Source organism: Streptomyces sp. NPDC029164, from assembly GCF_055563995.1.
This window is the reverse complement of record NZ_JBVHWW010000013.1, coordinates 52,882-165,482: the sequence shown is the minus strand read 5'-3', so window position 1 is coordinate 165,482 and position 112,601 is coordinate 52,882. Positions and strand designations below refer to the sequence as shown.

The following is a 112,601-nucleotide window of genomic DNA, read 5'->3' as shown; positions in this document are numbered from 1 at the left end:
TCGGCGAGATCGCCTTGGTCGACGCGGTGTACGGCAGTGCGTTCCATGAGCTGACGCAGCAGTTCCACGATGGTGAGCACGAGCTTGATCAGGTCGCGTTCCACTGTGTCGGGGTCGACGGAAAGCCGCTGTGCCAAGGCGCGCCCCCCGGCGGCGGCTTGCAGGTCTTCCACCTCGGTCACCTCCCGGGCGCTGTGGTGCGGTCGACGAACGGGGTGCCGGGGCCCGAGGCCCGCGGCCAGGGACCGGGCTCGTCGCCGGTGATCGACCGGATGACCGCACGCAGGTTGATGTGGACCAGGTCCACGTCGGCGATTGACAGGACAAGGTCCCCGGTCAGGACGGCGCCACCGGTCAGCAGGCGGTCCAGCAGGTCGATGAGTGCCACAGGCGGGCCGGACAGCCGTTCTGGCGACTCGGGGGAGCCGCCGTCCGGGAAGGGCGTGCTCATCGCGATGCACCGACCGCGCCTGTGTCCGCCGCGGTAGCCGCGAAGGAGTACGGGGCCCACGGGCCGGTCACCTCCACCTGTACCCCGGCTGCCGGCCGCGTTGCCGCCTGCACTGCCTGGCGGAAGCGCTCCTCGGCGTCGGCGGGCACCAGATAGGCGTGGTTGGCGATGTTGGTCCCTCCTCGGCCGGACAGCTCGCCCTGCTGGGGACGGTGCACGACCGCTGCCGTCGCGAGCGTCCGCGCCGCGTGCGTGACCTCGTCCGCGACCGTCCCGGCGGCCCGGTAGAGGTCCTGGATGCCGTGCCGCTTCTGCCTGCGCTGCTGCAGGTACGCGCGGCCCGGGCTCGGCGCAGGCGGCTCGGCGGATTCCCTCGCGGTGGCCTGCGCCGCGGCCGCGGCGTCCGGGTCGGCGTGGACCTTCACTCCGAGTTCGACGTGGCCGTCGAGCCACGACAGCAGTTCGGCGAACCGGTCGCGGTGATCGAGGAGCATGTCGGCCACACGGGGCTCGTCGCGGTAGACCGTGGCCAGCCGGAGCGGGAGGAACACCGCCTCGCCGAACGCGGCGTCCACCACGGCGTGATGGGCCCGGGCCAGCTCTTCCAGTCTGCCGAGATCCCCCAGGCGGCGCGTCAAGGCGGTTTCGTCGAAGGTGTCGGCCGGCACGGCCGACACCAGGGCGACGAGGCCGCCCGCGGCGACGAGTCCGACGTCGTGGCGGTCGACGCCGGTCGCCGTACGGGCGAGAGCGCGAAACTTTTCTTCGTCCCGGCCGACGCCGTACACGTAGGCCATCGGGGGGCGGGCGGTCGCCCACTCCCCCACGGGTCCGGTCTCGGTCTCGCCGGAAGGGGTGCTGGCGGCCTTTCGGGTCTGATCCGGTGTGCTCACCGTTCCTCCTCCGTCCGTGCGCGGGTGTCCGCCTGCGGCTGCTGGTCGTGGACGTCCCCGGAGCGCAAACGCACGAGTTCGGCGCGCAGGCGCTCGTTCTCGTCGGCCAGGAGCTCCTCGCGGCTGCCGCCACCGTCGTCGACGTGCCGGGACGGGCGGGCGCGGGAGGAGAGGGAGGGGTCGTGCTCCCACCAGTCGATGCCCATCTCCTTCGCCTTGTCGACCGAGGCGACCAGCAGGCGGAGCTTGATGGTCAGCAGCTCGATGTCGAGCAGGTTGATCTGGATGTCTCCGGCGATGACGATGCCCTTGTCGAGCACGCGTTCCAGGATGTCCGCGAGGTTCGCGGAAGAGCCCTGGTGGTGGCTCGGCATTGCGGCGTGCGGTGCGGCCGGGAGGCGTCCTGCGAAGGACTCGGACACGTTGGCGCCCCTGTTCTCTGGTGTCTGTGGTTACCGGTCAGCTGCCGACGGGAGTGCGACGGCGGGTGCTGCGTCCGGATCCGCGCCGCTGGTGGTCTTCCGAGGCGGCCGGCTCGTCCTCGGCCACGTCGTACCCGGGGTCCTGTTCGTCCGAAGCGGCCTCGTCGGAGGTCTCGGCCTCGTATTCCGGGTCCTCCTCGGCCTCCTCGGCCTCCTCGGCCTCCTCGGCCTCCTCGTCGAACTCGCCGTCGGCGAGCTCGTCGTATTCGTCGTCTTCGTCGTCTTCGAACTCACCCTCGGGATCTGCGTCCTGGAAGTCCTCCGTCTCGCCGTCGGCATGGTCCTCCTCCCTGACCGCTTCGTCGTGACCGATGACGACCTCGCCGTCCCGGATCTCGCCCCGCCAACCGTCGGTGGCCTCTCCCCGCAGCATCAGGAACTTGCGATAGAGCTTGAGATCCAGCCGGGCACGCCTGCCCTGCGCGCGCCACAGGTTCCCCGTCTTCTCGAACAGGCCCTTCGGGAAGTACTCCAGGACGAGGAGGATGCGGGTGAGATCGTCGGTGATGCGGTGAAAGGTCACCACCCCGCGGACCGTCCCCTTGGCGCCCTGGGTGGTCCAGGCGATGCGCTCGTCCGGGATCTGCTCGGTCACGTTCGCCTGCCAGCTGCGGGTCGACTTGGCGACCTTCACCTTCCAGTTGGTGGTCGCGTCGTCCGCAGTCTCGACGCTGACGACACCCTTGGCGAACGTGCTGAACTCCTGGAACTGCGTCCACTGGTCGTACGCCTCGCGCACGGGAACACCGACGTCGATGTCCTCGACGATGGTCACGCTCTTCGCGCTGCCTCCACCGGATGTGCGGCCCCCACCGACGAGGCTCTCGGCCTTCTTCTTCAGGGTGTCCTTGACGGCGGTCGTCCCCGCCGCGAGCGCGGCCCGGGCGGGGGACTTTCCCTCGCCGAGGGCCTTGCCTCCCTTGGTGAGACCCTTCGCCAGGCTCCCTTTCGCGGCACCGGGCTCGGCCAGCCGGGCGACACGGTCGCCGAGGCGCTCCCCGAGCCGGGCGATGGCGTCTTCGGCACGGGCGGTGAGGTAGCGGCGGAGTTCGTCCTTCAGCCGGTCGGTGGCCGGGTTTCCCACGACGTCGTTCTTGATCCTGCTGAGCGCCGAGTCACTCATCGCTGTCCCCCCTGCTCTTGCGCGTACGGGAGGCCGTGGACTTCCTGGGGGCGCTCGTACGCTTGCGGGCTGCCGTCGACTTGCCGGAGCCGCGGCTGGAGGAGCCGCTCTGTGAGGGGGCGCGGCTGGTGCTCTTCTTGCCTGCGGTCTTGGCGGCGGCCGTGGGCCGTGTCCGCTTTCGCCGGCTGTCGTCGGCGTCGCCATCCGGCTCCGCGCCGTTGTCCGCGCTGTTGTCCGCGCTGTTGTCCGCGCTGTCGTCCGCGCTGTTGTCCGCGGCTTCGTCCGCGCCGCCGTCCGCCGCTTGGCCGTCCCGCTTCCGCGGTTCGGGACCGTCATCGGCCTCGGCGTCGGGGGCGTCTCCGCTGAGCGCCCGCGTGCGCTGCTGCAGTGAGTCGGCGAGGCCTGCGGCGCGCTGGGTGAGGGCCTGTGCCGCGGCGGACTTCGTGGCCTCGAACAGCTCTCTGCGGATCTGCTCGCTCAGGGCACCCGTCACGGGCGAGGCGGCCAGCAGCTTTCCCAGTCGCCGGGGGTCGAGGTCCAGCCTGCGGCCGGCCAGGAACATGCCCATGCCGATGGCCATCTTGGCCTTCTTCGTCCGCCCCAGGAGGTAGCCCCCCACGAGTGCGACTGCCGTCGTGGTGTTCTTCGGTATCACCGGTGCACCTCGTTCCGCCTCGCTTGATCACTCGGTTTCGTCATGAGCCGCTTCCCGTCTGGCTTCGATGGGCCTCGATCTCGTCGAGGCGGTCCAGGAGCGCGTCCTCGCGCCGGTCGAACTCGGCAGCGTCCACACGGCCGTGGGCCAGGTCGTCCACGAGCGCGGCCAGCTGTGCCCGCACGGGCTCGGGGTCGTAGTACTCGCGCTCTGCGGCGAGCAGCACCTGGTCGACCACCCATGCCGTGCCGCGCAGCGGTGCGATCGGCAGGGTCAGGATTGTGGTGAGGAGCCCCACGTGGCGGCCTCCTTCCTGCGTTCGCCGTGAGTGCCGGCACCGGTCACACGAAGCTGTACGGCGGCAGCGGCCCGGTCAGGGTGAAGGTGCAGGTCTCGCCCCGGCGGTCCGCCTCTTCACGTACCGCCCGGACGAACTCGTCCGCGGACTCCGCCGCAACGAGGAAGGAGGCGTTGAGGAAGTGGCTGGCGCCCGGCTCGGCGCGCGAGACGCGGGCCGCTGCCGGCAGCAGCCTCGCCAGGGTCTTCTGGGCCTGTTCGTTGTTGCGTTCGGCCACTTGGCCCGCGACGAGCTCGCCGAGGGCGATGCGGTCGTCCTGCCTGGCGGATCCGGACCTGGTGCGTTCGTTGAGTTCCCTGATCTGCTCGGACTCCGACACGATTTCGAGCAGGAGGTCCTGTTCGTCGCGGGCCGCCTTGAGGTTGAACTCGACGTGCCCGGCGAGCTCGGCCAGGCGGCTGCGGTACGCGGCGCCGTCCTGCTCCAGTGCTCGTGTCACCTGATCGTCGTCCGGGCCGAGCAGACCGAAGCGCATGGGCAGGGTCGCTCCGTCCGCCATCAGGGCCTCCAGGACCGCCTCGTGTGCCAGCACGTCCCGGCGCTTGGCACGCAGGCCTTCGGGGGCGTCACTGACCACCGCGGCGATGTCGCCGGCGCGGACCGTCCGCAGGGGTGGTGCCTGCTCGCCCACACCCTGGAGGTCGTCCAGGCGCAGGGGGTGGTCCGTGGCGGTGATGGCGTAGATGTAGGTGGGCACCTGTTACTCCTCCCGTCGGGTGGCGGACGTGCGGCTGGACGTCGACTTGCGCGCCGGCCGCTTACGGGGCTCTTCCTCGGGCTCCGCGCGCTCCTCGCGCTTGCTCTGCAGGGAGTCCGTTATCGCCTCGACGGCGCCGGTCAGGGCGCCCTTCGACTTTCCCTTCGCGCCGTTCTCGGTCATCTCGCCCACGATGTCGGTGAGCTGCGTGGGTGCCTTCCGCCCGGATTCCAGGTCGAGCCGGTTGCACGCCTCGGCGAAGCGGAGGTAGGTGTCCACGCTGGCGACGACGACACGGATATCGATCTTGAGGATCTCGATCCCGACCAGGGAGACGCGGACGAACGCGTCGATCACGAGGCCCCTGTCGAGGATGAGTTCCAGTACGTCGTAGAGATTTCCCGAGCCGCTTCCGCCGCTCGTTGCACTGCTCTGTTGGACGAGTGTCACGGTGTACTCCTTCCAGTTTTGCGTCTGACGAAGCGTTGTGGCGCCTGGCTGCCTCCTGGGGAGGGCCGGCGCCGGCGCCTCAGCGGCGGTCGATCTGGCCGCGGGCGTAGCGCCGTGTGCGCTCGTACTCCACGAGCCGGCCCTCGGTGTCGAGGTCGACGCGGTACGAGGCCATCACGCTCATCGTGTCCGGAACCTTCTCCAGCTCGACGATCTCCACCTCCGTCGTCCACCCGTCCTCGGTGGCCTTCACCTTTGAAACGGAACCGGGTTCGCACCGCAGGAGCTCCGAGAGCTGCTCGGTGGCGAGGCGTATCGCCGTGGCGATGTCAAGTCTTTTGGACGTCTTCTGGGTTTCGTCGTCTGTCGCGCTCATGTTCCCGCCTGTGAGGCATGGAAGACGGCTCAGGAGTCGTGCTCCAGCGCCATCTGGACTCACCTTCGCCTGCCCGCCTCTGAAGCACACATGCATGACGGTCCGGCAGGTCGGATCAGGGCGCCGCAGCGGCGCTTGAGCCTCGCGCTCGCTCGATGCGTGGCGAGCCGTGGCCGCGGCCGCCCGGAAGCCCGGAGGGAACGGCACACCGGTGACAGTCTTGTGGCACGCATCTGCCGCCCCGGGATGGCAGGAAGAGAGGGCGGCAGGTGATCGACCGGATCGACATCGGGCGCCGCGTCCAGGACGCGCTCGGCGCTCGGCAGGACCGGGATCCATGCGGGACATCGCCCCCGTACGGGAAGACCCTCCGACCCACCCGGCCACCGCGGAATCGGAAAGTCCTGGAACCTGTTGCAGGGCAGGCTGGCCGTGATCCGGGCGCCCTGGTCCTCGCTGATCCCCTTCACCGACGACATCGAGAGCCGCACACCCCACACCCCGCCCTGCGTCTGCTCGATGCGGTGGTCGACGGCGGAATGGTGGATGTCGATGTGCAGGACGGGCACGTGATGGCGGCGGGCGTCGGAGACGATGACCCGCGGCGGCCGCATGCCGGGGTCGTGCTCCAGCAGACCCGCGTAACAGGGTGGCCGGGTGGTGGGGCTTGAGCCAGGCGAACTGCAGGGCGGGAACCGCGAAGGCGACGGCGTGCGCGCGGCAGAAGCCGTAGGAGCCGTAGGAGCCGTAGGAGCCGTAGGAGCCGAACCCCTTGCCGCGCCGGCCAGTCTCGCCCTTGAACCACTTTCTGCGCTGAGGCCGTCGGCACGATCGTCTTCAAGTCCGTCCTGCTCGCCCCGACCACCCCGGGCGCCTGGGAGCCGCGCTCGGCCTGATCCTGCCGGCTGCCACCGCCCAGCCCGACCGGGTCGGTGAACTTGATGGCTTCCAGCCCATCCCGGATTCCGACCCGCGGTGCTGTGACCCGTAGGCAGGCGGGGCGCCCTGCGGTCCTCCGCAGCGTCAGCCAAACAGAGCAATGACATGACGAACTGTCAGAACGTTTACACATAGTCCAGGGTTGCGTTCAGTTTTCGAGTCTGGAACTGTCACTCGAGTAACTCACCCCCCTCACAGCGGACTTCGGAGCGCAACGCCCCCGGGCTTCACTGCCCGGCGCCTTGCCCCGGCGCGGCGATACGGACGAAATGCCTCCTTTGCGTGCCCTCTGTTCGCGGCTACGGCCCACGGAGGGCACCAGCCGCTTCGCCAGGAACAAACTGGGAGACCAGGCAACAGTGAAACGCACGAGCACCCTCGCCCTGACCGCAGCACTGCTCACTTCATCCGCCCCGCTCGGCCTCGCCACCATAGGAGCCGGTACGGCACACGCGGCAGCCCGCACGTACTTCGTCAGCCCCAGCGGCAACGACAGCAACTCGGGCACGTCCACCCGAGCTCCCTTCCGGACCCTCCAAAAGGCGGCGGACAGCGTCGAGCCGGGCGACACCGTCTCGATCATGAACGGCACGTACTCCGAGCGTTCGGAGGGGTCGAACGTGCTGACCATCAAGCGCTCCGGGCTCCCCGGAGCCCCCATTACCTTCACCGCTCATCCCGGCCACCATCCGGTGATCCATGCGGTGAAGGCGTGGAACGGCATCAGCGTCCACGGCGCTTCCTACATCTCCATCAAAAACCTCGAGGTCAAGGGCAACAACGCCGCCCTCACACTGGCCGGAGCGGAGCGGGAATCGAAGAAGGGCGACCCCACCTACAACACGAACTGCATCTCCGTGGAACAGGACCGGTCCACGGGTGCGCTGTCGCACCACGTCGAGGTGACCGGCAACGAGGTGCACGGTTGCGCCGGCGGCGGCATATCGGCCATCGACTCCGACCACGTGACCATCTCCGGCAACCACGTGTTTGGGACCTCCTGGTACGCGGTGTACGCAACCAGCGGCATCTCCGTCCTGACGCCGCGTGACGTGGGTGGCGGCGACGCCGGGACGTACAAGATCCGCGTCACCGGCAATCGCGTCCATGACAACGAGACCAAGATCAAGTGGGAGAAGTGCGGCTGCTACTCCGACGGCAACGGCATCATCATCGACACCCTCAAGGGCGACGCCGATCACCCCGCCTACAGCGGACGCGTTCTGGTCGCCAACAACCTCTCGTACGACAACGGCGGCTCCGGCATCCACTCGTACAAGAGCCAGCACGTCGATATCGTCCACAACACGGCCTACGCGAACGGGCGCAGCACCCGCATGGACAGCTACGCCAACATTTTCGCTCATGACAGTACCGACGTGCGGCTGCTCAACAACATCGCGTACGGCCGGCCGGGGCAAGCGACGAACAGCAAGTCCCGCAATGTGGACGTCACCTACGACTACAACCTCTACTTCGGCGGCAAGGCTCCCGAGGTCCAGGGCCCGAACGATGTCATCGCCGATCCGAAGCTCACCAAGGCGGGCACCGGGGCGGACGCGGACTTCCGGCTGAGCGAGGGCTCCCCCGCCGCCGGCTCGGGTACACCGTTCGCCGCCGTCACCACCGACTTCACCGGAACCCGCCGGGCCGGCGGCGCCCCCGACCGGGGCGCCTACGGCTTCGGCGCCAAGAGCAGCGGCGTCCCGGGAAATGCCTCCGACGCTTCCCCTCCCGGCCGGCAAGGGGACGCCCCCGCCGGGAGCGGCCAGTCCGCCGGAAGTGACCCCGTCGCCTCACCGGGCGTGCAAACCGGCGAAGGCACCGATGGCGGCTCGGGGTTGAAGCCTCACAGCGGAAGCGGTCCGCTCGCAGAAACAGGCGGCTCCGACCCGGTACTCCCGCTCGGCATCGCGGCTGTGGTCCTCGCCCTCGGCGGCGGTCTCCTCTTCGCGGCGCGGCGCAAGCGCTCCTGATCTCTGCGGATCACTTGGGGCGCCACGACGTGGTGCCGGCCCGGCCCCCTCTCCAAGGGTCGGCACCACCGCGCGCCCGCCGGGCACGCACTCACGAGCCCAGTTCGCCGAACGGGCTTCGGCCCCTGGCAGACTGGCCACTATGGCGGCGGCAAGGCACCGGATCGAAGCGGCGACACTCACAGGGGGGCCAGTACCCGACCCCCCGCGCGTTGCCTGGCGCAAACAGATGAGGCAGCGTGTATTGGACGCCGCTCGCGACCTCACGTGCGAAGCCGGCTGGGACCAGGTCAGCCTCCTGGCCGTCGCTGCCCGCGCCGAAGTGTCGCGCCCGTCGGTGTACAAGGAGTTCGGCAACCGCGCCGGCCTGGGCCGTGCGCTGGTAGTCCGTGAAACCCAGCAGTTTCTGGCGGGTGTGGCCGATGCCCTCTATCCCGGCGTGCCCGATTCTCACGCCTGCCTCCGGGTGGCCATCCTGTATGTACTTCAGGAGGCCGACAATCAGCCCCTCATAAGGGCCGTCGTCACAGCCGCCCGAAAGGGCTCCGACAGCCTCCTGCCCTACCTCACCGCCCGAGCGGACCCGATCTTCGATGCCGGTCAAGCCCTCGTCCAGGGCTGGCTGGCCACGCGATACCCAGAACAGCACACAGATTCTCTGCAGATGGCCGCGGACGTTATCGTCCGCATGACCATCAGCCATCTCATCCTGCCGGCCGGCGAACAACACCTCACCGCGGAAAGACTGGCGACTGCAGCCCTGAAACTACTGCAGTAAGTCGACCTGCAACGGGAGCGGCGGGGTGTTGCCCCGAAGGCGGTTCGGCACCGGGCAGTCCGCCAGACCGATCACCGGAGGCACTCGCGGAAAGGTGACAACAGCAGCCTCCGCACGGCGAACCCGGCTGCGCCGCCGCCCACACCCCACCGACGCCGCCCCGGACCGCACGGCCGCCGCGACCCCTTCGGCGAGGCCGAGGGTGCGGGCGGCCAGCCGCAGCGAGCCCGGCCCTATGCCGGGCACACCCCAGCACACCGTCTCCAGCCCAGATTTGCGCCGGCCATGTCACGCCACGGCGTGAGCAGGCGCTCGGCCAGGTCGGGCCGCCCCGCCGACAGGGCACGCACCGGCTCCGAGACCAGCCCCAGCAGAACCAACATGTCCTCGTCCGCGTACCGGCCGAGCGTCTCCCAGGGCACCACCGGCGGGCCTCCCGCCGCACCGGCGTGCGCCGCGGACACCAGACGGCACAGCCGCGCCCACTCCGCAGCGCTCCGCGCGAGCAGCGTGACCCGCAGCCGATGCTCCACCACGTGCGCGCCACCGCGTACCGGCGTGCGGGGCCGGATCGTGGAACCGGGGCGGGCCGGGGCGTGAGGGGCGACTGCGACGTCGACGCCGAAGACGGGGCGGATGCCAGCGGCGGTAGCCGCCTTCGCGAAGTGCACCGCGCCGGTCACATTGTCGCGGTCGGTCGGCGCGAGCGTACCGATCCCGCGCTCGGCAGCTTTGCGGACCAGGTCACGGGGATGGGAGGCGCCGTAGCGGGCCGAGTATCCGCTCGCCACATGAAACCGACGGGTTCGCCGATTCTTGGAGGAGTCTGGCCGGGAACTTGGGGGTGACTCTGCCTCATCACCTTGAGCCCCGCTCGGGTTCGCTGCTGATTCCCTGCGGGGGCCGGATGCTTAGGCAGGGCGAAAGAGCTGGGCACGGTCGGGTAGCCGGGTCACAACGATCGCTCCCGGAATCTCACACGGCCTCGGACCAGGTGCCGGCCGATCACCGGGCACTATCAGGCGCACCTTCCTGAAGCGGTCTGCCCCGCTGGGCGCCGCCTGGGCTGCGCTCCCGCGGCGGTCGACAGGACCCGCGCGAACGCCGAGATGTGGTGCGCCGACCAAAGGGTGACGCCCTACCGAAGTTCCGCGTCTGGCGGAACGTCCTGTGTCATCCTCACCATGACCCGCTGCTGTTCCAGGAGAATGCCGGCCATCCGTTGGATTGCTTCGGGGGGAGGAGGATCCATCGACGTCATCGACGTGGAGTACGCCTCATAGTTCTCCAGGTCCCTCATGGGGTCGCCAGTTTCTCTGAGGAGAAACAGATGATCTAGCCCCACCATAAATCTGATCGCTATAGCCGGGACTGGACTCTGTAGCCCGAAGAATTCTTCATTGTGACTTCCGCGCTTCTGATTCCCTTTATGGAACTCTCCCAGCATTAGTCCGTCCGACCTGTAGCTGCCAGCCACTCTTGCATGGACGCCGTCAATAAACTCTGGAGCTGCGGTCGAGGATACCATTGGGAAGACGATAATTATCGTCTTGTATTTCGCTTCATATCCGGAGGTTGGTTCAAGCGCCTTGAAAGGGGCTCTGTAGCTCTCGACGACCCTAATCACATCATCTGGACTGAGTACAGGCCCCTTTGGCAATCCCAACCAAGTAAGCCCCTTGTTGAGAGAGTTTGGCATGAAGGGGCAAACCGCAGAGTGGTCATTTGGTTTCGAGGGATCACGTCGGACATCGGGCTTCGCGACGAAATCGGTGACCCACTCCAGCATTACCTTCAAGGCATCCGATTCAGAACTCGGCGGCAGTTGCTCTACCTCTGCGGGGGTCAGGAGACCAAAATCTTGAGGCACCGGAGATTCGCACATCTCGTCATCCCTACCCGTGAGGTTCTGATGACGGAACTATTCTTGCATCCGCTGCCGCTCCCCGTATTTCGGTGGGGGCGAAGAATTCTCTAAGAGGTCAGCCTTCACTAAGGGGCGGCACCGCGCATTACTTCGGTGAACCAGCTATCGCGACCACCGTTTAGGAATCAGCCCGGAGAGCCTCGACGACTTCGGGAAGTTTCAGATCCCTGGCTTGCTTCTCCGCCTGGACGAAGAGGTCGTTCATCTCCTCCGCAAACTGCGGATTGCCCGAACGAGCGTCCACCAGTTGCTTCGCCGTTCTGCGCATCGCTGCCGCGAGCATGGCCACATCGGACTCCGTTGGGGAGGTCATCTCCTCTGCCGGATCGCTATGCGCTGGCTTCGACTGATCCTGTACGTGGTGATGCGTCATGGCCGTCCCAACTTTGCGCCGACAGGCGCATCCACTTGAGTTACCGTCGCCGGCGCCCACCTCGGGTGGGGCGCCCGAGGTTTCCAGTATCCCTCTGGCGGGTGCCCACGCGACCTACGTCGATGCGCCGGTGGACGAGCGCGGGCGTCATCGTGGGTGCGATCGGGGTCGTGATCACGGCGTTGGGGGTGGTCAACGGCTGGTGACGATGGGCCCTGGTCTCGGCCAGCAGTCGGTCGGGGCCAGGTGCCCCTCTCATGGGGCTATGGGGTCAGGCCGGACGCTGGCGGGGTGGGCGGCCGCCACGTACTTCATCGCGGTGATGGCCGAGAGGCCGAAGACCCGCATCAGGCGGACCGGGTCGGCTCCGTCGTGCGCTTCGTCGAGGATCCGGTCCTGGCGGAGTTTCCCCGCCTGCAGGCCGGTTCCCCTCAACGAGGTTCGGAAGATCATCCTGCTGACCGGGGCGTCTCCGTTGACGGCGGTCTCCCGGTTGATGAACAGGTGGGGGTTGGGTGTGCGGGGCCAGCGCCGGAACCGTTCCGCGGTCCAGCTTCTGGCCAGCTCGAGGGTCATCTCGTCCAGGTAGACGAGGTGGTCCGGGCGGCTCTTGCGGCGGATTCGCAGGCGGCCTTGGGTCCGGTCGAGGTCGTCCAGGTGCAGGCCGGTGATCTCACTCGGCATGAGGGCGTGGATGGCGACGAGCGCGATGACCAGCCGGCTGCGGACGTCGGGGGCATTCTCGAGGATGCCCTTGAGCCGGTCGGTGGGCAGGGGAACCGGCGCATGGCGGGCGATCGAGAGGCGGATGGTCCGCGCGGGATCCCGGAAGATGAGCCCCTCGCGTCGCAGTGCCCGGAACAGTGATCGCAGGCCGGTGTGCACTGAGCGGGCATGTGGCCTGGTCAGGGGCTTGAGTACCTCTTCGATGATCTCTTTGGTGACCTGTCTCGGGTCGTTGATGCCCTGAGTGGAGAGGTCCCGCAGGATCGGGGCGGCGATGGAGACGTAGTTGTAGATGGTTGTCGGGGCGATGGGCCTGCTGGGCTTACTTCCCTGCCCCGTCAGCACGTCGATCCAGGTTTTGACGGACGCGGCGTACGGATCCGGCAGGCCGGCCGCGATGTCCCGGGCCCGCAGGAGGTCTGCGCTGATCTTCTCCTCGGCGATGAGGAGTTCGCGGCGCCGGAGGAAGTCGGTGACGCGGGCGTCGGTGTGGTTGCTGCTGAGGAGAGCGACCGCCTGGATGTCGATTTCCCGGATCGGAGCCTGGACCCCGAGCCAGGACACAAGGATCCGCAGGGTGCGGGTGCTGCTGTGCTGGTGATCGGGGTTCCAGCCGCAGGAGCGGATGTAGCGGGCGAACTCGGCCATGACGGCCTCGGTCTCGGGTGCCGGAGCGGGCAGATCACTCTCGTCCATCCTGGTCCAGTCCCGGGCCGGGGCCTCGAACAGTGCGGTCTGGGCCTGATCGACAAGGTGGTCGGAGATGGGGCGAGCTGCCCTTGCGGCGGCCTTGACCAGCCTCCTTTTTGCGACGAAGCGGCCCTTGCGCCGGGTCCTGGGCGGGTAGCGGGTGTCCGTCGTCCGCAGCTTGGGGGCGAATCCGGCGCCGAACCACAGCTGGTCACCCCCCTCGAGAGCGATGCCGTCGATGTCGGTGGCCGTCTGTGCCTGCAGCACGGTGCAGAACCTGCAGAGGCCCTCGGCCAGCGGCTGGACGCTCCGGCAGCGTTCGCACTCACCGGATCCGGGGTGGAACCGGGCGAACTGCTTGCAGGCCAAGCAGACCTTCCGCCTGTCGTTCGCCCAGGCCAGACAACGTGTGCAGCTGCCGTGGACGACTCCGCTGCCCGGCACCACCCTGGAGCGGTCATCGGCCAGCAGTCCCGCCCGCCGCAGAGCCTCCGCGATCGTGGGAGACATCGAGGGCAGGTCATCCAACGCCTGGGGAAGCACCTGTCGCTGCCCCGGCTCACGAGCCGCCAACGCCAGACGCGCGAGCGACCGGGTCAGGTTCACCCATGCTCCGCTGACTTTCCGCTCGCGCGCGATGCCCGCCAACTGGCTTTCCACCAGATCAAGTTGTGGGATCGGCCGGTCGCGGATGCGGCCCGCGTCGGCGATGGCCAGCGTCCGCCGCGGCGGCGGGAACAGGCCGAGCTGTCCGTCCACCTGCCTCGGGAACAGAAGAGGATCATCGTGGAACTGCGGCGGGGACAGCTTCCGCACCCACTCGGGAACGGGCTCCCGAGTCGTCGGCCGGTCGTGGGCCCTGAGCGGGTTGGCAGATGGCAACTTCACGTCCGGCACCACCACCGCTAGCTGCCGCGGCCGCCCGGGCGGCAGATACTCCCGGCGGATCTCCGCCCACATCCACTGCTCGTCCTCACCCAGCCTCACGGCCAGGAGGCACCCCCGGCAGGTCCCGTCCACCGCGACCGGCTGCGGCCAGCCGCACCGGCGGCAGACACCCTCCCGCCGCCCGTAGGAGGCCATCCGGGCCCAGGATCGCGACCGGGTGCAGAACACGCACAACCTGTGGACGGAGAGGGCTCCCCAGTTCGCGCAATAGCCGCATTCCCCCACCACCACCGGCTTCGGCCGCCCTGCCATATTCAATTCCCTTCTAATTTGGGGGCAGGGTACGCCGCTGGCAGCCACTGGCCGGCCGTGGAACCGGCCGAGCAGGGCCCACGTCGCCGCTGGCGGTCTGGATCTCGCCGGGCTCCCGGCCGGCCGCCGAGGCCACCGGCTCGGCCTCCATCAGGTCCGCGACCGTGCAGCCCAGTGCGGTGCAGATCTTGTCCAGATCGTCCAGGCGGACGGTGATCGGCTTGTTCGACCACAAAGCCGCAACTTTGCTCAAGGACGGGTGGAACCCGACCTCGGCGAACACGGCCTGCAATTGCGTCGGCCGCCAGATGTCACGCCGGGCAGCGACCCAGCGCAGGTTCCACTTCATCGCTTCACGACTCCAAGCTCAGCCGGCGAACCGCTCGCCGGGAGGACTCCAGACTCTGCCGCTCCGGATCGCCCTTCGCGGTCGCCAGATAGCCGACCGTGGTGGTTGCCCAGATGTGGCCCAGCAGGACCTGCACGTCCCACAACGGCATGCCCGCTTCATAGTTGTGGGTCGCGCAGGCGTGCCGCAGCAGATGCGGGAAGAGCTCGGTGATCGAACCCTTCAGATACTCCTTCGAAGCCGCCTTCAGGGCACGCCGGAAGGTGTCCGGGCCCACCGCCGGCGCGATCGGCAGATTCAGCGAGGCGATCGACTTCGGCAACCGCTCGGAAGGGAACAGCGGCGCGTGCGGATCACTCGCATCATCGCGAAACTCCCCCCGGATCTCCTCCACGTACCACCACAGTAGAGCCCGGCCCTCCTCGAAGAGGTATGCCTCGCGCTCGCGCGGGCCCGACCCATTGGCGCCCTTCCCGAACACCAGGAACCGGCCCCACTGGCCGTTCTCCCAGTTCACGTCCCCCAGCCGGACCGCACAGAGCTCGGCCGCCCGCACCCCCGAGATGTAGGTGATCTTCGACATCACGTAGTTCCGGACGGCCACCGGATACTTCCTCGAGGCCGGCAAGGCATCCCGCCAGGCGGCGAAGAACTCCTTCGCCGCCCGTGCCGACGGAGGGATCCGCAGCCCGAAGTCACCGCGGTGTTCGGGCCGGTTGAAGGAATCGACCGGGGACTGAACTCCGGCTCCGAACCGCCGCAGGATCTCGCCGGCGTACCGCTGCTCGAGGAAGGCGAAGTAGCCGTCGATCCGGTTCATCTTCGACCGCACCGTGGTGTGACGTCCCGGCTTCCCCACCCCGGAGAAGTACTGGTCAACCTGCCTCGACGTGAGCCGCCAGGGCACCACGCCGTAGAACGAGCAGAGCTCCACCACCGGCTGGACCAAGCTGTCCAGCGTCTTCGCCGACAGCCCCGCGACATCCCTCGCCCAGCAGTACTCGGCCAGTGTGTCCTGGTAGAGGGCCCGTTCGTCCGCCTCTGTCGACGACTCGAAGGCCCGGCGCTGCAGCGTCAGGACGTCGGCCAGCCCCGGCTCCGCCCCACTCGGACGCTCCATCGCGCCCACTCCGCCCTCGCCTGTGATCAACGAGAAGCGGCGACTCCCTGAATCTGCCACGAGGCAGCAAATTACGCTCAGGACTCCTGGAATCCGCGAGAAATCAGCAGAACCTCACACGATCGAGTGGATCTCGCCCGCAGCCCTCCGACCAGCATGAACAGCAACAACAGACTGCCGTACAAGCTCTGGGAACCCGTCGGATCTCCAGTTGGAGGTGAACGCCGTGCTCATGCTCACCTCCCATCACCAAACAGTTATATGGCTGGAACTCCTCCCTCCCAGATATCGAACTCAAATCGAACGATGCGAGCCGGTTACACCGAAGTGGGAATGTGACCAGCCAGCTGTGACTGGGCACTAGATCTGTCCAATGAGCACTGGACTTGTCGTGCTGTGCATCTGAGTTGGCGGGCAGGGTAGCTCTCGTTGAGGGTGACCTGGGCGGTTTCGCCGCTTCTTCGTTCCCTGTCTCACCAACGTGGTGCGCTGGTGACGTGGAGAGCTGGCTGTGAATCGAACCTGCTGTGCCTGGAGCCGTGTGGTCGCACCTGGCCGGGCCGCATGACCTCGTCACCCCGTGTGTGAGTACTCCGGGGATCGAGGAGGAGGTCGCTGCCTCGTCGCTACGGAGCTGGACGATGGGATGGTCGGCGGCTGGCACCGTGGTGGTGTTTCCCGTGACGGCGCACACTCTGGGCCCGCCGCCGGTGGCGACGGTGCCGGTCCGGCGGTTCTCGTGGCGTCCTGGCCAGCGACATCGGCTCGGGTTGGGCTACAGCACCTCGACCGGACGGCTCCACGGGTTCGAGAGCCGGAGCGGCGGCTTCTCCTGGCTCTCGACTTTGTGCCGGGGACCCGGGAGGTGCTCTCCCAGCCGTTCACGATGCGGTTCACGGTGACTGGCCGCCGGATGGAGCATGTGCCGGACTTCGCGGTGTTCCACGACGACGGCGTGCTGGTGGCGGACGTACGGCCTGGCGGTCGGGGTGAGCGAGCGGACGCGGTGAAGTTCGCGGCGACCGCCCGGGCGGCCTCGGCGGCCGGTTGGTCGTACCTGCTGGTGGCGGGTTGGCACCCACGGGCCATGCCGGGGCTTGAGGCGCTGGCCCGCTGGCACCGTCCGATGCAGGACCCGCTCGGCTTACAGGACCAGTTGCTGGCTGCTGTGAAGGCGGGGCCGATGCGGCTGCGGTCACTCGCGGCGAGCACGGGAATCCTTGCGGTGACCCGTACGCATCTGCTCCACCTGATCTGGCACCGGCGCCTGGCCGTGGATCTCGATCACCCGCTGAACGATGCCTCCTGGGTCCATCCCGTCGGGGCCGGACGGTGACCGGGCAGCGCTTCGGACTGGATGACCTGTCCGAGGGCGAGCGGGAGAGGCTTCGGCTGCGGCTGGAGCACTCGCTGGAGGTGGAGACCGGATTTCGCAGCGGCAGCCCGGTACTGGGCCCGGCCGGATGAGCCGCGTGCTGCCTACGACCCGACGACGACCTTGACCGAACGGCGCCGGGTGAAGGCCGTCGAGCTCGGCGCCCTGAGCACGGAGGAGGTCAGGCAGCTGGGCTGGCCGGGAGTGGGCGAGCGAACCCTGGGTCGGATGGCGGCGGCCTACCGCGAGCTGGGACCAGCCGGGTTGATCGACGGCCGCCGGGGCGAAGCGCCGCGGGGCCGACGATCGGTGGGCCCAGAGGTGGAGGAGGCGATCCGTGTGGTGCACGAGCAGTGCCTGCGCCGCTCGCGGATCAGCATGGCCTCTCGGGAGCGGCTGATCCACCAGTACGTGCGGGAGGTGTTCCCGGACCGGGAGGTGCGGGTGCCTCACCGGACGACGCTGGCGCGGGTGTGGCGGGAGTGGTTCGGGCTCGGTGGCGCCCGGCAGCGGTACGTACGGTCAGCGGCTGCGGTCCCAGCGCCGACCGGGGCGCCGGTGGTCGCGTCGCGGCCGGGACAGGTAGTGGTGCTGGATTCGACGCCGTTGCCGGTGAAAGTCCTCGACGACGTCTTCGGTACCCCGATCACCGTGCACCTGACGATCGCGCTGGACGCCTACACGCACTCGATCGTCGCGTTCCGGCTGACGCCGGTGGCCGAGTCGTCGATCGAGGTGGCGATGCTGCTGCGGGACGTGCTCTCGCCCCTGCCGATGCGCCTGGGCTGGGGCGAGGCCATGGCCTGGCCCTACCCCGGGGTGCCCGCGACGCTGGTGGCGGACCTGGCGGGAGGCCCAGTGGCAGGGCTGCCGTTCTTCACCCCCGAAGCCATCACCGTCGACCACGGCGCCGCCTTCAAAAGCCATCACCTGGTTGAGGTCGCCCGCAGGCTGGGGGTGGACGTGCTGCCGGCTCGGGCGATGCGGCCGACGGACAAGGCCGCGTGCGAGCGGGCGTTCGCCGCGATCCAGTCGCTGTTGCTGGAACTCGTGCCGGGCTGGCGCGGCATCGACGTCGCCGACCGCGGCGCCAACCCGGAAGCGGATGCGTCCTGGACGGTGGCGGAGATGGAGCACCTGCTCGCCTCGTGGATCGTCGCGGTGTGGCAGAACCGCCGCCTGGACCAGCACGCGCCCGCCTGGGACCCCTCGGGCCGGCATAGCCCGAACACCCTCTTCGCCGCTGCCGCGGCCCGTGACGGCATCGCACTCGAGATCCCGCCACCGGAGCTGTACTACGAACTGCTGCCGGTGCACTTCGTGAAGGCCGATGCCCGGCGCGGCGTGAAGGTCGGCGGCCTCTGGTACGGCGCCCACAGCCCCGCCCTCGACCCGTGCCGCGGTGTTCCGGCACCGCGCGGCGGCCGGCACGCCGGGAAGTGGGCGGTGCGCCGCGACCCGCGGGACTGCCGCCAGGTGTTCATCGAACCCGACGGCACCTGGCACCCCCTACCGTGGAACGGCCTGCCGCCCGAGGGTACGGTGCCCGCCTTCGGAGAAGCCCGGATCGGCGAGGTCCTCAAGGAGGCCGCCCGATCCGGGCTTCGCCCTCGCACGGACGCCGAGCTGCTGCCCGTCTTGCTGGACCTGCTGGCCGAGGTCACCCCGGTAGCAGGCTGGCCCGGCCGCCCAGAGGCGCGGAAGCGGGCCGCGGCCCGGGCCCGCGAGCTCGCCCGGGCCCGCGCGGCCGCCGCCGACCGGCCAGCGGCGGCACCTGCCGCACGGCCCGCGCCGAGGCGTGAGGCCGCAGACGCGATCATCGCCGACCGGCTGCGCCGCCGACGGGCCGCAAAGGCCGAGTCCCGGCCGGTCCCCGCAGCCCGGCTTGGTGACGGCCTTACCGCCCGCACGCTCTACCCGACAGCCAGACCCGGGCACGCGGACCAGGACGAAGGCGAGCAGGCAGGCAGCGACGGCGACGAACCGATCGAACACGAGGGCGGTACGGGATGACGGGCGATGTGCGGCGGGACACGCTGACCGGATGGGAGGCATGGCGGCTGAGCAGGCACTCCTCCGAGCCCGCGCCTCGCATCTCTGCGACGCGCTGGAGGACGATGCCAGCGGCCGACAAGGCCGCTTGGGACCTGGCACGGGCGGCCACCCACGCCAACCTGCCCCTGCTGGGGACACCGATGAGCCAGGCTGTGGACTGCCTCATGGCGGCGCGGATTAGGCAGAACGCGTTCAAGGCCCGCCCGGCCACACGGGCGGGGGTGATGGTGTCCGGCGGCGGCTACCAGGGCAAGACCGAGACCGTGTGCGAAACCGCTGCCGCCTTCGCGGATGCCTGGCGCAGTCTGCATCGCACCAATCCCGAGACGGTTCCAGGTAGCCGCGACCTGAGGGCGCCGGTCGCCTACGTCCAGACGCCCGTGACGGCGAAACCGAAAAGCAACTGCAAGGCGATCCTCGACTTCTACGGCGCCCCCACCAAGCGGATGGACCTGCCCGAGCTGGTCCACCAGGTTGCCGCCTCCCTGGCGGACCACGGCACCAAGGTGTTGATCCTCGACGACATCACCCGCCTGCGCATGCACCGCGCTGACGACCAGGACACCCTCGACCTGATCCGCGCCTTCATGAGCATGCACGTCACCCTCGTCCTGGTCGGCGTCGACATCCCCGCCTCCGGCCTCCTGCGCGAAGGCCGCGGTCCGGCCGCCGCGAAGAGCGTGAACGGGTGGGACCCCACCCAGACCGAGCGCCGCTTCGACCTCGTCGAACTCGACCGCTTCCGTTACGACACGCCCGCCCAGATCACTGCCTGGATCTCTCACCTCGCCGGCATCGAGCACCACCTGCGCCTGCTGAAAGCCCGGACCGGGATGCTCACCGACCGCACCATGCCCGAGTACCTGTACGAGCGGACAGGCGGCGTCGTCGGCCTGTTGGAACGCCTCATCGAGGACGGCTGCTCGCAGGCTATCGCCAGCGGCGCCGAGCGCCTGACCGAATCCCTCCTCGACGCCCTCCCCCTGACCCTGGCCAGAGCCGGCCGCGATGCCGAGGCAGGCGAGATCCCTCCCGTCCCCGCACGGTCCGGCCGCCGACCGACCGCCCGGCGGCGCCGCAACACCGTCTTCGACGACCACGGACCTGCCACCGCGGACACAGCATGAACGCACCGCTTCCCAGAAGTCTTGACCCAGCACCCGGCGAACTTCTTCCGGGCTACCTCCTGCGCCTGTCCCACCGGATCGGCATCCCGCCTGGCGACCTCGCGCACCGGTGCGGACTCCTCCAAGGCAACAGGCTGCCCACGCAGCCCCTGGTTCGTCTCGACGCCGACCAGGCCCGGCAGGTCGCCACCGTCTGCCGACTCGAAACGGCGGAGGTCCACGGCCTCACCCTGGCCGGGCAGGCCCCCGGCTACTCCCCGCTCGGCGCCGTCTACCTCGGGCAGCGTCAAAGCCCCTTGGACATGGCCAACAGCGGGTGGGTATTCACCATCTTCAGCCGTTACTGCCCCGAGTGCCTCTCCGACACCGCCGAGCTTCCCGGCGGCTCCATCTGGCAGGGCTCTTGGCGGCTCCCGCACACGTTCATCTGCCCACGTCACAACCGTCACCTGGCCTGGCGATGCCCAGCCTGTAGCGCCCCCGCCTTCTCCAACGGCTACCGCACTGACGGCAGGTGGCGCCCCTCCCAGCTGATCCCCGGGCCCCGCCCCGCATCCGGCTGCATCCGGGGCGGTGCCGCCACCGTCTTGCAGGCGGATGGGGCACCCCCTGCGCCGCCGACCTCGACCGAGCACCTGCCACAGCCGAGGCGTATCAGGAAGCGCTCCGCCAGGTCGCCGAAATCGCTGTCTCAGAAGGCCGCCGTGGATCTTAAGACGTCATCTCATTTGGTGCTGGGTAGGTTCCTTGACACGAGCACAGCGAGCTGGTGCAACCGCTGGCAGTACTGGCCTCCTACAGGGTCATTGATCTCGGGGATGACCCGGTCCAGGTCCTCGATGCGGCTCTGCAGAAGGATGCTGTTCTTCGAGTCGAGAGTGCCGTTGTTGTCGAGCCAGCGAAGAACGCAGCCAGCGATGTCCAACTCGATGAGCCACACATCTGTGCCCTCGAACGTGGCACGTCGCAGGCTGTCGGGGAAAGGATCTTGGCGGAATTCCTGCCAGAGACGATCTGTGGTCTGCACCTGCTCAGTCGATTCGCTCACTTGAGCCATCTTGCAGTAGCCGTGGAGCCGGTTTGGCGTTCATCTTCAAGCGGCGGTAGCAGATGAGGGCTGCAGCGATGCCTGCGAACGCCAGGAAGTGGTCGGCCTTACGTTCATAGCGCCGGTGTAAGCGACGGCAGCCTGAGAGCCAGGACACCGTCCGCTCTACGACCCATCGGTGCCGGCCGAGCCGGTTCGACGGCTCGATTCCCTTGCGGGCGATGCGGTGACGGATCCCGCGGTTGCGCAGCCATCTCCGCAGGTGGGCGAGTCCGTAGCCCTTGTCGCCGTGGAGCTTGCCAGGGCGGCGGCGACGGGGTCCGCGGTGAGATCTGATCGGCGGGATGCCGCGGACCAGAGGCTGGAGGGCCTGGCTGTCGTGGAGGTTCGCCCCGGAGATTCCGACGGAGAGGGGCAGACCAGTCCGCTCCGTGATCAAGTGGATCTTCGACCCGAATTTGCCCCTGTCGACAGGATTCGGGCCCGTCAGATCCTCCTTTTCTGGGCCCGCATGTTCACCGAGTCGATCGCACAGCGGGACCAGTCCAACTCGCCTCGGGCGCCGAGTTCGTCGAGGACCAAGCGGTGGAGCTTGGCCCACACCCGGGCCTTCGTCCATTCGGAGAACCGGCGGTGGGCTGTCGCCCCCGACGGCCCGAACGACGCCGTGGGCAGCTGCTGCCAAGTACAGCCCGACGTAGCCACGAACAGGATCGCCGCCAGCACCTCCCGGTCGCCATGCCGACGCCGGCCACCGCCTTGCGGCCGCGATGGCGCTTCAGGCACTACCCGCTGGAACAGCTCCCACAACTCATCCGGCACCAGCCACTCAACAATCCCCACCACGACCGGCAGCCTACCCAAGCCGCCAAATGAGATGGCTTCTTAAGGCCGGCCGAGGGCCTCACCGCACAGCGGCTGCGGGGGCGGACCCTTTAGCACCGGCACCCTCAGCATCTACACGAACGGATTCTGAACACCAAAGTTGGCCGTCGAAGCCATCTATGGCGCACCGTCACAGGTCCTGTGACGGTGCGCGATAGTTGACGCTTGAGCACGCTAGTTGGCGACTGCGCGCGATATACGGCCCGCGTGTGACTGGTCGAGATAGCTGTCACTTGGCCGCGATAGCTGTCACTCGCGTCAGCTCGGCGGGCTGCCATCATGCTCAGATGGCCCACGACATAGCGTTCTTCCTCGCCCCCGACGACGAGACGGCTGCTGCGACGCGCCTGTGGGGACCTGGTGAGGCCTTTGAGTCTGTGACCTGCCGGTTTATTGAGCCGGACAGTGCCATCGCCGAGTGGGACATGTACTTCGAGGAGCCTTCGGCCGAGGCCCCGCCGCTTGAGCAGCTCCTCGGGTGGGCGTGGCCGGAGTGGGTCACGGCCCCCTTGAACGACGGCGTTGAGGTGTTCGCTCTGCCGAAGCGGCTGACCCAAGCGCTGGCCAACGCAAGCTCTGCCGAACTCGAAGAGCTTGCAGGCCGCTGGACCACACGGCTCCGGTCCGAGGACGGGGACGACGTGACCGACGATGATCTGCTGGCGGTCCTGCAGGGAGTTGCCCGGCTCGCGGCGTATGCGGTGAGCACGGGCGGTGGCCTCTACAGCTGGAGTTTCTGACCGCCTGGTGAAACCTCTTCGGGCAGTGGAATCGCCCGTTGGGTGACAACCAGGATGAAAAGTCGGAGCAGGTGACAACAAGCCCGACCATCCGGTGACAAGAAGCGCGACCACTGCACCACTGAAGCCCAGGTCAGCCGCCGAATCGGTGACGTCTAGCTCGACCAGTCACAGCGCGTAAGCCGCACAGACACGCTGAGCTGGGGATTTCTCAGTTCACGATGGTCTGCGGCGTGCAGCGCCCTGACTGCCAGGTGGCTTCACGTCGTCCGAATCGCGCATGATCGAACCTCTGTGGATTGACGGTGGGATGGTGTTGGTGTGGGGGACTGGCGGACCGATCCGACGTTCGCGATGTGTCGGGCCCTGGTGGACGGGGCGGATCTGGCCTCGTTCGCGGGAGGCTCTTTCGACATCCGGGCTGTCGTGGCGACCCTCCGGCCAGGGACCTTCGACGGGGCCGTCCTCGACGACCTTCCCTGGGGAAACTTCCCTCACGGGGGGGGGAAGGCCCGGGAGGCCGTTCGCCTGTTGTGCACCGGAGACGGGTGCGCGCGTAACGCAATGAATGTGCTGATCGGGATGTGCGCCGACGACAGTCGGGCCGCCGTCGCTCTCGCCGTCCCGTTCCTGATCCGGATCGCTACCGACCCCCACCATCGACACCGCGCCGCCGCCCTCGGCGGTATCGCCGCGCCGGCCCGCGCCCGTTACTTCGGTGTCGCCTCCCGCGACGAACTCTTCCTTCACCGCTGCGGCCCTCAGCGCGACGGCTACGACGACTACGGCGTCGAGGTGACCGGCTACCCGGCGGGCTGGTCGGTGGCCGCCGCCCGAGCCGCGATCACCGCCGGAGTTCCCCTGCTCCTGCCTCTCCTCTACGACTCCGACCCCGCCATGCGCATTGACGCCTCCTACGCTCTCGCCACCGCAGCCGACCCCGGCCATACGGTCCGAAGCGCCTTCGCCACCCGGTTCGCGAAGGAGCAGGACCTCATAGTCCGGGCCGCCTTGGTTCTTGCCACCGCAGAGACCACACGTGCCCACCCGCACCGGCCGGACACCGCGTGGATCCGTGAGCTGTGGCAGGAACGGGCACAGGCTCCCGAAGTCCGCCTTGCCGCCGCGATCGGTTGGCTCTGCCTCACCGACGAACCCGCCCCCGACGCCTTGCACGCCACCGTCGACGCCCTGGCCACCGAAGAACGCGCCCGCGCCATGGACGTCCTGCCCTGGATGGCCGCCGCCGGTTGCGGTGAGCCGGGGCTCCGCTGCGTCCGCCGCATGCTCCACCCGGAAGAGCCCGAACCGTCCGACGACCCCTGGGCCTGACTGCTCCGAGCGACGAGCGGCCGACCCTCAACCACGTCGCCCCCGCACCTGCTGCGGTCTGTGCATCGCAGTTGTCCGTCGGGGCCAACTAACGTGCACGGTCACACCAGCTGTGGCTGAGCACTGCAGTTGGCCCGTCCGGCCAAGTCCGTGCTCAGCGGGAATGCGGGCTGTCGGCGCGCAGCCCAGAACACCCGAGTGGCCCCGGCCCCTCGGCGGTGTGGCGCAGTGCGACAGCTCGCCAATAGTTTGTTGTAGTCAGGGGCGTCGGAGCGGGGGAGCAACGTATGGCTGCGGGTGCGGACGAGGGCGCCGAGGCGGGTGACGGCGGGAACGCGGTCGCGGACGGGGCGCATCCCGCGCCGGGAGCTGTGCCGGAGCCTGGAGCCGGCGGCGGCCCGGAGCAGGGGCCCGTTCCCCCGGTCGGTGACACCGGCGACGTCGAGTTGCCGCAGCCCGTGGCTGAGTCCGGAGCTGCGGGGGGCCCCTCACTGGAGGCTGTGCCAAGGGCCAGCACCCCGGACGGCGCCGCCACCGCGCCCACCGAGTCGCCCGAGACGGCCGGGGATCCTCCTGCGCCCCAGCCCCCGGGCCGGCTGCGCCGGCTCAGAGAGCGCTTCAACGCGGCCAGCGCGACCAACAAGATCGCCGTCGCCGGGCTGCTCCTGGCACTCGTCCCCCTGCTGATGCCCGTCGCCAAAGCCGGGTACAGAGCGGTCTTCGAGGACAAAGATCCCGTGACGCTGCTCACCGCCGCCTACAACGACCCCTGCCTCTCCGAATGGATCATCACCCCAGGTCACGAGGAGCTCGGCAAGGCGGTCGGCTCCTCGGTCACGAACGACCTTGCCGAGTCGCTCGACAGGTGGGAACGCGAGGGTTCGATCACACACCACTCGACCGTGAAGGCCATGGTGTCCGCACGCGGCAACACGGGCCGAAGCGTCCAACTGCGGGACATGTCCCTCACGGTCACCCGCCGCACCGCGCCCGTGGCCGGCACGCTCGCGCCGCGCATCCCCTGCGGGGACAGCTTCAACTTCGGGCTGTACGTGGACCTGGACACCTTGCCTGTCGGCCTTCCGGTCTCCTACCGCCACCTGCAGTCCAGCCCGCAGCAGGTGGCCGCCCGAGCCGAGGCCGCGAAGGGCGACTGCATCCGCGACCCCGGCAGCGACGCCGTGACGGAGCGCCTCCCGCCCTGGGCGGACGAAGAGGTACAGCGATGAGTGACCAACAGCAGCTCTGGAACGACTACGCCGCATGCTGGTCGGCCGACCCCTCGATACGGCTCGGCGCGGTCGTGGTCGACGAGGTCACCTACCGGGACCCGGGAACCGAGGTCGGTGTCTGGCCGAACTGGATGCGTACATGAACGGCTTCGCCGGGGTGCCCGGACACCGCTTCCGCATCGACGAGGTCCTTCACCACCACGACAGGTCACTGGCCCGCTGGACCCAGATCGGTCTGGACAGCGAGACCTTCATGACGGGCGGGGCGTGAGCAGCGTCGTGCACCGGAACGGCCTCCTCGCCGACGTGACCGGGTTCTTCCTCCCGGCCTGACGACTCGGGTCGGTCGGCCGCCGCACAACCACCTACGGACACCGCTCGGCCACTTCGGCGGCCGGGCACTGCACGAATGCGTGAACCGTGTCTGAGCGCGCTTGTCGGCCACGCGGGCCAACTGGCGTGCTCCGTCACACCAGCACAGGTTGCGAATGGCCACGGCATCTTGCGACCGAGGGGTCGATGAGGACCTTCTGCTCCCCAGAGTGACGGGTATGCGGCCGGCTGGAACTCGACCGATGGTCGGTGGGGCTGATGAGAAGGCCTGGCGAGCCGCACTTCGTGCCGCGAGGGCTTGATCACCACCCGATCCGGTCGGCAGCCCCGTGCCGGACGGCGCCCAGGCCGCAACGCCGTCTTCGACGACCGCGGCCCCAGCCCGCATACCGCCACCCGATGACCTGGCCACCAGACAAGGGCCCGCTGCCCCGAAGCCTCGTCCCCTTGGAGAGCGAAAGCCTGTTTGGACTCCTGCTCCGGCTCGCTTACCGCCTCGACGAAAGCCCACTGCGCGTGGCCCGACGCACCGGAGTCACCCGCCCGCCCGGCAGTCGTGGCACCTGCGCCGCCGCAACCAAACTCCTGCTGCGGCTGGATCCCCCACAGCTACAGACCTTCGCACGGGCAACCCGGATCACGACGGAGCAGGCCGAGAACCATACCTTGCGACCCCTCTCCCTCGCCTATCCCCCGCTCGCCGACGCTCTCACCCGGACGGCCCGGCCGCCATGGCTCCGCTTCGGCTCCACCCGGTATTGCCCCGCATGCCTGGCCGGCAACGGGTCGCCCATCCGCTTGACCGCGGGCAGCGGCGCGATCATCCCCGACCAAGGAACCGCCGGCCTCCATCCGGCCCAGTGCCGGGCCGCTACCCCGCTCGCGGAAAGGAGAGTCTGCGGGGCCCGCCTCGATAGGCCGCACGACTACCCCGCCCAACCCTTCCACGCACATCACGACAAGGACCTCAGGGTCACTGAGGGCAGGGAACTCCAGATCAAGGGCCCACCCGGGATGGACACCTCATGGAGAAATCTGCCACGGTCCGCACCGGCCGCCGCCGCCCTGCCGGCCGTGGCCACCTACTGCCAGCGTCTGCCTGCCCAAAACCTCACCGGCCACCTCATCGAACTGCTCGCGCACGCCCTGGACCCGGCCCACGCGCGCTGGGGCCGCCTCTGGAACTCGGCCACCCCCGTACAGGATGATCCGCTCGAACTCCGAAGGCTCGCGGTCCCAGAGCGATGGGGCCGGACAGCGCGCTGCCGGCCCCATCGTGTTTGGTCCTTGTCAGTTCGACGGGTCGCCCATGAGCCAGGCTCCGGGGGTGTTGTTGTCGGGGCTGGTGAAGAATTCGGTGAAGCCCTGGCGGAGTTCGTCGTTGGTGAGGCGGCCGTCGCCGTCGCGGTCCAGACGGCGGAAGACCTCGGCGACTTCGGTGTCGGTGAGGCCGTGGACAGTCGCCTTGTGGAGGGCGGCGAACTCGTGGGCGTCGACGTGGCCGTCGCCGTTGACGTCCGCGGCCTCGACGTAACTGACCGCGCAGCGGCCGATGGTCGCCTCGTACAGGGCGGGCTGGCCGGCGAGGGCGGCGACGGCCTGGACGTACTCGGGCTTGGTGACGCGGCCGTCGCCGTCGGCGTCGGCGGGCTGCATCATCGTGTCCCACACGTTGCCGATGCTGGTGTGGACCTGCTTGCTCTGCGGGGAGTCGGCCGCAAGCTTGAGGGAGTCGGTGACGCGGGTGCCCAGCGCGTCGAAGTCGGCACGTTCGATGTAGCCCTTGGCTCCGGAGAGGTGCTCCAGGCCGTCGTAGAACTTCTCGAGGCGGCTGGCGACTGCGGTGGTGGACATGGTGGGTCTCCTGTTCTGTGGCACCGGCCGGGGGCCGGTGCCACGGGGGTGGGAAAGGGTGCCGGCGCCGGCACGGGGGTCGGGCGGCGGTACGGACTCGGGGAGCCCGTGGTCTGAGGGGGGGGTCAGCGGAGTGTGGGGAGCATGGTCAGTCCGCGGGCCTGGACGGTGACGCCGACCGCTTCGCGTACCCGGGTCCCGGGCATGGGGGTCAGCTGCCAGCGGCGCAGGACGGCAATCGTGGTGATCATGAGTTCGGTGAGGGCGAAGTCGTCGCCGACGCACCTGTGGCGCCCCGAGGCGAACGGCATGTAGGCGGTGCGGGGCAGGCCGTCCGCGCTGCCGCCTGGCAGCCATCGGCCGGGGTCGAAACGCGACGGGTCCGTGTAATACCCGGCGTGGCGGTGCAGGGCGGTAAAGGAGTACAGCAGTTCAGTGCCCGCCGACAGCAGGTGGGGGCCCAGGCGGGTGTCGGTGGTCACGGCGCGCATGATGAACGCGTTGGGGGTGTGCAGGCGCAGGACTTCGCGGATCAGGCGCGCGGTGGCGGGCAGCCGTTCCAGATGGCCGGCGGTGATGTCGGTGTCGGCGCCGAGGACGGTGTCGATCTCGTCGGTCACCTCGCGCCGCAGCTGCGGATGCTGGTCCAGTTCGTGGAAGATCCAGTTCAGGGTGGATGCGGAGGTTTCCGTCCCGGCGAACAGCATGGAGATCACACCCGCGCGCACCGCTCTTTCGGGAAAGTCGGCGCGCAGGAGGGCGATCATGCCGTCCGGGTCGGGGGCGGCGGTGCGGATGATCTGTTCGGCGGTGCCGCGCAGTGCGCGTACGGAGGCGTTGAAGCGGCGGTTGACGGGGAGCGGGAGGTGGCCGAGGGCGGGGTGGGGGTAGAGGGCGTGGACGATCAGGCCGGTGAGCATGTCGGGCAAGGTGGACAGGAACGCCCGCTTGCCGGCGGGGTCCAGGCGGGTGCCGAAGAGGGCATCGGTGACGACGTCCAGGGCCAGCGTGTGCATCTCGTGTTCCATCGACACGGGCCGGCCGGGCCGCCAGCGGGCGATCCGCTCGTTGACGACCCTGCACATGACGGGGATGTAGGAGGCGACCGCCTGGGCGGTGAAGCAGGACTGCAGGGCCCTGCGCTGGGCGCGGTGCTCGTCGCCGTCGATCATCAGGATGCCGGGGCCGAACCGCTGGCGGGCGATGTCCTGGCCGCCGCTGCGCGGGCAGGCACCGGCCCGGGCCGTCAGCAGTTCGTGGACCACATCCGGGGCGGTGACGACGTGGACCTCGCGGTACGCGACGCGCACCCGAACCAGCGGGGCCACCTCGGCGAGGGAAGCGAGGAAGCCGAGCGGGTCGCGGAGCAGCGGCAACAAGTGGCCCAGACCGGGCACCGCGCCCGGCGCCAGCGGCACCCCGGACCCGCTCGCGGATACCGGCGCCGGGGCGGTGCTCTGGAGGGTGGGGGCCATCAAAATTCTGCCTCGCTTCATGACATGGACGGTCAGCGGCCGCTCGCGCACCCCGGGAGGCGCGCTCCGGCCGGGCGTTTCGGGGTGTGCCTCAGGCCGCGTGTCGTGGGGGGTCGTAGTGCCACCACCAGGCGATGGACCGCAAGGGCAGCGGCCCGTCCTCGCGGGGCGTGTCCCGCCAGCCGCCGGGCTCGAACATCCGGGCCCCGCCCTGCCCGTCGCTGTACAGGTACCGGTTGGTCCACAGGGCCATGTCCAGGACTCCGCGGACGAACTGCCCGATCGCCTGCAGGTAGCCGGCCAGCGCCGGGTCCTGGGCGATCAGGTGGGCGCGCAGACGCAGGAAGAGCGCCATGATGCGGTCCCACATCCCCACCGCCCGCTCCAGCGCCTCCTGTTCACCGCAGTCGTACTCGGCGCGCAGGACGTTGATGACGTTGAAGCCGGCGCCGGGGCGCTCGCGTTCCTTCCAGCAGGACCCGACGTCGGAGGCCAGCGCCGCCAGGGCCGCGGCCATCTCGGTGGCGGCCCGGACACGGCGGTCCTCCAGCCGGTCCGGGGACAGTGCGCACCCGGCGATCACCGTCACCAGCTCGGGCACGTGGAACACGCCGCCGGAGGAGAGCCGGTACATCACATACTCATCCAGGCCAGGCAGCTCCCCGGCCGCGGCGAAGCCCGCGCCCTGCGCCTCGGCGAGAAAGGAGCGGCTCATCGCGTTCACCAGCCGGCCCGCCTGGTGCCCGTCGCTCAGCCGGGCCAGGCGCAGCCGTACGTCACGCAGGGCCATGCCGTACCGGTCGGCCGGGTCGAGTTCCGTCTCGGGGATCTCCGCGCACCGGTGGACGCGTACCAGCGCGCGGGACAGCTCCCCCGGTTTGTCGGCCAGCGGGCCCTCGTCGCAGAAGTCGTCGAAGGCGAGAGTCCACAGCGCGTAGTCGGCCAGGACCTGCAGCAGTTCCTCGCTCGCCGACGGGCACATCCGCGCCGCCCAGTAGCCGGACTGCCCACGGGTCATCCGCTCCCGGGCCGCGTCGTTACCGGCCAGCGCGAAACGCCGCATCCACACCGTCGAAGCCTTGTCGGCCGCCGCCGCTCGTGGATGGATCGCCGCGGGGATCGGGCAGTAGAAGTCCGGCAGCCGGCGCACCACCAGTGTGTCGGGTGCGACCAGCACGCCCGCGCCGCCGCTCACACCGACATCCCACCCGCGGACACCACATGGGTGAGGGAGCCGGGCAGGTCATAGGTGGGAACAAGCATCCTTTGGGCTCCTTCGCGAGCTATCGCCCAACGTTGTACCGGTCCCGCGAAGCCCGAAGCAAAGCGAAAGCCCCCACAGACACAAACGAGGGACAACCCACCAAAGAACGACCCGACCGTTGACGCAGCCCACACACACGCTGCGCCGGTTCTCAGCTGATCCGGCAGGTCGCCGCCTCACTGAGGGACCACGGCGTCCGCGCGCTGAGCGGCGCCACTCCGCCAGCAGCTACAACATGCCGTGACCTGGCGACAGGAGCTCCTCGGGTCGCCGCTCGGGCACAGACGGTGACCGAGCTCTCTCAGGACTCGCAAGAACTCATTGCTCCCCTCGCAAGACGTCCCGTCTGATCGATCCCCGACCTGGCACATCGCGCAGGACGCTCGCAAACAAAACTGGACAGTCACAGTAGGGATGCGATCACCGGTGTGACTGAGCGTTCTAGTCGGCCACTGAGCGTCTTAGTTCGCCCGTGTGAGCACGGCGGGCGGGCTCGGCCGTGGGCCGCCGTGGGGAGTCGGACCGGTACAACATCCACCCGGGGCGCCGGCCCGTGTGTCGTACCCCGCTCTTATGCTCGCCCGATGACGTCTCACGAAGGCACCCACTCCACCGTTCTCGTCCGGGTCGGCGACCGGCACGCACAGATCGACGAGCAGCTCGCACCCACGATCCAGGCGATCTGGGAGTGCGGGTTCGACACCTTCACCTGCTGCCAGGACGTCGGTGAGAGCAACGCGGACTGGCCGCAGAAGCTGCCGCACATGGAGGAGTGGGTGGAGTCCAGGCGCGGCTGGACGCTGATCGACTTCCCGGTCGACAGCGGTCTGGCCTTCCTCTCGGCCCTTGCGAACGCCGGCCTGCGGGACGCGTTCTACGTCCGGATGACGCACTGGGCAGCCCCGGACGCATGGGACGTGACGGTCAAGCCGATGGACGCGGCGATGTTCCAGGAGGAGCTGGCATCTCAGTTTCGCCTACAGCTGCTTCAAGTGAGTTTCCCTGCGTACGACTTGCCGGAACTGACCCGGCGCCTCCGCGAGCACGCCGCGGGTCGCTCGCTGGCTCCCGCCCCCACCGACTGGAGCACCGTCGGCCGCTAAGCCGTCTCCTCCCGGCCGACCTGGGCGCCTTGCGTGCCAGCCGCACTCGCTGTCGTCCGCGCTATGACCTCAAGTGATTTCGGAGCCAGATGAAACCGGTCCTGCCCCGGGCAGGACCGGCAACGGTGACTTCAGTACCTGTCCGGCCCGCGGTCTGGGCCGGGTCACCAGCACGACCGCGGGTCTTGTACGTGCTCTGGCGAGTGCCGGTCCTCTCCCCTGCCCAGGCCGGTCCGGACCAGGAAGCCGGGGTCCGCGTCCCACGGCGAGGCAGCGATGTGCACCCGCTGGGTGCCGGGGATGCCCACCTCGACGAGGACCCCGCCGCGGAACATCCACAGACCGAACAGGTCGTCGTCCTCGTCGTGCAGCATGACCTGCACGCAGGCGGGCTCGTTCCACGGCAGGGACTCCAGATCCTTGAGCACGCCGCGGCGCCGGCTCCACCGCTCAAACTCGATGTGCCAGCCCCCAACGAACCAGGGGATCTGCACGAAGCAGCCGTGCCAGGTGCGTGCCTCGTCCGGCCGCGTCAGCGGCTCCATCACCTCGTCCTCGTATCGCGCCAACACGATGACCTGCGCCATTCTGCTCATGCCCACATGTCACACCGTGCCGGGTGCCGAGCGCAATCGGTTTGGGGCCCGGAGCCGTCGGGGCTCCTTCCGTGCGCCGTGTCCGCCGCTAGGGCTTGTCTGTCGGTCACGTTCGGAGCCAGATGGTGAGGGCTGCGGCGGTCGCGGTGCCGAGGTAGACGTAACGGCGTTTGTCGTAGCGGGTGGCGACGGCTCGGTGCTGGTCGGGTAGCCGGGTCACGTCGCCGTGACCCGGCCCCCTCAGAACCGGACGTGCCTGTTTCCAAGCATCACGGCTCAAGCAAGCCCGGAGGCTTCACAGGTTCTGCTCTTCTCCGGTCGCCGTCGCCGGAGTGGTGCTGGCGATGGCGTTCCGAGTGGACGAGCCGAAGATTCTTGCTCTCATCGGAGCCGCCGGGCCGCCGGTAGAGTCGGGGGCACCGCGGCGGGCGCCTTCGGCGAGTACGCGGCGGGTTCAACTGCAGCCGCTCCTACCCCTCGCTGGCAGCTGCAGCCAAGGCAGAGAACGTGCCCAAGGACCGGGCGAAGGTCGCGGATTGGTGGCGCAGCATGGACCCGGTGACGCGCGGCATCCTGCTGGAAGAACAGGGCGACGTGCTCAAGAAGGCCGGGATCCTGGATCCCGCCTACCAGTGGCGCCAGGCCGACCCCGGTGCGGGCGGCTTCGGTAGTTCTTGCTCTCGCAGGCGGAGGCGATGATGGCCGGTGGAGATTTCATCGGGAACACAGAGGCCTCCCGCAATCTCGCCCAGCAGGAGGCGCTGGACGCCTTCAAGAAGTCAGGCGGTGCGCCGGTGTCGATCCCGGTGGAGACGAACGCGGTCGGCGGCACATTCGAGGACCGCAACCGGTACCTCGGGGTCGGCTCCCACATGCGCAACGTCTCAGGGAACGTCTCGGTCGTGCCGGATGCACAGGGACAGCCGAAGATCACGATGGACTACCAGGTCAACGTGTGGGACCGCTACAACTGGGATGCCGGCAAGGAGACCCCCCTCGGCCCTTTCACGATCAAGGACGCCGACATGGCCCGCCTCCACACCGTAGGCCTTGCCCAGGAATTCGACATGCATGGGACCAGCTCGTCCCGACAGACGATCTCGGTAGCGCAGGCGCGCCGGACGTGTCCGCGGCCGACCCCGGCCGGGACGGCACACGCAAGGACCCCGCCCGGGGTGAGGAGGAAAACCGGTGAAGCGTACGAGCTCCCTCGCCATCCGCATCGCCTCTACGGCAGTGACGGCCCTGCTGGTGCTGTCCGCCACGGCATGTAGCGGCAGTGGCATCGGTGCACCAAAGGCCCGCAGCGGGGGGCCCATCTGGGCAGAGGGCCAAGGCGCCACCGAAGCCGCCGGCTTCATGCGCGTTCAGACACCAACCAGCGCCACTGAGGTGAAGGGGGCGGTGCAACACGGCTTCCAGGACAGCACCTACCTGCTCTCCTTTGTTGTACCCACCAGCGACGCTGAAGCGTTCCTCGCCGACCTGCGCCCGCAGGAAGCCCTGCGGGCCAACACCCCGCGCGACTCCCAGACGTACACAACCGTCACCCCGTGGTCCCACCTTGGACTGCCAGAGCCGGAAACCCAACAGAAGGTCCGGACTGCTTCAGTCTGCCCGCCTTGCATCAAGGACGAGCGCAGGTCCACCGTCCAGTCCATCACCATCTTCATCCAAGATGTCGGCGACGGCGGTGCACGGGTCTTCCTGAAGGCGTTCTGACGTCACTTTCAGATCGCCGATGGCGATTCTTGGAAGCGGCTTCCTACGGCCCTTGTCGTTCATGGGTGTGGAAGCTGGATCAGGCGGACTCGAAGCCAGGTGTCGAGGGTCCGATGTTGCCCGCTTCATCCATGAACTGAAGATCCGTGACGAATCGGAGGACGAAGGCCGCGAAGGGTCCGTCGAAGGTCACGCAGCTTGATCCATGGACGGCTGTGACGACCTTCCACCGGTTCGGATCCGGGCTGCACGGCATGAAGAAGTGCTCATCCCCTCCGAAGTCGTATCCCCAATGGATGAGACCGTCTTCCTCAGGGTGGAACGGGTGAGGAAAGTCGTGTGGAAGACCATCAGCTCGTCCGAGACGATGCCGCTGCCGTAGGCGTCCATGAAGGTCTTGTAGTCGCTCGGCAGCGACGAGCCGAGGTAGCCTTCAACCTCAGCCCAGTCGCTCGACGAGTGCGGCCTTGGTGCAGGCTCTCCCAGCAGTCGCTTCAGCTCTTCAAGCGCTGACACGTACCCCACCTCGCACGAACGTCGCATTGACCAGTGACGACGAAGATAGCCGGGCCAGTCCGGCCACGGGGCGAACGGGGTAGTCGTCACGTCGAGCAGCGCCACGCAACGCGATCCTCCAAGACGGCTCCTACTCACCAGCCAAGCGAGACCCGGCGAACCTTCAGGTCGTCTTGGCAGAGCTTCTGGAGCGGGCGCATCCGCTTCCCTTCGTGCCCCCACACGCCCGCGCACTCCCCCGGTAGCGGGAGTTCGTGCTGACGGATCAGGGCTTCGTAGCAACCGGCCGGTGCTCGCGGCGGCGACCTTCCTGCCTCCCCTCCGGTGTCCTCGTCACCGAGAAAGGCGTCTGGTTCAGATGTGGAGTGCGGGCTGTGTGGGGCGGCGGCGGGCCATTGCGAGCAGGGCGAGAGGTAGAGGAGGAGAACGGAGAGGGTGAGGCCGATGACGCCGAGGCGGATGGTGGCGTGCAGTCCGATGACGGTGGCCGTTACGCCGGCGAGCAGCGCGCCGAGTGGTGCAACGCTCCACTGGATCCAGCGAATGGAGGCAGTGAACCGGCCGAGCATGTGCTCGGGGCTTTCAGCCGGCGATAGGTCCGTTGCGCGGTGTTGTGGGCCATGACGCCGAACAGCAGGATCACGTAGCAGGTGCAGCCGATGGCCTGTCCGCCGAGGCCGGGGTTGACGAGGAGCACGGGGAGCCGGCCTGGTCCTCGAGGAGGGCGGTGATGAGCAGTACGCGGGGCATGCCGTAGCGGCGCACGATGCGGGGGGGGCGGCGAGTCCGCCGATGATGGAGGCGCATCGTTCCAGACGCCCGAACCAGCACCCACCCACCGTGACCAAAGAGATAGGCCCCCCGCGGCCAGGTAGTAGCGGAACGAGTGGACGCTCTCCATGGAGCGCGACCGTGACCGCCCGCTTGCCGTCCTCGCGCGCCTTGAGAGTGTGGACGCCGGGCTGCCAGTCGTTGAAGTCACCCACCACGCTGACCGGACCCGGCGGAACGTCCGCGGGGAGGACGAAGCTGACCTCGGTACGGTCCTTCTTCAGCGTGCACTCCAGCGTGAGGCGGACTCCTGACGCGTCAGCGCATGGGACGCCGCCCATCCTCGGGGGCAGCGCCGTACGGGCGTCCGCGCGGGGCCTTCTTCGGAGCCGACCTATCCGGGGAGTGCGTGCGTCATGTGCGGAGCGCCTTTGCTCGATCATGGCCGCTGTGTGGCAGGGATGTTACGCGTCGGCCTGCCTCTTGTGCCGGTGCCGGAGGTGGGCCAACCTTTCGTTAGCGACCGTTCGTTCGGGCCAATGAGTGCTTGTCATGAGCATGGCTATGACCGCGCCTTGACGCTCTTTCAGAACGGCCCGCCGTACACCGCAACACACCGCCTACGAGGAGGACCCCCCACATGTCCGCGAAGCCTCACACCCGCCGGAGAATTGCCGGTATCAGCGCCATGGCCGTCGCGGCCCTCGCGCTCGGCGCGGCCGCCGCGTTACCCGCCGCGGCAGCCACCCCGGCCGCCCCGCAGGGCGTCATCGAGAACGCCGGCGCCGCCGGCACCGTCTCCGGCAGCTACATCGTGACCCTGAACGACTCTGCCGCCCGCTCCACCGCCGACAGCGGCAAGGCAGTCGCCAAGCGGTACGGCGCGCGGATCGACCGGACCTACAGCGCCGCCCTCAACGGCTACTCCGTCGAGGTCTCCGAGGCGCAGGCCAGGAAGCTCGCCGCCGACCCCGCCGTGAAGTCGGTCGTACAGAACCGCGTCTTCACCGTCGACACGACCCAGCCCAACCCGCCCTCCTGGGGCCTGGACCGGATCGATCAGCAGGCGCTCCCGCTGAACCAGAGCTACACCTACCCGGACAAGGCCGGCGAGGGCGTCACGGCTTACATAATCGACACTGGCGTCCGCAAGACGCACCAGGACTTCGGCGGCCGAGCCTCCGACGGCTTCGACGCCATCGACAACGACAACACGGCCCAGGACGGCCACGGCCACGGCACCCACGTCGCGGGCACCGTCGCGGGCACCGCCTACGGCGTGGCCAAGAAGGCCCGGATCGTCGGCGTCCGCGTGCTCGACAACAACGGCTCCGGCACCACCGCGCAGGTCGTCGCCGGCATCGACTGGGTGACCCGCAATGCCGTCAAGCCGGCCGTGGCGAACATGTCGCTGGGCGGCGGCGCGGACTCCGCGCTCGACACCGCCGTGCGCAACTCCATAGCCAGCGGCATCACGTACGGCGTCGCCGCGGGCAACGAGTCCACCAACGCGAGCACCAAGTCCCCGGCCCGCGTGACCGAGGCCATCACCGTCGGCGCCACCACCAGCACTGACGCCAAGGCGAGCTACTCCAACTACGGTACGGTCCTGGACCTGTTCGCCCCCGGCTCCAGCATCACCTCCTCCTGGGGCACCGGCGACACCGCCACGAACACCATCTCGGGCACCTCGATGGCGACCCCGCACGTCGTCGGCGCCGCCGCGCTGCACCTCGCGGCCAACCCGACGGCCACTCCGGCCCAGGTCGCCACGGCCTTGGTCAACGCGGCCACACCGAACGTCGTGACCAGCCCTGGCACCGGATCCCCGAACCGCCTGCTCAACGTCGGGAACTCCACCACTCCGCCGAACCCGGGCACCCGCTTCGAGAACACCGCCGACTATGCGATCAACGACAACGCCACCGTCGAGTCGCCGATCACCGTCAGCGGGATCTCCGGCAACGCCCCGGCCACGCTGAGCGTCCCGGTCGACATCAAGCACACGTACGTCGGTGACCTCAGGGTCGACCTGATCGCTCCCGACGGCACCGTCTACAACCTGCGCAACCGCACCGGCGGCAGCGCGGACAACATCATCCAGACCTTCACGGTGAACGCCTCTGCCGAGGTCGCCAACGGTGTCTGGAAGCTCCGGGTCGCGGACCTCGCGAACATCGACACCGGAAAGATCGACTCCTGGGCGCTCCAGTTCTGAGGGGCCGGGACTGAAAGCAGCGGCTGAGCCGCGATGATCAGGCGGGGGCGACCGTTTCGGCGGTCGCCCCCGCTGCGCACTCTTCGCGCATTCGTGCACGCCGGCCGCCCCTCGCGGCCCTGCAGCGGCCTGTCGCGCGGGAGGGCGGCCTGCCGGGGCGCGCTGTCGTCGAGCGGCTGCCCGACGGCACCGAACGCCGCACCGGGATCTGGATCGGGGCTGACCACGCCCGACCACGGGCCGCGCCGGAGGCGGGGACACGCTTGCGGGTCGTGCCCTCGGCCCGGCGCGCGGCGGTTCACGACAGGCCGTAGCGGCGGGCCGACTCCTCCTCCTGGGCGAGGCGGTGCAGGGCCCTGAGCACCGGCTGGAAGAGGATGGTGGCCGCGACGGCGGTCTCCGCCTTCTCCGTCTCGGAGGGGTGGGTCTCCACGAAGTCCAGGTCCCGTACGGCCGCTTGGTGCATCAGCCGGCCGTACGGGGCCATCAGCTCGGCGTCCCACGGGTAGCCGAGCCGGTTGAGCGTGGCCACCGCCACCACCAGCGAGCGGTGGACGGGCGAGAGCGCCCCCAGCTCCCGGGCGGTCGTCCAGCCCAGCATGTCGAGCAGCAGGTCCACCTCGGCGCGGGCGGCGACCACGGCCTCGTCCACGTCTTCCTCCGTGCCCTCGTCCGGTCCGTCCTCCTGGGGCAGTGCCCAGAGGGCCGCGCCCAGCCGGATCGTCCGGCCCAGCGAATCGTCGTCGACGTGCCGGAGCACCGTCCTGACCGTCGCCACCGGGACCTTGCCGACCTGGATCATCGCGCGGACCAGCCGCAGCCGCCGCAGGTGGTCCTCGTCGTAGTCGGCCGTCGTCGCGCTGACGCGACGGCCCGGCGGCAACAGCCCTTCGCGCAGGTAGTACTTGATCGTCGCGATGGCCACACCGCTCCGCTCACTCAACTCCGCGAGCCGCACTCTTGAACCTTCCCTTGGGCAGTGTCACTATCCAACCATCTGACGGTTGGACAGCAACGCTATCCAACAAGGTGATCGGGAGGCCGGCGTGTTCGGGAAACCCTTACCGGGCCGTACCACCGCAGCCGCTGAGGGGGACGTCGTCGTCCTGCTCATCGGGATGCGCATCAACCACTTCAGGGCCGTGCACCAATGGCTGCCCGTGGTGCTGGCGATGCCCCGCATGCTCCGCGAACTGGCCGGGACAAGAGCCGGGGCCTGCTCGGGCACGTCCTGCTCACCGCCTCGCCGCGCACGTACTATGTGGTCCAGTACTGGGAGTCCAAGGAGAAGCGCTACGCGTACGCCGCGGCTCCGGACATGCTCCACCCCAAGGCGTGGTCGCTCATCAAAATGTGAGCCACAGCCAGGTTTCAAAGAGCGCCATCACCACCGGCTCCACCCCGAGCCCGGCAGCGATCTCCTTGCAGGACAGCGCCCTCTCCGCGGCCGATCAGGACCGCCAAGATCCGCTGATACTCCGGCGACACCACCGCCACCACGAGCCCTTCACACCATGCAGGCACCACCGACCCCGGCACCGCACCCAACGGCGACGGCGACGGCGGTTCAGGATCCCGGACGCTGGCGTGTCAGCCTCCTCCGCGCCATCCGGGCCGGAGAGAACCTCGGCCACGGTCTCCCGCGAGACGACGAAGCGCTCCCAGTCGAGTTCCGCTTCCCGCAACGCGGCCAGCACCCGGTCCGCATCGGCCCGCAACCCGCCTACGCGGCCGCGGTCGTCGCGGAAACGATCACTCTGGCCACGGCCGAACAGATCGCCGTGCGGCATGAGCTCCGGCTGCGCCGTCAGTCCCGGGCCCACCACCCGGCCCGGCGCTTGCGCTTGTGGGTGGTACTGGATTCGCTGAACTACAGGTAGCGGCGGGGCCTCCGGCGTACCCCGAGGTTGCAGGCGGACACCCCGTCGCCTGCGACTTCTCCCCCAGACGGTCGATCCTTGTTCAGCACTCGCCTGAGATAGGTGACCGATCCGGCGTGTCGGATAATCTCCCTTCCTCTTATCGTGATCCCCTCCTCCCGCTGCCTGCCCTCTGGGCCAGGTGCGAACGGAGGACCGGATGACGGAATCCTTTGCGGGTACGTACTACCCGCATCTGCGCGAGGTGCTCGATCCCCGGTACGCGGGGCTCTCCGACGGAGAACTCGAGGAGGCGTTCTCGGAGGCATTCGGCGAGAGCGTCACCCTCGCGGAGTACGAGGAATTCTTCAAAGGCTTCGGCAGAACGCTGGCGAAGGCGGCCAAGAGCGTCGGCAAGATCGCCTCGGCCGTGGGCCCCGGGCTCCTCCAAGGAGCCGCCGCCGGCAGCGCCCTGGGCCCGTTCGGTGCACTGGGCGGGGCCCTGCTCGGCGCCACCGGGTCGGCGCTCAAGCGGTACAGCGGCCGGGGCGGCCGCGACATCGGCGGTCTCCTCGGCGGCGCGCTCAACACGGCCGGCGCACTGACCGGGCGGGGCGCGCTGACCTCGGGCCTGCTGAGCCTGGTCGGCGGCCGGGGCGGCCCCGCCTCGAGCACCCTGACGGCACTGCTGGGCCGACCGGAGATGGTCCAGGCCCTGGCCGCCCTGCGCGGCGGTCGGAATCCCTCGATCCCAGTGGGCCGTGGGCAGGTTCCGGTATCCGCCCACACCTTCGCAGGGCTGCTCGGCACCCTCGCGAAGGGGGCCGAGGCGGAGTGGGCGGCCGACACGGAGTCCGACGAATCGACGGACGACGAACAGGCAGGTCGACTGCTGGGCCTTCTGGTCGGCGCGGAACAGGAAGAAGCCGAGAGCCACGGATCCGAGAAGCCCGTCGCCTGCGGATGCGGCCACGGAACAGCCGGGGAGTACGAAGAGGCGGGCGGATTCGGCGAGTTCGGCGAGTTCGCCGAGTTCGAAGAAAGCGACGAGTCCTACGGGTTCGGTGAGTTCGCCGAACCGGACTTCGACGACCTGGCCGACCACGAGGAATTCGCCGCCCGCTTCCACGATCTGATGCATGCCCGGTGACCAGTCTGCAGGTGCTCGAACTGCTCCGGCAGCAGCTCGCCGGTGATGCCACGGCGGCGGACGAGCCGCCCGGCGGCCTGGCCGGCCTCACCGGCTCCGCCCCCCAGATCGCGCAGCTGCTCAGCCAGCGCGAGGCGCAGCTGCAGCGAGACCTGGCGGCGGCCGAGGAAGCCGAGCGGCTGGAGGCCCAGGAGCAGCTCCGGCTCGCCGAACGTCATGAGCACGAGGAGAGCCTGCGCCGCCGCGTGGACGAACTGACCGACCAGCTGGACGCCGCGTACGGCCTGCTCGACGACTTGGCCGCCGCGCTCGGCGCGTGCCCCGCGTGCTTCGGCGGCGACGAGGCCTGCCGGTGGTGCCGGGGCCGCGGCGCGCCGGGCTTCACCGCGCCCGAGCCCGGTCTCTTCAACCGGCTGGTCCGCCCGGCCGTTGTCCTGTTCGCCCGCCTGCACCGGCGGGTTGCCCCCACCGTCACCACCGGACCACCGTCCCAGCGCGAAAGGACACAGCAATGAGCGGGTACGACGAGCTCGACGGGCTGCTCGACAGCTTCGAGTACGAGGAATTCGAAGAGGCCACACCGCCACGCCAACTGGTGCGCACGCCCACTCGACGCAGCAGCTTCATCCCGAGGAACACCCCAACACCGGCCTCCCAGGTCCAGTTGCAGACCTCGGTCCGCAACCTGGACGGCAAGATCGAGACCCTGGGCACCGCGGTCAAGTCCCTGGAGTCGCGGACGACCTCGCTCACCACGGGGCAGAACAGGCTGGCCGCGTCCGTCCGCAGGGAGGCCGAGGAGCGCAGGAAGAGTTCCGAAGCGATCCGTGCCGATCTCCAGCAGACCAAGATGCTCGGCCTGCTGATGCCGATGCTCAGCCAGGAGACGGTGGAAGCCCAGGTCGACGGCAGGCCGATCAAGGTGCTCGCCGCGTCGCAGAGCCCGATGGCCGGAATCCTGCCGTTCATGCTGCTCATGCCGGGCATGAGCGGCGGCGAAGCGGGCAAGGGCGGACTGGGCGGCGGCGACATGATCATGAACCTTGTCCTGCTGTCGATGCTGACCAAGAAGTGAGGCCCAGATGGGTACGCTGACATTTGGCTCCAGTGCAGTCTCCGCCGCCATCCCCGGCACCGCCACCCCCAACGGCTGCGCCCCGGCCGATACGCGGGTGGGCATCCCCACCGATCTGGTGGGCCGGCCCCGGACGAAGGCCGAGAAGAGGCTCAGATCCCTCGGGCTGGTCCCGCAGGTGTGCGAGGTCATCACCGACGGAACGCCCGACACCGTCTTCAGCCTCGCACCCCCCGCCGGAACCATCCAGCCGGCGGGATCGGTCGTGACCCTGTACGTGGTGACCACTCTGCCCAGTCCGGTCTACCTCGACAGGAAACTGGACCACCTGATCAAAATGGTGGCTCTCCTGGAGACCGAGCGCAGTGCGAAGGCACGTCACGACGCCCTCCTTCACAAGCTCGACGCGATCGGCCACGCAGTGGGACATCACGGCGACACAGGCGCGCCATACGGCACGACGGAGTGATCGGAGCAGTCCAGGATGGATCCGGCGCTGTACGAGTTGGCCCGCCACGGTGACCCCGGCGACGAGGTCAGCGTCATCCTGCGGCTGCGGGACCCGCACCGGCCCCCGGCTTCGGTGCGGGTCGTCAACGCCTTCGGCGACATCGCCACCGTGCGGGTCCGGCGCCGAGACATCGCCGGCCTGTGGGCCGACCCCGCCACGCTGAGCGTCAAGGCCCCCCGGCTCTACACACCGGATGTCGAGCCACCCCCGACGCCCGGCGGGGCCGAGCCCCCGGCACCGAACGACCGCGTCCGCCCGGAGCTCCGGGAGACCGGCCGGGGCGTCGTGATCGGGATCGTCGACTGGGGTTTCGACTTCGCGCACCCGGACTTCCGGCACCCGGACGGGCGGACCCGGCTGCTGGCCCTGTGGGACCAGCGTCCGGCAGGGCCGTCCGGGCCGGGGCGGCTGTTCACCGCCACCCACATCGACGCCGCCCTCGCGCAGCCCGACCCCTACGGTGCCCTCGGATACCACCCGGCCGACTTCGACGCGGGGCTGGGCGCGCACGGCACCCACACCCTGAGCATCGCCGCCGGGAACGGCCTGGGCGGCGGTCCGCCCGGCATGGCGCCCGCGGCCGACATCATCGCGGTCAGCCTGCCCCAACAGCCCGGTGGCGCGATGGTGCCGCTGGGCAGCTCGGGGGAGCTGCTGGACGCCTGCGCGATGATCTTCAAGGCTGCCGGGGACCGACCCTGTGTGATCAACCTCAGCCTGGGCCGGCACGCGGGCGAACACACCGGCCGGCAGCTCCTCGAACAAGCCCTCGACCACCTGGTCGGCGCGGCACCCGGCCGCGCCGTCGTCCAGAGCTGCGGCAACTACTTCCAGCGGCGGACCCATGCCTCTTGGCGGCTGCGCCCGGGAGAGGCCCGTACCTTCCGCGTCGCGGTGGACCCGGACGACGTCACCCTCAACGAGGTCGACCTCTGGTACCCCGGCCGCGACCGGCTGACGGTCACGGTGGCCACCGCCGACGGCGCTCACCGGACCGTCGTACCGCTCGGCGAACAGGGCACCATCACGATCGACGGCCGGGACGTAGGCCGTGTTTACCACCGGGCCTGCGACCCCAACAACGGCGACAACCAGCTCTCCCTCTTCCTCGAAGCGGACCGCGCGGTGGAAGGCTGGGACGTCACGCTGGACGCGGACGACGTGGTGGACGGACGGGTACACGCCTGGATCGAGCGGGATTCCCGGTGCCGGCGCTGCCAGGCGCGCTTCGACGAGTCGGACGTCGACACCGCCACCACACTCGGCACGATCGCCAACGGCTTCCGCACCCTCGCGGTCGGAGCGTACGACGCGCACGACCCGGACCGGCCGCCGGGCCGGTTCTCCTCCTGCGGCCCGACCCGCGACGGCCGGCAGAAGCCCGACCTCATGGCTCCCGGCGTGATGGTACTCGGAGCACGCTCCCACCCCGGCGGGGACGAGGACGGCCCCGGGTACGTGCGGATGTCCGGTACGAGCATGGCAGCCCCGGCGGTGACCGGGACGGTGGCGCTGATGTTCGAGGCCGCCGGCAGGCCCCTCGCGATCGAGGAGACGCACAGAGCACTGCTGGCCAGCTGCGATCCGCCGATGTCGGGTACGGATCCGCGCCGGCTCGGCAGTGGCTATCTGAACGCGGAGCGCGCTGTCGCCACGGTCCGGTCCGGGGAACCGACGCCCAGTCACATTCCCGAGCAGTGGTCCGAGCCGGTGGCCGAGGACGTGCCCGCGGCGGCCGGCTGCGGCACCCCGGTTCGGGCGGCCGACCGGCCGGCGGTTCTCAAGGCCGGCTCGCGCCACCTGGCCGTGGGCGACGCGCAGCGCCGCCTCAACCTCGTACACGCCGAAGCCCTCGTCGGGGGCCGCCCCGGGCTGCCGAACGCACCGCTCTCCGTGGACTGCGTCTTCGGCACCAGGACCCGCGCCGCCGTCGTCGCGTTCCAGCAGCGCGCTTTCCCCGGCAAGCCGGACGAGCACGACGGCCGGATCGGCCCCAGGACGTGGGCTGCGCTCGAGGCCCGGGTCAGCCCTCCCCCTCCCCCACCACCGCCGCCCCCGCCGCCCCGGCCGGACGAAGACCCATGCCTGCCGACGAATCTGCGGGTGGCGGTGATCGGCGGCGGCTTCGCCGGACTGATGGCCGCCTGGCGGCTCAGCAGCGACGGAGCCCAGGTGACGCTGTTCGAGGCGGCCGACCAGCTCGGTGGCCGGGTGCGCACGGACCGGTCCCTCGTCCCGGGGAAAGTGCTGGAAGCGGGGGCCGAGCTGATCGGGGAGAACCACCCGACGTGGATCGCTCTGGCCCGTAGGTTCAAGCTGAAGCTGACAGAGCTCACCCCGAAGGAGAAGTACCGCGCCAAGGGCCTCAAGGTCCGGCTGAGGTTCGGTAACACCGACGTGTCCGAACCCGAGCGGGTTCGCCTCGAGGCGAAGGTCGGGCAGGTGCAACGCAAGATCGGCGCGGAGGCGCGTGCGATCGATGCGCTACGGCCGTGGACCAGCAAGGACGCCGCCAAGCTGGACAGCATCTCACTCGCCACCCGGCTCGACGACCGGGACATGTTCGGCCCGGCTTCGTCCCCCGCACGGTACCTGTTCGAGTTCATCACTGAGAACGACCAGTGCATCGGTCTGGACAAACAGAGCTACCTCGGCTTCCTGACCGCGGTGAAGGCGCACTCGGTGGGCGGCAACATGCTGGCCTACTGGGACCTCACCGAGACCCACCGCTGCGAAGGCGGCAACGACCAACTCACCACGGCACTCGCGGCCTCCTTGAAGGACGTCCGGCTCGGCGCCGAGGTGACGGGCATCGACGTACGGGACGACGGCCTAAGGGTGACGGTCCGTTCGTCCGGGGGAAGCCGGACGGCGGACTTCGACTTCGCCGTCCTGGCCACTCCGCCGACCGTATGGCCGTCGATCACCGGCAGCACACCCTTCCAGCCGGCCGACTACGCCATCCAGCACGGTCCGGCGGTCAAGTTCCTCAGCGCCTTCGACCGGGACTCCTGGAGCGCGGACAAGCTGGCGCCGAGCGCGCTCTGGGACCGGATCGGCAGCGTGTGGGAGGGCACCGACCGGCAGCCGAAGCCACCGGGATTCGCCCTGACCGTCTATTCGGGCGGGCAGTTCGTCCGGGACGCGAAGACTTACGCGGCGCGCCTGCACGAGATCTACCCGAGTTACACGGCCAACGTGAAGAAGTCGGCCCTGGTCGACTGGCCGCACGAGCCCTTCATCCGCACGGGCTACGCGGTGCCGGGCGTGGGGCAGGTCACCAGCGTCACCAAGAACCTGAGCGCCCCGTACCAAAAGCGGTTGTTCTTCGCCGGCGAGCAGGCCTCGCCGGGATTCTTCGGCTACATGGAAGGGGCGCTGCAGTCCGGCGCATTGGCCTCCCACCGTGTGACCGCCGCCTGGCGCATGATGTGCGGCCGGCCGCACACCACGCACTTGGCGGTGGCCGAACTCGCCCCGTGGATCGGTACGGAAGCGGCGGAGAGCGAGGCGGGCACGATGCGACTCGGAGGCTTGCGGGATCGGTGGGACGAGGACGCCCTCGATGTGTACGACGAGGACTCCGGCCCCGGGTACGGCGAAGCGATCGGACCCTGCCCCGATGTCCCGGTACCGCCGTCCGCCCGCCCTGCCCTGCTCGCCCTCCACTCCCGTCACACTGCGGTGCGTTCGGCGCAGCGCCGGCTGAACGTCATCCACGCCGACGAACTGGCGGCCGGACGTCCGGGCATCGCCGGAGCGCCGCTGGTCGACGACTGCGTCTTCGGCGCGAAGACCTTCGCCGTCGTGATGGCCTTCCAGAAGCTGGCCTTCCCGGGCCGGCCGGTGGAACACGACGGCAAGATCGGCCCGAAGACGTGGGCCGCACTCGACGCGGGCCTCGCGCCACCGCCTCCTCCTCCTCCACCACCACCACCGCCTCCGCCGTTCGTACCCCCCACCCCGCCGAGCCCCAAGCTGGGTGCGGCGAAGCCGGTGCGCCGACCGTGCTGCGCCCTCACGCCCCTCTTCCTCATCGGCTCCGGCGGCATCGGGAAGCACAGTGACGCCGCGCCGAACATCGTCTACACGGGCAGGGCCGGGTTCGTGGATTTCGGCCACCTCTGGGACACCTGCGATGTGACCGCGTTCGCCTACCAGGAGATCCACCGAGCGGGCGGCGCCAAGGGTACGAAGATCAATACCGGGGAGGGCGAGGCCACGCTGACGAGCACGGTCCCGCCCACGGAATGGATGGAGGTGGCTCGATCGATCGCCTACGACGACGCGCTGGCACACGAGATCGCGACGTACCCCGACGGCGCCGGCGCCTGCAACTTCCAGCTCTTCAACCAGCACATCTCGTCGTTCTCTCCCGAGGACCTGTGCTCCAACTACCTCGGCACGGTCGTCGCCGAACGGGCGATCCTCGCCGGCGGGCCGTTCGTCCCCGAGGTCGAGCGTCAGGCGGCCGCGCTTCTGGCCTCACTTGACGCGCAATCGGCGGCGGAGACCAAAGCAGCCTTCGCGCTGATTCAGAAGAGATGGGTGGACGTATCACTGAGCATCAACAACACCTGCTTCCTCAAGCGTCGCAACTTCCTCTCCGTGCCCTGGCAGACCGGCCACAAGAGCGACAAACCCACGCCCTCGTTCGTGGTCCAGCCATTCAGGTTCGGCGCCACCTACGACTACAAGCACGTTCTCGGCCCCACCCGGGCGGCGTTCAGCGCGGACATCGCGACGATCAAGGCAGCAGCGCGGAAACAGTACGGCCCCGACTTCGCGACCCCCTAGCGGTGGTTTGTCGACGGCGGGTCAAAGCGACGTAGGCCGGTAGCAGAGGAACGTCGCCTCGCTGCCTGGAGCTGCGGTGACCCGTCGTCTGCCCGAGTCCTCCCGCTCCGGGCCCGCTGGAAGCCTACGCCGCACGCTTCTCATGGAGTCCGGGAACTCACTCCGTTCTGGCTCCCCCAGCCGCTGAGTGAGAGGCGCGGCCAAGGCGCCAGTGATCACCGTCAGGTCCAGCCGCGTGGCCGGGCTCAAGCCGCTGCTGTTCGGCAGCTCGATTTTCGTCGGCGGCTCGCTCACCCCGATTACCGAAGCCGAGAACAACGCGTCCTCGGCTTCCGGGACGGGGGTCAGGCGTCTGGATCGTGGGCTTGGCCGACGAGTTCTTCGAGGAGGTCTTCCATGGTGACGAATCCGATGACGGTCTCGTAGGCGTGGGTGACGGCGGCAAGGTGGGTTCCGGCGGCGCGCATGGCGGTCATGGTGTCGTCCAGCGGGGTGTCGTGGGTGACCTTGATGACGGGCCGCATCGCGGCGCGGGGGAACGGGCTGGTGCGGTCGGGGGCGCCGAGGGTGTCCTTGATGTGGAGGTAGCCCAGGATCTGCTGCTGCGGCCCCAGAACGGGCAGGCGGGAGTAGCCATGGTCAGCGGCGGTCCGCTCAAGGCCGCGGGGGGTGATGTCGTGGCCGACGCTGACCATCTGGTCGAGGGGGACCATCACCTCGGCGACGGGCCGGATACCGAGTTCGAGGGCGTCCCTGAGGCGTTCTCCTCCCTCGGGTGGGAGGAAGCCGGCTGCGCTGGAGTCCTTCACGAGGCGGGCGAGTTCGTCGTCGGTGAAGACGGATCCGACTTCGTCCTTCGGTTCGACCTTCAGCATCCGTAGCAGTGTGTTGGCGAAGGCGTTGATGCCGAAGACGAACGGCCGCAAGCCCCGGGTCAGGGCGACCAGTGGCGGCGCGAGCATCAGCGCGGTAGGCGCGGGGGCGGCCAGTGCGATGTTCTTGGGCACCATCTCGCCGACCAGCATGTGCAGGTACGTCGCCAGCGTCAGGGCGATGACGAACGCGATGGGGTCGATCAGCGCCTCGGGCACGCCTACCGCGTGGAACGAAGGTTCCAGCAGGTGTGCGATGGCGGGTTCGGCGACCGCGCCCAGCACGAGCGAGGAGACGGTGATGCCGAGCTGCGCGGTGGCCATCATCGCGGAGAGGTGCTCCAGCGCCCACAGCGTGGTCTTTGCCCGCCGGTCGCCCCGCTGGGCGGCTGGTTCGATCTGGCTGCGCCGTACGGAGATCAGGGCGAACTCGGCGGCGACGAAAAAGGCGTTGGTGATCAGGGTGAAGGCGCCGATCAGCAGCTGGATGGCGGTCATCGGGCCTCCTCCCCGGAGACGGTGTCGTCGGTGGCCGGTACGGTGATGGACACACGGTCGGCGCGATGGTGCTCTATGTCGAGCACGGTCAGCTCCCAACCGTCCACGACCACGGTGTCCCCTTCGACGGGGATGCGCTCCAGGCGGGTGGCGATCAGGCCGGCGAGCGTCTCGTACGGGCCCTCGGGCGCATAGAAGCCGATCTCCTCCAGCTGGTCGACGCGGACGCTTCCGTCCGCTTCCCAGGCGTTGCGGCCGTCAAGCTCGGGTCCTTCGATGAGGTCGGGGACCTCTATCGGGTCGTGCTCGTCGCGGACCTCGCCGACGACTTCCTCGACGATGTCCTCGACGGTGACCACGCCTGCGGTGCCGCCGTACTCGTCGATGACCACGGCCATGGTGCGGGCCCTGCGCAGCCGGCCCAGCAGGGTGTCCACCGGCAGGGAGTGCGGCACCAGCAGCGCGGAGGTCATCAGGTCGGCCACCGAGACCAGCATGCGCTTGTCCTCGTCCAGGTCGAGAACGTCGCGGATGTGGATGGTCCCGACCACCTCGTCCAGGGTGTCGCGGTAGACGGGGAAGCGGGACAGGCCGGTCGCCAGGGTCAAGTTCGCGGCGTCGGCCGCGGTGGCGTGGAGCTCCAGGGCCTGGACGTCGATCCGCGGGGTCATGACGTTCTCTGCGGTCAGCTCCGCCAGGTGCAGGGTCCGTACGAACAGCTCCGCGGAGTCGGCGTCGATCGCGCCCTCGCGGGCGGAGTGGCGGGCCAGAGCGACCAGCTCCTCGGGGGTGCGGGCCGAGGCCAGCTCCTCGGCGGGTTCCAAACCGAAGCGGCGCACCAGCCGGTTCGCCGTGCTGTTCAGGTGCCGGATCAGCGGCCCGAACGCGGCGGTGAAGGCGCGCTGGGGGCCGGCGACGACCTTGGCGACGGCCAGCGGGCGGGAGATCGCCCAGTTCTTCGGCACGAGCTCACCGACCACCATCAACACGACCGTGGAGATGGCGACGCCGAGCAGGGTCGCCGTCGTGGACACCGCACCGTCGGGCAGGCCGGCGGCTTCCAGCGGGCCGCGCAGGAGCGCGGAGACGGACGGCTCGGCGAGCATGCCGATCACCAGCGAGGTCACCGTGATGCCGAGCTGGGCACCGGACAGCTGGAAGGTGAGGCGTTTGGCGGCCTTCAGGGCGCCTTCGGCGCCGCGCTCACCGGCAGCAGCAGCGCGTTCGAGCTCACTGCGCTCGACGGTAGTGAGGGAGAACTCGGCGGCGACGAACACCGCACACGCCAGGGTCAGCGCCAGAGCGAGAAGCAGCAGCAGGACTTCGGTCACCGTGCCACCCCCACTCCCGGATGATTCTGCGGGCAAGGCGTGGCACGGCCAGTACTGGGAGGTTCACCCATTGCGGGTCTGCTGCTCCTTCTTCGCTCGGTGGATCGGGCGGATCCACAGGGATACGGCGGGGTGGAAGTGTCCCCGACATCATCGTAAAGGGCCAGTAAAGGAACCACTCCACGCGGGGCGGTCTTGAAGGTCCAGCGAGTCGCGCACAGGCTCACACCCTCACAGCACTGCCGCCTACCTGCGGAAACGGGGTGTGAGGCTTACAACCACCCAGTCCTCGGCCGGATCCGGTACCTCCTTCCGCGGATGGGGGACAGCGGCCGCGGAGCGCCCCGGTACCGGGTTCTGCCGCTTGCGGGTGGTGGAGGCGTGGCCGGTGCACCAGCGGGAGCAGTACAAGCGGGGGCGACGGGCGGAGGCGGGCAGCGGGTGGGCGCGGACCGGGCAGTGGCCGGATTCGATGACGGGGGCCAGGCACTCAAGGAGCTCGTTGGCCTGGTCCTCTTCCTCCTGGTCGTACGGGATGGCGTCGGCCTGGCAGTCGGCGAGGAGTTCGGCGACGACGGTTCGCAGCACGGCCAGGTCGCGGCGGCAGGTGCCCAGGAGGCTGAGGTACTCCTCTACGGGCCAGCTGGCGAGGACGCCGGAGCGGGTGAGGTAGAGGCCCAGGGTGTCGATCCGGTAGCGGTCGGCGGTGTCGAGGAGCAGGTAGCCTGGTTCGCGGTCTGCTGGGACAGTCCCCGGGCGTAGGGGTGCTTGGTGCTCTTGAAGTCGAGCAGCAGGCCGTCGACCACGAGGTCGGCGTCGGCGGTGATGTTGACGCCCGGGAAGGTGGGCCCGCCGGTGCAGTCCTGGGCCCGGGTGCGGGCGCGCAGAGGGCCGGTGGCGGCCAGGTAGAGCTGGTGGACGACGTCGTCGACCATGGTTGGGGAGCTGCAAGAGCCGGTCGAGGGTGAAGCCGCCGGGGTCCTCTACGGCGTGTATCGGGTCCTGATCAATGATCATCGCAGCCTCCCGGGGTGGGCGCCCTGCCTGCGGGGTGCAGGGCCCGGCGATCTGCGGCTGCGCCATGTGGGTGTGAGTGACCGGAAGTGTTGCCTCAGGCAGGCAGCGGCGCGAGGGCCCCGGCTGCGGGCCCGCCAGGACGGTGTGTCAGACCATGGCGAGCCGGTCCACCAACAGCTCCACCCTCCGCTCGGCGTCCTCGGGCAGCAGGCGACCCGCTCGAGTCAGGGTCGCCAGGCCGTGTAGCGCCGCCCAGAACACCTCGGTGAACAACCCCGGGTGGACGCCGTTCCCGGCGACCTCGCCGAGAGTCTCCAGCAGGGCGGCGAAGGCATCCTTCAGCGGCTCCGGGGTGTCCTCGCTCGCGAACGCCAGACCGCCGTCGAGCTGAAACAAGGCGTCGTAGACCGCCGGGTTGCGCTCTGCGAAGTGCAGGTAGGCGCGGGCGAGAGCGGCCACCCGCTCGCGCGGGCCGTCCGCGGCGGAGGTCGCGGCCCGCAGCGCCGCGGCCATCTCGGCGGCGCCCTCCAAGGCGACCGCGCCGATGATCTCGCGCTTGCCGCGGAAGTGGCTGTAGAGGACGGGCTGGCTGTATTCGATGCGCTCGGCGAGCCGACGGGTGGTGACCGCGTCCCAGCCCTGCTGCTCGGCGAGTTCGCGGGCCGTCGCCACGATGAGGCGCTCGCGTTCCGCCCGTTCGCGCTGCTTGCGTTCCTGTACCGACATGATTCGACCCTAGCACCGCTAGACAATCGAGCGACAGTAGAGCTAGCGTGGCGGCATCAGCTAGCAACGCTAGATACGAGAGGGGCCGTCATGCTCAACGCACGGCTCCGTGGCCACCGCACTCGGCGTCCACGGCCTGACCGCGACACTGATGGTGGTCAACGGCCTGCTGATCATGCGCGAGACCCGCAACGCCGCGGCCGTCAGGGAACGCCCGCCCCGCAGCCCGCCTAGCGCGGACCGGGCCGTGAGCAATCCGTGGGTTTCGCCCCGTTCCAGGCCCGACCTCACCAGAGCAACTCATTGATCGCGACCCGATATCCACCCTGGTCGACCGCCGACCTGGCCGTCTGCCCGCCCGCGGCCGATCCGGCGGCCGACAGGTCGGTGCAGCGGATCCCGCCCCGGGGTGCCACTCCAACACCGGCCCCACCGCGTCGCCGTGCTCGGCGCACCAGGAGACCGGGAACCACGCCGCCGCAGTCGTGCCGCCTGCACACGCACCCCTCCCCCGGACCCACGTACGCGATCCCGTGGCGGACCACCTCACCCGCCGGCCCTGACACGCCGGTGCCGCGCAGGCCGGCCTGCCGGCGTGAGGCGCAGGCCGCCCGAGCCCGACCGGAACCTATCTGTCGATCACCGTGAGCTTCCCCAGGTCGTCCCAGCTCACCATCTCCGTTGTCTCCCCATCGGGGCTGCTCAGCCTGCTGGACGGCTCCTTCGGAGGGGTCGAGCATGTCGAGCATCTCCTCATCCGCCCTTCCCCGCGTCGCCGCGTCGATGAGGCCATGTCGCTGCATCGAGTCCATCTGGGCGTCCATGACGTCATAGCCGGTGTCCTTCCAGGTCTGGTTGACGTCGTGCTGAGCCTGGGAAAACGAGGCGGCGCTGTAGTCGGCACCATCGAACGCGGTCTGCTTGCTGATCTTGTCCCAGCTCATCTGCTTGACCTCGTCCTCCGTGAGGTGCGGATTGCCGTTCAGCGAGTTCACCGCGATCTTGAACGAGTCCTTGATGTATTGCTCCTGCTCGGCGTATGAACCGGCCGACAGGCCCACGCCCAGCGCGAAGCCGTTCCCGCGCATCGTCAGCGCCCGTACGCCCCACTCCCAGCGGTCGCAGAAGGCTTTGAACTCCGCCGTGAGCTCGGAGTTTCCCAACTCAAGCCCTGAGAGTGCCAGGCCGGCGAAGCCTCGTCCGGCTGACGCCTGACCGAGCACGCCGAGATCCTTTAGCTCGGCGTGCGCCAGGTTGATACCGTCCGCGATCTCGGCCAACGCCTCAGCAGGCGCCTCCAGACCCGGTTCGCCCCCGCTCACTGTCCTGCCCCGTCCACATCGACGGCCACCGCATCGGGTACGACGCCCCAGACCGGCGGGAACAGCGCTCCGCCCTCGCTGCCCGCATCGAGAGCGACTCCAGCGGGCCCCGGCAGCATAGGGACCATCACGTCGAGCAGCCGCGCACCGAGCACCGTCTGGTACGTCCACTCCCGGCTTGCATCCCCCCTCGCCTGAGCGAAGGACTGAAGTACAACGGCCACGACACCCGCCCCCCGACGGGTACGGGCTGATCTTCCTGGAGTCCGAGGAGTTCAGCGCGAGGTACTTCGGGTCGATCGAGCAGATCGAGAAGTACAAGCGCGAGAACGTCGACGGCACGGCGACCTTCGACGTCTCGCAGGGCGCCTTGTACGCCCAGTGGCCCCACGACAAGGGCTGGGACGACTTCCTCCCCCGCGTCTTCTGGAACGTGCAGGCGCGTGGTGCGATTGCGGACGGCGTCGGCCTTGTCACCGCCTTCGCGCACACCGAGACCCCCGGCGCCGAGGTCATCGTCTACGAGTTCGAAGGCACGTGGCGTCCCGGCGGCGAGCCGGAGCAGCTGGTCACCTACCACTGCACCGCCTGCCACTTGGACACGTTCCACGACAGCGGGCACGTGCACGAGAACACCGGCCCCAGCAGCCGCCGCTGGGCCGCCCGCCAGGCCCGCCAGGCCCGCCAGGCCCGCCAGCACATCATCAGCGCCGCCCGGCACGGCGTCGGCGACAAGAACAGCGCCTGCCGCCCCAACAACGGCGAGACGTCGCGCGCCGTGAACGCGGTCGCCCGCGACATGTGGGGCACCACGGGCAACGCCCTCCCGGACACCGACGACGGCTACTGCGCCACCAAGGGCCCCTGCTCGATCATCCGCGAACTCCGTGCCGGAGCCCTCCCGCCCGTCTACCGCGCCTGACCGAACGACTGCCTGACGGACGCTCCGTGCCGCCCCGGCCCCCGTACGACGGAGGCCGGGGCGGTCGCGGTGGTCGGGGAGCGGCACGAGCGCGAAAGCCTGGCACGGGGCCCCTGGCGGGGACGGTGGACCGGGCGGTGCGGCAGCACTGGGCGGAGCGGCGGTCGACGACGGTGGAGGTCGTGCCTAAGGGGCGGGCGGCAGCGGAGGCGCCGGCTGGACGGTGGACGTGGCGGGCGCGCCGATGACGTCCACGGCACGCAGCTCGGCACGGACGGCGAACCTGGCGCCGAGGGCTGGCCCGGTACCAGCGGCCGCCCCGGCGCCGTGATCGTGTCCTGGGCCTGACCCGGCCCGACGCCGCTGGCAGGGCGGTGTCCCGCCGGGAGCACCCGCATCGTCTCGCCTGCCGGGGGACCGGCCCGGCAGCCGGCTGTCAGTGATTCGGGCCCTGCGTGCAGGCGGGTCTGAACTGCGTGTCCGGGCGGCCCTGGCGGGGCGACCCGCCCGCCGTCGGTCCCGGGGATCGATCACCGGGACCGAATCATCTCCGTTCTCCGCGAGCGGGGAACGGGGCGTGCTCCCGCAGCCTCCTGCAGGAGCATGCCCCGGTACACCGAGGCCTTGCCTTCCGATCTATTCCGTGACCTCGTACTCGACCCACAGCAGCACGTCCCGCCCCGCGGCGAGCTTGTCGGCGTCGCTTCCCTTCGTGATTTCCAAGTCGACCACGCGGGCCGGCGAGCCGACCACGGCGCCGTTCAGCGGTTGTGCATTGGCGGCGATGCCGTCGCTGAGCACACCGAGGTTGGACATCGCGACGCCGTCCACGATCTGGAATGTCGTGAAGGCTCCCGTGCCGAAGCGGAGCTTGGCGGTGAAGGTCCCGCCGGTGACGCCGGGAAGGACCACAGCCAGGTTGGTGATCTTGCCGTTCGGCGGCAGCGGGAGCTTGTTGAGCGCGAAGGACAGCTTCGCGGTCGGCGGCGCTGTCCGCAGGCTGCCCAGCCCCGTGGTGTTGACCGACAGGGCCGATACGAACAGTGAGCGCGACACCGTCGTGGCGGACGGGGCGGCGAGGGTGTCGGAGTCGGCCGGGCTGGCGTCGTAGGCCGCTTGCAGGTCGAAGGTGAGGAGTACGTCGGTGACACGGTCGAGCCCGACGGGGCTCGTGCCCGGAGGCAGTTCCAGGGTCCAGGTGGTCGTGAACGCGGTGCCCTCGAACGGAAGCAGCTGTTCGCCGGGCAGGCCGAACAGCTCCAGGTCACGCCGACTGCGGAAGTCACTGACCGGGTAGGCGTCGGCGAAGCGCAGCAGTGGGACGCGCGGGGCCGACGGGGAGCGGCGGAGCAGGGAGAACCCCATGTTGGTGAGGATGCCACGGGGTCGCTCTGTGGTGCCCGGCACGTCCACGAGGACGTCGACGGTGCGGATGCGGTGGGCGTAGGTGCCTGGGTGGCTGGCCAGCAGGTCGTCGTCGGTGAGGGTGAAGGTGCACGTGCCGGTCTTCTTGAGCTGGCCGAATGCGAGTGGCAGGTCGCGGGCGAGGGAGTGGGTGCGGGTGAGCGGCAGGCTGAGACGGGCCGATCCCAGGCGTACTGCCTCCAGCTCGGCGAGGTCCAGGGCCAGCCTGTCGGCGCCGCCCAGGTCGCGCATGCGCGGATCGAAGTAGCCCAGGCGGATCACCCTGAGCGGTTGCGCCAGCTGGTAGGCGAGGGCCCGCTCGGCGAACCAGGCGGACTGTCCGGCGAGGTCGAGGTAGCGGTGCAGGGAGCGCCGGGCGACACCTGACAGTGCGTCCCAGAAGTCGCGGTTGAGGAACCGCTCGTTCTGGTAGGTGATCAGGTCACGGGTGTAGGCGAGTTCGCTCGCGGCGATCTGGCCCTGGAACTGGGCGATGGCCTGTTGCCGCTGCTGCACCTGGACTGCGGCTTTGGCTGCGGGGAGCGTCTCGTTGGTGAGCGCCTTCAGTTCGGCGTCGCGCTTGGTGGCGGTGTCGGCCATGCCCTGGAGGGTCGTCGTGCTGATCACCGCGAACGCGGCGTACGCGCCGACGATGCCCAGGCCGCCGGCGGTGCCACTGCCGGCCCACGCCTGGCTGCCGACGGTCTTGACCACGCCCTTGGTTTCTTCGTCGGTGGTCACCTGCAGGTCCTTCGACGCCGACGCGCCGTCCTTGGCGACGTCGGCGATGGACATGACGCCGGACTTCATGCCGCTGAAGTAGTCCTTGAACTGGTTGAAGATGGACTTCGAGTCCTCGATCTCCGCCTGCTTCTTCTGGATCAGCTTCTCGACGTCGGTGACCAGCTTCTGCGCGACGACCACGCCCGCCTTCGCGATCTCGACCTGCTCGGTGGCGATCGCAACGCTCCCCTGTGCCCTGCGCTCCTGCGCCTTGGCGGCGAGCAGGTCGAGGTCGAGCTGCTCGACCCGGCCGAGATAGGCGAGGTAATCGTTCTGGGCCGACTTGGCTCCGGCCACCCAGCGCTGCGCCGCGCCGACAAGGGTCTGGTAGCGAAGTGTCGGCACGGTGTCGTCGTTGTAGCCGTAGAAGTTCAGCCCCGCGTCCAACTGCTGCAGGGCGAGGCGAGCGCGGTCAAGCTGGTTGAGCCGGCGCGGGTTCTCGACCGGAAGGACGACGGGCGGGGGCGGCAGGACGTCCTTCGGCCGGTACGCCATCGTTCCCGGATCTTTGCCGTGCAGGAGAAGGACCGCCTTGTAGAGCTCGCGGGCCCGCTCCAGGCTCGCCGGGTCGTCGCTGCGGTACAGCATCTCACCCCAGGTGAGGAGGGCGTCGGCCTGGGCGAGCCGGGCGTACCGCTCTTCGAGGGGGTGCAGGATCGGTGTGACGGGCGTCGTCGCGTCGACGGAGAAGACGGTTTGCGGCGTGAGGGTGAACGGACCGGTGAGGCGGCGCTCGGCGTCGAACATCAGGCGGGCCGTGTACGGGCGGTCGCCCAGGGGGTCGTTCCATCGCTGTCGGCCGGCCACGACGCGCTTGGCATTGACGGCAAGCCAGTGCTTCACCATGCCGGGCGGTGTGCCGAGCATCCCGATGCCGATGTAGAAGCCGGTCACACCGGAGAGGATGTCGATGGCACCGGGGATGTCACCAAGGCCGGACCGGATCGTCGCGCGCAGCATCGGCAGCAGGAACTTCTGCTGGTAGAGGTACAGCCGGGTCGCCTGGTCGCGGGCGATCCGGAAGGAAACGACGTCGTTCCAGACCTCGATCGGACGGGCCAGGTCGTAGAACCGCTCGAACCCGTCCGGCAGGTATGTGGTGCTGGTACCGGTCAGTTCGACGATGTTGGTGACCGTGGCCGCCCGGCGGAGGGCGAAGCTGACCGGGCGCGGGAAGTTGCCGGCGGTGAAGTCCGGCTCCCAGTTCTCGCTTCCGGCCGGATTGGGGGTCGCGCCCGAGAGCAGCGATTCGGCTTCGTCGGCCAAGCGCGCCGCGGTGGCGAACTGGCTCTGGTCGATCGCCTGGACGAGCTCGGTGAGCTTCGCGTCGGCCTCGCCGTACTTCCGCAGGAAGACCGCCGACCGTTTCACTTCGCCGATCGAGTCGAAGTACGGCTTGTAGTCATTGATGCTGTGGCCGGAGTCGATCTCCTCGTGGAACTTGAGGAATTTCTTGCGGTCCTCGTTCAGCCACACGCTTCTGGCGATGCCGTGGACCTGGGTGCGCAGGGCGAAGAGGTTCTCGGGGAAGAACGGCTTCTGCCGGCCGAGCCACTCGTCGAAGCGCAGGAAGAACGGCGCCGAGCCGACCACCTCGGGCCACAGGATCGGCTTGCCTGACGCGCCGGGAAGCTGGGGATCGATCACGTTCTCGGGCGGCTCGACGGGGCCCTGCGCGGTGTCGCTGAGGATGTGCGAGAGGGTGTAGGTGTTGAGCAGCACCGGCGAGGAGATCGCGGTGTCGGGCTCGTGCAGCGGGAGCCGGTAGCGGTTGGCGAACTCGCCCGGGAGTGCGGTCGGCGCCAGCGCGAGCAGGGCGTCGAGGTGGGCGCGTTTGGTCAGGTTGCCCTGCGCGGGGATGTTCGCTGCCGGTACGCCGAACCCGAACCCACTGCCGGTCGGTGCCGTCAGGATCGCCGTGACGAGAGGGATGAGCAGCTGGTTGAGCGGGGCCTCGGTGCGGTCGGTGGTGGCGAAGTCCTGGAAGAAGCGGCGCTTCAGCTGTTGCTCGACGACGGTCGGGAACTGCGTGGCGTCAGCCGAGGCCCCGAGCTTCTGCTGGTGCGCGAACAGCACGAACACACTGCGGAGGTAGTCGCGGTAGGACTGGTCGTCGGGCAACCCCCAGGGGAAGAGGCCCCAGATTGGCTTGGGCCACGTGGGGTCGTCCAGGTCGATCGTGTCGAAGTCGAAGTGCATGTCGAGCTCGGGCGGCTGGAGGTAGGAGACGGTGCCGTTACGCAGAGCGTCGGGATCCACCAGGAGTGTGGCGGCCTCCCCGTCCCCGTCGGCGCGACTGAGGTCCTCGAGCAGGCGGGCCCGCTCGCCGGGCGTCAAGAGGCGGATCATGCTGTCGGGGGGCGGGCAGGTCAGGTCGTCGGCAAGGTTCTCCGCAAGGACCCGGCGCGTGGCGACCAGGTAGTCGGCCAGTATGGCCAGCCGGCCCGGGTCCACGTAGTCCTCGCCACAAACGGCCACCTTGATGGGTTCCTCGTCGAACAGTGCCTCCCTGGTGACCGGGACCTCCTGGCTGCGCCGGTCACCGTGGTCGATCCGCACGGTGAGCGGCTCCCGCCACAGGTCCTCGCAGATTTCCAGGGCAGCGGACCCCCCGCCATCGGTCCGGGCCGCGGCAACGACCCGGTCGCCCGACACCGCCTCGACGGCGACCTCCGACAGCAGTCGGTCCGTCGTCTCGTGCTGGATCAGGACGCGGATGGTAAGAGACTCAGGTGCCTGGGTCACGACTATGCCTCCGGAATATCGACGTCTGTCGTTGGTCACCGCGAGCATCCTCGGCAAGACCCCGTGCGCCGGGGTTGCCATCCCCCGCGTTCCTTCGAAAGCATGAGGCGGACAGTGCAGCCGGCGGGTCCGGCCGACGTGGCGTCGCGGGGGCCGGACCTGGGAGAAATCCTGTGCCTTCATCCGCCCGATCGGCGTGCCCACAACGCCGGAGGACGCCTCAGCCTGTAGTTACAACGTCACCCCCGCGACCAGGGCCTCGCTGGTCGCCGCCGCCAAGCGCCACAACAGGCCCCGCGGCCGGCCAACCGGACCGTGCCGGACGACACCGTCCGCGCGCAGCACGCCGAGATGGTCCGCTCCCACCCGAAGCTGCTGGCCGAGGGCTTCAACGAGGTCGTCTTCTCCGACAGCCTCTGCCAGCTGCTCCCGTTCCTTCAGCGCCTGGGCGATGCCCGGAACGCCGACCTCGGACTCAACGGGGGCGACGGACTGGGCGAGATGCTGCTCGTCCGCCGGGTGTTCGGCGAGGAGATCCTCCCGTTGTGGCGGTGGAAGCCCGGCTCGACGGCCGCCGGCGGCGACCGCGTCGCGGAGATCCGCCTCGGCCAGCAGTACCTCACCCTCGCGTTCCGGACGAACGTCGACGGCCAGGGCGACTACGGCTTCGACGTCGCGCTGCCCTGCCCCCACGACGACGAATGCACCGGCCGGGCCTGGGCGCCCGCGTACAGCGTCTCCTGCCTCGCCCGTGCGGGTGCGAAGCAGGCGTCTCAGCTCTCGGCGGGGGCGGCGGGCTGGTCTGCTTGCCGGGAATCGGATCGCCATCAACGGGGTTGGTGGGGGATGAGCCATTAGGAGGGCCATGCGAGCGATTCAGGTGTACGAAGTGGGCGGTCCCGAGGTGCTGCAGGAGGTCAAGGTGGACCAGCCGCGGCCGGGTCCGGGCGAGGCGATCGTGGAGGTCGCCGCATCCGGGGTCAACTTCCTCGACGTCTACCACCGCGAAGGCCGGTACAGCCTCCCGCTGCCCTTCACCCCGGGCGCTGAGGGCGCCGGCACGGTCGTCGAAGTCGGACCCGGCGTCGCTGACGTCGCAGTCGGGGACCGGGTCGGTTGGGTGGAGATTCCCGGCACGTATGCCGAGCGGGCCGTCGTGGACTCCTCGCGGCTGGTGGCGCTGCCCGACGATATCGGCTTCGAGACAGCCGCCGCCGTGCTCCTCCAAGGCATGACCGCGCACTATCTCGTCAAGGACGCCTACCCGGTTCAGGGGGGCGACACGGTGCTCGTGCATGCGGCTGCTGGTGGCATGGGGCTGCTTTTGACCCAGCTCATCACCCATCTCGGCGGCAGGGTGATCGGCACGACGTCGACCGCGGCGAAGGCCGAGCTGGCGAAGCGTGCCGGGGCCGCTGAGGTGGTCCTTTCCTCCGCGGTCGACGATCTCGCAGCCGAGGTGAGGCGGCTCAACGGCGGTCAGGGACTGCCGGTTGTCTTCGACGGCGTCGGCGCGCACACCTTCGATGCGAGCCTCGCCAGCCTGCGAACCCGCGGCCATCTCGTGCTCTTCGGCGCGGCAAGTGGTGCCGTGCCGCCGTTTGATCCGATTCGGCTCGCCCACGGCGGTTCGCTGACCCTGATCCGGCCCAGCCTCGGGCACTTCATCGCCGATCGGTCCGAACTGCTCCGACGGGCCGCCGATGTGTTCGAGTGGGTGCGCTCCAAGGCGCTTGAGGTCACCGTAACGGGCCGCTACGCATTGTCCGAGGCCGCCCAGGCCCACAGCGATCTGGAGGCTCGGCGTACCACCGGCAAGCTGCTCGTCATACCCGATGCGGCCGCTATTGGACGCCGCGAGGAGACGCAGAGCTGATCGCGGGTGACGAGGTCGGGGATCTTGGAGACTGAGATGTCGAGGGCATGGCCGACTGTCATCGCCAAGATCCCCGACAGCGTCAGGCACTCAGCAGGCCAAGATCAAGTTCTGGCGGGTTTCTGGCGTATCCGGGTCACACCCCTTCAAGATCCCTCAGCCGAGACCTGCCTCACCCGTCCACAACCTCCCGGGACAGAACGCCTAGTCGCTGCGCGACGACTACCCCTTGCCCTTAAGTCCGTTGCGCCTCTTCCGGCCCGACCCGCGCGTCTTCCTTCACAGCCTGGCGCGGTTGCCCGACGTTCGGCGGGCGTGGTTGCGCGGGCTTCACGGGCGGGTTCGGGCGGTCTCCTGACCTATGCGACGTTCGGGTTGGCCGGCTGTTCTGAGCCCGCCGTCACCCGGCGGCCCTTGCCGCGCTTGACGAGGACCACTGTCTTCATGGTGACCCCCGGGTAGTTCGGGGTGTAGTACGCGCCCGTCCAGTAGTCGTGGAAGGAGGCCACCGTGCCGATCGTGTACGTCATCGGGTTCGCGGACGTCTGGCCGCTTCCGGCGAAGGCCTCCATCGTCACCGTGTCCTGGCCGTCCATGCCCACCACCGCTGCGGCGTGGTACTGCGACATGATCTGCTCCCCGGGGTTCATGGCGAGCATCAGGTAGGACTGACCCACCACCGGGCTGGCGTCGCGGTCCGTCGCCCCCTGGAAGTCGCCTGCGCGGTCGCGGTTCTGCTCGTCCGACATGCCGAAGGCCTTGAGCCCGGCGCTCGTACGGACGTTGCTGTTCGCGCCGTCGGCCAGCTCTCCGACGGCGTTGTGCATGATCTCCTCCGCCGTGTGGAGGCAGTCGTCCAGGATGTTCCGCGCCAGCTCGTGCTCCTGGTACAGCTCCGTGCCGCCGAAGAGGGCCTGCTGCGCCGTGCTTGTCGGGCGCAGGGCCGGGGAGTAGGACCCCGCGGGCGCGCTGACGCGGATCCAGATCGACGTGGCCTCGTCGCTCGGGACGGCGAAGACGCCGTTCGCCGAGACCGTCATGTGCTGCTGGTTCGGGCCGGCCTGGGCCGCCCAGCGCTGGACCGACTCCCGGGCCGCCCCCTGGTCGGCCCGGCCCGCCTCCTGTGCGTGCTGCTCGGTCCTCGGCGCCGCCCCGCTCATGGCGCGGCGCGCGTTGCTCTCCGCCTCCCGCTCGAAGCGGTCGGAGGGGTCGGAGACCCGCAGGCCCGCTCCGTTGTCCGTACCCGCCACGGGGCCCTGGCGCTGCTGGATCACGTGGGTGAGTTCGTGGGCGAGCGTGAGCTTGTCGGCGCCGCCCTCCCCGATCACCACGTGGTTCCCACTGGTGTACGCCCGAGCGCCCACCTCGGCCGCCGATGCCTTCGCCGCGCTGTCGTCGTGGATGCGGACGTCGGAGAAGTCGGCGCCCAGCCGGCTCTCCATGTCCGCGCGCGTGTTGCCATCCAGCGGCCTGCCGCCGGCCCGCACCACGTCGTGGACGGCCGAGCGCTGGACCGGCGCCTCCTCCGCCTCGTGGCCGCACCCCGCACCGTGCCGGTGCGGCTGCTGCTTCAGACGCTGGACGACCACCGCGTTTCCCACCGTCGCCTGCAGCCCGAGGAGCCCGGAGGCCTGTGCGGGTGGTGCGGTGACCGGCCTGCGGACCGTCGACCGGGCGTCCTCGGTGGCGTTCGACCTGACCTTCGCGTGGTTCTGCACTGGCGCTTCCTTCGTCGGAGAATCGGAGCCGTACGTGATGCCTGTGTCCTGCGTACGTCTCGCGTACGTCCTTGTCCTGGATACGCCGGGCGACCCCGCGGACGCCAGGTACCCGAGGGCAGACTCGACCGGCCGTGAGGGCAGTCTCAGTTCCTCCTGAAGAACTCGACCTCCACCAGCGCCACATGACGGCCCGGGGTGAGCCCCGCCGCCTCACGGATCACCAGCCGCACCGACACCACGTCGCTGTACCCCGTCTGGATCGTCTGCGGGCCCGGCTTGTCGGCGAGGGTGAGCCCCTTCGTCCGTACGGTGCCGTCCGCCGGCCGTCACCACCAGGTCGAGTTCGCGGGTGTCCCCGGCCGGCCCGCGCCACCGCCCTGGTCGCCCTCGCCCAGGACCTCCCCCCCAGCGGTCCTCGGACCGATGCTCGGCCTCCACCCCGTCACCGCAGCCCAATGGCGACAGCGAGCCGCCACCGGCTGGACCGCCTACCTCGGAGTTCTTGTCGATCACCCGAGGCCTGACGGTACGACGGGCTGACTACCTGGTCGTAAAGGTCGGTTGTGAGCCTGGTACGACAGCTCGTCGAGCTAGAGAAGAGGCGACGTGACTACTCTTCTGACACCCGCGACCCCGCTGACCGATGCGATCGTTGCGGCGCCCAGGCATATCTGCGCGTCGTCCTGCTGAGCCGGGGTGAACTGCTCTTCTGCGCCCACCACGGTCGCAAGATCGGGCCGGAACCGCGGAAATACAGGGTGGGACCGAGCGGCTCACGGTGACCGTGTCGGCAGCAGGTTCAGGAGGAGCAGCACGCCAAGGGCTCCAGGTCCCAGTCCATCGCCAGGACCCGCTTGCCGTTGGCCGCCGGGATCCAGGCGGTGTCGGCCAGCGCCATGATGCGGCCCGTGCCGCCCTTGTACGCGTAGAAGGTGTGATGGCCCGTGACGGCCGTCCCGGCTCTCACGCACTGAGCATCGCCGCCGCGGTACCGCCGCGGCAGCCAGGATCTAGCCGAGCCAGACGATGTCCAGGACGGACAGGTGGCGCAGCGGCCGGTTGGCGAAGTAGACGACGGACAGGCGGCCGGCGGACGGGATGCGCACGTCTTCGCCTTCGGGGTCGTCGGGGTCCCACTGGAGGAAGCCTCACGCGGTCGGCCGCAGTGGCGTCGAGGAGGTCCCAGACCGTCTCTTCGGCGTGCTCGGGGAGTTCGGCGAGGACCTTCGCGGCCGGGGTCGAGAGGCGGACCGCGTACGGGGGCAGGCTCACCGGCGCCGCCGGCCGCGGAGCTCGGCCATGTCCATGAACCCGGACTCGTCGTGGCCGGAAGCGGTGAACGCGTCGACCGCGGGGGCGGAGGCGAGACGAGCCTGCCAGACGTGCACGACCTCGTACAGGGTGTTCAGGGAGAACGTCCGGCGCGACTCCTCCAGGGCGGCCGCCCACTCGCGCTCGAAGGCCGGCACCCACCGCTCGGCACGGTGGTCGGCCCGGAGCTGGGTGAGGAGTTCGGCCGGAGCTCCGGGCGCGGGCGCGTACGGGGCGGCGGGTGTGTGGTCGGGCTGGGCGCTCATCGGCTCCTCCTGGCGGCGGGTGCTACCGGCCACGGTAGAACGCCGTGGCCTAGGCCGTGGAGGTTCTGATGGATGCCGCAGCCCGGCGCCGCCTGCTGCCGCGCCGCGGGTGCAGCATCAGGCAAACCATCCCGCTCCCCCACCCCGCACTCCCGCCGCCGAGCCCGCCCCCTATACCAGGCCAAGCCTCGCCCCGGACCAGCCCACAGGGACCAGAAGCAGCGTTTCCATGGCAGCAAACCACCCGGGGGTGTACCAGCCCATGACAGTGACAGCCACACCCGACATTTCCCGATCCGGTCGAGGGCCGGAGTCCGGGGCCGGTGCACGAGGAGGTCCTGCACCAGCTCGACGACGCCGGTCTCCCCGATTTCCCGCGCAGTCCTCGACTCCGCCACGTCCGCTCCGCAAGAGGAGGGGCGAACTCAACGGGACCGAACCCTGTGGACCGGGGCCGGCCAGTTCCCAGATGTATGTCCTGTGGGACGCGAACGTGCTGCCGTTCGGCGCTGACCTCGGCGACCAGGGCGGGGTGGACGAGGGTGGTGTCCAGGACGTCGCGGCTCCCCCACGTCGCAGAGAAGCGCACACCCTCCCACGGGTGCCCGGGCGCGGCCGCGGTCAGGTGCTCGGCGACCTGCCGGGCTGCGTCCGGGCGCAGCGGTACGGTGCGGCCGACCGTGCGCAGCCGGCCGTCCTGGTCGTGGCGGCCGAGGACGAGGAGCTGCGGGCGGGTCAGGGTGCCGGTGATCGCGCCGACGATCGTCTCCGTGGTGTCCCGCCTCCTGATCTTGGTCCTTAACTGCACCAGGGCGTCTCGTTCAATAGAGCGGCGCCCTCGGGCTGTTCTTAGCGTCAGCGTGCACGGACACAAACGCGGTCTGTCTCAGTCGTACAGGTGAGGAGCTAGTGCTGCATCAGCCAACGTTTGCCCTGCATGTACGGTCGGGACATGGATGCCAGCTGCCAGCCGACGCTTGATGAGATGGTGTTCGTCGTGGTGGCCCAGTCGAGAATTCGGAGGTTGGCAGCGTGGGCCGAACTCGATTTCGTCGAGCAGCATGTCCCAAAGTACGGCTGCCCGCCGGAGACGATCGAGGAGTACCGGGCGCAGCAGCTTCAGGAGTAGGTGTCAGAGGCTTGACCAGCCGAGGAAAAACAGAACCCCGTGGACGCGATGCCCACGGGGTTCTGCGCTGCTTCGCCGGCCGGCGGGACGTCGACGCTACTTCCCGCACTTGGTCTTGAAGCCGTCCAGCAGAGCCTTGCCGGCATCGGAGCTGTCACGTACATACACGCTACCGCTGATGCTGATCGAGGTGTCACTGGTCGAGATGGGCTCGCTGCCGGTCCGCTTGTTGCGGCTGTCCTCTCCGGCGACCGTCCAGATGATCTGGGACTGATCCTTGTTGAACTCGCCGGTGCTGGTCACGTCCGGCTCCTCGTAGACACCATCGCAGTCGTACTCATGATGCGAGACGCTGTTGCCCTTGACAACCAACTGGCCGAGTTGGGACGTGCCGTTGACGTCCTTGATGTAGTAGGTACCGTCGCGCTTGCTGCCGCTGCCGCTGCCGCTGCCGCTGCTTCCGCTGCAGGCGGTGATTATGAGTGAGCCCGCGGCCAGGGCCCCGATGGACACGGCGATCTTGGCCCGCGTCCTACGAGTGGTCCTGGTGATGCTCATGGCGTTCCCCCGTCGTTCGTTCGGATATCGGTTTGAGATAGAAGGCGAGTCAAAAAATTCTATGGATAGGTGACTTAGTCCAGTCGGAGTCGATCATGACATCTTCACCCTTTGCCTCCGCCCTCGGGTACGCGGCGCCGCCCGGCTGCAGCCAGGGCCAGCATCCGCTACTTCTGCCGTCTCCGGGCTCGGAAGGGCGCTCAAATGCCTGATGGCCTCTCCTGCCTACCGACGAGGTGCTACCACGGGAATGCCCAGGTCAACGGTCCGGGGGACGGAGGTCAACCGCTCTGCTTCGATCTGTTTCTGCCGGAGTAGGCTCAAGGTCAGATCGATGCCCTCGATCTCACCGAGCCAGCCTTCAGCGTCGGCACGGGCCCTGCGTGCGATCAGATCGGTCCCGATCTCCTGGAGGCGGAAGGCCATCTGCGGGTTGATCCGCAGGACCGGACAGCGGATGCAGGCGTGTTCGTGGCGGCAGTCGCTGGCGTACGGCCGGCCACAGGTGCCGAGCTCAACCTTGCGAGTGTCGAAGTGCTCCTCGAACTCGTTCCACTCCGTGCTGGTCGGCATCCGGTACTCGCCGTTGGGCCGCAGGCGGCGCCGGTTGTCCAGGAACTGCTGGTAGTGCCGTACCACCTCGTCGTTGAACACCGCGACATACCCGGATGTGGTCTGAAGGCTCAAGTGGCCCAGTAGTGCGGCGCCGATGTGGATGGGAACGCCGTTGTTGACCAGGTCAGTGGCAAACAGGCGGCGGAAGTCGTGCGTAGTGAAGGCCAAGTCGGCGAATCGCGGGTCGTACTGCCCGATCTGGTTGCAGGCCCTACGTAGCAGCCGCATCACGGTGTTTTCGTTCAGCATGCCGTAGGTGGAGTTGTGGCGCCGCTGGAACAGGAAGGGCATCGGCTCGGACATCAGCTTCTCGGCCTGGTCCCAGCGGCGAAGCAGCCTGATGGCACGGCGGTCGGCGGTCAGGCGGCGGATGACCTGCGCGATGACGTGGAAAAGCTCGGCGGACATCGGAATGACGCGCTCGCGGTCGGTCTTGGAGGGGGCGATGACCAGCAGCCCGATCACCTCGCCGCTCGGCCGTTGATACTGGCGGATGCTCAGGTGCGTGAGTTCCAGCAGCTCCTCCATCCGCACACCGGAAAGCCTCAGGGTGTGCACCACCGCCCACGTCCAGAACGCGTCTTCTTCAGCGGCGACCAGATTGACCGCATCCCCGCCGTCTGCGCGCGCCCGCACGGTGGTCACGCCCATCTGAAACATGTTGTCGTCGTGGCGGGTCCACACTCGCGTGTAGAGGGTGTCGCCGTGCTCGAACCGCTCGCCGCGCCCTGCCGCAGCGGCTGCGGCCAGCAGGTGCCCGGCCTGGCCCAGCTCAGCATCAACGTGCTCGACCAGCACCCCGAGCAAAGGCTGAAGTTCACGGACCCTGTCGTGCATGAGCTCGCGGCGCCGGCGAACTCGCTTTCCGTAGCCGCGCAGGTCCGACCGGGGCACTGGGCACGGCGACGCCCACGTGCCCCAACGCTCCGGCTCGGCGGCCGCCCATGCGGTGAGGTCCAGGTAGAACGCCTTGATGGCCAGCAGCAGATTATCGAAGTCGATCCGGGTGCTGCCGTCTTCCTTCACCCGCATCCGCTGCTTCCAAGTCTCGTACGTCGCGGGGCTCAGCCGCAGGTCGACCTGGCCGGGGTTGACCGTCTCGACGGTCTTCCAGAACAGGCTGGCCAGTTTGCGGGCCAGGCTGGTCGTGGTGGAGAAGTCCAAGCCCTCGGCCACCCGGACGTGCAGGTAATCGATCAGCACCGCCTCGACGCTCTTGTTCGCCAGACCGTAGCCGCGCACCAGGGATGCGACGTCACGTCGCGTCCCGATCATGGCCCGCCGCAGCGTCGCGGGGGTGCTGGCGGGAAAGTGCCCGACCTGGCACAGCACTTCCCACAGCACCCGACCACCAAAGCGGTTCTTGTCGTAGTCGACCATGCACACGCGCTTCCATTCCTGCGCGTGGAACATCATCGCCTCCGGAGTCAGACCGCTCACCGGGATCTTCTGGGTGATCAGCGCCGCGGCGAGGTCGTAGCGGGCCCGCCGCTGGTGGAACCCGTCGTAGTGGGTGGCTTCGATGCCATCCAGACAGGTCTGGATCGTCGGGTCGTTCTGCGCGGACAGGAAAATATCGGCCATCTGCGGCAGCTCGTGGCGGCGCAGCGCGGCCAGCGACGGCTGGACGGCCCGCAGCGCCATCAGGTAGGTCAGGCCCCTGTGTACGCTCCCGCCGCCCGGCCGTGTCCACTCCTTGATCCCCGGCAGCACAGGCGCCGGGCTCTCGGCGTCCATCCCTGAGGCCAGCCACCTGTCCTGCCACGTCATGCCTGGGTGGACCGCCAGCAGATCGGTGATCATCCGCACCCCCTGACGCTGCTTGCAGCGGGTGCCCGAGGACATCCCGACCGTCAGTCCATCCACCACCCGCACCAGCTCGTCCGGGCTGGCGGCGGCAAGGTCACCATGCGGCAGCGGCAACGCCGGGCGGGCCGCAACCGCCGCGATCGGCTCGACGTTGCCGTCGAAGCGTGCAGCCAGCGCCTCAGGGAGCGGCAGGTCCCGCCGGGTCGTCCTGGCTGTCGAGCTCGTGATTGCGCGGGGCACCGAAGATCGTCTCCATGTCGCGAGGGTCGTACCCGGCCGGCAGCGTCAACACCGGCCGGGGTCGGTTGTAGAAGGTGTGCAGGCGGTCGAACATCTCCTCCACCCGCGGCACCGTGTAGATCGTGGTCGTGGCGATGTCGGCGTGCCCGAGGATGGTCTGGACGTCGGTGATCGTCAGGGCGGGGTCGTTGGCCATCCGGACACCGGCGGTGTGGCGCAGATCGTGCAACGTCCAGTTCGTGCCCAGCTTCGCGTTCGCGCGCTGGAGCACCCTCCGCACCGCCGAGTACGTCAACGGTCGGTCCTGCCCGCGATGGGTACGCCACACCACCCCATTCGGATCGACCGAGCCCCTACCTGCGACATACCGTGCCAGCAGCAGCGAGGCATCCGGCGACAGCGGGGCCACCCGCCTGGCCCCCGTGCCCTTCGACACGACCCACAGGCGCTGACCTGGCCAGTCGATATCGGTCAGGCGAACGCCCAGCAACTCGGTGGCCCGAGCACCGGAGCTGACGTAGCACGACAGCAGGGCCCGGTCGCGGTCACTTCCCATCACCGCGAACAGCTCGTCCCACGCCGCGTCAGGCATGGACCGCGGCGCCGTCCGCGAGGACTTCTGGCGCAGTCGACCGCGGCGGGCCGGGAACCGCGGAGCGTCCGGTGCACGGTGCCGGTTCAGCATGGCTTCGCGCCGTGACTCCGGCACGGGGTTGAGCACCGGCCCCGCCCCGAGGTGCGCGTGGAACTCGTAGAAGCCACGGACCGCCGCGAGTGTCAGGTTGATCGTGGATGCGCCGTAGCGGTCAGGCAAGTACTGCTTGCCGGTCTTCAGGTTGACCGAGCCCGCCGGGGCCGAGGCCTCGCGCCGGGCACGCTGCGGGTTCCTGGCCGCACGCATCCAGCCCACCATCGCCGCGACGTCGCCCTCAGTGGCGCGCTGCCAGTCCACTTCGATGGTCCACAACACCCTGAACCAGGTCAGGAGGGCGTAGCAGTACGCCCGGCAGGTATTCGCGCTGGCGTCCCCGAGTATGAGGCTCGTGGTCCAGTCCGAGACCGGCTCGATCGGCTCGCCGACCGCGTCGAGGAGGAGGTAGGGCACCACCGGCTGACCGGTCCGCACCACACGACCAACCAGACCAGGACCTGTACGTCCAGACAACAGCTGACTGCGATCGACTGCCACAGCGAGAGCCTCCCCCGTCGAAGACCACGCCAAGTGCCGAATGCGTTGGTGCAGTCAACTCACCACCCTCGGTACCCGGGCAGATAGCGGCCGTTCAGGGACTTGACCAGGATCCCCTCCACCCCCGACACGTCCGTCCAGGACTCCAGCCATTCCCGCGCCTTGGCCAGGTCCGTCGTCTGCGGGCAGAGCGTCCACGGGGCAGTCAGGGCGTGCTCGGAGAACAGTCCTTCCAGCAGTGCGCGCCGCTCGGCGTACGGGCGCGCGAGGAGCTCCTGGCCGTCCTGCTGCAACAGGTCGAAGGCGACGAAGTAGGCCCCCACCGGGCGGCCAGGCCGGCGGCGCCGCGGGCGCGGGTGGCGGCCCGGCGCTGCAACGCCTCGAACGACAAGCGGCCTGCTTCGGTGTCCCAGACGACCAGTTCGCCATCGAGGACCAAGCCGTGGGGCAACTGCGCCTCGGCGGCCGCCACCAGGTCCGGCCAACGATCCTGGACCAACGCCCCGCGACGGGTCTGCACCAGCACGCTGCCGCCGGGGCCGGCCGAGGCGAACAGCAGCGCCCGGTGACCGTCCAGCTTCTGCTCGTACGCCACCCCGGCCCGCAGTGCCGCCGGGCCCGGCACGGCTTCCGCGGCCTGCGCCGGCATCGGCTCCACTGGCGGTCTGAGCGTCACCCCGGAGCCTCCTCACCGTCGCCCTCTTCCAGGGTCGTGTCAGCGGAGGTTGATCCGCAGTCCGGCGCCGAGTTTCGATAAGGCTGAAGCGGTGTGTGTCTGATTGGCTACGGAGAGGAGCGCGACAGTCGCGTCCGGACCACAGGAGCAGTCATGAGCACAACGGAAGAGCAGACCAATCCGGCAGCCCGGCTGGGCTTCCAGCCAGGGCAGGTCGTCCAAGAACTCGGCTACGACGACGACACGGATCAAGAGCTGCGCAAGGCCATCAACGCGCTGACGGGCACCGAGCTGGTCGATGAGAAGCACGACGATGTCGTCGATGCCGTGATCCTCTGGTTCCGCGACGAGGACGGCGACCTTGCCGACGCCCTGACCGACGCAACGGCACTGACCGAAGACGGCGCCATGATCTGGCTGTTCACACCGAAGTCCGGACGCGACGGACATGTCGAGCCCTCCGACATCCAGGAGGCAGCAGTGACCGCCGGCCTCCAGCAGGTCGGCTCCGCCAGCGCCGGCACCGCCTGGAACGCCCTCCGCCTGGCCACCCCCAAGGCCAAGCGGTAGCCAGCTGGAACGTGCTCGACAAGAGACAGGCGCTCAGCCGACGCCTCAGGCTGAGCGCCTTCTCGCGCGCGTGGCCCACGGGCGGCGTCGCGTCATCCATCCGAGGGACGCAGCGGGCCAGGCGCCCTGCGGGGCGTGTGCGGCACGGTGGCGGCATGCGTCGCTGGTCCCTCCCCCTACTCCTTGTCGCGCTGCTCGCGGCCCCGCGATGCGTCACCGTCCACCCCGCACCCACCCGGCCCGCCGGGGCCGAGCCCGTGACGGTCCCGGAAGACCACAAGCACCCCGTCGACCCCCGGCCCGCACAGCCGGACACTGGGGCGGCGCTGCCCCTCTCCCCCCCTGCCCGGCCCTGCGGCCCCACCTCCGGCCGGCGCCGTTCCCGAGGCCGGCCGCGCTCCCGCGCCGGCCCGTCCCGCACCGGCGGCCCGCGAGGCGGCCGCCGAGACTCCGCCCGCCCGGCGGCCTCCCGACCGCAGGGCCGAAGGCCCGGTACAGCCGCGCCGGACGACCCCGCCCCGTCCCGCCGTGCGCACCGCCGCCAAACCCAAGCCCAGGAAGGCGAAGCGGCCGGACCGTACGCACGCACCGCACCGCCCGGTACGCGCCCCAGGGGCGGGGGCCGCGGACATGAGCGAGTTGTGCCGCGCCGCGCACGGCGTCACCAGCCCCGCCGTGGCCGCGCTCTGCCACCAGACCTACGGCGGCTGAGCAGCACAGTTCGCAGTCTGAGCGTTGGCTTTGTTCACGAGTATCGGCGAGGCACCCCGACGCGAGGACCTGGGAGGCTCGGCGGAGTCAGTTGTGACGGGCCAGCTTGACCGCGGAGACGAGCAGGATCACAGCCAGCGCGGGGATGAGGACCCCGTCCGGGAACACCCCGAGCAGCAGGCCGCCCAATACCGCGCCGGCGATCGAGCCTGCGGCCATGACGATGGTGAAGCGGCGGTTCGCGCCGAGTACGGCGAAGCTGCCGTCGCGGCTGTAGCGGGCGAATGCCACCAGCATCGTGGGCAGGGACACCAGCAGGGAGAGGCTTCCCGCGGTCTTGATGTCCTCCCCGAACAGCAGCACGATCGTCGGGATCAGCAGCTCGCCGCCGGCCACGCCCATGATCGCCGCGACAACGCCGATGCCGAACCCGGCCACGACACCGGCAGGCACCTGCGCCCACAGCGGCAGGTCGAGCGTGCCCAGAGCGGTGGTGTGCGTGACCACCAGGGCGGCCGCCATGAGCACCATCAGAACAGCCAGCACTTTGTAGAGGGTTGAGGAGCGCATCCGCACCGCCCAGGACGCTCCGGCCCAGGCACCCAGGAGACTTCCGGCCAGCAGGTTGACCGCGACGGGCCAGCGTGCGGCCACCTCGGCGGCCGAGACCGCCGCCAGACGGGCGGGCAGTGCGACCAGGACCACGACCAGGCTCATCGCCTTGTTCAGGATGACGGCCGAGAGCGCGGCGAATCCGAAGAGGCCGATCAGCAGCGGCAGGCGGAACTCCGCGCCGCCCAGCCCGATCATTCCGCCCAGAACGCCGATCGCCGCTCCGGCACCGAACACCACGGGTGCCGCATGTGTCGAGCGGAGGGATGTGGGGTTCTGGTGGTCCGTGCGCATGATGGGCATCTTTGCTGGTCGCGGACCCGCCTGCTACGGCCTGGCCCGACCTTGAGGAAAAGCCACCGGATATGGGCTCAGGACTTGTCCGGACATCCGAGTACCAGATTCGACCCGGCCTCTCGGCTCTGCCCCAGCAGGTCTGGTGCTGTCGACTCGTGAACATCCGGTGCGGGCCGAAGCCGCCGGAGCTCGCTCGGAGCCAGGATCGATGTTCACGAGAACCGGAGGCGCCCAGCGACGAGGGACGCTCCGGAGGCTGCGCGGCACCAGTCAGCACTCCAACGAGGATCCATGATTTCCTGAATTCAGGATCATGTGTACTGTTGTGTTGTGCTGACCGTTGCCTCCGAAATCGAGGTGCTGGCCCGGTTCGGCCGCGCGCTCGCCGACCCCATCCGCTGCCGCATCCTGCTCGCCCTGCGCGACGCCCCCGCCTACCCTGCCGACCTCGCCGACGCGCTCGAAATCTCCCGCACCCGGCTGTCCAACCACCTGGCCTGCCTGCGCGACTGCGGCCTGGTCGTCACCGTGCCCGACGGCCGCCGCACCCGCTACGAGCTCGCCGACGAACGCCTCGGCCACGCGCTCGATGACCTGCGCACCGCAGTGGTCGCCGTCGAGACCGATCGCACCTGCCCGGACGCCGCCGCGAAGGGGTGCTGCTGACATGGCCGCCGAGATATCCATATCCCTCGGGCCCTCTCCCGCCCGGCGCGACGCGCTCGCCCGCCGGATACGGCTCCTCGTGGCCGCGACCATCACCTACAACGTCATCGAGGCGATCGTCGCCATCACCGCCGGCACCCTCGCCTCCTCCACCGCCCTGATCGGCTTCGGCCTCGACTCCGTCATCGAGGTCTCCTCCGCCACCGCGGTCGCCTGGCAGTTCTCCGCCCGCGACCACGCCGTACGCCAAGCCCGCGAGCAGCGCACTTTGCGGATCATCGCCGTCTCCTTCTTCGCGCTCGCCGCTTACGTCACCGTCGACGCTGTCCGCGCGCTGGCCGGCACCGGCGAGGCCGAACGCTCCATCCCCGGCATCGTCATCGCCGCCCTCTCCCTTGCGGTCATGCCGTTCCTCTCCGCCGCCCAGCGCCGAGCCGGCCGCGAACTCGGCTCCGCCTCCGCGGTCGCCGACTCCAAGCAGACCCTCCTGTGCACCTACCTGTCCGCCGTCCTCCTGGTCGGCCTGGTCCTCAACGCCACCCTCGGCTGGTCCTGGGCCGACCCCCTCGCCGCCCTGGTCATCGCCGCCATCGCCGTCAAGGAGGGGCGTGACGCCTGGCAGGGCAAGGGATGCTGCGTTTCGGCGGTGTCGTCCGCTCAGGCACCGGTAGACGCGTGCGGCTGCCGCCCCGGCTGCGACTGTTGCGGGTGAGCTTGATCAGCCCGCGACGGAGGCCCGGACTGCTGTCGGAACTCGGAACTCGTGAACCTTCCTGCGTGGTGACGACGACCACGCGCTCCCAAAGAGCTGAACAACCGCTGTCCGTGCTCGAGGCGGGGGCCAGAGCGTTGGCCAGTCCTGGCAGCCCCTGAAGCAGCGCACAGCAGGGCCGGCCACAGTGTGGCCGGCCCTGCTGGTGTGTTCCGAGGTATGGGCCGGCGGGTCTACCAGGCAGCGACCTGCTGGGTGAGCCGGATCTCGATGAACTCCGCGGGCCGTACCGCGGCGAAGCCGACGTCGAGGACCAGAGTGCCCGCTGCGACGCTCTCACCGGGGTTGTTGGTCGCGTCGCAGCGCACCCAGAAAGCCTGCTCCGGGCTCTTGCCCACAAGTGCGCCTGTGCGCCACAGCCCGGTAAGGAACGAGGCAACGGCCGCGCACACGGCGGTTTGGAGCCTGTCGTCATTCGGCTCGAAGGCCGCCTTGCCGAGGCCGCCGGCGATCGAGGCTCGCAGATAGTTGCCCAGTCGCCGGACGTTCACATACCCGTGCTCCACCTCCGAGTCCGAGCCCGCCGCGAGGGTGCGGGCACCCCAGACAAGGACGCCTTGGCCGAAGGACCGGATGCAGTTCACACCGACGTTGTTGATGTCACGCTGCTCGCCGTCGGTGAGGTCGCGCTGAAGGCCCGTGATCCCGCGGACGCCGATGTTCGCGGGCGCCTTGTGGACACCCCGCTCGGCGTCGCTCCGTGCCCAGACCCCGGCAACGTGTCCCGACGGCGGCACCACCTTCGCGTCCCCGCCGTCGACGCCGGACACCTTCAGCCACGGGTAGTAGACCGTGGTGAACCGCGCCTCCTCCTCGTCCAGGCCGAGGAGCGCGGGAACCTTGACCGGCTCCGCCTCCTTCTCGGCGTGCAGCAGGGCCATCCGGTTGCGGGCGTCCGCGCAGTGGCGGGCGACCGTCTTCGCGATCACGGCGCCCTCGTCCCGCGCTTCCCACAGATCGGGGACCACCACGATGGTCACCTCGGCGTCGAGGGAGGCCAGCGCGGCCCGGTATCCCGCGAGCGGGCCGCCCTTGCCCGTGCCGGCGATCCAGCAGGGACCTCCGCCGTTCTCGAACCAGCCGTACACAGCGTCGGCCAGGTACGGCGACACCGCCCCGGTGCCGGACCGGCCCGCGTTTTCACCGAACTCCTTCCAGGACCGGATCATGCGAGGGACCTCAGCGTCGACATGGCCGATGAAAGCGGCGATCGACGTGGCCACTCCGGTGATCGGCGGGATCCCGCCCCGCCTCTCCTCGATGGGTACGCCAGGGAAGCGGTCAGTCATGAACAACTCCTTCTCCGATGCGAGGTACCACCCCACACCTGCTCTCCCAACCAAACGGCGTTCCTAACGGAACGTAGGCAAACCTACACTCAGAGCGATATGCGTAACCCGGCCACCGCACGCCGAAAGGACTCGGGGCGGCCCTGATCCATCAGGTACGCGGAGATCAGGCCCCGAACAGCCGCCGCCGGACGCGGCGGCCAAGGGATGCGCTCGCCGGCCGACCACGACACTCAGCCACACCTAGGGCCAATGACCGAGAGGCGTGACGTTCGCGGAAAAAATCGAACACGTGTTTCACTTGGGGTGTGAGACCACCGTTCCGTTTCCCCGAGGACCTGATCACGCTCCAAGGGGCGTGGCAGCAGACCTACGTGGAGCTCGCACAGGCCCCCGCCGGGGCCGGTACGACCGCGCTGCGGCGCCGGCTGATCACCCTCTCCGGGACCCTGTGCACCCACCCCTACTGGGAGGCCTCCGCCGCCTGGCGGGTCGGCAGCGTCGAGCTGCGGCGCGCCGCCCGCACCCACACCTTCGCCCCGGCGGACGGGGAGGCAGCAGCATGAACGAGCAAACCACCACGCCCCGCCCGCAGGTCGCCAGCTGGGCACCCAGCCAGACCGGCCCCTGCCCCCGGTGCCACTCCTCCACGTGCCGCTACGGGGTGGGCGGGAACCCGCTCTGCACGTCGTGCCGGCAGGCCCGGCAGGAGCAGTTCGCCCGCCCCTGACGTGACCGAACCTGCACCACCACCTGCACCGATCACGCTGCTCCTGCCCGACGGACAGGCCATCGAGCGTGTACTGCTCTACGAGCGACAGCAGCTCGACTCCGGATTGTGGATGTACCGCATAGGTGTCCCCCTCTGGCAGACGGCCGCCGGGGGCGGGGTCGAGCCGGCCGAGTACGGCACGTGGGTCACCGCCGAGCAGCTGCGCCCGCTGCCCGGGGTCGACCTGGGCGGCATCCCGGCCCACCCCCGTACCCGTACCTCGGCGTCGGCCGGTTGGGCGTGGCTGCTCGACGGCCGCATCCACGGACACCCGGCCACCGTCCACGCCGAGGGCTGCCCAAGCGCTACCGACCGCGCGCATCCGCTGCGCACCATGGCCGCGCTCGACGCGCTCACGCGGCCTGGCACGACGGCGTGCACCGTGTGCGACGCCGCCGAGGTACTGCTGCCGATCCTCGCTCACGGCCAGAACGACGTGCCCGCCCCTGGCGACTGATCACAGGTCAGACGGTCGGGGACCCGGTGTAGTCGTGGCGTTGGTAGCCCCGCCCGTCGCCGTGCCAGTCCAGGAACAGCACCGAGTCCCCCAGCGCTCCGCGGCCGGCCCGGTGGCTGATCGTCGGCGTTCGATAGTGGCCGTCGTAGTTCGCGTTGGACGTGCTGTCCTCCAGCAGCTCCTCGAGCCCAGGGAAATCGCGCTCGACCACCACGGGGTCGGTGCCCTCCCGGGGTTTCTTGATCTGCAACCGCAGCTTGGCCCCCTCGAAGATCGTCGGGTCGTCCACCTCACGGAACGCCGGGCCGTCCCAATTCACCTCGGCGTACGCGTACACGGTGCCCCCGGACCGGGCCGCGCACGTCCGTACCGTCACCTTCCAGTTGTCCGGCCATGGCCCGTCATAGCTGCTGTCGTCAATGTCCTTCATGCTGCTTGGCGCACTTGTAGGCCGGGGCAGCCGTGGCGGTGGGAGCGGCCGGCACCCCCACCGCCACCACGGCCACCACGGCCACCGCCGCGCGCTTGATGATGGTCATGCCCGGTCAATGCCGGGACCGCGGAAGCGACACGGCCCTGCCCCGAAACCGCCTCGGACGAGCGATCCCCCGGCGCCCGGGCGTCGATCGCACGTCCGGCAGTGAGTGTTGTGAGGAGCTCGGAAGCACAGGTCAGCGCCAGGCTGTGACGGCCCTTGGCAGAAGTCGCCGTTTCGCGAAGGCGGCACGGTGACGGGAGCCCGCGACGGCGCCAGTGTCCGGTTCGATGCACTATGCCGATCCCGCTGCCAGGAGTGGGGGACTGTTCGGTGAGGGCGTAGCCGTGCGCCGCCTTGTCTCGTTGTCGCCGGTGCGGAGGAGTCTTCCCCGCATGCCGGAGAAGCGAGGGTCACAGGATGAGGCGACATGGATGGCGAGCCCGGGCCGGTGTAGCGGTGGGGGTTGCCGCTTTGGTCCTGTGCAGTGCCGGGGACAGCTGGGCGGACGTCCAGCTCAACGCCACGTGGGGCCTTGAACGTATCTCTCAGCGTGGGCCGGCGCAGGCTCCCCACAGCTACAGCTACAGCTTCGACTCGGCTGCTGGCCGCGGTGTCAGCGTGTACGTCCTGTCCACCGGCGTGAACGCCGCCCACATCGACTTCGGCGGCCGGGCCCACTTCGCAGCCAACACCACCGGTGACGGCATCCCCGGGGACTGCAACGGTGTGGGAACACACCTCGCCGGCACCGTTGCAGGCCGCCAGTACGGTGTGGCGAAGCAGGCCACCGTCTACGCGGTCAAAACAATGAAGTGCGACGGCACCAGCCGCAGCCAGGACGTCATCGCCGGCATCAACTACGTCCTGGCCCGCCCGTCCCTCACCCCCAAGGTCATCCTCATCGGCTCCACCGGGCCGATCAACGACGACCTCAACAAGGCCGTCAACAACGCCAGCGATCAGGGAATCCCGGTCGTTGTCGCCGCCGGAAACGAAGCGCAGGATGCCTGCAACACCTCACCCGCCACGGCTTCCAAAGCCATCGTCGCTGGCGCCTCCAACGTCTCGGACCAGATGGCGGTCTTCTCCAACTTCGGCAGCTGCGTCCACATCTTCGCCCCGGGCGAGAACATCAAATCGGCATGGCGTGGCATCCTCCCAGCCACCCAGACCATCTCCGACACCGCTGCAGCAGCCGCACACACCGCCGGCGTCGCCGCCTACTTCATCTCCATCTATGGGCAGCGCACCCCGGCTGCACTGAGGCAGCGGATCCAATCCTTCGCCACCAAAGGACGCCTCTCGGGCATCCCCTCCGGTCCCAACTACCTCCTCTTCAACAACTTCCTCCGATAGCGGCCTCCACCTCCCAAAAAGCCACCCGGCCCCGCCCCCGGCAGCCGAAAACCGGGGGCGGGGCGGTGCCCCCGGTGGCCACCTGAGCCAGACGATCAGGACGGACAGGCGGCCGGCGGACGCGATGCGGACGTCTTCGCCCTCTCAACCGCAAGCGGGTACCGCTCCGGTCCAGGCGAGGACGTCGTCGCGGCGGTAGTCCTCGCCGAGAATGGCCGGCATGTCCGCCAGCCGGCCCGCGAGGTCGGCAGCCGCCTCCGGGGACTCCGCACGGAGCAGATGCCAGCAGGCATGCGCGTTGCGGACCGTACGGATCGGGTCGGCCTCGGGGCGGTACCGGGCCGCCTGGCAGCGCAGAGCAGTCGTGATGAGCAGTTCCGTGGTCCCGTGCCAGTCGGTGCACGGGCGAGGAGGCGTGGGAGGCCAAGCGCGCCGCCCTCCGCTCCTACCACCGCGCCACCGGACACCTCGCACCCCGGCAAGACGCCGTGTGGGGCGAAGACGACGAAATGGTGCCCATCGGCCAGCACGTGGCCAACCTCCGACGCAAGGGCGCCAAGAACGGCCTCGGCAAGGACCCGGACCGGGCCGCCGAGCGCGCGGCGCAGCTCACCCCGATCGACGAGGACTGGGACTGCCCCTGGCCGCTGGACTGGCAGCGCCACTACCGCGTCCTGGCGGACCTGGTCCACGCCGACGGCGTCCTGCCCCACATCGCGCCGGGCGTCGTCTTCGACGGCGACGACGTCGGCAGATGGCTCCCGCAGCAGAAGCAGCCGGCCATCTGGGCTCGGCTGCTGCCCGAGCAGCAGGAGCGGTTGGCCGCGCTGGGCGTACAACCCGACCAGGCGCCCTCTCCCGTCCCGGCAGCCGGGCGCGCGGCGAAGGGGGCCCGAACGAGGCACAGCAGGCGTTCCAGCGGGGCTTGGAGGCCCTTGGCCAGTGGGTTGCGCGGGAAGGCGCGGACCGGCCGGTCCCGAGGGGGCCCACGGCGAGGAGATCACGGTCGAGGGCGAGGCGGAGCCGGTGGTCGTGAAGCTGGGCGTGGGGGTCTCCAACACCCGGGCCCGCCGCGACAAACTCACCGCCGACCAGCTCGCCGCACTCGCGGAGCTGGGCATGGACTGGGCGAGGCCGGTGACCGTCCCCCAGGCCGCCCCGGACGGCCTCTGACCGCTTCCAGCGCCTCTACCAGGACCCCAGCCCTCTTGAGCTGGGGTCTCGCGCTATTGCGCCCGAGCGGGTGAAGTTGTCCGCCAGTTGGCACTCAATTCGGTTCTGTGATGTTGCCCTGATGCGGACCAGGGGAGATCAACACCGGCCGGCACGGAGCCGCCCAGGAAGGCAGCCATGGACGCAAAAGCAGAAGCAACGGCGCTGTTCGACCAGATCGACACCGACAAGGACGGTGTGATCACGTACCAGGAGTGGCAGCAGCGCGAAGCTACCCAAGAGCGCAACCCCTTCGATCTCAGCAAGTTCCTCGGCGGTGACACCAACCGTGACACGACGATCGACAGGGAAGAGTTCCTCAGGTACTACGTGAGGAACTACGGACAGGTCTGAGGCTCGGCACCTACACGCACCGGACGTGCACGAGGAACGCCGGGACGGCCCGCCTCGCGCAGCCGGCACAAAAGGGCGAGCCGCCAAGACCGTCGGCCGCCCCGAACAGCCTCGGACCGCTCCTGTGCCGTGACCGGACCCCGGACCTCTCAAGGCCCGGGGTCCGCGCCGTCAGGACCGGGGATCCGGCCGTGACGACCCGCGAGGACCTGCAACGCGCTCACCCGTCCCCCACTCACGTCGTGTTCCAGCAGGACAGGACCGCAACACGCGGCGCCGTGTTGCACCCGGCGTTGCAGGGCGTTGTTGCACCCGCCACCAGATCCGGTCTGACCAGCACCACGTCCAGGACGTCACGGCTCCCCCACGCCGCCGTGAACCGCACATAGCCGCTGGTTCAGCATGCCGATCCCGCCCAAGAGCCTCAACCTGAACATCCCCGTGAGTGATGCGCTGAAGGCTCTCTTCGCGTCCCCGAATGACAAGCCGCCCCCGGGAACTGACGCTCGCGTCATCGGGCACCACCGGTGACCACGTCGTGCTGACAGGCCATGCCCCAACCGCGCGGTACAGAGCGCCTGCCAACCCGCTCTGCCATGAGGGCAGGGCCGCTGTGGTCGCAGCTCAGCAGAAGTCAGCGCACTCAGGAGCCTGACGTAGCAGGTCCCGGCGCGGCGGCACCGTCCGGCCGACGCGCGCATCCGGCCAGTGGTATCCAGACGGCGACCGGGTCGTGAGCGGCCGCGAGGTTGTGGTCGCCCGGGGCGTCGCCTTGTCCCGCCACTCCTTGGGCTGAATCCGCAGCGCCAAGCGCACCGTGCGGGCCTTGCGCGGGTAGTGAGCGTGCAAGATCCATCTCTGACTGGCAGGAGCGTTGGATGCCCACAGCGATCACCTACACCCGCTTCGGCGGCCCCGAAATCCTTGAGGTCACCCAGGTCGACAAGCCCGACCCGGGACCGGGGCAGGTCCGCGTTCAGGTCCGCGCTGCCGGGGTGAACCCGATCGACTCCAAGATCCTGCGCGGCCTGTTCGCCAGCGAACCTCCCCGGCAACGGCGCGGCATCGGAGTCGAGCTGGCCGGCGTGGTCGACGCCCTCGGCCCCGACGTCGACAGCCTCGCGATCGGCGACGAGGTCCTGGGCCGCGCCACCGGCGGCAGCTGGGCCCACTACGCCCTGGCCACGGTCGACAACCTCGTGGCCAGGCCCGCCGATCTGCCGTGGGAGGTAGCCGGCGGCATCACCATCGTCGCGGAAGCCGCCGCCCGCGCCCTGAACCTGACCGCGGTGAGTGCAGCCGACACGGTGGTGATCAACGGGGCCAGCGGCGGAGTCGGCTCACTGGCCACCCAGCTCGCGGTTGCCCGCGGCGCCCGGGTGATCGGCACCGCGAGCGAACGCAACCACGAATACCTGCGCGCGATCGGCGCCATTCCCGTCACCTACGGGGCGGGCATGGCCGACCGCGTCCGCGCGGTGGCGCCCACAGTCGACGCCGCGGTGGACGCCGCCGGCCGGGGCGCCCTGCCCGATCTGGTGGAACTGGCCGGCGGCACCCAGCGGGTCATCACCCTCGCCGACCCCGACGCCGCAGCACACGGTGTCCGCTTCACCGGCGGCGGCCCCGGCGAATCGGTGCCCCTGCCCGACGTATTCGCCGAAGCCCTCCCCCTGTACCGGACAGAAAAGCTCCAGTTCCCCATCGCCCAGGCCTACCCACTCGACCAGGCCGCTCACGCCCTCGCCGCCAGCGAGAGCGGACAGGCCCACGGGAAGCTCGTCCTCATCCCCTGAAACCAGGCGGGCAGGCAGTTGTCCGTCCCGCGCCACGGCACAGGCCGACGACAAGCACCCGTCCGTCTCCCCTCCGCGCAGGCCGGGACGGCCCGTCACATCGATGTACCGGCGCCCCTGACCCCCGCCCGCTCCCCAGCGGTGCCGTACGGCATCGCACCCCAGGGGCCGCCCGGCCGCGCACGCTCGCGCGGCTGTGGTTATTCGGCAGAACTGATGAAGGCGTCGGATTCCTTCGCGCTCATCAGCCCGTCAGGACTCGCCGCCGAAAGGCTGATCTCGATCAGCCACCCGTCCTGGTACGGATCGTTGTCGACCAGCTCGGGCTCGGCGAGCACCCGGTCGTTGCGTGCGCTCGCCTGACCTGCCGCCTGCGTGTAGATGTCGATGAGTGCTCGGGCGGATTCCGTGGAGCCGCACGGTCGTCGACGTCGAACCGGTCGCCGACCTTCGGAAGCTCCACGGCGACGAGGTCGCCGAGCTGCTCCTGGCCGTATTCGGTGATGCCCACACGGACCTTGCCGCCGCTCACCGCCCGGACCCATGCGTGGCGTTTCGTGTACTTGAGTTCCTCAGGGATGTACATGACCCCGGCCTGTTACAGAACGGGCCTCCGCTCATCCGCTGGTTGGGGAGCTGCCGCTCGGACTCAATGCCCCTTTCAGGGTGTTGCGGCCCTGGGCATGGTGGGCGGCCAGGCCGCGTGGACGCTGGGCCGGCCCCGGCGGGTGGCGCTGTCGTCCATGATGTCGTCGTGGATCAGGGTGAAGGCATGGAACATCTCCAGTGACGCCGCCATCCGCAGCACGAGGCCGACGTCTTTGCCGCCGCCGGCCGCGTGCCAGCCGATCAGACGGCTTCTGGCGGCTAGGACACGGCCAAGCTGTACATCGACGGCCCGGCGGACGCCCGGCAGGTCCAACCCATGACCACGGAGCGCATCGGCGATCACAACAGGGCCCCCTAGCGTGCACGCCCGAGACCGGACACTGTCATGTCTGCCCGCGTGGATACCGGTCACGTGAGCGCACTGAGGCGTTCAGCCAACAACCCGCTGCGCCTGATGGGGCTCGACGAATCTCCCCACCCCATGCTCAGGGAGGGGACGGACCTGCTCACCCAATTCCCCACCGCCGGGGCGCTGACAGACTGTCGGGCCGCGGTGGAGGGGCTCCCGATGGCCCGCCGGGTCCAAAAGCAGGTCGAGTGCCCTCCCCGCGTTGGTGTGTCCTCTAGCTGCGGGCTGCTCCGGGGTTGCCGTTGCTGCCGGGCTTTCCGGCGCTCACGCCGATCTGGGCGGTGCCGGGGCCGGCTGCTCCGCCGGTTCCGGCGGAGCCGCCGGTGACGGTGGCCTTGTCGCCGCCGAGGTCGGAGGTCACGGTTCCGGTGCTTCCGGCTCCGCCGTTGCCGCCGGGGCCGCCGTCGCCGCCGAGGTCCTGCTTGTTCATGCCGGAGTTGACGGCGCCGCCGCCCGCGCCGCCGTTGCCGCCCGCGCCGCCCTTGACGGTGACCTTCCCGCCGGTGCTGCGTGCGGTGGCCTTCTTCTGGTTGGGGACGGTTCCGCCGTTGCCGATACCGCCGTTACCGCCGCGGCCGCCCGTGCCGCCGTTGCCCGAGTAGTTGTCGGACGTCTGCACGCCCTGGGCGCCCTCGGTGCCGTCGCTGCCGGCTCCGCCTTCGATGATGAGATCACCGGTGGTGGTGACGGTGCTGGTGTTCCCGCTGCCGCCGTCCGTGCCGTCGCTGCCGGTGCCCGCGTACTTGATGCCCTTGCCGCCCTTGACGGTGGCGGAGCGAACCCCGGTGATCTTTCCGTCGTTGCCGGCCCCGCCAGGCTCGCCGCTGCCACCGGTCGCCTCGACGTCGGTCGCGCCGGTGATCTCACCGCTGACGTCGTTGCCGGCACCACCGCGGCGCTTGACCCCGCCGGCCCCGCCCTTGGCTAGGACCTTGCCCCCGCTCCCCTCGACCTTGCCGGCGTTCCCGGCCGCGCCGGCGCCGCCCTGCAGCGTGACCTCGGTGTCCTTGGCCTTGATCGTCGCGCCCTTGCCGTTGGCAATAGCGGGCCCCTCGACCGTGAGAGTGCCGCCGAACGCCTCGATCGTGCCTTCGTTGACGGGTGTCAGGGAATTGGCGGCGACCTTGATGGTGCCGCCGCCCTGGCCGCCCGTGATCCGGCCGACGTTCCCGCGGCGGGCACCGCTGATGTCGATGGTGTCCGTGCCCTCGCCGCCCTCGATCACTCCCGTCGCGGAGACGGCAGGCTTGTCATTGTCCTTGCCAGTGATCGGGGGCACAGTCAGCGTGATCACATCATTGCCCGCACCGCCCCTGAGTGTCCCGCTCACACCCGCGAGGGCGTGTCGAATGGCGATCTTGTCGTTACCGCCGAGGCCGTCGAGCACCACTCCCTTGGGAAGCGCGTTGTTGGCGAACGAGCTCCCCCCGTTCTTGTCGCCGATGACGATCTCGTCGTCGTACTCGGTCCCCTCGATCTCGTCGCCCGACCTCAGGAAACCGGCGCAGAGGATCGACACCCCGCCGCCTTCCTTCGGCGTGCTCGTGCAGGACTTCGGCAGGTCGTCGTCGGCATAGGCGAGCGAGGCGGGTCCCACCACCCCGCCCGCGAGCAGGGCCGCAACCCCCAGAGTCCGGCCTCCGGCCACGGCGGCGGCAAGCATCTTGTTCCGTCGCTGCGTCACAGCGGCAACCCCTTCGTAGCAGGGCGCGTACCGACACGGGTCCGCACCCAAGATCACATCTCCTTGATCAACTACAAGTTCGGGCCACCAGACACGGCCATCGACCACTCGATGTTCCAGCGGCGGCTCCGCCAGCACTGGGGTCGCAGTCGCACATGCCGTGAGTCAACGGCTACTACGGGATCCCACGGCCGAAGAAGCATCCCATCGGAAATCTCAGCGCTAACCGTGGTTCCAACCCCGGCTCCGGGCAGGGCCCGCACATGCCACAAGCGGGCGGCGACGACGCCCTCGTTGCCGGCAGCAACCGACTGAGGAACGAAGAGCAGCCCTGGGGAAAATTCGAGATCCGCATCACGCCGGGCTCACACGCCAGGCGGTCACACGCTCTGCACGACGCTCTGCCCCATCGAGGCTCAGTGGGGGAACAGAGGGGTTGCTCGCCCCTCCCCTCCAATGCGGTATTGGGCTGAACAGGAAGCCGCGGGCTGGTTGCGGCGGATGCCAGGCTTCGTCAGGCCGTCACCGGCCAGGCATCGCGGCGAGGATCCGGTCAGCGGCCAGGTGTGGGCCTCCGCGGGCGTGCCAGGTCACCGACAGCACACCGCCGGCAGCCGACAGCGTCCTCGCCTCGCCGTCGCGGTCGGTGGCTTTGCAGTGCGGGCAGACGACAACCCGCGGACGGTCGGCCTCACGCACGACCCCTCACCTCTATCCCGACGGCGCAACCGGTCCAACGGAGTCGCTGAAGGGGCTGTCACTGTCATGGGGCGCCCCGTCAGATGGGGGTGACCTCGTGCGCGTGGCCCTGCTGATCGGCGATCCGGCAACGTAGACTGCCGATCGTCGGGACGCGCGGCTCCCGAGTACCCGCGACCGTCGCTACACCCGGATGTACCACCCCCGCGACACGAGCAGCCGCGCGAGCGGTACGTAGAACAGCAGCAGCCACAGCGCCGCCCAGACGACGCTTGCCAGCGGCGCGGGCATCCATGTGGCGAGGCCGGCTCCGGCGCACACGCTCCATGCGGTCCACTCCTCGCCGTGGTAGCGGACGGGGATGTAGTCCAAGGTGACGATGACGAGTTCGGACAGGACGTAGAAGAACAGGGGGTTGCGGCCAAGGTCCAGCAGGGTCTCTCCCACTGGCGCGGTTACCCGACGGACGGCGGTGGTCACGCCCGTCCAGGCCGAAGACAAACGGCGTGCCGGAAGGCTTCCGGCACCGGACCCGCCACCGGACGGACCGTGGGGCGAGGGCCACAGTCCGCCGTCGAACGCCAGGGCAGCCAGGCCGAAGCCGACGGTCATGATCCCGATGGTCACGAGGGCGTACGAGGGGGTCCACAACTGTTTGCCGATCGGGATGACGGTGGTCAGCGCGAGGCCGGCCCCGCCGCACGTCACGCCGACGGCGATCAGCTGGCAGGCCCGCCTGCGGACGCCACCGGTCGTGTGGTAGCGCTGCTTGTTCCGGACGACGTCCATGCCGATGACGAGGCCCGCCCAGCAGTTGACCACTGCGACCAGCGTCGACATGAGGCCTTCCGGGTCGAACGTGCCGCCGTCCAGGTTGTGCTCGGCACCCCACGTGTTCGTGTCGAGGTAGGCCTGCAGCGAGCAGTCCGGCACCAGTTCGCGGACGCCGGCGCATTGCGGCCAGGGGTTGTGAAAGCTGTAGGTCGCCACGATCCACAGGACGACACAGACGAGGGGGAATCCTCCCAGCAAGGACGCCCGGGCCAGCAAACGGACGATACGGGAGTGAACCCTGGCCGGTGGCACGGCCTTGTCCTCGGATGCCGACGGGGCACCGACGGGCCGCATCGACCAGGCACAGGTCACGTACAGGAGCGAGACGGTCAGGTAGGCGACGGCCAGTCGCTGCAGCACGCCGACGAACCGGACGTGCTCCAACGTCTCGGGCAGGAACGGGTACACGCCCAGGAAGAAGCCGATCGCGTACAGCAGGGCGGCTCGGCGCACGATGCGCAGCAGGTGAGGCTGTTTGGCGTGTTCACGGAGACGGCCTTCGCCCCGTGGCCGGAGGAAGGCGGACATGGAGACCGGCACTGCCATGCCCATGGTGAACAGGAATCCGGGCAGGACCAGGTCGGCGACCGTCAGCCCGAACCCGTGTGCGTGCTGCAGGGCAGGGGACGCGATCTCCGCCACCTGGCTGCCGATGAAGACGCGCAGAGCGACGAGCGAGCCGCGTGACGCGTCCAGCGCATCGAGGCGCCGACGCGCAGGCGGGGTTTGAGGCCCCGCCGGGGTCGGCTGCGCCGTCGAGGCGTCGGACTCACCGGGCACGGCAGTCGGAACGGCCGTCGAGGCGGACAGTTCCATCAGCGCAGTGCCGCGGGTGCGGCAGTCCGGATGGCGGCGCTCGTGGTGACGAAGTAGAAGTCTTCGTCCTCGATGTCGGCCCGGGTCTGTTCACCGATGTACAGGTCGAGGTGCTTGGCGTTGTCGCAGCCGATGCTGCAGAGGTCGTCGACGCGCCAGTGCGCGGACTTCACCCGGGTGCAGGTCTCGCGGGACACGCCCGGTCCGCAGTCGGTGACGAGGATGCGGGTGCCCGGGGACAGATGGTTGGCGGCGACCGATTGCCAGGGCACCAGGACGTTTTCGTGGGAGCCCACCGGAGGGGTGCTGGTCGAGAAGTAGCAGCGCTTGTCGAAGTCCCAGCCGAGGTAGTCCCCGCGGGCGGTTTTGCCGAAGCCCTCCAGGCCGACGCGTTCCAGGTAGTCGGCGGGGAACGAGGTATCGGGCAGGTGCCGGCCGGTGCAGGACCTATTTCCGATGTCGCGCCGGGGGCCGTGGTAGTGCGCCTCGCTGGGAGTGAAGTAGACGGTGAGGGTGTATCCGGTCTGCGGGGCCGTGTCGGCCTGTGGCAGTTCGATGGTGTTGAGCCGGTGGTGCAGCCGCAGGCCGGCATGACCGAGGGCGGCGATGGCCAGCAGGCCACACGCCAGGAACACCAGAATCCTGGTGCGCGTGGTGCGCGTGGTGCGCGGCCGGTGTTCGGGTGGTGTGGGTGGGGCGGTGTCCAGGTGCGCAGCCATGGAGGTGTACTCCGTGCGGGTTCGGGTTGCGGGGGCAGGGGCGCAGCGTGGTGCCGTATGGGCGGGGGGGGGATCGCCGATGTCGTTGTCGGCGCCGCCCTGACCGGGCGATGCCCGCAGGCTCGTGGATCTTGATGGCCTCCGGGCGGCCATGGGGTGCCCGGCGCCACCCTGGCATGAGGTTCGGGCCGCCTGGCATCGAAGTGGGCCGAGTCGCCGAAGTCACCCCGTTCGAGCGTGTCCGCCGTCAACTCGTGCGTGGCCGGCTCGCTCCTGCGGTGGAACGTCCGCGCGCCGCATGTGGTCCTCGCAGACGATCTTCCTAGCATTCGGTCACGTGATCAACGAGCTGCTCGACCCGGCCCGCCCCAAGCCCTCCTCGCCCGTCTTCGACGACCCGTACGGCCGCCGCCGCAGGATCGTGACCACAGTGGGCGTGGTGGTGTGCTTCTTGTGCCTGTGTGTCCTCGCGGTGGGCGCAGGCGTGCTCTACGCCGACCCGGGGGCGCCGGCAACGGATCCGGCCGAGGCTGTCCACACGACCCCCCGGCGATGAGGGCGGCATCGCCCCGCGGGCACTGGTGGGTCCTGGCCGGCGTCCTCACGGTGTTCCTGGCAGCCCTGTTCCTGGCAACGTCGATCCTGCGCGGCGTCGGTGAACCGGGCACCTCCCAGGAGCAGCAGCCGGATGGCCTCGTGCCCCATTCCGTGTCCGGCGGCGGACCCGTCGTGGACACCCGGAGCGGCCCCCCGGTCAGCCTGAGCGTGCGCCCGGGCGCGGTGGCGCTCACCTTCGACGACGGCCCGGACCCCACCTGGACCCCGGAGATCCTGCGGCTGCTGGCCGCCAAGCAGGTACCGGGGACGTTCTTCGTCGTCGGCCAGCACGTCGCCGAACACCCCGAGCTGGTCCGGGCGCAGGCTGCCGCGGGGCACGAGATCGGCCTGCACACCTTCACGCATGCCGACCTGGCGACCGCGCCGATCTGGCAGATGCGTCTGGAGCTCGCCGCCAGCCGTGCCGTCCTGGCAGGAGCCACCGGAAAGACCACGACGCTCCTGCGGCCGCCGTACTCCTCCATGCCCGACGCGGTCAACAACCGGGACTGGCACGCCGCCTTGCGCACCGGTGCGCTCGGCTACCTGACCGTCCTGTCGACGCGTGACGGGCTGGACTGGGAGGCACGGGACGCCGGAGACATCGTGCGAGGCGCCGCCCCGAAGGACGGCACAGGGGCCGTCGTCCTCCTGCACGACGGCGGTGGCGACCGGTCCCGGACGGTCGCGGCCCTGGGACAGCTCATCGACACCCTCAAGGCACGCGGATACCGCTTCACCACCCTGACCGGAGCGGTCGGCCTGCCGCCCCAAGCGGCCTCAGCCGGCACGCTCGACCGCTGGTACGGCGCCGCGCTGATCGGCCTGGTCCAGGCAGCCGTCGCCGTGCCGCCCGCTGCCGCCGGGCTGTTGTACGTGGTTGCCCTCCTCACCGCCGCACGACTGGTCCTGCTCGCCGCGGCCGCGGCAGCACACCGAAGGCGCACGGAGTCCCGGGCATGGCCCCTGTCCGTGCCCCGGGCAGGCGTCTCCGCCGTCATCCCGGCCCACAACGAGCAGGAGACCATCGCCTCCTGCGTACGCGCCCTACTCGACGGCGGCCATGCGGACATCGACGTCGTCGTGGTCGACGATGGTTCCACCGACGGCACCGCGGCAGCGGCCCGCACGGTGGCGGACCCCAGGGTCCGCGTGGTGACCCAGCCCAACCAGGGCAAGCCCGCCGCCCTGAACGCGGGCGTCGCCCACGCTGCACACGATGTGATCCTCATGGTCGACGCGGACACCGTGATCGCCCCTGGGGCGGTGGTCCGCCTGGCCGCCGCCTTCGCCGACCCGTCGGTCGGCGCGGTGGCCGGCAACACCAAGGTCGCCAACCGCACGGGCCTCCTGCCGCTGTGGCAGCACCTCGAATACGTCATGAGCTTCGGCCTGGAACGCCGGCTGTTCGACCTGGCCGGCGCCAGTCCGACCGTTCCGGGAGCCATCGGGGCCTTCCGGCGATCAGCCCTGGCCTCCTGCGGTGGCATCAGCGCCGACACCCTCGCCGAAGACACCGACATCGCCATGGCGCTGTGCCGGGCCGGCTGGCGCGTCGTCTACCGGAGCGACGCGCACGCCCACACCCACGTCCCCACCACGATCCCGGAGCTCTGGCACCAGCGCCACCGATGGGCCTACGGCACCCTGCAGTCCATCTGGAAGCACCGCCACGCCGTCAAGGAGACCGGCACCGCCGGCCACCTCGGCCGCCGCACCCTCCCCTACCTGTTGCTGTTCCAACTCGCCCTGCCGCTCGCGGCACCCCTCATGGACGCGGCTGCCCTCTACGGGTTGGCCTCCGGGACCATGCCCGTCCCGGTGCTCACCTGGGCCGTCTTCTGCCTCGCTCAACTCACCCTCGCCGCCTACGCCCTGCGCACGGACGGCGAGAGCCTGCGCCACCTGTGGCTCATCCCGCTCCAGCAGGTCCTCTACCGCACAGCACTGTGCCTGCTCACCATTCACGCCCTGGTCACCGCAGCACTCGGAACAGGCCCCCGGTGGCGGAGCCCCTCGACCACCCACGCGGAGGCACGGCCGCACCCCGCAACCGTGTGACCGCACAGGTTCCCGGAGACGCTGATCAGCCGGCAACGCACCACGGTCCTACCCGCCCCGACCGTGGCCCGGCCCGATCGGCGCTGACCTCCGCCACCAGCTCCGGGCGGACCAGCACCACGTCCAAGACGTCGCGACTCCACCACGCCGCCGTGAACCGCACCCCTCGAAAGGGTGCCCGGGGACGGCCGCCACGAGGTGCTCGCCAACCTGCCGAGACACCTCGTCGGCGACTTGTCGCCGGGAGTGGGTCGATAGCAGGAGAGCTCGCCGCACTCGCTCGGGCTGGGAGTGAAGTGGGCGAGCAGCGGCCGGTGAGGGCGTTCAGTGTTATGCGAGCTGGACTTCTTCGGTCTGCGGGTCCCTCACTGACCGGTTCAGCTGGCCCATGAGTGCGCGGATGGTTTGCGGGCGGCATTCCGCTCGTCGGCCTGGTCCTGGAACTTGAGTTCGAGGTCGACGACCTGCTGTTCGGGTGTGGTGATCCGTGCCTTGAGCCGCTCGGTGTCGTCCGGCCCGCCGATGCCGATCTCGCGCCGTACAGCTGGTTCTTCGAGCCGAGCGGTCTGCCGGGGCCGGGCCGCGATGGTTTCGACGCACGGGCCAGGCAGGGCAAAGCCGGGCGGAGGTTCCTGCCCCCCCCGGCGGACCCGGGCCGGGGTAAAGCCTGTTCGGTTCCACCGGTCTCTCCCAGAGGCGGCGGATGTCCTCGGCAAGCGGCCGGGCGAGACGGAGTTGGGTGTGCGCAACGGTGATCAGCCACGTCCAGCGGTCCGCCGCTTCGGGGGTGCGGAGCTTGGGCCGGGTCCAGCCGAGCGTCTGCTTGATCATTCTGAAGGTGTGCTCCAGGTCGAATCTCCGCAGGAACGCCTGCCAGCGCAGATCGACCTCGGCACCGGTCATACCGGTGGCCGAGGACCACAGCCACAGCGGCAGCGGCTCTCCGCCGCCGGGCAGTCCGTCGACCTCCAAGCGGATCAACGTCCCTTCGGTGATCGGGAGTTCGCCGTCGTGGTCGATCCAGGCGGAGCGGGTCGTAAGCCTCGGATGGATACGGTCCCAGGCCGTCGCCTTCGCGGTGCCGTAGCGGTCGGTGACCTCAACGGTGGCCGCGTCGGGTTCGCTCCAGGTTTCGGGCTTAGCGAAGCGGAATTCCTTACCGCGCCTCGGCGGCCGGCCGCCCTGGGATACGCCAGGGAGTCGGCCGTCGCATGACACGGTCCGAGCGCAGGCGCCCAAGGACCTCGACGGGCAGCCCGCCGAGAGGATAGGCCATGCGCGGGGCGTCGTAGCCGGCGTCGAAGACGACCAGTATGTTCGGCTCGCCCTCGCACCACCGCCCGCCGGCGAGCCGGACTGCGTCCAGCAGCTGACACCAGGAGGTGCGGCCCGCCTCCAGCGCGGCGACGAACGAGTACGGCCAGCCCGGGATCATCAGGTGCTGTCCCGGCCCCGGCCGAAGGTGTGGCAGAACAGGCGGCCCGCGCTGCACTCCGCGTCTGGCCGCAGCCAGTTGCTCACGTCCACGGCCAGGACGAGCCGGTCGTCGGCCGCTCGGGGCTGGGGCAGCGCGGCCGGCGGCCGCCGCAGCCGCACCGCGTCGATGCGGCCGCGGTTGAGCGCGTCGTACAGCGCACCGTGCCCACGACGGTGCTCGGCCAGCAGCGTCAGGTCCACCGGCGACGACACCGGCCCGTCCGCGCACAGCAACGCGTCCGCAAGCTCGAACAGTTCGTCACGCCGCGCGCTCAGACACGCGAAGAAGGCCCCCGCAAGCGTGACGCTTTCGCGAACGGCTCCCGCTGGACTCGGAGCACATGGCCAGACGAAGGCCGTGTCCACGTCCGGCGAACACCCGGATGGGCGATGCCGTTCGATGCATCGTTCGGGGTCGGTGACCCGTCTCACCCGAGGTTTGACCGCACGACGTTCGGCCCGTTCATCAGCGGTTGAACGGCACGGCGGGTGGCCTCGGCAATGAACAGCAACCGTAGCTCCGTCAGACCGCGAGCTGACGGACCTGCCCGGGGTCGAGGTGCAGCTCGTACGGGGTCGAGCAGTCGCTGACCTCCGTGCCCACCGGGGCACCGCACGGGCACCGGCGGTTCATCCCGCCCCGGCCCGACAAGCCGCAACAGCCCACATCGTCGAAGCTCGGGGCACGGACCGGCTCCAGGCCCGACGCGTCGCCAGGATGAAGAACCACAGTCCCTCGCGGCCCTGCCGACACCAGGAAGTCGTCACCGTCCGGATCGCAAACGCACGGGCCGCCCGGGAAGATCGCCACCGGGTCCTCGCACGGCATGAACGGTGCGCCCCAAGGCTCCGGTTCCACCGCGAAGCACCCCCGCGGCACGGTGGCGGACGCCGTCCGCGTCCCACCTTCTTTCGAATAGCCCTGGTCCATCGGACGAACGGGGATCTCAGCCAACTCGGTCAACGGTCCCGTGATCGCAGAACCACAGGCCACACACGCGAACACCATCACCCGCAGTTCTTAACACCCCCCGAGGAACCCGCCAACCCAATTAGCCTCCCACCACGGCACTCAGACCCAGCAGACCGGGCCGAAGCATCACCCCTGGACCTGGTGGTCCAGCTTCGATGAGACAAACCCGCCCCGGTCAAACATCGGTGAGACGGGTCAGCCAGAGCATAAAGAACAACGGCAGGGTTGTTTGGTAACTCGGGCGTGACGTTGGATCCGGTGATCACCCGTGTGAGGATCGTGTTGTGTGCGCCTGCATCTTGCGCAGTGGCGCGCGCGTGACGGCGCAAGGTCGAGTGGGGGTCCTGGAGTGTTCGCGGGGAAAACGGCGCGGCTGGTGATCAGCAACGATGGCGAGGAGCTGCTGGAGCTGACCGTGGAGCCCTGGGCGGACATTCACCGGATCCTGCCGAAAGAAACCTGCATCGTTGTCACCCACTCGTCCGCGGGAGACGGCACTTGGGGTGGGACGTCGTATGGTGACGAGCCGTTCGAGGTCGAGCATCGGCCTGATTCGGTCACGGTGTGGGCTAACGGCCACTGCTTCCACCTGAGCGACAGGGAGGGCGATCCGATCGAAGAGAGCGCCTACGGGGGCGGGTGTCCTGCCCAAAACCCGGCCACCTGAAGGACTTGCAACCTGGTGGATTTGCGGTTCCCGGTGCTGTGCGAGTCGTCGGCGAGCTACCGGTGCTGCGCCTCAGGCTTCGCGCCAGTTTGGAGTCGACTCTCGTGTGAGCCTGCGGCTCATCAGGTCGATCATCGCGAGGTGGATCATCGCTTCGGAGCGGTGTGGGTGGGTTTCGTAGTCGCGGGCGAGGCGCCGGTGGTTCATGAGCCGGCCGAAGGTCCGCTCGACGACCCTCAGCCCGCTGTCGCGGGCATGTCGAGCAGCGTCTTCCAGGGCGAGGAGTTTCCGGAATCCCATGCTGCTGTCGGCCAGTTCCATACGGGCGCGGTGGATCTGTTCGTCCACGTCGCGGTGCTCGTCGGCGCCCACCACGCAGCGAAGCTCTTCGAGGAACTCCACCCGGTAGTGGAACCGGCCCTCTCCGCAGGACTCGTCGACGGCACGTTCGAGCAGGGGGCGCACGGCGGGCTTGTCGTGCGTGCTGACCACGAGCGGGGCGGTCATGAGGCCGAGCACGTCCGGCGACGGGGGCTTCCAGGCGAGCGCGGCCTGGCCGAGGGCGATCATCTCGCCGACGATGTCGGTATGCTCCGGCTGCCGCGTAGCGGCAACCGCAAGGAACGCGAGTCCAAGCTGCACGGGCACGTGGGCCTGTGGCACGAGTCCTACGTCGTGCCCGAGGGGTCGTACGAGGCGATCTACTTCGACATGCCGCCCTTCGGACTGGCCGCGGCCACCGGGTCGCTGCCCCTCGAACGGCGCGGCCGGCGCGCGGCCGACCGGTTCGCCCACCGCTCGCCGGCTGCCGAATCCGCCGAGTGAGCCGGCCCTCCCCCTGAGCCGGCCCCGCGGTTCACGGTCGGCGCCTCGTCGCGATGGCGGCCCGGACGCGGAGGGTCCGGCTGTAGACACCACCGGGGTCGTGGTCCAGCAGGGCCTGCCGCAGCTCGGACTCGAAGGCGGCCCTGCGGTCGCCGAACAGGGCCGGGCCGGAGGAGGGGCAGGAGAACCGGAGGCCGATCACCTGGTCCGCGGTGTGACGCAGGGTCTGGTCCCATGTGACGGTCTCGACGCGGGAGAACGGCGACTTGGCGAGATGGTCCTCGGCGTCCCGCGGCTCGCCCGACCGGTCCGCGTCGTCCCACTCGTCCGCCCCGCCGTGGCCGGTTCCGAGGAACCGCGCGGACACCTCCTCGGCGACCGCCGCCCAGGATGGGCGCGGGACGCCGGGCCGGGGCACGGAGTCGACGAGGACGATCGCGCCCCGGGGCGCGAGCACACCGTCCAGATCGGCCGGCACCCGGTCCCGGTCCATCAGGTGGAAGGCCCTGCCGATGACGCACAGGTCGATCCGGGGCAGGCAGAGCCGGCCGATGCCGGCGGCGTCACCCACCAGCCAGGAGGTGTTCGCGAGGCCTCGCTCGTCGGCGAGCCGGGACCCCTCGGCGAGCATGGCCGGCTCCGGGTCGACGGCGTAGACCTGATCGGCCAGCGGAGCCAGGGCCAGGGTGACCGGGCCGGGCCCGGCGCCGAGGTCCAGTACGGTCTGCGACCCGTCGAGCGCGAACCGGTCCGCGAGCAGCTCGTAGAACTCCGCCGGGTACGGGGGCCGGTAGCGGGCGTAGTACGGAGCTGCGGACGCGTACGGGGTGCTCATGGGGTCCTCCCGGGCCGGGGTCGATCCGCCGATGGTGGGGCACAACCCGGCGTCCGGCGGCGACCGGCACCGGAAATCCCCCGTACGGATTCCCCTGCGGCCCCTCCCGCACGGTTCGGTTACGTGGCCGCCGCCGGCCGGTGGCCTCCGTTCGTGAACGGATCGAGCCGGCGCCGGCGCCGGCTGATCGAGTCGGGGTCCCAGCCCGGCCGGGGCACGGAGGCCAGCAACAGCTTGGTGTACGGGTCCCGGGGCGAGGTCAGGAGCTCGGAGACCGGGCGGTGTTCCATGGTCCGCCCCCGGTACATGACGAGGGCCTCGTCGCAGACGTAGCGGACCACGGCCAGGTCGTGGCTGACGAAGACCAGCCCGATGCCGGTGTCGCGCCGGATGTCCGACAGCAGGTTGAGCACCTGTGCCTGCACGGAGACGTCCAGGGCCGACACCGCCTCGTCGAGGACCAGCACGGCGGGTTCCACCGCCAGCGCCCGGGCGATCGCGGCGCGTTGGCGCTGCCCGCCCGAGAGGTGGCGGGGCAGGGCGGCCGCCTCGCGGTCACCGAGGCCGACCTGGGCCAGCAGTTCGCGGACCCGGACCGCCCGCGCCGCGCGGTCGCGCATCCCATGCAGGCGGAGCACGTCGTCGATCGTCGCGCCGATGCCGATCCGGGCGTCCAGGGAGAGGTAGGGGTCCTGGAAGACGATCTGTACGGCCTTGGCCCGGGCCAGCCGCGCCGGTCTGCCCCGTACGGACGCGGCCAGCGGCTCGCCCTGGACGAGGATCCGGCCCGCGTCGGGGCGTTCGAGGCCGATCAGCATCCGGGCCGTGGTGGTCTTCCCTGAACCGGACTCTCCGACGATGCCGAGGGCCCCGCCCGCCCGGAGGGTGAACGACAAGTCGTCGACCGCGACGACCACGGCAGCGCCGGTCCGGTAGGTCTTGCGCAGGCCGCTCACCTGGAGGAGGGGGGCGGTGGGGTCGGTGGTCAACTGTCCTCCGTGCGGGGTGCGAGGGAAGGCACCGGCGGGGCCGCGGCCAGTTCGGCCGTGCGGTGGCACGCGACCTCGGCCGGGCCGTGCCGTTGGAGCGGGGGCGGGGACTGGTCGCAGCGGCCGGGTTCGGCGAAGCGGCACCGGGGTGCGAAGGCGCAGCCGGGCACGGACTCCAGCAGGCCCATGGGGGCGCCCGGGATGGGAGTGAGCCGGCCGGGCGGGCCGTCGAGCGGCGGTGAGGAACCGAGCAGGCCGGCGGTGTAGGGGTGGCGGGGCGAGGTGAAGAGCTCTCCCACGGGCGCGGTCTCGACGATCCGGCCCGCGTACATCACGTAGATCCTGTCGCTGACCGCGGCCGCGAGCTCGATGTCGTGCGTGATCAGGAGGAGGCCGAGGCCGCGTTCGCGCTGGAGGCGTCCCAGGACGGCGAGGATCTCGGCCTGGGTGCTGACGTCGAGTGCGGTGGTCGGCTCGTCGCAGAGCAGCAGCCGCGGTTCCGCGGTGAGGGCGGCGGCGATCACGACGCGCTGGAGCATTCCTCCGGAGAGCTCGTGCGGGAACTGCCTCAGGTGCCGGGACGGGTCGGGCAGGCCCACCGCGTCGAGCAGTTCGGCGGCCCGGGCGTCGGCCCGGGCCCTGGACCAGCCGTGGACCAGGCGCAGTGGTTCGGTGAGGAAGTCCCCGACGCGGCGCACCGGATTGATGGCGGCCCGCGGGTCCTGGTAGATCATCGCCGCCTTGTTGGTCCGTACGTCGCGCAGGGCCGGGGCGTCGGCGCCGACCAGGTCGGTCCCGTCGACCCGTACCCGGCCGCCGATGTCGGCGCCCTCCGGGAACAGGCCGAGGGCGGCGCGGGCGGTGACGGATTTCCCCGAGCCGGATTCGCCGACCAGGGCGACGACCTCCCCGGCGCGGACCCGCAGGTCGACGCCGTCCAGGAGGGGGCGGGCCATGGCGGGCAGCGTGACGCTGAGTCCTTCGTACGCGAGCAGTGTCATCGGGAGTGGCTCCCCGCGAGCCGGTCGCCGAGGTTCTCCCCGACGACGTTGAAGGCGACGACCACCAGGACGACCGCCACGGCCGGCGCGATCGCGGACAGCGGCTGCCCCTGGAGCACGGCCGCCTGACCCTGGTTGATCATGGCGCCCCAGTCGGGGGTCGGCGGCTGTACGCCGAGCCCCAGGAACGAGAGGGCGGCGAGGTCGAGCAGGGCGTACCCGAAGTTCACCGTCGACTGGGCGAGCAGGGTCGGGGCGATGTTGGGCAGCATCCTGCGGACGGTGACGAACAGGGCGGAGTGGCCCTGCACTTGATAGGCGGCGATGTAGGGGCGGGCCTTCTCCTGGACGGCGAGTCCGCGCACGAGGCGGGCGGTGTACGGCATGTAGGCGATCGCCATGGCGAGGACCGGCGCCGTCATCCCCTTGCCGAAGAGGGCCACCGCGAGGATCGCCAGGAGCAGCGCGGGGAAGGCGAAGACGACGTCGAGGACCCGGCTGGTGACGGTGTCGATCCAGCCGCCGCGCCAGGCGGTGAACAGGCCGACCGCCGTGCCGAGGAGGGTGGAGAAGAGCACCACGGCGAGGGGTCCGGCGAGGCTGGTCCGGGTACCGGCGATCAGCGCCGAGAAGGTGTCGTGGCCGCCTTGGTCGGTGCCCAGCCAGTGGCCGGCGCTCGGGCCCAGGAGGGTGTCGCCGAGGCGGCCGAAGGTCGGGTCCTGGGGTGCGAGCCACGGCGCGAGCAGCGCCACCAGGACGAACAGGAGGAGGAGCAGCAGGCAGGTCCGCTGGAGCCGGCTGCCGCCGAGGGTCCGGATCCGGGTCAGCGCGCGACGGCCCTTGGCCGCCGGGGCGGCCGGGGCGGCCGGGGCGGTCTGTGCGGCCGGGGCGGTCTGTGGGGCCGGGACGGTCTGTGGGGCCGGCTCGGGGGTCTCGGTGTGTGCGGTCATCGTGCGCTCCCCGCCGCGGCCATGCGCGGATCGATCAGCGGGTGCACCAGGTCGACGAGGGCGTTGACCACGACGAACGCGGCCACCACCAGCAGGACGATCGCCTGGACCACCTGGAAGTCCAGCTGGTCCACCGACTGCACCAGCAGGGAGCCCACTCCGGACATCCCGAAGGCGGTCTCCACGATCGCGGTGCTGACCAGCATCCCGGAGACCAGGAGCCCTGAGACGGTCACGATCGGTCCCAGGGCGTTGCGCAGGACGTGCCGCCGGATGACGGTCCGGCGGGGTGTCCCCCGGCTGAGGGCCACTTCGACGTGCTCGCGGCGCAGTTCGTCGAGCATCGCCGAGCGGGTCACGCGGGTCACCAGCGCCACGAAGGTCACGGACAGGGCCGCGGCCGGGAGGACCACGTGGTGCAGTCGGTCCAGGGCTCCGGCGCCGTTCCCGATCGTCGGGAACCAGCCCAGCTGCACGCCCAGCACCGACCTGAGCAGGAGCGCGGCGACGAAGGCGGGCGCCGCGGCGCCCACGGTCACCAGGAGCATCAGGGTGCGGTCGGTCCTCGTGCCCCGGCGCAGCGCGCCGACCACGCCGGATCCGATGCCCACCACGGCGATCATCAGGGCCGCCACGCCGATCAGCAGCATGGACGCGGGCAGCCGCGACCAGATGACCGCGGAGACGTCCTGGTGGAAGAGGTGGGAGCGGCCGAAGTCGCCCCGCAGGACGCCCTCCAGCCAGTTCCAGTAGCGGACCAGGAACGGCTCGTCGAAGCCGTACTGGCGGCGGATCTCGGCGAGTTCCTGCGGGCTGGGGCTGCGCCCCTTGACGAGGAAGGAGGCGGGGTCGCCCGGCGCCAGGAACAGCGAGGAGAAGACGAGGAAGGAGGTGACGAGCAGGGTCGCCGCCATGCCGGCCAGTTTGCGCAGCACGCGTCCGGCCCGTGCCACCGCGACGGTCATCCCTTCGCCCCGATCTCGGCCGCCCACGGGTAGTAGAGGTAGGCGATGGACGGCTGGACGCCGGTGATCCGCTTGCCGAGGAACACGCTCACGGGCTGGGTGTAGAGGGGCAGCCAGGGCAGTTCGCGCAGGGCGATCCGCTGGGTCTCGGCGTTCGCGGCGGTGTGCTCGACGGGGTCGTAGCTCGCCACCGCCTTGTCGATGGCCGCGTCGAAGGCGGGGTCGGACCATCCGCCGTAGTTGCCGAACGCCCCGGTCTGGAGGGCGCCGTACATGTCCAGCGGGTCGGTGATGGAGGTGTTCCAGAAGGTGAGGAAGAGGTCGATGCCCTCGCGGGCGGCCGGATCGGTGAAGAGCGTCGTGTACTTCTCCGCGGAGACGGAGTCGATCTGCGGCTTCAGCCCGATGGCCGTGGCGGCCTGGGCGACGGCCTGGGTGATGATCGTGGTCTGGGAGTCCAGCGGACTGGTCGCGATCACGATCCTCTGGCCGTTCACTCCGGCTTCGGCGGCGAGCGCCTTGGCCTTGGCCGGGTCGTACGGGTACTTGGGGACGTCCTTGAGGATCGCGTCGCGGGTCGCCGCGTCGGGTGCTTCGTTCCAGAGGTTGTCGGTGACCAGGGAGTGGGCCACCTCGCCGACCCCGCCGGCGCCGGCCTTGAGGATGCCCTCGCGGTCGATGGCCATGAGGAGGGCCTGGCGCACCCGGGCGTCGCCGAGCGGGCCCTTGAGGTTGCTGACCACCTCGTCGGCGACCGTGGTGTTGCGGCCGAAGTAGAGCGATCCGGCCTGGGTGTCGCGCAGTTGGGCGTACGCGTTCGGCGGGACCATCCAGCCGCCGTCGACCTCACCGCTCTGGAAGGCGTTGACCCGGGTCGTCGCGTCGCCGAGGAAGACGAACTTCACCTGGCCGGACTTGGCCTTGAGCGCGGGGTTCCAGTAACCGTCGAAGCGCTTGAGCGTGAGCGACTGGCCGGAGGTCCAGGAGCCGAAGGAGAAGGGGCCGGTGCAGTTCACACCGGTCTGGGGGTTGCCGTAGTCGTTGCCGGACTTCGCGAGGGTGGCGGCGGATTCCACGGTGCCGGGTCCCGCGGCGAGGTACTTGTTGAAGGTGGAATCGGGCCGGGCGAGGGTGACGGTGACCTCCAACGGCCCGGTCCCGTCGACCGACTTCACGTTCCGGAAGGGGTTGGCCCAGACGCTGGCCGTCTGCGGGTCGAGGTTGCGGCGCAGCGAGGCCACGACGTCGTCGGCGGTGAGCGTCGTCCCGTCGTGGAAGCGCACTCCGGGACGGATCTGGTAGACCCAGGTCGTGGGGGTGGGGTTGGTGTACGAGGACGCCAGGTTCGGCGAGGTCGTCAGGTCGGGGTTCCAGCGGAGCAGGCTCTCGCAGACGTTGGCGAGGATCTGGTTCGGCGGGAAGTCGAACGCGTGGGCGTAGTCGATCGTGGTCGGCTCCGCGTAGGTCGACCAGGTGAACGAGTCCACGTCGCCGGCGGGGTCGGGCGTCTTGTCGGTGAGCTGGAAGGCGGTGGTCGCGCCCTTCCCCTGGTCCGCGGTGCCGCTGCACGCGGTGGTGACGAGCACCGCGCCCGCCGCGAGGGCGGTCGCCAGGGCGTGGCGGATCCGGCTGCGTCGGTGGTGCGGCGATCCCGATGTGGCTGATGACATCGTCTGGCTCCCTGAGGGGTGAGCGTGGTGGGGTTCGTGCTGCTCGGCCGGTGGTGGCCCGGCCGGTGACTGCCCGGTCCGCCGGCAGCCCGTGATCGGTGGGGCGTGGGGTGTCGGTGCTCAGTCCGTCGCGGCGAAGACGAGTTCGCCGTCGAGGTAGGTCCGGAGCACCCGGGTGTCGGCGATCTCCTCGGCGGGGTGGGCGAAGGGATCCCGGTCGAGGACGACGAGGTCCGCGTACTTGCCCGTCTCGACGGTTCCGGTGACCTCGTCGAGGTGGTTCACCCAGGCGCTGCCCGCGGTGTAGGCGGTCAGGGCCTGGGAGAGGGTCAGCGCCTGCTCGGGGAAGAAGGGCGGCAGGGGTTCGAAGGTCCCGGACGGGTGGGGGGCCTCGTCGGGTACGGCGCGGTTGACGGCGACGTGGATGCCCCACAGCGGGTTGGGGCTGCTCACGGACCAGTCGCTGCCGGCGACGAGGCGGGTGCCGGCGCGCTGCAGGTCGCCGAAGGGGTACTGGAGGGCGGCCCGTTCGGGTCCCAGGAAGGGGATAGTCAGCTCGTCCATCTGCGGTTCGTGCGCGGCCCACAGGGCCTGGATGTTCGCGGCCGCTCCCAGGGTCGCGAAGCGGGCGATGTCGTCGGGGTGGACGATCTGCAGGTGGGCGAGGTGGTGACGGTTGTCGTTGGCGCCGTTGGCCGCCCGGGCCGCGGCGAGTGCGTCGAGCACCTCGCGCACGGCGCGGTCCCCGAGCGCGTGGAAGTGGAGCTGGAAGCCCGAGCGGTCGAGCCGGGTCACCGCCTCGGTGAGCAGTTCCGGGTCGATGAAGCTGAGCCCGGAGTTCGCGGTGGCGCAGCCGCAGCCGTCGAGGTAGGGCTCCAGCAGACCGGCCGTGAAGTTCTCGGCGATGCCGTCCTGCATGATCTTGACGCTGGTGGCGTTGAAGCGGCCCACCTGGCCGGTCCGGCGGCGCTCCTCCAGTTCGGGTATCTGGTCCAGGCCGCGTTCGCGGTCCCACCACAGGGCGCCGACGACGCGTGCGCGCAGGGAGCCCTCGCGCGCCGCCCGCAGGTAGACCCCGTAGTTGTCGGGGTTGCCGGGGAAGGCGCCGATCATGGCGTCCTGCCAGCTGGTCACGCCGAGGGAGAAGAGGTGCTCCTGTGCGGCGAGCAGGCCGGCGTGCGCCTCGTCGGGCGTCGCGAGGGGCACGTGGTGGGCCACCAGGTCCATGGCGCCCTCCTGGAGGGTGCCGGCCGGGGTTCCGTCGGCCTCCCGCTCGATCCGGCCGTCCGCCGGATCGGGGGTGGTGCGGTCCACGCCCGAGAATGCGAGCGCGCGGGTGTTGACCCAGGCTCCGTGGCCGTCGCGGTTGGTGAGCATGACGGGCCGGTCCGGCACCACCGCGTCGAGCATGGCGCGCGTCGGCGTACCCCCGGGGAAGACGTCCATGGACCAGCCGCCGCCACGGATCCAGGCCGCTTCGGGGTGTTCCTCGGCGTACGCGGCGACCACGGCCAGGTAGCCGTCGGCGGAGCGCTCCTCGCTCAGGTCGCAGCTGAGCATCTGGACGCCGGCCACCGCGGGGTGGACGTGGGCGTCCTGGAACCCCGGGACGAGCAGTCCGCCCGCGAGGTCGACCACCTCGGTGTCCGCGTCCGCGAGGGAGCGGACGGTGGCCTCGTCGGCGACGGCGAGGATCCGTCCGCCCCCGATCGCGACCGCGGCGTCGACCGGCACCGGCCCGGTCGCGGTGAAGACCTTCCCGCCCACGAATACGGTGTCGGCCCGCTGCCTGTTGTTGGACATCGACGCATCCTCCGGCTCGGCGGGCAGACCCCGCACGGCTTGTTTGTTGAGGAGGAGTGAACGGGAGCGCAACATTGTTGTCAACGGTGTTGCGCCGCCTCCGTTCCACATCGTTACACTGGCCCCACCATGCCGAAGTCATCCGACGCACCCGCCCGGTCCAAGCGCGCGGGCAGCCAGCTCACACCCGACGCGATCATCGAAGCGAGCCTGCGCATCGCGGCTCGCGGCAGCGCGGACGCGTTCACCGTCCGGCGCCTCGGCGAGGAGCTCGGCGCCGACCCGACCGCGATCTACCGGCACTTCCGCGACAAGGACGAGCTGCTGCTGTCCGTCGCCGACCGCACGCTCGGCGAGGTGCTCGACAGCATCCCCGACGGGCTCGACTGGAAGGGCCGGCTGCGGGCGCTCGCCGACGGCTCACTGGAGGTGGCCCTTAAGTACCCGGTGGTCGGGTCGACCATGGCCAGCCGGACGACCCGGCGGCCCAACGAGTTCCGGGTGGTCGAGCTCATCCTCGGCGCCGTCATGGAGGCCGGGCTCGACGGCGCCGAGGCGGCCGTCCACTACCGGATGGTCGGCGACTCGCTCCTCGCGTACGTCGGCCAGCGCGCCGCCTACCTGTTGTTCGACCCGGACATCAGGGCGGCCGACGAGTCCTCCTGGAGCCGGGAGTACCGCCTGGTCGACGCGGAGGGATTCCCGAACATCACCCGACTGGGCACGCAGCTCGCCGAGGTGACGGACGAGCAGATCTTCCTGGCCCGGGTGGAGGCGCTGATCACCGCGATCGAGAAGCGGGTGGAGGACCTCCGCGCGGACTCCTCGGACTGAAATGTCATGGCATTGATACAACGCGACAGCGAGATCAAAAGGGGCTCGCGGGAAGCCGCCCGCCTATGTACTCTGAGCGAGCTTCAAACCTGATCGCGTTCAAAAACTAAAATGGGGGGGCCGGTGCGTAATCGCCGACTCGTGCTTTCCACCGCCGCAATCGTCGCGGCCGGTGTCGGACTCGTCCCGGGTGTCGCCAGCGCGACGGGCCAGGACGGAGCCAAGGGGACGGACCACCGGGGGGTGTCCGTTCCCGACCTCGATCTGAACAAGATCGCGGCCAAGGCGTACAAGGAGGGGACCACCTCCAGCCCCGCTTCCAAGACGGTCCACCCGGCCGCCAAGGGCAGCAAGCAGGCCGCGGACGCCGCCGCCGAGCCGACGGTCGCCCTGGAGGCCGACACCGTCAGCGCCCACGGCGTGGAGCTGAGGCTCGCCGTCACCAGCGACCCGGGCACCGCGCTCGGCGTGCTCGTCGAGTGGGGCGACGGCAGCCAGATACAGGTGGGCGCCAACGGCCCCACCAACCTGACCGAGAACCACGTGTACGCCAAGGCCGGCGTCTACACCGTCAAGGTCTCCCTGGTCGACGGCAGCGGGGTCCGCGGCACCAACCAGATCGTCCTGCAGACCGCGGGCAACGAGTTCACCCCGCACACCCCGACCCGTCTGCTGGACACCCGCGCGGGCATCGGCGCGCCCGCGAAGAAGGTGCCCGCCTTCGGGACCGCCCGCATCAAGGTCGGCGGCGCCGCGCAGATCCCGGCCGGTGTGACCGCCGTGGCCCTGAACGTCACCGTCACCAACCCCTCGAAGGACGGACACGTCCGCGTGTACGCCGAGGGCGGCGAGGTGCCGACCACGTCGAACGTCAACTACACCCCGGGGCAGACCGTCCCGAACATGGTGATCGCGTCGGTCGGCCAGAACGGCTACGTGGACATCTACAACCACGGCGCGGGCGAGCTCGACCTCATCGCCGACGTCACCGGGTACTTCTCCAAGTCCGCGGCCAGCGGCTACACCTCGCTCAACCCGAGCCGTATCGTCGACACGCGCGAGGGCCTCGGCACGGGCACGGGCAAGGTCCCGGGCTACGGCAGCTTCAGCACCCAGGTGCACGGCCGCGGGGGCGTCCCGGCGAGCGCCAAGGCCGTCGCGCTCAACGTGACCGTCCACGAGCCGAACATGGAAGGTCACCTGACCGTCTACCCCGGCGGCGCGGCCCCGACCTCGTCGAACCTGAACTTCGGCCAGGGCCAGACCATCGCCAACTCGGTCATCGTCCCGATCGGCCCCGACGGCAAGATCAGCATCCGCAACGGTGCCGGAGCCGGGACCCACGTGATCGTCGACGTCGTGGGCTACTACAGCCCCGAGAGCGAGAGCGCGCTGATCCGCACCGCCCCGAGCCGCTGGTTCGACACCCGTGAGTGGGGCAGCCCGCTCGAGGGCCGCTCCTACATCTACGGCCGGGTCGCGGGCGGGGACACGAACGTCACCGCGCTCGTCACCAACGCCACCGTCACCAACCCCGAGGGCACCGGCTTCCTGACGGTCTCCCCGGACCCCAACTCGTGGGCCGCCTACGAGGGTGGCTGGGAGACCTGGCCGACGCCGCCCAACTCCTCCAACCTCAACTGGACCTACCGCAAGACGGTCCCGAACCTGGTCCAGGCGAGCTCCGGCGTCAACAACGTGATCGACTTCTGGAACATGAGCTGGCAGCCCACGGACCTGCTCGTCGACACCTTCGGCTTCTACGCCAAGAACTGACGCCCGGCCCACCGGCAGGATCTGCCGGCTGAACCGCCGGCACGGCGCCCCGGGAGCGGACCCCAGTGGTCCCGCTCGCGGGGCGCCGTGCCGCGTTTTCCGGCACGGTCGCGGCCCGGAATCAGTTCGACGGGGTCAGCCGCTCCCACAGGAACGTGTGGACGAGGGCCTCGTTGAAGGCGGTCTGCCGGTGGTCGGTGGCGCCCGCGTGGCCCCCGCCCAGGTGCTCGTGGAAGAGGACCGGATGCCCGAACTCGCGCAGCCGGGCAGCCATCTTGCGGGCGTGGCCCGGGTGGACGCGGTCGTCGCGCGTGGAGGTGAGCAGGAGCAGCGGCGGGTACGCCGGCCCGTCCGCCCGGACCTGGTGGTACGGGGAGATCCGCTCCAGGTGGGGCCGGTCGGCCGGGCTGTCGGGGTCCCCGTACTCGGCGATCCAGCTGGCGCCGGCGAGCAGCTTGTGGAAGCGGAGCATGTCCAGCAGCGGCACGTGGGCGACGACCGCGCCGAACAGTTCCGGGTCCCGGGTGAGCATCGCGCCCATCAGCAGCCCGCCGTTGCTGCCGCCCTCGATGCCCAGCTGGGCGGGGGTGGTGATGTCCCGGGCGGTGAGGTCCCGGGCGACGGCGGCGAAGTCCTCGTACGCCCGGACCCGGTTCGCGCCGAGGGCCGCCCGGTGCCAGTCCGGCCCGTACTCGTGCCCGCCCCGGATGCCCGCGACGACGTAGGTACCGCCCCGCGCGAGCCAGGCCCGCCCGGTGAGCGCCCTGTACTGCGGGACCATGGAGATCTCGAAGCCGCCGTACCCGTAGAGCAGGGTGGGGCCGGGGCCGGGGCGGTCCTCGGGGCCGACGACGAAGTACGGGACCCGCGTGCCGTCGGCGGAGGTGGCGAAGTACTGGCGCACCCCGAGGCCGGCGGTGTCGAAGAGCGCCGGGCTCTGCTTGACGCTCTCGCCGTCGCCGCCGGCCGTGCCCCGGTAGAGGGTGGACGGCTGGAGGAAGCCGGAGACGTGGTGGAAGTACTCGTCGCTCACGTCCGGGTCGGTGGAGGTGACCGAGGCGGTGGACAGCGGCGGCACGCCCGGCAGCGGGGCCCGCTGCCAGCCGCCGGGCCCCGGGGTGAGGAGCTCCATCCGCGAGGAGACGTCGGCGCGGGTGCTGAGGATGAGGTGGTTGCGGGTCCAGTTGTATCCGGCGAGCGCGGTGCGCTCGTCCGGGGTGAACAGCACCTCGGGCTCCCGCTCCCCCGCCAGGAAGGCGTCGAAGTCGAAGGCGAGCAGGCTTCCCGCGGGGTGGCCGAGCCAGGGCGCCTTGGGGGTGACGGTCAGCCACTGCCGGTGGACGGAGGCGCCCGCGTCGTCCGGTACGTCGATCTTCACCGGCGGGCCGGCCGGGTCCTCCGGGAGGAGGAAGAGCTCCTTGTTCCAGAAGTCGATCTGGCGGTGGACGAAGTCCCGTTCGAAGCCGGGGGTGTCGTCGTGCCATCCGGTGGCGGACAGGTCCGAGGGCCGGCCCTCGTAGACCGGCTCCGCGTCGGCGAGGGGGGTGCCGCGCCGCCAGCGGCGCACCTGGAGCGGGTAGCCGGACGCGGACATCGAGCCGGGGCCGAAGTCGGTCCCGATCCAGATCCGGTCGTGGTCGATCCACCCGATCCGGGTCTTGGCCTCCTCGACCGTGAACCCGTCCTCGACGAACGCCGACGTCTCCAGGTCGAACTCGCGCACGACGCAGGCGTCGGCGCCGTCCCGCGACAGCATGACCAGGGCGTGCCGGTGTTCGGGGGCCAGGACGCTGCTGCCGGCCCAGGCCCACTTCTCGTCCTCGGCCTCGGCCAGTGCGTCCAGGTCCAGGAGCACCTCCCAGGCCGGCCGCTCCGTGCGGTACTCCTCGAGCGTGGCCCGCCGCCACAGCCCGCGCACGTGGTCGGCGTCCTGCCAGAAGTTGTAGAGGTGGCGGCCCCGGCGGACGACGTACGGGATCCGGCCGTCGTCGTCCAGCACCTCGCGCATCTCCTGTTCGAGCACCTTGAACCCGGGGGCGCCGGTCAGCGCCTCCACGGTCTCGGCGTTGCGCTCCCGGACCCAGTCGAGGGCGGCCTCTCCGGATACGTCTTCCAACCAGAGGTAGGGGTCTTCATCGCTCATCAGGCGATTGTGCAGGAAGACGGGCCGCGCGCAGGGCCGAGTGCACCGACCAGACCACCGAGACCAGCGGGACCGCGACCACCGCGCCGACCACTCCGGCCGCGATGGCCCCCGCGACCACCGAGATCGCCACCACCAGGGGGTGCAGCCGCACCGCCCGGCTCATCACCAGCGGATGCAGCAGATGGCCCTCGATCTGGCCGATGACCACGATCAGCGCCACCACGATCGCCGCGACGAGCGGACCCTGCGCGGCCAGGGCGACCACCGCCGCGATCGCCAGCGCGACCGGCGACCCGATGAGGGGGATGAAGGCCGCGAAGAACTCCAGCACCGCCAGCGGAACGGCCAGCGGGACCCCGAGGAAGTACAGCGCGACCCCGACGAGGACCGCGTTCGTCGCCGCGACCAGCAGGATGCCGTGCGTGTAGCCGGTGAAGGTGCGCCAGGCCGCCCGCCCGCCGATCGCCACCCGCTCGCGCGCCGGCTCGGGCAGCTGCGCGCAGAACCACGACCACTGCCGGTCGCCGCCGTGCAGGAAGAAGACCGAGCAGAAGAGGGCGAGCGCGAGGACGGTCAGCACGTGCACCAGCCGCCCGGCTCCGCTGACCGCCTGGCTGAGCACCGTGGAGCGGTGGCTGGAGAGGTACGCGCCGATCCGGGACTGGACGTCGGAGAGCGCGCGCGGGTTCAGCCGGAGGGGCGGCCGCTCCAGCCATGCCTCGATGCTGGCGAGTCCCTGGCGGAACTCCCGGGCCAAGGTCGTGCTCTCCCCCGCCACGGCCTCGCCGACGAGCGTCAGCACGCCCAGGACCAGCAGCGCGCTGCCGACGAGGGTCACGGCGACGGCGAGCGTGCGGGGCACCGTACGGGCGAGGCGCCCGGTGGGCGACCACAGCAGCGCCGCGACGACGAGGCCGAGGAAGAGGGCCACGGCGATCTCGTGGAAGCGGCCCAGCACGGCGAAGACCGCGTAGACGGCGGCGCCGACGACCAGCAGGCGCCAGGCGTACGACGCGGCCGTACGCAGGAACGGTGACACCGGCGGCATGGTCCATGAATGCCACCGCGGCCCCGCGTTGCCACGGGCGGGGCCCTTGATTCGCCCGTCCGGGGCGGGCCCGCGGGTGCTCCGGCGGCCGGTGTCCCGGCGCCTGAGCGGGAAAAAACCCTTTGCGCGGGCACGGGCGCACGTCGACGATGGCCTCTCGTGAGTACGTCCCGCCTGGCCACCCTCTTGCCCGACCTCGCCCCGTTCCGGTCCGGTCGTGACTTCCGGCTGCTGTTCTACCAGGGGACGGTGACGTACTTCGGCTCCTTCATGGCCATGATCGCGCTGCCGCTGCAGATCAAGCACCTGACGGACTCGCCGCTGGCCGTCGGCGCGATGGGCGCGGTGGAACTGGTTCCGCTGGTGGTCTTCGGGCTGTACGGGGGCGCGCTCGCCGACGCGGTCGACCGGCGGCGGCTGATCCTGCTGACGGAGGCCGGGCTCGGGGTGCTCGCGCTGGCGCTGCTGGTGAACGCGGCCCTGCCGGATCCGCTGCTGTGGCCGCTGTACGTGGTCGCGGCCGGCGTGTCCGCGCTGGCCGGGCTCCAGCGGCCGGCCATGGACTCGCTGATGGCGCGGATCGTGCCGCACGACCAGCTGACCGCGGCCGCCGCGCTCAACGGGCTGCGCTACCAGTTCGGTGCGATCGCGGGTCCGGCGCTGGCCGGTCTGGTCGTCGCGTACGCCGGGTACGCCTCGGCCTACTCCATCACCGTCGTGGGCTTCCTCGTCTCCGTGCTGCTGTGTCTGCGGCTCAGTCCGGCGCCGCCGGTGCGGGGCGCCGAGCGGCCGTCGCTGCGCGGGATCGCCGAGGGCGCGCGGTACGCGTGGAGCCGGCCCGTGCTGCTGGGGACGTACGCCGTCGACCTGGCGGCGATGCTCTTCGCCTTCCCGAACGCGATCTTCCCCTTCCTCGCGGACGAGCTGGACGCGGTGTGGGCGCTGGGGCTGATGTACGCGGCGGGGGCGGTGGGTTCCCTGGTGTTGGGGCTGACCAGCGGCTGGGTGTCCCGGATCCGGCGGCACGGGCTGCTGGTGGTGGCCGGGGCGACGGTCTGGGGGCTGGCGATCGCGGCCGCGGGCGCGTCCGGCGGCATCTGGATCGTGCTGCTGTGCCTCGCGGTGGCGGGCGCCGGCGACATGCTGAGCGGACTGGCGCGCGCCACGATCTGGAACCAGACGATCCCCGAGGAGCTGCGGGGCCGGCTCGCCGGGATCGAGGTGCTCTCGTACAGCGTGGGCCCGCAGCTGGGCCAGGTCCGGGCGGGCACGATGGCCGGATGGACCGGTACCCGGCCGGCCTTCTGGAGCGGCGGTCTGGCCTGCGTGGCCTCGGTGGCGGCGCTGGCCGCCCTGCTGCCGAAACTGATCTCCTACGACGCCGACACCGACGAGGACGCCCTGCGCCGCCGGGCGGCCCGGGAGGCGGAGGCGGAACGAAGCGGTGCGGTGGCCTGACGCCGCCCGGACTCAGCCCTCCTTCTCGGCGAGGATCCGGTCGGCCGCGTAGTGCGGGCAGTTGCCGGCGTGCCAGGTCACCGAGAGCGAACAGGCTCCGGTCCGCAGGGTCCGCACCGCGCCGTCGGCGGCGGTGGCCTTACAGAAGGGGCACACGACGGTCTCCGGGCGCAGTAGATCGAACATGCCGTGTCCTTCCCGCAGCATTCTCACACCGGACCAGTCCAGAACTATCAAATCCGGCGCCATTCGGCCCCAGTACCCACAAGTACGGATGGGTATTGGAGGCCGTGGCCGAGCGGGAAGAGCGGTGGAACGGCGACGGGGAGGCGTCCTCGGGCGGCTGCCGCGCCGGCGAGAACCCGGGCTGCGGCCCGGAGTTCGGTGTCGCTCCACGAGTAGAGGGCCAGGCTCGCCGTCACGTCGGGAAGACGGACGATGTCATAAGGGTTGCGCAGCGCCACGGCGATGACGGGGACCCCGGGCGGCGGCCTCCGCACGTGCGATGTCCTCTTTGAGCCGCAGGACGCGCAGGACGGACCGGTCGACGCGCTCCTCGGTGAGCTCGCCCGCGCGGACGGCCCGGATCACCGCTTGACGGGCGCGGGGCAGAGATGCGGCAGACCATGCGACGGGGCTCCGGTCCGAAGGTCCTCCTCGGCGACTTCAACGCACCGCCCTCGGCGGCGCCCGAACTCGCCCCGCCGCGGCGCGACATGACGGACGCGGATCCCCGCGCGTCCACCCATCCCGCCCGGAGCCCGGTGAAGCGGATCGACTTACATCGCCGTTTCGCCGGGTGTGCGCGTCCGCAGGGCGCACGTCCCCGAGCCCGCCCGCCTCCGACCACCGCGCCGTCGTCGCCGACCTGCGGCTGCCCCGCTGACGCCGGGCGGAAGGTTACTCGCGAGGAAACCCCGCCTTTGGCTATGGTGAGCGCCCTCGGTCGATTCCCCCTTCGGATCTCAAGATCAAAGACGGATCCGATGCATCGATCGAAGGACACCCCCCACCCGGGACATGAATACGCAGTGCAGAGCGACGCGGCGTCGGCAACACCGCCCGGCGTCGGCTCGGCACGAGCCGGCCTGCCCTCGCCCTGTCACCCAGGGCTGGAGAGCGGCTGTCTTCTCATTCACCTACCTCGCGAAGGCAAGGCAGAGATGGCACGAATGCCCCGTCAGTCCTCCCGTCGACCGCTCACGCATACGCGCACGCACACGCCCACGCATCCGGTCGACGAGCTGCTCCCGATCCCCCGGCTCGCCCTGTACGGCTTCCAGCACGTCCTCGCGTTCTACGCGGCGGCGGTCATCGTTCCGGTCCTGCTCGGGAACGCGCTGGGCCTCTCCCGCCAGGAACTCGTCCACCTCATCAACGCGGACCTCCTGACCTGCGGCGTGGCCTCGATCATCCAGGCCCTCGGCGTCCGGAAGGTCGGCGCCCGGCTGCCCCTGGTCCAAGGCGTCACCTTCACGGCGGTCTCGCCCATGATCGCCATAGGCACGGGGGCGGGCGGCGGTACCGCCGGCCTCCTCGTCGTCTACGGGGCGGTGATCACGGCGGGCATGGCGACCTTCCTCTTCGCGCCGCTCTTCAGCAGGCTCGTGAAGTACTTCCCGCCGGTCGTCATCGGCACGATCCTCACCATCATCGGCATCACGCTGATCCCGGTGGCCCTGCAGGACGCCGCCGGCGGCGCGCACCTCATCGGCACCCCCGCGTACGGGGATCCGAAGAACCTCGCCTACGCCCTGGGCACCCTGCTGTTCATCCTGGCCGTGGTCCGGATCGGCAGGCCGTTCCTGAGCAGCCTGGCGGTCCTGCTCGGGCTCGTCGTCGGCACGACGGTCGCCTGGCTCTTCGGCGACGCCGATTTCTCGGCGGTGCGGGAGACCGACTGGTTCGGGGTCACCACTCCCTTCCACTACGGCATGCCGCGGTTCGAGCTGCTCCCGATCGCCGCCATGCTCGTCGTCGCCCTGATCACCATGGTGGAGACCACCGGGGACGTCTACGCGATCGGCGAGATCACCCGCAAGAAGGTCGATGCCGGCACGGTGGCCCGGGCGCTGCGCGCCGACGGCGCGGCCACCGTCCTCGGCGGCGTCCTCAACTCGTTCCCGTACGTGGCGTTCGCCGAGAACATCGGGCTCGTGCGCATGTCCAAGGTGATGAGCCGGTACGTGGTCGTCGCGGCCGGCGTGTTCATGGTCGTGCTGGGGCTGCTGCCGAAGGCGGGCAGCCTCGTCGCCTCGGTCCCGCATCCGGTGCTGGGCGGGGCGGCGGTCTCCATGTTCGGCATCGTGGCCGCGGTCGGCGTGCAGATCCTGGGGAAGGCCGATCTGCGCGAGGAGCGCAACACCCTGATCCTGGCGGTCAGTCTCGGCGCCGCCCTGCTGCCGACGACGGTCGCGCCGTTCTTCGACCGGATGCCGGACGACCTCCGGGCGGTCCTCGACAGCGGGATCACGCTGGGCGCCCTCACCGCCATCACGCTGAACCTGCTCTTCAACGTCTTCACGCGCCGCGCCACGAGGGAGATCGACTGGGGCGGCATGGAGGAAGAGGAAGACGAGGCGCCGGAAGCGGAGTTCGGGGCGCAGCCGGCCCGCTGAAGCGGGCCCCCGACCCGGGCGCCGGGGGGGGGGGGGGGGGGGGGGGGGCCCTCCCCCCCCCCCCCCCCCCCCCCCCGGTCCGCGGTTTTACGGACGGAGCCCGGTGATCAGGGCCGAGGTCACGGCGTGGTCCGCCGGTCCGGTGTTCCAGTCGGAGTTCATCGGGCTGACGGCGATCCTGCCGGCGGCCACCGCCTCGATGTCACCGCCCTTGGCGGCGGGCTTCAGGGCCACCTTCACGCCCACCTTCCAGGTGCCGTCACCCGCATCGGTGAAGTCCGGCTCGAGGAAGTTCTGCGGGTCCTGGAAGGTGGTGGCCACGCCGGCGGCCGTACCCTTGCCGTCCGCGCCGACGATCGGGTGGTTGACGTTCAGACCGACGCCCTTGGGCAGCAGGGGGCCGGACCGTGCCCGGACCCGCAGCCGGTCGATGAGCTTGACCGCGAAATCGAGCGTGGGACCCATGGCGTTGACCGTGGTGACCGGGTCGGGCGCGCTCAGGCCGCCGGTGCTCAGCGCGATGGCCGGCACGCCGCTCTCCAGAGCGGCGACGGCGCCGCCGACCGTACCGGAGTGGGTGGCCAGTCCGGCGACGTTCGGGCCGAAGTTGGTGCCGGAGACGACCAGGTCGGGGGCCTTTCCGGCGAACACCTCGGCCAGGCCGAAGGCTACGGAGTCGCCCGGAGTGCCGTCGACGGCCCAGACCTTCGGTTCGGGGTGCTTCACCGAGATCGTGGGGGCACCGCTCATCATCTTGGTGCCGGTACCGCTCTGGTTGGTGAGCGGGGCGACGATCGTGACGTCGTGCCCGGCGGCGGTCAGCCGATCGAAGGCCTTGCGGATGCCGGGTGCGTTGTAGCCGTCGTCGTTGGTGAGCAGGATCCGCAGCGGACCGGCGGGCGGGGCCGCCGGCTCCGCGGCGGGCGCGGTCTGCGGCGCGGCGACCGCGGGTGCCGTGCCCGCCAGGGCCGGCGTGCACAGCATCAGGGCGGCCAGCGGCAGAACTCGCTTGCGTCTCACAGAGTGCTCCTTCAGAGCGGAGGGAGGTGAGGGTGGGCGGAGGCCGTGCTGTCCGGGGGGGGGGGGGGGGGGGGGGGGGGGGGGAGAGGGGGGGGGGGGGGGGGGGGGGGGGGGGACGAGAGGGGGGGGGGGGGGGGGGGGGGGGGGGGGGGGGGGGGGGGGGGTT

The 112,601-nt window shown here is 70.0% G+C and carries 103 protein-coding genes and 13 pseudogenes (1 of these 116 running past the window's edge); 52 read left to right on the top strand and 64 right to left on the bottom strand.

The window, feature by feature from the left end; genetic code table 11:
- The 10 genes from ACZ4VT_RS15260 to ACZ4VT_RS15215 all read right to left on the bottom strand — a co-directional run.
- On the bottom strand, window positions 1-182 hold the 5' portion of the coding sequence (locus ACZ4VT_RS15260; RefSeq protein WP_467949748.1) for a gas vesicle protein K. 151 nt of this gene lie to the left of the window's left edge; only the first 182 of its 333 coding nucleotides appear in the window; it begins with the start codon at window positions 180-182; its stop codon lies beyond the left edge, outside the window.
- Window positions 179-451, bottom strand: a complete 273-nt coding sequence (locus ACZ4VT_RS15255; protein WP_467949747.1) for a gas vesicle protein — start codon at window positions 449-451, stop codon at window positions 179-181. Before ACZ4VT_RS15255 ends, ACZ4VT_RS15260 begins: the two co-directional genes overlap by 4 nt.
- The gene (locus ACZ4VT_RS15250; protein ID WP_467949745.1) at window positions 448-1,344 is read right to left on the bottom strand and encodes a GvpL/GvpF family gas vesicle protein; all 897 of its coding nucleotides are present in this window, start codon (window positions 1,342-1,344) and stop codon (window positions 448-450) included. Before ACZ4VT_RS15250 ends, ACZ4VT_RS15255 begins: the two co-directional genes overlap by 4 nt.
- Window positions 1,341-1,766 (bottom strand): gas vesicle protein, encoded by a 426-nt coding sequence (locus ACZ4VT_RS15245; RefSeq protein ID WP_467949743.1) that lies wholly within the window; start codon window positions 1,764-1,766, stop codon window positions 1,341-1,343. The genes ACZ4VT_RS15250 and ACZ4VT_RS15245 overlap by 4 nt, the downstream gene beginning before the upstream one ends.
- 37 nt (window positions 1,767-1,803) lie before the next feature.
- A complete protein-coding gene (locus ACZ4VT_RS15240; RefSeq protein WP_467949741.1) occupies window positions 1,804-2,949 on the bottom strand; it encodes an SRPBCC family protein in 1,146 nt (381 codons plus the stop codon).
- Entirely contained in the window at window positions 2,942-3,604 is a 663-nt protein-coding gene (locus ACZ4VT_RS15235) for a hypothetical protein (RefSeq protein ID WP_467949739.1), read from the bottom strand. The genes ACZ4VT_RS15240 and ACZ4VT_RS15235 overlap by 8 nt, the downstream gene beginning before the upstream one ends.
- 40 nt (window positions 3,605-3,644) lie before the next feature.
- On the bottom strand, window positions 3,645-3,902 hold the full coding sequence (locus tag ACZ4VT_RS15230; protein WP_467949737.1) for a gas vesicle protein GvpG: 258 nt from the start codon (window positions 3,900-3,902) through the stop codon (window positions 3,645-3,647).
- Between the two features lie 43 nt (window positions 3,903-3,945).
- A complete protein-coding gene (locus ACZ4VT_RS15225; RefSeq protein WP_467949735.1) occupies window positions 3,946-4,659 on the bottom strand; it encodes a GvpL/GvpF family gas vesicle protein in 714 nt (237 codons plus the stop codon).
- 3 nt (window positions 4,660-4,662) lie between these two features.
- Entirely contained in the window at window positions 4,663-5,109 is a 447-nt protein-coding gene (locus tag ACZ4VT_RS15220) for a gas vesicle structural protein GvpA (RefSeq protein ID WP_467949733.1), read from the bottom strand.
- Window positions 5,110-5,188: 79 nt separating this feature from the next.
- A complete protein-coding gene (locus ACZ4VT_RS15215) occupies window positions 5,189-5,485 on the bottom strand; it encodes a gas vesicle protein GvpO (RefSeq protein ID WP_467949731.1) in 297 nt (98 codons plus the stop codon).
- A gap of 414 nt (window positions 5,486-5,899) precedes the next feature.
- On the opposite strand from ACZ4VT_RS15215, the gene ACZ4VT_RS15210 reads away from it, so the two are divergent.
- From ACZ4VT_RS15210 to ACZ4VT_RS15200, 3 genes are all read left to right on the top strand, one after another.
- Complete coding sequence (locus ACZ4VT_RS15210) at window positions 5,900-6,058, top strand: hypothetical protein (protein WP_467949729.1); 159 nt, start codon at window positions 5,900-5,902, stop codon at window positions 6,056-6,058.
- Window positions 6,059-6,783: 725 nt separating this feature from the next.
- Entirely contained in the window at window positions 6,784-8,400 is a 1,617-nt protein-coding gene (locus ACZ4VT_RS15205; RefSeq protein WP_467949727.1) for a right-handed parallel beta-helix repeat-containing protein, read from the top strand.
- A gap of 229 nt (window positions 8,401-8,629) precedes the next feature.
- On the top strand, window positions 8,630-9,178 hold the full coding sequence (locus tag ACZ4VT_RS15200; protein ID WP_467949726.1) for a TetR/AcrR family transcriptional regulator: 549 nt from the start codon (window positions 8,630-8,632) through the stop codon (window positions 9,176-9,178).
- A 186-nt stretch (window positions 9,179-9,364) separates the two neighbouring features.
- Here the strand turns inward: ACZ4VT_RS15200 and ACZ4VT_RS15195 are convergent.
- From ACZ4VT_RS15195 to ACZ4VT_RS15170, 6 genes and pseudogenes are all read right to left on the bottom strand, one after another.
- Window positions 9,365-9,969 (bottom strand): annotated as a pseudogene (locus ACZ4VT_RS15195) (PHP domain-containing protein); the annotation flags it as partial.
- Window positions 9,970-10,316: 347 nt separating this feature from the next.
- The gene (locus ACZ4VT_RS15190) at window positions 10,317-11,063 is read right to left on the bottom strand and encodes a DUF6875 domain-containing protein (RefSeq protein ID WP_467949724.1); all 747 of its coding nucleotides are present in this window, start codon (window positions 11,061-11,063) and stop codon (window positions 10,317-10,319) included.
- A 160-nt stretch (window positions 11,064-11,223) separates the two neighbouring features.
- Complete coding sequence (locus ACZ4VT_RS15185; RefSeq protein ID WP_467949722.1) at window positions 11,224-11,478, bottom strand: hypothetical protein; 255 nt, start codon at window positions 11,476-11,478, stop codon at window positions 11,224-11,226.
- Between the two features lie 255 nt (window positions 11,479-11,733).
- Window positions 11,734-13,881 carry a tyrosine-type recombinase/integrase gene (locus ACZ4VT_RS15180; RefSeq protein WP_467949721.1) on the bottom strand — a complete coding sequence of 716 codons (2,148 nt, stop codon included), beginning with the start codon at window positions 13,879-13,881 and terminating at the stop codon, window positions 11,734-11,736.
- Window positions 13,882-14,107: 226 nt separating this feature from the next.
- Window positions 14,108-14,443 (bottom strand): helix-turn-helix domain-containing protein, encoded by a 336-nt coding sequence (locus ACZ4VT_RS15175; RefSeq protein WP_467949719.1) that lies wholly within the window; start codon window positions 14,441-14,443, stop codon window positions 14,108-14,110.
- Window positions 14,444-14,447: 4 nt separating this feature from the next.
- On the bottom strand, window positions 14,448-15,563 hold the full coding sequence (locus ACZ4VT_RS15170; RefSeq protein ID WP_467949811.1) for a tyrosine-type recombinase/integrase: 1,116 nt from the start codon (window positions 15,561-15,563) through the stop codon (window positions 14,448-14,450).
- A gap of 865 nt (window positions 15,564-16,428) precedes the next feature.
- Here ACZ4VT_RS15170 and ACZ4VT_RS15165 point away from each other — a divergent pair.
- The 5 genes and pseudogenes from ACZ4VT_RS15165 to ACZ4VT_RS15145 all read left to right on the top strand — a co-directional run.
- On the top strand, window positions 16,429-16,899 hold the full coding sequence (locus ACZ4VT_RS15165) for a hypothetical protein (RefSeq protein ID WP_467949717.1): 471 nt from the start codon (window positions 16,429-16,431) through the stop codon (window positions 16,897-16,899).
- Window positions 16,896-17,030 (top strand): hypothetical protein, encoded by a 135-nt coding sequence (locus tag ACZ4VT_RS15160; protein WP_467949716.1) that lies wholly within the window; start codon window positions 16,896-16,898, stop codon window positions 17,028-17,030. Before ACZ4VT_RS15165 ends, ACZ4VT_RS15160 begins: the two co-directional genes overlap by 4 nt.
- A gap of 31 nt (window positions 17,031-17,061) precedes the next feature.
- Window positions 17,062-18,951 (top strand): transposase, encoded by a 1,890-nt coding sequence (locus tag ACZ4VT_RS15155; protein ID WP_467949714.1) that lies wholly within the window; start codon window positions 17,062-17,064, stop codon window positions 18,949-18,951.
- 104 nt (window positions 18,952-19,055) lie between these two features.
- Complete coding sequence (locus ACZ4VT_RS15150; protein ID WP_467949712.1) at window positions 19,056-20,120, top strand: TniB family NTP-binding protein; 1,065 nt, start codon at window positions 19,056-19,058, stop codon at window positions 20,118-20,120.
- Window positions 20,117-20,560: pseudogene (locus ACZ4VT_RS15145) on the top strand (TniQ family protein); the annotation flags it as partial. The gene ACZ4VT_RS15150 and the pseudogene ACZ4VT_RS15145, both read left to right, overlap by 4 nt.
- Window positions 20,561-20,844: 284 nt before the next feature.
- Here ACZ4VT_RS15145 and ACZ4VT_RS15140 read toward each other — a convergent pair.
- Together ACZ4VT_RS15140 and ACZ4VT_RS15135 are read right to left on the bottom strand one after the other, a co-directional pair.
- Window positions 20,845-21,168: a hypothetical protein gene (locus ACZ4VT_RS15140; protein WP_467949817.1), complete on the bottom strand. Its 324-nt coding sequence runs from the start codon at window positions 21,166-21,168 to the stop codon at window positions 20,845-20,847.
- A protein-coding gene (locus tag ACZ4VT_RS15135) for an IS5 family transposase (RefSeq protein WP_467949809.1) occupies window positions 21,152-22,005 on the bottom strand; the annotation gives its coding sequence in 2 pieces (ribosomal slippage) (window positions 21,152-21,663 and window positions 21,663-22,005; 855 coding nt in all). The genes ACZ4VT_RS15140 and ACZ4VT_RS15135 overlap by 17 nt, the downstream gene beginning before the upstream one ends.
- Window positions 22,006-22,340: 335 nt before the next feature.
- On the opposite strand from ACZ4VT_RS15135, the gene ACZ4VT_RS15130 reads away from it, so the two are divergent.
- From ACZ4VT_RS15130 to ACZ4VT_RS15105, 6 genes and pseudogenes are all read left to right on the top strand, one after another.
- Window positions 22,341-22,793 (top strand): hypothetical protein, encoded by a 453-nt coding sequence (locus ACZ4VT_RS15130; protein WP_467949710.1) that lies wholly within the window; start codon window positions 22,341-22,343, stop codon window positions 22,791-22,793.
- A gap of 564 nt (window positions 22,794-23,357) precedes the next feature.
- The gene (locus ACZ4VT_RS15125) at window positions 23,358-24,125 is read left to right on the top strand and encodes a hypothetical protein (RefSeq protein ID WP_467949708.1); all 768 of its coding nucleotides are present in this window, start codon (window positions 23,358-23,360) and stop codon (window positions 24,123-24,125) included.
- A 500-nt stretch (window positions 24,126-24,625) separates the two neighbouring features.
- Window positions 24,626-25,354 (top strand): hypothetical protein, encoded by a 729-nt coding sequence (locus tag ACZ4VT_RS15120; protein WP_467949706.1) that lies wholly within the window; start codon window positions 24,626-24,628, stop codon window positions 25,352-25,354.
- Entirely contained in the window at window positions 25,351-25,500 is a 150-nt protein-coding gene (locus ACZ4VT_RS15115; RefSeq protein ID WP_467949704.1) for a hypothetical protein, read from the top strand. Before ACZ4VT_RS15120 ends, ACZ4VT_RS15115 begins: the two co-directional genes overlap by 4 nt.
- Window positions 25,497-25,628: a hypothetical protein gene (locus ACZ4VT_RS15110; protein WP_467949703.1), complete on the top strand. Its 132-nt coding sequence runs from the start codon at window positions 25,497-25,499 to the stop codon at window positions 25,626-25,628. Before ACZ4VT_RS15115 ends, ACZ4VT_RS15110 begins: the two co-directional genes overlap by 4 nt.
- Before the next feature lie 320 nt (window positions 25,629-25,948).
- Window positions 25,949-26,470: pseudogene (locus ACZ4VT_RS15105) on the top strand (TniQ family protein); the annotation flags it as partial.
- Between the two features lie 510 nt (window positions 26,471-26,980).
- On the opposite strand, the gene ACZ4VT_RS15100 reads toward ACZ4VT_RS15105, so the two are convergent.
- The 3 genes from ACZ4VT_RS15100 to ACZ4VT_RS15090 all read right to left on the bottom strand — a co-directional run bounded on the left by ACZ4VT_RS15100 (window position 26,981) and on the right by ACZ4VT_RS15090 (window position 30,214).
- Window positions 26,981-27,544 carry an EF-hand domain-containing protein gene (locus ACZ4VT_RS15100; RefSeq protein WP_467949701.1) on the bottom strand — a complete coding sequence of 188 codons (564 nt, stop codon included), beginning with the start codon at window positions 27,542-27,544 and terminating at the stop codon, window positions 26,981-26,983.
- 125 nt (window positions 27,545-27,669) lie between these two features.
- Window positions 27,670-29,040: a cytochrome P450 gene (locus tag ACZ4VT_RS15095; protein WP_467949699.1), complete on the bottom strand. Its 1,371-nt coding sequence runs from the start codon at window positions 29,038-29,040 to the stop codon at window positions 27,670-27,672.
- A gap of 70 nt (window positions 29,041-29,110) precedes the next feature.
- A complete protein-coding gene (locus ACZ4VT_RS15090) occupies window positions 29,111-30,214 on the bottom strand; it encodes a terpene synthase family protein (RefSeq protein WP_467949697.1) in 1,104 nt (367 codons plus the stop codon).
- 653 nt (window positions 30,215-30,867) lie between these two features.
- Between ACZ4VT_RS15090 and ACZ4VT_RS15085 the strand changes: the two genes are divergently transcribed.
- Entirely contained in the window at window positions 30,868-31,386 is a 519-nt protein-coding gene (locus tag ACZ4VT_RS15085) for a hypothetical protein (RefSeq protein ID WP_467949694.1), read from the top strand.
- A 164-nt stretch (window positions 31,387-31,550) separates the two neighbouring features.
- Here ACZ4VT_RS15085 and ACZ4VT_RS15080 read toward each other — a convergent pair whose 3' ends face one another.
- Complete coding sequence (locus tag ACZ4VT_RS15080; protein WP_467949692.1) at window positions 31,551-31,982, bottom strand: hypothetical protein; 432 nt, start codon at window positions 31,980-31,982, stop codon at window positions 31,551-31,553.
- A 507-nt stretch (window positions 31,983-32,489) separates the two neighbouring features.
- Between ACZ4VT_RS15080 and ACZ4VT_RS15075 the strand changes: the two genes are divergently transcribed.
- Genes ACZ4VT_RS15075 through ACZ4VT_RS15065 form a run of 3 tightly spaced genes read left to right on the top strand, consistent with a single transcriptional unit; the run spans window position 32,490 to window position 33,704 of the window.
- Complete coding sequence (locus ACZ4VT_RS15075; RefSeq protein WP_467949690.1) at window positions 32,490-32,681, top strand: hypothetical protein; 192 nt, start codon at window positions 32,490-32,492, stop codon at window positions 32,679-32,681.
- The gene (locus tag ACZ4VT_RS15070; RefSeq protein WP_467949688.1) at window positions 32,678-33,256 is read left to right on the top strand and encodes a hypothetical protein; all 579 of its coding nucleotides are present in this window, start codon (window positions 32,678-32,680) and stop codon (window positions 33,254-33,256) included. Before ACZ4VT_RS15075 ends, ACZ4VT_RS15070 begins: the two co-directional genes overlap by 4 nt.
- The gene (locus ACZ4VT_RS15065) at window positions 33,219-33,704 is read left to right on the top strand and encodes a hypothetical protein (RefSeq protein ID WP_467949686.1); all 486 of its coding nucleotides are present in this window, start codon (window positions 33,219-33,221) and stop codon (window positions 33,702-33,704) included. Before ACZ4VT_RS15070 ends, ACZ4VT_RS15065 begins: the two co-directional genes overlap by 38 nt.
- 189 nt (window positions 33,705-33,893) lie before the next feature.
- On the opposite strand, the gene ACZ4VT_RS15060 is transcribed toward ACZ4VT_RS15065, so the two are convergent.
- Both ACZ4VT_RS15060 and ACZ4VT_RS15055 read right to left on the bottom strand, forming a co-directional pair.
- Complete coding sequence (locus tag ACZ4VT_RS15060) at window positions 33,894-34,325, bottom strand: SMI1/KNR4 family protein (protein ID WP_467949684.1); 432 nt, start codon at window positions 34,323-34,325, stop codon at window positions 33,894-33,896.
- A 29-nt stretch (window positions 34,326-34,354) separates the two neighbouring features.
- Window positions 34,355-34,789: a hypothetical protein gene (locus ACZ4VT_RS15055; RefSeq protein ID WP_467949682.1), complete on the bottom strand. Its 435-nt coding sequence runs from the start codon at window positions 34,787-34,789 to the stop codon at window positions 34,355-34,357.
- 842 nt (window positions 34,790-35,631) lie between these two features.
- Here ACZ4VT_RS15055 and ACZ4VT_RS15050 point away from each other — a divergent pair.
- On the top strand, window positions 35,632-37,209 hold the full coding sequence (locus ACZ4VT_RS15050; protein ID WP_467949680.1) for a S8 family peptidase: 1,578 nt from the start codon (window positions 35,632-35,634) through the stop codon (window positions 37,207-37,209).
- Between the two features lie 298 nt (window positions 37,210-37,507).
- Here the strand turns inward: ACZ4VT_RS15050 and ACZ4VT_RS15045 are convergent, their stop codons facing one another.
- Window positions 37,508-38,167: a MerR family transcriptional regulator gene (locus tag ACZ4VT_RS15045; protein WP_467949678.1), complete on the bottom strand. Its 660-nt coding sequence runs from the start codon at window positions 38,165-38,167 to the stop codon at window positions 37,508-37,510.
- A gap of 88 nt (window positions 38,168-38,255) precedes the next feature.
- Here ACZ4VT_RS15045 and ACZ4VT_RS15040 point away from each other — a divergent pair.
- The 6 genes and pseudogenes from ACZ4VT_RS15040 to ACZ4VT_RS15015 form a co-directional block, all read left to right on the top strand.
- Window positions 38,256-38,557, top strand: a pseudogene (locus ACZ4VT_RS15040) (monooxygenase family protein); the annotation flags it as partial.
- A gap of 731 nt (window positions 38,558-39,288) precedes the next feature.
- Complete coding sequence (locus ACZ4VT_RS15035; RefSeq protein ID WP_467949676.1) at window positions 39,289-40,218, top strand: hypothetical protein; 930 nt, start codon at window positions 39,289-39,291, stop codon at window positions 40,216-40,218.
- The gene (locus ACZ4VT_RS15030) at window positions 40,215-40,733 is read left to right on the top strand and encodes a hypothetical protein (RefSeq protein ID WP_467949674.1); all 519 of its coding nucleotides are present in this window, start codon (window positions 40,215-40,217) and stop codon (window positions 40,731-40,733) included. Before ACZ4VT_RS15035 ends, ACZ4VT_RS15030 begins: the two co-directional genes overlap by 4 nt.
- Window positions 40,730-41,293, top strand: coding sequence for a hypothetical protein (locus ACZ4VT_RS15025; protein ID WP_467949672.1), 564 nt, complete (start codon window positions 40,730-40,732; stop codon window positions 41,291-41,293). The genes ACZ4VT_RS15030 and ACZ4VT_RS15025 overlap by 4 nt, the downstream gene beginning before the upstream one ends.
- A gap of 7 nt (window positions 41,294-41,300) precedes the next feature.
- Window positions 41,301-41,762 carry a PASTA domain-containing protein gene (locus ACZ4VT_RS15020; RefSeq protein ID WP_467949670.1) on the top strand — a complete coding sequence of 154 codons (462 nt, stop codon included), beginning with the start codon at window positions 41,301-41,303 and terminating at the stop codon, window positions 41,760-41,762.
- A gap of 15 nt (window positions 41,763-41,777) precedes the next feature.
- Window positions 41,778-46,601, top strand: coding sequence for an FAD-dependent oxidoreductase (locus ACZ4VT_RS15015; RefSeq protein WP_467949669.1), 4,824 nt, complete (start codon window positions 41,778-41,780; stop codon window positions 46,599-46,601).
- Between the two features lie 344 nt (window positions 46,602-46,945).
- On the opposite strand, the gene ACZ4VT_RS15010 is transcribed toward ACZ4VT_RS15015, so the two are convergent.
- From ACZ4VT_RS15010 to ACZ4VT_RS14990, 5 genes are all read right to left on the bottom strand, one after another.
- Window positions 46,946-47,971 carry a hemolysin family protein gene (locus tag ACZ4VT_RS15010; RefSeq protein WP_467949667.1) on the bottom strand — a complete coding sequence of 342 codons (1,026 nt, stop codon included), beginning with the start codon at window positions 47,969-47,971 and terminating at the stop codon, window positions 46,946-46,948.
- Window positions 47,968-49,302 carry a hemolysin family protein gene (locus ACZ4VT_RS15005; protein ID WP_467949665.1) on the bottom strand — a complete coding sequence of 445 codons (1,335 nt, stop codon included), beginning with the start codon at window positions 49,300-49,302 and terminating at the stop codon, window positions 47,968-47,970. Before ACZ4VT_RS15005 ends, ACZ4VT_RS15010 begins: the two co-directional genes overlap by 4 nt.
- Window positions 49,303-49,548: 246 nt before the next feature.
- Complete coding sequence (locus tag ACZ4VT_RS15000) at window positions 49,549-49,890, bottom strand: hypothetical protein (RefSeq protein ID WP_467949663.1); 342 nt, start codon at window positions 49,888-49,890, stop codon at window positions 49,549-49,551.
- Between the two features lie 44 nt (window positions 49,891-49,934).
- Entirely contained in the window at window positions 49,935-50,237 is a 303-nt protein-coding gene (locus ACZ4VT_RS14995; RefSeq protein WP_467949661.1) for a hypothetical protein, read from the bottom strand.
- Window positions 50,238-50,466: 229 nt separating this feature from the next.
- Window positions 50,467-51,045: a TetR/AcrR family transcriptional regulator gene (locus ACZ4VT_RS14990; protein ID WP_467949660.1), complete on the bottom strand. Its 579-nt coding sequence runs from the start codon at window positions 51,043-51,045 to the stop codon at window positions 50,467-50,469.
- A 109-nt stretch (window positions 51,046-51,154) separates the two neighbouring features.
- Between ACZ4VT_RS14990 and ACZ4VT_RS14985 the strand changes: the two genes are divergently transcribed.
- Window positions 51,155-51,352 carry a hypothetical protein gene (locus ACZ4VT_RS14985; RefSeq protein WP_467949658.1) on the top strand — a complete coding sequence of 66 codons (198 nt, stop codon included), beginning with the start codon at window positions 51,155-51,157 and terminating at the stop codon, window positions 51,350-51,352.
- A gap of 373 nt (window positions 51,353-51,725) precedes the next feature.
- On the opposite strand, the pseudogene ACZ4VT_RS14980 reads toward ACZ4VT_RS14985, so the two are convergent.
- A pseudogene (locus ACZ4VT_RS14980) lies at window positions 51,726-52,367 on the bottom strand (hypothetical protein); the annotation flags it as partial.
- Window positions 52,364-52,579, bottom strand: a pseudogene (locus tag ACZ4VT_RS14975) (SseB family protein); the annotation flags it as partial. The pseudogenes ACZ4VT_RS14975 and ACZ4VT_RS14980, both read right to left, overlap by 4 nt.
- Here ACZ4VT_RS14975 and ACZ4VT_RS14970 point away from each other — a divergent pair.
- On the top strand, window positions 52,546-53,289 hold the full coding sequence (locus ACZ4VT_RS14970; protein ID WP_467949656.1) for a hypothetical protein: 744 nt from the start codon (window positions 52,546-52,548) through the stop codon (window positions 53,287-53,289). The pseudogene ACZ4VT_RS14975 and the gene ACZ4VT_RS14970 sit on opposite strands and share 34 nt — an antisense overlap.
- 636 nt (window positions 53,290-53,925) lie before the next feature.
- On the opposite strand, the gene ACZ4VT_RS14965 is transcribed toward ACZ4VT_RS14970, so the two are convergent.
- On the bottom strand, window positions 53,926-58,221 hold the full coding sequence (locus tag ACZ4VT_RS14965) for a Tc toxin subunit A-related protein (protein WP_467949654.1): 4,296 nt from the start codon (window positions 58,219-58,221) through the stop codon (window positions 53,926-53,928).
- Window positions 58,222-58,536: 315 nt separating this feature from the next.
- Between ACZ4VT_RS14965 and ACZ4VT_RS14960 the strand changes: the two genes are divergently transcribed.
- Together ACZ4VT_RS14960 and ACZ4VT_RS14955 are read left to right on the top strand one after the other, a co-directional pair.
- On the top strand, window positions 58,537-59,079 hold the full coding sequence (locus tag ACZ4VT_RS14960; RefSeq protein WP_467949652.1) for a hypothetical protein: 543 nt from the start codon (window positions 58,537-58,539) through the stop codon (window positions 59,077-59,079).
- 7 nt (window positions 59,080-59,086) lie between these two features.
- Entirely contained in the window at window positions 59,087-60,097 is a 1,011-nt protein-coding gene (locus ACZ4VT_RS14955; RefSeq protein ID WP_467949650.1) for a quinone oxidoreductase family protein, read from the top strand.
- Between the two features lie 359 nt (window positions 60,098-60,456).
- Here the strand turns inward: ACZ4VT_RS14955 and ACZ4VT_RS14950 are convergent, their stop codons facing one another.
- Entirely contained in the window at window positions 60,457-61,815 is a 1,359-nt protein-coding gene (locus ACZ4VT_RS14950; RefSeq protein ID WP_467949648.1) for an eCIS core domain-containing protein, read from the bottom strand.
- A gap of 609 nt (window positions 61,816-62,424) precedes the next feature.
- Between ACZ4VT_RS14950 and ACZ4VT_RS14945 the strand changes: the two are divergent.
- Window positions 62,425-62,614, top strand: a pseudogene (locus ACZ4VT_RS14945) (DUF7455 domain-containing protein); the annotation flags it as partial.
- 3 nt (window positions 62,615-62,617) lie between these two features.
- Here ACZ4VT_RS14945 and ACZ4VT_RS14940 read toward each other — a convergent pair.
- Together ACZ4VT_RS14940 and ACZ4VT_RS14935 are read right to left on the bottom strand one after the other, a co-directional pair.
- Window positions 62,618-62,785 (bottom strand): hypothetical protein, encoded by a 168-nt coding sequence (locus tag ACZ4VT_RS14940; protein ID WP_467949815.1) that lies wholly within the window; start codon window positions 62,783-62,785, stop codon window positions 62,618-62,620.
- A 301-nt stretch (window positions 62,786-63,086) separates the two neighbouring features.
- The gene (locus ACZ4VT_RS14935) at window positions 63,087-63,395 is read right to left on the bottom strand and encodes a DUF6247 family protein (protein ID WP_467949646.1); all 309 of its coding nucleotides are present in this window, start codon (window positions 63,393-63,395) and stop codon (window positions 63,087-63,089) included.
- Between the two features lie 469 nt (window positions 63,396-63,864).
- Between ACZ4VT_RS14935 and ACZ4VT_RS14930 the strand changes: the two genes are divergently transcribed.
- Complete coding sequence (locus ACZ4VT_RS14930) at window positions 63,865-64,197, top strand: hypothetical protein (RefSeq protein WP_467949644.1); 333 nt, start codon at window positions 63,865-63,867, stop codon at window positions 64,195-64,197.
- A gap of 150 nt (window positions 64,198-64,347) precedes the next feature.
- Window positions 64,348-64,524, top strand: a complete 177-nt coding sequence (locus tag ACZ4VT_RS14925) for a hypothetical protein (RefSeq protein ID WP_467949642.1) — start codon at window positions 64,348-64,350, stop codon at window positions 64,522-64,524.
- Between the two features lie 96 nt (window positions 64,525-64,620).
- Here ACZ4VT_RS14925 and ACZ4VT_RS14920 read toward each other — a convergent pair whose 3' ends face one another.
- The 5 genes from ACZ4VT_RS14920 to ACZ4VT_RS14900 all read right to left on the bottom strand — a co-directional run bounded on the left by ACZ4VT_RS14920 (window position 64,621) and on the right by ACZ4VT_RS14900 (window position 69,584).
- A complete protein-coding gene (locus ACZ4VT_RS14920; protein ID WP_467949640.1) occupies window positions 64,621-65,082 on the bottom strand; it encodes a hypothetical protein in 462 nt (153 codons plus the stop codon).
- A gap of 225 nt (window positions 65,083-65,307) precedes the next feature.
- A complete protein-coding gene (locus ACZ4VT_RS14915) occupies window positions 65,308-67,746 on the bottom strand; it encodes a tyrosine-type recombinase/integrase (protein WP_467949638.1) in 2,439 nt (812 codons plus the stop codon).
- On the bottom strand, window positions 67,685-68,935 hold the full coding sequence (locus ACZ4VT_RS14910) for a tyrosine-type recombinase/integrase (protein ID WP_467949636.1): 1,251 nt from the start codon (window positions 68,933-68,935) through the stop codon (window positions 67,685-67,687). Before ACZ4VT_RS14910 ends, ACZ4VT_RS14915 begins: the two co-directional genes overlap by 62 nt.
- 59 nt (window positions 68,936-68,994) lie before the next feature.
- Window positions 68,995-69,258 carry an ATP-dependent DNA ligase gene (locus tag ACZ4VT_RS14905; RefSeq protein ID WP_467949634.1) on the bottom strand — a complete coding sequence of 88 codons (264 nt, stop codon included), beginning with the start codon at window positions 69,256-69,258 and terminating at the stop codon, window positions 68,995-68,997.
- Entirely contained in the window at window positions 69,141-69,584 is a 444-nt protein-coding gene (locus ACZ4VT_RS14900; protein WP_467949807.1) for an ATP-dependent DNA ligase, read from the bottom strand. Before ACZ4VT_RS14900 ends, ACZ4VT_RS14905 begins: the two co-directional genes overlap by 118 nt.
- 180 nt (window positions 69,585-69,764) lie before the next feature.
- On the opposite strand from ACZ4VT_RS14900, the gene ACZ4VT_RS14895 reads away from it, so the two are divergent.
- Both ACZ4VT_RS14895 and ACZ4VT_RS14890 read left to right on the top strand, forming a co-directional pair.
- On the top strand, window positions 69,765-70,181 hold the full coding sequence (locus ACZ4VT_RS14895) for a DUF3052 domain-containing protein (RefSeq protein WP_467949632.1): 417 nt from the start codon (window positions 69,765-69,767) through the stop codon (window positions 70,179-70,181).
- A 528-nt stretch (window positions 70,182-70,709) separates the two neighbouring features.
- Window positions 70,710-70,892 (top strand): hypothetical protein, encoded by a 183-nt coding sequence (locus ACZ4VT_RS14890; protein WP_467949630.1) that lies wholly within the window; start codon window positions 70,710-70,712, stop codon window positions 70,890-70,892.
- An 87-nt stretch (window positions 70,893-70,979) separates the two neighbouring features.
- On the opposite strand, the gene ACZ4VT_RS14885 is transcribed toward ACZ4VT_RS14890, so the two are convergent.
- Window positions 70,980-71,798 carry a sulfite exporter TauE/SafE family protein gene (locus ACZ4VT_RS14885; protein WP_467949628.1) on the bottom strand — a complete coding sequence of 273 codons (819 nt, stop codon included), beginning with the start codon at window positions 71,796-71,798 and terminating at the stop codon, window positions 70,980-70,982.
- Between the two features lie 333 nt (window positions 71,799-72,131).
- Between ACZ4VT_RS14885 and ACZ4VT_RS14880 the strand changes: the two genes are divergently transcribed.
- Together ACZ4VT_RS14880 and ACZ4VT_RS14875 are read left to right on the top strand one after the other, a co-directional pair.
- On the top strand, window positions 72,132-72,467 hold the full coding sequence (locus tag ACZ4VT_RS14880) for an ArsR/SmtB family transcription factor (RefSeq protein WP_467949626.1): 336 nt from the start codon (window positions 72,132-72,134) through the stop codon (window positions 72,465-72,467).
- A 1-nt stretch (window position 72,468) separates the two neighbouring features.
- Window positions 72,469-73,179, top strand: a complete 711-nt coding sequence (locus ACZ4VT_RS14875; RefSeq protein WP_467949624.1) for a cation efflux transmembrane domain-containing protein — start codon at window positions 72,469-72,471, stop codon at window positions 73,177-73,179.
- A 233-nt stretch (window positions 73,180-73,412) separates the two neighbouring features.
- Here the strand turns inward: ACZ4VT_RS14875 and ACZ4VT_RS14870 are convergent, their stop codons facing one another.
- A complete protein-coding gene (locus ACZ4VT_RS14870; RefSeq protein ID WP_467949622.1) occupies window positions 73,413-74,528 on the bottom strand; it encodes a phage tail sheath family protein in 1,116 nt (371 codons plus the stop codon).
- 308 nt (window positions 74,529-74,836) lie between these two features.
- On the opposite strand from ACZ4VT_RS14870, the gene ACZ4VT_RS14865 reads away from it, so the two are divergent.
- The 3 genes from ACZ4VT_RS14865 to ACZ4VT_RS14855 are packed head-to-tail and all read left to right on the top strand — an operon-like array spanning window position 74,837 to window position 75,757.
- Window positions 74,837-75,094: a hypothetical protein gene (locus ACZ4VT_RS14865; protein WP_467949620.1), complete on the top strand. Its 258-nt coding sequence runs from the start codon at window positions 74,837-74,839 to the stop codon at window positions 75,092-75,094.
- The gene (locus tag ACZ4VT_RS14860) at window positions 75,091-75,258 is read left to right on the top strand and encodes a hypothetical protein (RefSeq protein WP_467949618.1); all 168 of its coding nucleotides are present in this window, start codon (window positions 75,091-75,093) and stop codon (window positions 75,256-75,258) included. Before ACZ4VT_RS14865 ends, ACZ4VT_RS14860 begins: the two co-directional genes overlap by 4 nt.
- Before the next feature lies 1 nt (window position 75,259).
- Window positions 75,260-75,757 carry a DUF6233 domain-containing protein gene (locus tag ACZ4VT_RS14855; RefSeq protein ID WP_467949616.1) on the top strand — a complete coding sequence of 166 codons (498 nt, stop codon included), beginning with the start codon at window positions 75,260-75,262 and terminating at the stop codon, window positions 75,755-75,757.
- Window positions 75,758-75,764: 7 nt separating this feature from the next.
- On the opposite strand, the gene ACZ4VT_RS14850 is transcribed toward ACZ4VT_RS14855, so the two are convergent.
- Window positions 75,765-76,187 carry a hypothetical protein gene (locus ACZ4VT_RS14850; protein ID WP_467949614.1) on the bottom strand — a complete coding sequence of 141 codons (423 nt, stop codon included), beginning with the start codon at window positions 76,185-76,187 and terminating at the stop codon, window positions 75,765-75,767.
- On the bottom strand, window positions 76,174-76,296 hold the full coding sequence (locus ACZ4VT_RS14845) for a hypothetical protein (RefSeq protein WP_467949612.1): 123 nt from the start codon (window positions 76,294-76,296) through the stop codon (window positions 76,174-76,176). Before ACZ4VT_RS14845 ends, ACZ4VT_RS14850 begins: the two co-directional genes overlap by 14 nt.
- Before the next feature lie 356 nt (window positions 76,297-76,652).
- On the opposite strand from ACZ4VT_RS14845, the gene ACZ4VT_RS14840 reads away from it, so the two are divergent.
- The 5 genes and pseudogenes from ACZ4VT_RS14840 (at window position 76,653) to ACZ4VT_RS14820 (ending at window position 80,953) form a co-directional block, all read left to right on the top strand.
- On the top strand, window positions 76,653-77,591 hold the full coding sequence (locus tag ACZ4VT_RS14840) for a S8 family peptidase (RefSeq protein ID WP_467949610.1): 939 nt from the start codon (window positions 76,653-76,655) through the stop codon (window positions 77,589-77,591).
- Window positions 77,592-78,058: 467 nt separating this feature from the next.
- Window positions 78,059-78,367, top strand: a pseudogene (locus tag ACZ4VT_RS14835) (DEAD/DEAH box helicase); the annotation flags it as partial.
- A 166-nt stretch (window positions 78,368-78,533) separates the two neighbouring features.
- Window positions 78,534-78,764 carry a hypothetical protein gene (locus ACZ4VT_RS14830; RefSeq protein ID WP_467949608.1) on the top strand — a complete coding sequence of 77 codons (231 nt, stop codon included), beginning with the start codon at window positions 78,534-78,536 and terminating at the stop codon, window positions 78,762-78,764.
- A 177-nt stretch (window positions 78,765-78,941) separates the two neighbouring features.
- The gene (locus tag ACZ4VT_RS14825) at window positions 78,942-79,157 is read left to right on the top strand and encodes an EF-hand domain-containing protein (protein WP_467949606.1); all 216 of its coding nucleotides are present in this window, start codon (window positions 78,942-78,944) and stop codon (window positions 79,155-79,157) included.
- An 878-nt stretch (window positions 79,158-80,035) separates the two neighbouring features.
- Window positions 80,036-80,953 carry an NADP-dependent oxidoreductase gene (locus ACZ4VT_RS14820; RefSeq protein ID WP_467949604.1) on the top strand — a complete coding sequence of 306 codons (918 nt, stop codon included), beginning with the start codon at window positions 80,036-80,038 and terminating at the stop codon, window positions 80,951-80,953.
- A gap of 200 nt (window positions 80,954-81,153) precedes the next feature.
- Here the strand turns inward: ACZ4VT_RS14820 and ACZ4VT_RS14815 are convergent.
- The 5 genes and pseudogenes from ACZ4VT_RS14815 to ACZ4VT_RS14795 all read right to left on the bottom strand — a co-directional run bounded on the left by ACZ4VT_RS14815 (window position 81,154) and on the right by ACZ4VT_RS14795 (window position 86,723).
- Window positions 81,154-81,539: pseudogene (locus ACZ4VT_RS14815) on the bottom strand (glycine cleavage system protein H).
- A gap of 75 nt (window positions 81,540-81,614) precedes the next feature.
- Window positions 81,615-81,905 carry a polyprenyl synthetase family protein gene (locus ACZ4VT_RS14810; protein WP_467949602.1) on the bottom strand — a complete coding sequence of 97 codons (291 nt, stop codon included), beginning with the start codon at window positions 81,903-81,905 and terminating at the stop codon, window positions 81,615-81,617.
- A gap of 280 nt (window positions 81,906-82,185) precedes the next feature.
- Entirely contained in the window at window positions 82,186-83,655 is a 1,470-nt protein-coding gene (locus ACZ4VT_RS14805; protein WP_467949600.1) for a hypothetical protein, read from the bottom strand.
- Between the two features lie 882 nt (window positions 83,656-84,537).
- Window positions 84,538-86,004, bottom strand: coding sequence for a hypothetical protein (locus ACZ4VT_RS14800; RefSeq protein ID WP_467949598.1), 1,467 nt, complete (start codon window positions 86,002-86,004; stop codon window positions 84,538-84,540).
- Window positions 86,004-86,723 (bottom strand): hypothetical protein, encoded by a 720-nt coding sequence (locus ACZ4VT_RS14795; protein ID WP_467949596.1) that lies wholly within the window; start codon window positions 86,721-86,723, stop codon window positions 86,004-86,006. Before ACZ4VT_RS14795 ends, ACZ4VT_RS14800 begins: the two co-directional genes overlap by 1 nt.
- Window positions 86,724-87,060: 337 nt before the next feature.
- On the opposite strand from ACZ4VT_RS14795, the gene ACZ4VT_RS14790 reads away from it, so the two are divergent.
- A complete protein-coding gene (locus tag ACZ4VT_RS14790; RefSeq protein ID WP_467949595.1) occupies window positions 87,061-87,279 on the top strand; it encodes a hypothetical protein in 219 nt (72 codons plus the stop codon).
- On the top strand, window positions 87,276-89,381 hold the full coding sequence (locus ACZ4VT_RS14785) for a bifunctional polysaccharide deacetylase/glycosyltransferase family 2 protein (protein WP_467949594.1): 2,106 nt from the start codon (window positions 87,276-87,278) through the stop codon (window positions 89,379-89,381). The genes ACZ4VT_RS14790 and ACZ4VT_RS14785 overlap by 4 nt, the downstream gene beginning before the upstream one ends.
- Before the next feature lie 544 nt (window positions 89,382-89,925).
- Here the strand turns inward: ACZ4VT_RS14785 and ACZ4VT_RS14780 are convergent.
- Window positions 89,926-91,198: pseudogene (locus tag ACZ4VT_RS14780) on the bottom strand (NF041680 family putative transposase); the annotation flags it as partial.
- Window positions 91,199-92,206: 1,008 nt separating this feature from the next.
- Here ACZ4VT_RS14780 and ACZ4VT_RS14775 point away from each other — a divergent pair.
- Window positions 92,207-92,497, top strand: coding sequence for a hypothetical protein (locus ACZ4VT_RS14775; RefSeq protein WP_467949592.1), 291 nt, complete (start codon window positions 92,207-92,209; stop codon window positions 92,495-92,497).
- 72 nt (window positions 92,498-92,569) lie between these two features.
- On the opposite strand, the pseudogene ACZ4VT_RS14770 reads toward ACZ4VT_RS14775, so the two are convergent.
- Window positions 92,570-92,731, bottom strand: a pseudogene (locus ACZ4VT_RS14770) (IS5 family transposase); the annotation flags it as partial.
- Window positions 92,732-93,109: 378 nt separating this feature from the next.
- Here ACZ4VT_RS14770 and ACZ4VT_RS14765 point away from each other — a divergent pair.
- Window positions 93,110-93,322: pseudogene (locus ACZ4VT_RS14765) on the top strand (monooxygenase family protein); the annotation flags it as partial.
- Window positions 93,323-93,353: 31 nt separating this feature from the next.
- Here the strand turns inward: ACZ4VT_RS14765 and ACZ4VT_RS14760 are convergent.
- The 7 genes from ACZ4VT_RS14760 to ACZ4VT_RS14730 all read right to left on the bottom strand — a co-directional run bounded on the left by ACZ4VT_RS14760 (window position 93,354) and on the right by ACZ4VT_RS14730 (window position 101,535).
- Window positions 93,354-94,157 carry a class I SAM-dependent methyltransferase gene (locus ACZ4VT_RS14760; protein ID WP_467949590.1) on the bottom strand — a complete coding sequence of 268 codons (804 nt, stop codon included), beginning with the start codon at window positions 94,155-94,157 and terminating at the stop codon, window positions 93,354-93,356.
- 119 nt (window positions 94,158-94,276) lie between these two features.
- Window positions 94,277-95,146 carry an ATP-binding cassette domain-containing protein gene (locus tag ACZ4VT_RS14755; RefSeq protein ID WP_467949588.1) on the bottom strand — a complete coding sequence of 290 codons (870 nt, stop codon included), beginning with the start codon at window positions 95,144-95,146 and terminating at the stop codon, window positions 94,277-94,279.
- The gene (locus tag ACZ4VT_RS14750; protein ID WP_467949586.1) at window positions 95,143-96,147 is read right to left on the bottom strand and encodes an ABC transporter ATP-binding protein; all 1,005 of its coding nucleotides are present in this window, start codon (window positions 96,145-96,147) and stop codon (window positions 95,143-95,145) included. Before ACZ4VT_RS14750 ends, ACZ4VT_RS14755 begins: the two co-directional genes overlap by 4 nt.
- Entirely contained in the window at window positions 96,144-97,097 is a 954-nt protein-coding gene (locus tag ACZ4VT_RS14745; RefSeq protein ID WP_467949584.1) for an ABC transporter permease, read from the bottom strand. The genes ACZ4VT_RS14750 and ACZ4VT_RS14745 overlap by 4 nt, the downstream gene beginning before the upstream one ends.
- On the bottom strand, window positions 97,094-98,062 hold the full coding sequence (locus tag ACZ4VT_RS14740) for an ABC transporter permease (protein WP_467949582.1): 969 nt from the start codon (window positions 98,060-98,062) through the stop codon (window positions 97,094-97,096). The genes ACZ4VT_RS14745 and ACZ4VT_RS14740 overlap by 4 nt, the downstream gene beginning before the upstream one ends.
- Window positions 98,059-99,732 carry an ABC transporter substrate-binding protein gene (locus ACZ4VT_RS14735; RefSeq protein ID WP_467949580.1) on the bottom strand — a complete coding sequence of 558 codons (1,674 nt, stop codon included), beginning with the start codon at window positions 99,730-99,732 and terminating at the stop codon, window positions 98,059-98,061. The genes ACZ4VT_RS14740 and ACZ4VT_RS14735 overlap by 4 nt, the downstream gene beginning before the upstream one ends.
- A 120-nt stretch (window positions 99,733-99,852) precedes the next feature.
- Entirely contained in the window at window positions 99,853-101,535 is a 1,683-nt protein-coding gene (locus ACZ4VT_RS14730) for an amidohydrolase (RefSeq protein WP_467949578.1), read from the bottom strand.
- Between the two features lie 129 nt (window positions 101,536-101,664).
- Here ACZ4VT_RS14730 and ACZ4VT_RS14725 point away from each other — a divergent pair, with 129 nt between their 5' ends.
- Window positions 101,665-102,369 (top strand): TetR/AcrR family transcriptional regulator, encoded by a 705-nt coding sequence (locus ACZ4VT_RS14725; protein WP_467949576.1) that lies wholly within the window; start codon window positions 101,665-101,667, stop codon window positions 102,367-102,369.
- Window positions 102,370-102,492: 123 nt separating this feature from the next.
- Window positions 102,493-104,145 carry a PKD domain-containing protein gene (locus ACZ4VT_RS14720; protein ID WP_467949574.1) on the top strand — a complete coding sequence of 551 codons (1,653 nt, stop codon included), beginning with the start codon at window positions 102,493-102,495 and terminating at the stop codon, window positions 104,143-104,145.
- A 121-nt stretch (window positions 104,146-104,266) separates the two neighbouring features.
- On the opposite strand, the gene ACZ4VT_RS14715 is transcribed toward ACZ4VT_RS14720, so the two are convergent.
- Window positions 104,267-106,288 (bottom strand): prolyl oligopeptidase family serine peptidase, encoded by a 2,022-nt coding sequence (locus ACZ4VT_RS14715; protein WP_467949571.1) that lies wholly within the window; start codon window positions 106,286-106,288, stop codon window positions 104,267-104,269.
- Window positions 106,278-107,339 (bottom strand): AI-2E family transporter, encoded by a 1,062-nt coding sequence (locus ACZ4VT_RS14710; RefSeq protein WP_467949569.1) that lies wholly within the window; start codon window positions 107,337-107,339, stop codon window positions 106,278-106,280. Before ACZ4VT_RS14710 ends, ACZ4VT_RS14715 begins: the two co-directional genes overlap by 11 nt.
- A gap of 174 nt (window positions 107,340-107,513) precedes the next feature.
- Between ACZ4VT_RS14710 and ACZ4VT_RS14705 the strand changes: the two genes are divergently transcribed.
- Entirely contained in the window at window positions 107,514-108,797 is a 1,284-nt protein-coding gene (locus ACZ4VT_RS14705; protein WP_467949805.1) for an MFS transporter, read from the top strand.
- Window positions 108,798-108,809: 12 nt separating this feature from the next.
- On the opposite strand, the gene ACZ4VT_RS14700 is transcribed toward ACZ4VT_RS14705, so the two are convergent.
- Window positions 108,810-108,983 (bottom strand): hypothetical protein, encoded by a 174-nt coding sequence (locus ACZ4VT_RS14700; protein ID WP_351291855.1) that lies wholly within the window; start codon window positions 108,981-108,983, stop codon window positions 108,810-108,812.
- Window positions 108,984-109,030: 47 nt separating this feature from the next.
- Window positions 109,031-109,279: pseudogene (locus tag ACZ4VT_RS14695) on the bottom strand (glycoside hydrolase family 3 protein); the annotation flags it as partial.
- 681 nt (window positions 109,280-109,960) lie between these two features.
- On the opposite strand from ACZ4VT_RS14695, the gene ACZ4VT_RS14690 reads away from it, so the two are divergent.
- Window positions 109,961-111,415: a nucleobase:cation symporter-2 family protein gene (locus ACZ4VT_RS14690; protein WP_467949566.1), complete on the top strand. Its 1,455-nt coding sequence runs from the start codon at window positions 109,961-109,963 to the stop codon at window positions 111,413-111,415.
- 87 nt (window positions 111,416-111,502) lie between these two features.
- Here the strand turns inward: ACZ4VT_RS14690 and surE are convergent, their stop codons facing one another.
- Window positions 111,503-112,435: a 5'/3'-nucleotidase SurE gene (gene surE, locus ACZ4VT_RS14685; RefSeq protein WP_467949564.1), complete on the bottom strand. Its 933-nt coding sequence runs from the start codon at window positions 112,433-112,435 to the stop codon at window positions 111,503-111,505.
- Window positions 112,436-112,601: the final 166 nt, after the last annotated feature.

Bases quoted from the DNA above. Each gene is read 5' to 3' on its own strand.
- ACZ4VT_RS14925 (WP_467949642.1), top strand. From the start codon at position 64,348: ATGGATGCCAGCTGCCAGCCGACGCTTGATGAGATGGTGTTCGTCGTG.
- ACZ4VT_RS14825 (WP_467949606.1), top strand. From the start codon at position 78,942: ATGGACGCAAAAGCAGAAGCAACGGCGCTGTTCGACCAGATCGACACC.
- ACZ4VT_RS15050 (WP_467949680.1), top strand. From the start codon at position 35,632: ATGTCCGCGAAGCCTCACACCCGCCGGAGAATTGCCGGTATCAGCGCC.
- ACZ4VT_RS15185 (WP_467949722.1), bottom strand. From the start codon at position 11,478: ATGACGCATCACCACGTACAGGATCAGTCGAAGCCAGCGCATAGCGAT.
- ACZ4VT_RS15055 (WP_467949682.1), bottom strand. From the start codon at position 34,789: ATGCTCGGCCGGTTCACTGCCTCCATTCGCTGGATCCAGTGGAGCGTT.
- ACZ4VT_RS14730 (WP_467949578.1), bottom strand. From the start codon at position 101,535: ATGTCCAACAACAGGCAGCGGGCCGACACCGTATTCGTGGGCGGGAAG.
- ACZ4VT_RS14760 (WP_467949590.1), bottom strand. From the start codon at position 94,157: ATGAGCACCCCGTACGCGTCCGCAGCTCCGTACTACGCCCGCTACCGG.
- ACZ4VT_RS14795 (WP_467949596.1), bottom strand. From the start codon at position 86,723: ATGGCTGCGCACCTGGACACCGCCCCACCCACACCACCCGAACACCGG.
- ACZ4VT_RS14995 (WP_467949661.1), bottom strand. From the start codon at position 50,237: ATGGTCGACGACGTCGTCCACCAGCTCTACCTGGCCGCCACCGGCCCT.
- ACZ4VT_RS14840 (WP_467949610.1), top strand. From the start codon at position 76,653: ATGAGGCGACATGGATGGCGAGCCCGGGCCGGTGTAGCGGTGGGGGTT.
- ACZ4VT_RS14935 (WP_467949646.1), bottom strand. From the start codon at position 63,395: ATGAGCGCCCAGCCCGACCACACACCCGCCGCCCCGTACGCGCCCGCG.
- ACZ4VT_RS14785 (WP_467949594.1), top strand. From the start codon at position 87,276: ATGAGGGCGGCATCGCCCCGCGGGCACTGGTGGGTCCTGGCCGGCGTC.
- ACZ4VT_RS14740 (WP_467949582.1), bottom strand. From the start codon at position 98,062: ATGACCGTCGCGGTGGCACGGGCCGGACGCGTGCTGCGCAAACTGGCC.
- ACZ4VT_RS14900 (WP_467949807.1), bottom strand. From the start codon at position 69,584: ATGCCGGCGCAGGCCGCGGAAGCCGTGCCGGGCCCGGCGGCACTGCGG.
- ACZ4VT_RS14800 (WP_467949598.1), bottom strand. From the start codon at position 86,004: ATGGAACTGTCCGCCTCGACGGCCGTTCCGACTGCCGTGCCCGGTGAG.
- ACZ4VT_RS15035 (WP_467949676.1), top strand. From the start codon at position 39,289: ATGACGGAATCCTTTGCGGGTACGTACTACCCGCATCTGCGCGAGGTG.
- ACZ4VT_RS14990 (WP_467949660.1), bottom strand. From the start codon at position 51,045: ATGTCGGTACAGGAACGCAAGCAGCGCGAACGGGCGGAACGCGAGCGC.
- ACZ4VT_RS15085 (WP_467949694.1), top strand. From the start codon at position 30,868: ATGACGTCTCACGAAGGCACCCACTCCACCGTTCTCGTCCGGGTCGGC.
- ACZ4VT_RS15150 (WP_467949712.1), top strand. From the start codon at position 19,056: ATGCCAGCGGCCGACAAGGCCGCTTGGGACCTGGCACGGGCGGCCACC.
- ACZ4VT_RS15095 (WP_467949699.1), bottom strand. From the start codon at position 29,040: ATGAAGCGAGGCAGAATTTTGATGGCCCCCACCCTCCAGAGCACCGCC.
- ACZ4VT_RS14930 (WP_467949644.1), top strand. From the start codon at position 63,865: ATGTATGTCCTGTGGGACGCGAACGTGCTGCCGTTCGGCGCTGACCTC.
- ACZ4VT_RS14745 (WP_467949584.1), bottom strand. From the start codon at position 97,097: ATGACCGCACACACCGAGACCCCCGAGCCGGCCCCACAGACCGTCCCG.
- ACZ4VT_RS14920 (WP_467949640.1), bottom strand. From the start codon at position 65,082: ATGAGCATCACCAGGACCACTCGTAGGACGCGGGCCAAGATCGCCGTG.
- ACZ4VT_RS15020 (WP_467949670.1), top strand. From the start codon at position 41,301: ATGGGTACGCTGACATTTGGCTCCAGTGCAGTCTCCGCCGCCATCCCC.
- ACZ4VT_RS15175 (WP_467949719.1), bottom strand. From the start codon at position 14,443: ATGAAGTGGAACCTGCGCTGGGTCGCTGCCCGGCGTGACATCTGGCGG.
- ACZ4VT_RS14850 (WP_467949614.1), bottom strand. From the start codon at position 76,187: ATGAAGGACATTGACGACAGCAGCTATGACGGGCCATGGCCGGACAAC.
- ACZ4VT_RS14735 (WP_467949580.1), bottom strand. From the start codon at position 99,732: ATGTCATCAGCCACATCGGGATCGCCGCACCACCGACGCAGCCGGATC.
- ACZ4VT_RS15240 (WP_467949741.1), bottom strand. From the start codon at position 2,949: ATGAGTGACTCGGCGCTCAGCAGGATCAAGAACGACGTCGTGGGAAAC.
- ACZ4VT_RS15115 (WP_467949704.1), top strand. From the start codon at position 25,351: ATGAGTGACCAACAGCAGCTCTGGAACGACTACGCCGCATGCTGGTCG.
- ACZ4VT_RS15215 (WP_467949731.1), bottom strand. From the start codon at position 5,485: ATGAGCGCGACAGACGACGAAACCCAGAAGACGTCCAAAAGACTTGAC.
- ACZ4VT_RS15255 (WP_467949747.1), bottom strand. From the start codon at position 451: ATGAGCACGCCCTTCCCGGACGGCGGCTCCCCCGAGTCGCCAGAACGG.
- ACZ4VT_RS14845 (WP_467949612.1), bottom strand. From the start codon at position 76,296: ATGACCATCATCAAGCGCGCGGCGGTGGCCGTGGTGGCCGTGGTGGCG.
- ACZ4VT_RS14690 (WP_467949566.1), top strand. From the start codon at position 109,961: ATGGCACGAATGCCCCGTCAGTCCTCCCGTCGACCGCTCACGCATACG.
- ACZ4VT_RS14715 (WP_467949571.1), bottom strand. From the start codon at position 106,288: ATGAGCGATGAAGACCCCTACCTCTGGTTGGAAGACGTATCCGGAGAG.
- ACZ4VT_RS15125 (WP_467949708.1), top strand. From the start codon at position 23,358: ATGAATGTGCTGATCGGGATGTGCGCCGACGACAGTCGGGCCGCCGTC.
- ACZ4VT_RS14710 (WP_467949569.1), bottom strand. From the start codon at position 107,339: ATGCCGCCGGTGTCACCGTTCCTGCGTACGGCCGCGTCGTACGCCTGG.
- ACZ4VT_RS14750 (WP_467949586.1), bottom strand. From the start codon at position 96,147: ATGACACTGCTCGCGTACGAAGGACTCAGCGTCACGCTGCCCGCCATG.
- ACZ4VT_RS14820 (WP_467949604.1), top strand. From the start codon at position 80,036: ATGCCCACAGCGATCACCTACACCCGCTTCGGCGGCCCCGAAATCCTT.
- ACZ4VT_RS15015 (WP_467949669.1), top strand. From the start codon at position 41,778: ATGGATCCGGCGCTGTACGAGTTGGCCCGCCACGGTGACCCCGGCGAC.
- ACZ4VT_RS14725 (WP_467949576.1), top strand. From the start codon at position 101,665: ATGCCGAAGTCATCCGACGCACCCGCCCGGTCCAAGCGCGCGGGCAGC.
- ACZ4VT_RS15190 (WP_467949724.1), bottom strand. From the start codon at position 11,063: ATGTGCGAATCTCCGGTGCCTCAAGATTTTGGTCTCCTGACCCCCGCA.
- ACZ4VT_RS15025 (WP_467949672.1), top strand. From the start codon at position 40,730: ATGAGCGGGTACGACGAGCTCGACGGGCTGCTCGACAGCTTCGAGTAC.
- ACZ4VT_RS14875 (WP_467949624.1), top strand. From the start codon at position 72,469: ATGGCCGCCGAGATATCCATATCCCTCGGGCCCTCTCCCGCCCGGCGC.
- ACZ4VT_RS15070 (WP_467949688.1), top strand. From the start codon at position 32,678: ATGATGGCCGGTGGAGATTTCATCGGGAACACAGAGGCCTCCCGCAAT.
- ACZ4VT_RS14870 (WP_467949622.1), bottom strand. From the start codon at position 74,528: ATGACTGACCGCTTCCCTGGCGTACCCATCGAGGAGAGGCGGGGCGGG.
- ACZ4VT_RS15100 (WP_467949701.1), bottom strand. From the start codon at position 27,544: ATGTCCACCACCGCAGTCGCCAGCCGCCTCGAGAAGTTCTACGACGGC.
- ACZ4VT_RS15010 (WP_467949667.1), bottom strand. From the start codon at position 47,971: ATGACCGCCATCCAGCTGCTGATCGGCGCCTTCACCCTGATCACCAAC.
- ACZ4VT_RS14895 (WP_467949632.1), top strand. From the start codon at position 69,765: ATGAGCACAACGGAAGAGCAGACCAATCCGGCAGCCCGGCTGGGCTTC.
- ACZ4VT_RS14955 (WP_467949650.1), top strand. From the start codon at position 59,087: ATGCGAGCGATTCAGGTGTACGAAGTGGGCGGTCCCGAGGTGCTGCAG.
- ACZ4VT_RS15130 (WP_467949710.1), top strand. From the start codon at position 22,341: ATGGCCCACGACATAGCGTTCTTCCTCGCCCCCGACGACGAGACGGCT.
- ACZ4VT_RS14860 (WP_467949618.1), top strand. From the start codon at position 75,091: ATGAACGAGCAAACCACCACGCCCCGCCCGCAGGTCGCCAGCTGGGCA.
- ACZ4VT_RS15110 (WP_467949703.1), top strand. From the start codon at position 25,497: ATGAACGGCTTCGCCGGGGTGCCCGGACACCGCTTCCGCATCGACGAG.
- ACZ4VT_RS14700 (WP_351291855.1), bottom strand. From the start codon at position 108,983: ATGTTCGATCTACTGCGCCCGGAGACCGTCGTGTGCCCCTTCTGTAAG.
- ACZ4VT_RS15200 (WP_467949726.1), top strand. From the start codon at position 8,630: ATGAGGCAGCGTGTATTGGACGCCGCTCGCGACCTCACGTGCGAAGCC.
- ACZ4VT_RS15170 (WP_467949811.1), bottom strand. From the start codon at position 15,563: ATGGAGCGTCCGAGTGGGGCGGAGCCGGGGCTGGCCGACGTCCTGACG.
- ACZ4VT_RS15080 (WP_467949692.1), bottom strand. From the start codon at position 31,982: ATGAGCAGAATGGCGCAGGTCATCGTGTTGGCGCGATACGAGGACGAG.
- ACZ4VT_RS14885 (WP_467949628.1), bottom strand. From the start codon at position 71,798: ATGCGCACGGACCACCAGAACCCCACATCCCTCCGCTCGACACATGCG.